At 65.4% G+C, this 112,640-nt stretch carries 103 protein-coding genes, 1 tRNA gene, 1 pseudogene and 1 other annotated feature (2 of these 106 running past the window's edge); of the genes and pseudogenes, 49 read left to right on the top strand and 56 right to left on the bottom strand.

Annotated features, from left to right (window positions below; translation table 11 throughout):
- The 4 genes in view from BLT03_RS02030 to BLT03_RS02015 are tightly spaced (at most 14 nt apart) and all read right to left on the bottom strand, a layout consistent with a single transcriptional unit that may run on beyond the window.
- Positions 1 to 851: the 5' portion of an ATP-binding protein gene (locus BLT03_RS02030; protein ID WP_092739764.1), read on the bottom strand. The gene continues 205 nt to the left of window position 1, outside the view; 851 of the gene's 1,056 nt are visible here — the first part of the coding sequence; it begins with the start codon at positions 849 to 851; its stop codon lies beyond the left edge, outside the window.
- Positions 842 to 1,246, bottom strand: a complete 405-nt coding sequence (locus BLT03_RS02025) for an anti-sigma regulatory factor (protein WP_092739762.1) — start codon at positions 1,244 to 1,246, stop codon at positions 842 to 844. The genes BLT03_RS02030 and BLT03_RS02025 overlap by 10 nt, the downstream gene beginning before the upstream one ends.
- Positions 1,236 to 1,610, bottom strand: coding sequence for an STAS domain-containing protein (locus BLT03_RS02020; protein WP_092739760.1), 375 nt, complete (start codon positions 1,608 to 1,610; stop codon positions 1,236 to 1,238). Before BLT03_RS02020 ends, BLT03_RS02025 begins: the two co-directional genes overlap by 11 nt.
- 14 nt (positions 1,611 to 1,624) lie before the next feature.
- Positions 1,625 to 2,467, bottom strand: a complete 843-nt coding sequence (locus BLT03_RS02015) for an STAS domain-containing protein (RefSeq protein WP_092739758.1) — start codon at positions 2,465 to 2,467, stop codon at positions 1,625 to 1,627.
- Between the two features lie 536 nt (positions 2,468 to 3,003).
- On the opposite strand from BLT03_RS02015, the gene BLT03_RS02010 reads away from it, so the two are divergent.
- The 15 genes from BLT03_RS02010 to hutG all read left to right on the top strand — a co-directional run bounded on the left by BLT03_RS02010 (position 3,004) and on the right by hutG (position 18,537).
- Positions 3,004 to 3,972 carry an ABC transporter substrate-binding protein gene (locus BLT03_RS02010; RefSeq protein WP_092740090.1) on the top strand — a complete coding sequence of 323 codons (969 nt, stop codon included), beginning with the start codon at positions 3,004 to 3,006 and terminating at the stop codon, positions 3,970 to 3,972.
- A 140-nt stretch (positions 3,973 to 4,112) separates the two neighbouring features.
- Complete coding sequence (locus BLT03_RS02005; protein ID WP_092740088.1) at positions 4,113 to 4,886, top strand: ABC transporter permease; 774 nt, start codon at positions 4,113 to 4,115, stop codon at positions 4,884 to 4,886.
- Positions 4,883 to 5,668 (top strand): ABC transporter ATP-binding protein, encoded by a 786-nt coding sequence (locus BLT03_RS02000; protein WP_092739756.1) that lies wholly within the window; start codon positions 4,883 to 4,885, stop codon positions 5,666 to 5,668. Before BLT03_RS02005 ends, BLT03_RS02000 begins: the two co-directional genes overlap by 4 nt.
- 23 nt (positions 5,669 to 5,691) lie before the next feature.
- Positions 5,692 to 6,483, top strand: coding sequence for a histidine utilization transcriptional repressor HutC (gene hutC, locus BLT03_RS01995; protein WP_092739754.1), 792 nt, complete (start codon positions 5,692 to 5,694; stop codon positions 6,481 to 6,483).
- Between the two features lie 54 nt (positions 6,484 to 6,537).
- Positions 6,538 to 8,124 carry a histidine ammonia-lyase gene (gene hutH / locus BLT03_RS01990; RefSeq protein ID WP_092739752.1) on the top strand — a complete coding sequence of 529 codons (1,587 nt, stop codon included), beginning with the start codon at positions 6,538 to 6,540 and terminating at the stop codon, positions 8,122 to 8,124.
- 13 nt (positions 8,125 to 8,137) lie between these two features.
- On the top strand, positions 8,138 to 9,883 hold the full coding sequence (gene hutU / locus BLT03_RS01985; protein WP_092739750.1) for a urocanate hydratase: 1,746 nt from the start codon (positions 8,138 to 8,140) through the stop codon (positions 9,881 to 9,883).
- 122 nt (positions 9,884 to 10,005) lie between these two features.
- Positions 10,006 to 10,755 carry an IclR family transcriptional regulator gene (locus BLT03_RS01980; RefSeq protein WP_092739748.1) on the top strand — a complete coding sequence of 250 codons (750 nt, stop codon included), beginning with the start codon at positions 10,006 to 10,008 and terminating at the stop codon, positions 10,753 to 10,755.
- Positions 10,756 to 10,881: 126 nt separating this feature from the next.
- Entirely contained in the window at positions 10,882 to 11,649 is a 768-nt protein-coding gene (locus BLT03_RS01975; RefSeq protein ID WP_092739746.1) for a glutamine ABC transporter substrate-binding protein, read from the top strand.
- Between the two features lie 50 nt (positions 11,650 to 11,699).
- Positions 11,700 to 12,368: an amino acid ABC transporter permease gene (locus tag BLT03_RS01970; protein WP_092739744.1), complete on the top strand. Its 669-nt coding sequence runs from the start codon at positions 11,700 to 11,702 to the stop codon at positions 12,366 to 12,368.
- Between the two features lie 38 nt (positions 12,369 to 12,406).
- Positions 12,407 to 13,177, top strand: coding sequence for an amino acid ABC transporter ATP-binding protein (locus tag BLT03_RS01965; RefSeq protein WP_092739742.1), 771 nt, complete (start codon positions 12,407 to 12,409; stop codon positions 13,175 to 13,177).
- 8 nt (positions 13,178 to 13,185) lie between these two features.
- Entirely contained in the window at positions 13,186 to 14,067 is an 882-nt protein-coding gene (locus BLT03_RS01960) for a phytanoyl-CoA dioxygenase family protein (RefSeq protein ID WP_092739740.1), read from the top strand.
- Between the two features lie 5 nt (positions 14,068 to 14,072).
- Positions 14,073 to 14,681 carry a HutD/Ves family protein gene (locus BLT03_RS01955; RefSeq protein WP_092740086.1) on the top strand — a complete coding sequence of 203 codons (609 nt, stop codon included), beginning with the start codon at positions 14,073 to 14,075 and terminating at the stop codon, positions 14,679 to 14,681.
- Positions 14,682 to 14,862: 181 nt separating this feature from the next.
- The gene (gene hutI, locus BLT03_RS01950; RefSeq protein WP_092739738.1) at positions 14,863 to 16,149 is read left to right on the top strand and encodes an imidazolonepropionase; all 1,287 of its coding nucleotides are present in this window, start codon (positions 14,863 to 14,865) and stop codon (positions 16,147 to 16,149) included.
- Entirely contained in the window at positions 16,146 to 17,621 is a 1,476-nt protein-coding gene (locus tag BLT03_RS01945; RefSeq protein ID WP_092739736.1) for a formimidoylglutamate deiminase, read from the top strand. Before hutI ends, BLT03_RS01945 begins: the two co-directional genes overlap by 4 nt.
- An 88-nt stretch (positions 17,622 to 17,709) precedes the next feature.
- On the top strand, positions 17,710 to 18,537 hold the full coding sequence (gene hutG, locus BLT03_RS01940) for an N-formylglutamate deformylase (RefSeq protein ID WP_092740084.1): 828 nt from the start codon (positions 17,710 to 17,712) through the stop codon (positions 18,535 to 18,537).
- A 42-nt stretch (positions 18,538 to 18,579) separates the two neighbouring features.
- Here hutG and BLT03_RS01935 read toward each other — a convergent pair whose 3' ends face one another.
- Positions 18,580 to 20,529, bottom strand: a complete 1,950-nt coding sequence (locus BLT03_RS01935; protein ID WP_092739734.1) for a phosphatase PAP2 family protein — start codon at positions 20,527 to 20,529, stop codon at positions 18,580 to 18,582.
- A 149-nt stretch (positions 20,530 to 20,678) separates the two neighbouring features.
- On the opposite strand from BLT03_RS01935, the gene BLT03_RS01930 reads away from it, so the two are divergent.
- On the top strand, positions 20,679 to 20,933 hold the full coding sequence (locus tag BLT03_RS01930; RefSeq protein WP_092739732.1) for a hypothetical protein: 255 nt from the start codon (positions 20,679 to 20,681) through the stop codon (positions 20,931 to 20,933).
- A 53-nt stretch (positions 20,934 to 20,986) separates the two neighbouring features.
- On the opposite strand, the gene asd is transcribed toward BLT03_RS01930, so the two are convergent.
- Positions 20,987 to 21,838 carry an archaetidylserine decarboxylase gene (gene asd, locus BLT03_RS01925; RefSeq protein ID WP_092739730.1) on the bottom strand — a complete coding sequence of 284 codons (852 nt, stop codon included), beginning with the start codon at positions 21,836 to 21,838 and terminating at the stop codon, positions 20,987 to 20,989.
- A gap of 408 nt (positions 21,839 to 22,246) precedes the next feature.
- Between asd and infA the strand changes: the two genes are divergently transcribed.
- Positions 22,247 to 22,495 carry a translation initiation factor IF-1 gene (infA, locus tag BLT03_RS01920; protein WP_092739728.1) on the top strand — a complete coding sequence of 83 codons (249 nt, stop codon included), beginning with the start codon at positions 22,247 to 22,249 and terminating at the stop codon, positions 22,493 to 22,495.
- A 73-nt stretch (positions 22,496 to 22,568) separates the two neighbouring features.
- A tRNA-Pro gene (locus tag BLT03_RS01915) sits at positions 22,569 to 22,645 on the top strand.
- Between the two features lie 164 nt (positions 22,646 to 22,809).
- On the opposite strand, the gene BLT03_RS01910 is transcribed toward BLT03_RS01915, so the two are convergent.
- Complete coding sequence (locus tag BLT03_RS01910) at positions 22,810 to 23,091, bottom strand: hypothetical protein (protein ID WP_139160286.1); 282 nt, start codon at positions 23,089 to 23,091, stop codon at positions 22,810 to 22,812.
- Between the two features lie 238 nt (positions 23,092 to 23,329).
- On the opposite strand from BLT03_RS01910, the gene BLT03_RS01905 reads away from it, so the two are divergent.
- Complete coding sequence (locus tag BLT03_RS01905; RefSeq protein ID WP_092739723.1) at positions 23,330 to 24,118, top strand: acetyltransferase domain-containing protein; 789 nt, start codon at positions 23,330 to 23,332, stop codon at positions 24,116 to 24,118.
- An 84-nt stretch (positions 24,119 to 24,202) separates the two neighbouring features.
- On the opposite strand, the gene BLT03_RS01900 is transcribed toward BLT03_RS01905, so the two are convergent.
- From BLT03_RS01900 to BLT03_RS01880, 5 genes are all read right to left on the bottom strand, one after another.
- The gene (locus BLT03_RS01900; RefSeq protein WP_092739721.1) at positions 24,203 to 24,988 is read right to left on the bottom strand and encodes a foldase protein PrsA; all 786 of its coding nucleotides are present in this window, start codon (positions 24,986 to 24,988) and stop codon (positions 24,203 to 24,205) included.
- 67 nt (positions 24,989 to 25,055) lie between these two features.
- Positions 25,056 to 25,328 (bottom strand): BolA family protein, encoded by a 273-nt coding sequence (locus BLT03_RS01895; protein WP_092739719.1) that lies wholly within the window; start codon positions 25,326 to 25,328, stop codon positions 25,056 to 25,058.
- A complete protein-coding gene (locus tag BLT03_RS01890; RefSeq protein ID WP_092739717.1) occupies positions 25,325 to 25,888 on the bottom strand; it encodes a septation protein A in 564 nt (187 codons plus the stop codon). Before BLT03_RS01890 ends, BLT03_RS01895 begins: the two co-directional genes overlap by 4 nt.
- Before the next feature lie 32 nt (positions 25,889 to 25,920).
- Positions 25,921 to 26,334 carry a peptide-methionine (R)-S-oxide reductase MsrB gene (gene msrB / locus BLT03_RS01885; protein WP_092739715.1) on the bottom strand — a complete coding sequence of 138 codons (414 nt, stop codon included), beginning with the start codon at positions 26,332 to 26,334 and terminating at the stop codon, positions 25,921 to 25,923.
- The gene (locus BLT03_RS01880; RefSeq protein ID WP_092739713.1) at positions 26,331 to 27,815 is read right to left on the bottom strand and encodes a protein adenylyltransferase SelO; all 1,485 of its coding nucleotides are present in this window, start codon (positions 27,813 to 27,815) and stop codon (positions 26,331 to 26,333) included. The genes msrB and BLT03_RS01880 overlap by 4 nt, the downstream gene beginning before the upstream one ends.
- A gap of 214 nt (positions 27,816 to 28,029) precedes the next feature.
- Here BLT03_RS01880 and BLT03_RS01875 point away from each other — a divergent pair, with 214 nt between their 5' ends.
- From BLT03_RS01875 to BLT03_RS23690, 11 genes are all read left to right on the top strand, one after another.
- Entirely contained in the window at positions 28,030 to 29,670 is a 1,641-nt protein-coding gene (locus BLT03_RS01875) for a 3-(methylthio)propionyl-CoA ligase (RefSeq protein ID WP_092739711.1), read from the top strand.
- A 191-nt stretch (positions 29,671 to 29,861) separates the two neighbouring features.
- Positions 29,862 to 31,097: a branched-chain amino acid ABC transporter substrate-binding protein gene (locus tag BLT03_RS01870; RefSeq protein WP_092739709.1), complete on the top strand. Its 1,236-nt coding sequence runs from the start codon at positions 29,862 to 29,864 to the stop codon at positions 31,095 to 31,097.
- Between the two features lie 98 nt (positions 31,098 to 31,195).
- The gene (locus BLT03_RS01865; protein WP_092739707.1) at positions 31,196 to 32,149 is read left to right on the top strand and encodes a branched-chain amino acid ABC transporter permease; all 954 of its coding nucleotides are present in this window, start codon (positions 31,196 to 31,198) and stop codon (positions 32,147 to 32,149) included.
- A gap of 4 nt (positions 32,150 to 32,153) precedes the next feature.
- On the top strand, positions 32,154 to 33,464 hold the full coding sequence (locus BLT03_RS01860; protein ID WP_092739705.1) for a branched-chain amino acid ABC transporter permease: 1,311 nt from the start codon (positions 32,154 to 32,156) through the stop codon (positions 33,462 to 33,464).
- Positions 33,461 to 34,294 carry an ABC transporter ATP-binding protein gene (locus tag BLT03_RS01855; RefSeq protein WP_245711193.1) on the top strand — a complete coding sequence of 278 codons (834 nt, stop codon included), beginning with the start codon at positions 33,461 to 33,463 and terminating at the stop codon, positions 34,292 to 34,294. The genes BLT03_RS01860 and BLT03_RS01855 overlap by 4 nt, the downstream gene beginning before the upstream one ends.
- Before the next feature lie 2 nt (positions 34,295 to 34,296).
- Positions 34,297 to 34,986, top strand: coding sequence for an ABC transporter ATP-binding protein (locus BLT03_RS01850; RefSeq protein ID WP_092739703.1), 690 nt, complete (start codon positions 34,297 to 34,299; stop codon positions 34,984 to 34,986).
- 239 nt (positions 34,987 to 35,225) lie between these two features.
- Positions 35,226 to 36,440, top strand: coding sequence for a transglutaminase family protein (locus BLT03_RS01845; RefSeq protein WP_092739701.1), 1,215 nt, complete (start codon positions 35,226 to 35,228; stop codon positions 36,438 to 36,440).
- On the top strand, positions 36,421 to 37,008 hold the full coding sequence (locus BLT03_RS01840) for an RHS repeat-associated core domain-containing protein (protein WP_092739699.1): 588 nt from the start codon (positions 36,421 to 36,423) through the stop codon (positions 37,006 to 37,008). The genes BLT03_RS01845 and BLT03_RS01840 overlap by 20 nt, the downstream gene beginning before the upstream one ends.
- A 2-nt stretch (positions 37,009 to 37,010) precedes the next feature.
- Entirely contained in the window at positions 37,011 to 37,499 is a 489-nt protein-coding gene (locus BLT03_RS23695; protein ID WP_139160284.1) for a hypothetical protein, read from the top strand.
- 451 nt (positions 37,500 to 37,950) lie between these two features.
- Entirely contained in the window at positions 37,951 to 38,244 is a 294-nt protein-coding gene (locus BLT03_RS25135; protein WP_434802324.1) for a DUF6980 family protein, read from the top strand.
- 376 nt (positions 38,245 to 38,620) lie between these two features.
- Positions 38,621 to 39,088, top strand: coding sequence for a hypothetical protein (locus BLT03_RS23690; RefSeq protein WP_139160282.1), 468 nt, complete (start codon positions 38,621 to 38,623; stop codon positions 39,086 to 39,088).
- 295 nt (positions 39,089 to 39,383) lie between these two features.
- Here BLT03_RS23690 and BLT03_RS01835 read toward each other — a convergent pair whose 3' ends face one another.
- Genes BLT03_RS01835 through BLT03_RS01825 form a run of 3 tightly spaced genes read right to left on the bottom strand, consistent with a single transcriptional unit; the run spans position 39,384 to position 41,758 of the window.
- On the bottom strand, positions 39,384 to 40,187 hold the full coding sequence (locus BLT03_RS01835) for an amino acid ABC transporter permease (protein WP_092739697.1): 804 nt from the start codon (positions 40,185 to 40,187) through the stop codon (positions 39,384 to 39,386).
- Complete coding sequence (locus tag BLT03_RS01830; RefSeq protein ID WP_092739695.1) at positions 40,184 to 40,846, bottom strand: amino acid ABC transporter permease; 663 nt, start codon at positions 40,844 to 40,846, stop codon at positions 40,184 to 40,186. The genes BLT03_RS01835 and BLT03_RS01830 overlap by 4 nt, the downstream gene beginning before the upstream one ends.
- 9 nt (positions 40,847 to 40,855) lie before the next feature.
- Positions 40,856 to 41,758: a glutamate ABC transporter substrate-binding protein gene (locus BLT03_RS01825; RefSeq protein ID WP_092740080.1), complete on the bottom strand. Its 903-nt coding sequence runs from the start codon at positions 41,756 to 41,758 to the stop codon at positions 40,856 to 40,858.
- A 782-nt stretch (positions 41,759 to 42,540) separates the two neighbouring features.
- Here BLT03_RS01825 and BLT03_RS01820 point away from each other — a divergent pair.
- A pseudogene (locus BLT03_RS01820) lies at positions 42,541 to 42,985 on the top strand (transposase); the annotation flags it as partial.
- Positions 42,818 to 42,934, top strand: a sequence feature (AL1L pseudoknot). (Overlaps the previous pseudogene by 117 nt.)
- A 149-nt stretch (positions 42,986 to 43,134) precedes the next feature.
- Here the strand turns inward: BLT03_RS01820 and BLT03_RS01815 are convergent.
- The 5 genes from BLT03_RS01815 to BLT03_RS01795 form a co-directional block, all read right to left on the bottom strand.
- A complete protein-coding gene (locus BLT03_RS01815; protein WP_092739693.1) occupies positions 43,135 to 46,215 on the bottom strand; it encodes an AAA family ATPase in 3,081 nt (1,026 codons plus the stop codon).
- Positions 46,212 to 47,762 carry a hypothetical protein gene (locus tag BLT03_RS01810; protein WP_217640121.1) on the bottom strand — a complete coding sequence of 517 codons (1,551 nt, stop codon included), beginning with the start codon at positions 47,760 to 47,762 and terminating at the stop codon, positions 46,212 to 46,214. Before BLT03_RS01810 ends, BLT03_RS01815 begins: the two co-directional genes overlap by 4 nt.
- 486 nt (positions 47,763 to 48,248) lie before the next feature.
- Entirely contained in the window at positions 48,249 to 49,496 is a 1,248-nt protein-coding gene (locus tag BLT03_RS01805) for a restriction endonuclease (protein WP_092739691.1), read from the bottom strand.
- A 439-nt stretch (positions 49,497 to 49,935) separates the two neighbouring features.
- Positions 49,936 to 50,145, bottom strand: a complete 210-nt coding sequence (locus tag BLT03_RS01800; protein WP_092740076.1) for a hypothetical protein — start codon at positions 50,143 to 50,145, stop codon at positions 49,936 to 49,938.
- Positions 50,146 to 50,177: 32 nt separating this feature from the next.
- Positions 50,178 to 50,633: a hypothetical protein gene (locus BLT03_RS01795; RefSeq protein WP_245711192.1), complete on the bottom strand. Its 456-nt coding sequence runs from the start codon at positions 50,631 to 50,633 to the stop codon at positions 50,178 to 50,180.
- 288 nt (positions 50,634 to 50,921) lie between these two features.
- Here BLT03_RS01795 and BLT03_RS01790 point away from each other — a divergent pair, with 288 nt between their 5' ends.
- Complete coding sequence (locus BLT03_RS01790; RefSeq protein WP_092739689.1) at positions 50,922 to 51,608, top strand: Crp/Fnr family transcriptional regulator; 687 nt, start codon at positions 50,922 to 50,924, stop codon at positions 51,606 to 51,608.
- 97 nt (positions 51,609 to 51,705) lie between these two features.
- Here the strand turns inward: BLT03_RS01790 and BLT03_RS01785 are convergent, their stop codons facing one another.
- The 6 genes from BLT03_RS01785 to BLT03_RS01760 all read right to left on the bottom strand — a co-directional run bounded on the left by BLT03_RS01785 (position 51,706) and on the right by BLT03_RS01760 (position 59,615).
- Complete coding sequence (locus BLT03_RS01785; protein WP_092739687.1) at positions 51,706 to 53,451, bottom strand: AMP-binding protein; 1,746 nt, start codon at positions 53,449 to 53,451, stop codon at positions 51,706 to 51,708.
- A 37-nt stretch (positions 53,452 to 53,488) separates the two neighbouring features.
- Entirely contained in the window at positions 53,489 to 54,259 is a 771-nt protein-coding gene (locus BLT03_RS01780) for a nitroreductase (RefSeq protein WP_245711191.1), read from the bottom strand.
- Positions 54,260 to 54,457: 198 nt separating this feature from the next.
- Positions 54,458 to 56,797 carry a molybdopterin-dependent oxidoreductase gene (locus BLT03_RS01775; RefSeq protein WP_245711190.1) on the bottom strand — a complete coding sequence of 780 codons (2,340 nt, stop codon included), beginning with the start codon at positions 56,795 to 56,797 and terminating at the stop codon, positions 54,458 to 54,460.
- The gene (locus BLT03_RS01770; protein WP_092739685.1) at positions 56,794 to 57,822 is read right to left on the bottom strand and encodes an NrtA/SsuA/CpmA family ABC transporter substrate-binding protein; all 1,029 of its coding nucleotides are present in this window, start codon (positions 57,820 to 57,822) and stop codon (positions 56,794 to 56,796) included. The genes BLT03_RS01775 and BLT03_RS01770 overlap by 4 nt, the downstream gene beginning before the upstream one ends.
- A 96-nt stretch (positions 57,823 to 57,918) precedes the next feature.
- Positions 57,919 to 58,680 carry an ABC transporter ATP-binding protein gene (locus tag BLT03_RS01765; RefSeq protein WP_092739683.1) on the bottom strand — a complete coding sequence of 254 codons (762 nt, stop codon included), beginning with the start codon at positions 58,678 to 58,680 and terminating at the stop codon, positions 57,919 to 57,921.
- Positions 58,677 to 59,615: an ABC transporter permease subunit gene (locus BLT03_RS01760; RefSeq protein WP_092739681.1), complete on the bottom strand. Its 939-nt coding sequence runs from the start codon at positions 59,613 to 59,615 to the stop codon at positions 58,677 to 58,679. The genes BLT03_RS01765 and BLT03_RS01760 overlap by 4 nt, the downstream gene beginning before the upstream one ends.
- 277 nt (positions 59,616 to 59,892) lie before the next feature.
- Between BLT03_RS01760 and BLT03_RS01755 the strand changes: the two genes are divergently transcribed.
- The 10 genes from BLT03_RS01755 (at position 59,893) to BLT03_RS01710 (ending at position 70,783) form a co-directional block, all read left to right on the top strand.
- Positions 59,893 to 61,992 carry a 3-hydroxyacyl-CoA dehydrogenase NAD-binding domain-containing protein gene (locus BLT03_RS01755; RefSeq protein WP_092739679.1) on the top strand — a complete coding sequence of 700 codons (2,100 nt, stop codon included), beginning with the start codon at positions 59,893 to 59,895 and terminating at the stop codon, positions 61,990 to 61,992.
- A gap of 49 nt (positions 61,993 to 62,041) precedes the next feature.
- The gene (locus BLT03_RS01750) at positions 62,042 to 63,217 is read left to right on the top strand and encodes an acetyl-CoA C-acyltransferase (RefSeq protein WP_092739677.1); all 1,176 of its coding nucleotides are present in this window, start codon (positions 62,042 to 62,044) and stop codon (positions 63,215 to 63,217) included.
- A gap of 60 nt (positions 63,218 to 63,277) precedes the next feature.
- A complete protein-coding gene (locus BLT03_RS01745) occupies positions 63,278 to 63,721 on the top strand; it encodes a PaaI family thioesterase (RefSeq protein ID WP_092740067.1) in 444 nt (147 codons plus the stop codon).
- Positions 63,722 to 63,828: 107 nt separating this feature from the next.
- The gene (locus BLT03_RS01740) at positions 63,829 to 65,697 is read left to right on the top strand and encodes an acyl-CoA dehydrogenase (protein ID WP_092740065.1); all 1,869 of its coding nucleotides are present in this window, start codon (positions 63,829 to 63,831) and stop codon (positions 65,695 to 65,697) included.
- Positions 65,698 to 65,845: 148 nt separating this feature from the next.
- Positions 65,846 to 66,637 carry an SDR family oxidoreductase gene (locus BLT03_RS01735; protein WP_092739675.1) on the top strand — a complete coding sequence of 264 codons (792 nt, stop codon included), beginning with the start codon at positions 65,846 to 65,848 and terminating at the stop codon, positions 66,635 to 66,637.
- 157 nt (positions 66,638 to 66,794) lie between these two features.
- Positions 66,795 to 67,238, top strand: coding sequence for a PaaI family thioesterase (locus tag BLT03_RS01730; protein ID WP_092740063.1), 444 nt, complete (start codon positions 66,795 to 66,797; stop codon positions 67,236 to 67,238).
- A gap of 150 nt (positions 67,239 to 67,388) precedes the next feature.
- Complete coding sequence (locus tag BLT03_RS01725; protein ID WP_092739673.1) at positions 67,389 to 68,405, top strand: NADP-dependent oxidoreductase; 1,017 nt, start codon at positions 67,389 to 67,391, stop codon at positions 68,403 to 68,405.
- A gap of 2 nt (positions 68,406 to 68,407) precedes the next feature.
- Positions 68,408 to 68,860 carry a GNAT family N-acetyltransferase gene (locus tag BLT03_RS01720; protein WP_092739671.1) on the top strand — a complete coding sequence of 151 codons (453 nt, stop codon included), beginning with the start codon at positions 68,408 to 68,410 and terminating at the stop codon, positions 68,858 to 68,860.
- 88 nt (positions 68,861 to 68,948) lie between these two features.
- The gene (locus BLT03_RS01715) at positions 68,949 to 69,887 is read left to right on the top strand and encodes a glutathione S-transferase family protein (RefSeq protein ID WP_092739669.1); all 939 of its coding nucleotides are present in this window, start codon (positions 68,949 to 68,951) and stop codon (positions 69,885 to 69,887) included.
- Positions 69,884 to 70,783 (top strand): SDR family oxidoreductase, encoded by a 900-nt coding sequence (locus BLT03_RS01710; protein ID WP_092739667.1) that lies wholly within the window; start codon positions 69,884 to 69,886, stop codon positions 70,781 to 70,783. Before BLT03_RS01715 ends, BLT03_RS01710 begins: the two co-directional genes overlap by 4 nt.
- A gap of 144 nt (positions 70,784 to 70,927) precedes the next feature.
- On the opposite strand, the gene BLT03_RS01705 is transcribed toward BLT03_RS01710, so the two are convergent.
- The 4 genes from BLT03_RS01705 to BLT03_RS01690 all read right to left on the bottom strand — a co-directional run bounded on the left by BLT03_RS01705 (position 70,928) and on the right by BLT03_RS01690 (position 74,044).
- Complete coding sequence (locus tag BLT03_RS01705; protein ID WP_092739665.1) at positions 70,928 to 71,686, bottom strand: 3-hydroxyacyl-CoA dehydrogenase; 759 nt, start codon at positions 71,684 to 71,686, stop codon at positions 70,928 to 70,930.
- 112 nt (positions 71,687 to 71,798) lie between these two features.
- On the bottom strand, positions 71,799 to 72,848 hold the full coding sequence (locus tag BLT03_RS01700; RefSeq protein ID WP_092739663.1) for an extracellular solute-binding protein: 1,050 nt from the start codon (positions 72,846 to 72,848) through the stop codon (positions 71,799 to 71,801).
- A gap of 114 nt (positions 72,849 to 72,962) precedes the next feature.
- Complete coding sequence (locus BLT03_RS01695; RefSeq protein ID WP_175537628.1) at positions 72,963 to 73,355, bottom strand: nuclear transport factor 2 family protein; 393 nt, start codon at positions 73,353 to 73,355, stop codon at positions 72,963 to 72,965.
- Positions 73,356 to 73,483: 128 nt separating this feature from the next.
- Entirely contained in the window at positions 73,484 to 74,044 is a 561-nt protein-coding gene (locus BLT03_RS01690) for a phasin family protein (RefSeq protein WP_092739659.1), read from the bottom strand.
- 224 nt (positions 74,045 to 74,268) lie between these two features.
- Between BLT03_RS01690 and BLT03_RS01685 the strand changes: the two genes are divergently transcribed.
- A complete protein-coding gene (locus BLT03_RS01685) occupies positions 74,269 to 74,736 on the top strand; it encodes an acyl-CoA thioesterase (protein ID WP_092739657.1) in 468 nt (155 codons plus the stop codon).
- A 90-nt stretch (positions 74,737 to 74,826) separates the two neighbouring features.
- Here BLT03_RS01685 and ggt read toward each other — a convergent pair whose 3' ends face one another.
- On the bottom strand, positions 74,827 to 76,836 hold the full coding sequence (ggt, locus tag BLT03_RS01680) for a gamma-glutamyltransferase (RefSeq protein WP_092739655.1): 2,010 nt from the start codon (positions 76,834 to 76,836) through the stop codon (positions 74,827 to 74,829).
- Between the two features lie 289 nt (positions 76,837 to 77,125).
- Here ggt and pncB point away from each other — a divergent pair, with 289 nt between their 5' ends.
- The 5 genes from pncB (at position 77,126) to BLT03_RS01655 (ending at position 83,599) form a co-directional block, all read left to right on the top strand.
- Complete coding sequence (gene pncB / locus BLT03_RS01675; RefSeq protein ID WP_092740061.1) at positions 77,126 to 78,337, top strand: nicotinate phosphoribosyltransferase; 1,212 nt, start codon at positions 77,126 to 77,128, stop codon at positions 78,335 to 78,337.
- 94 nt (positions 78,338 to 78,431) lie between these two features.
- Positions 78,432 to 79,841, top strand: a complete 1,410-nt coding sequence (locus tag BLT03_RS01670; RefSeq protein ID WP_092739653.1) for a sodium:proton antiporter — start codon at positions 78,432 to 78,434, stop codon at positions 79,839 to 79,841.
- 13 nt (positions 79,842 to 79,854) lie between these two features.
- Positions 79,855 to 80,841 (top strand): 2-hydroxyacid dehydrogenase, encoded by a 987-nt coding sequence (locus BLT03_RS01665; RefSeq protein ID WP_092739651.1) that lies wholly within the window; start codon positions 79,855 to 79,857, stop codon positions 80,839 to 80,841.
- A 138-nt stretch (positions 80,842 to 80,979) separates the two neighbouring features.
- Complete coding sequence (locus tag BLT03_RS01660) at positions 80,980 to 82,410, top strand: DNA recombination protein RmuC (protein WP_092739649.1); 1,431 nt, start codon at positions 80,980 to 80,982, stop codon at positions 82,408 to 82,410.
- 1 nt (position 82,411) lies between these two features.
- The gene (locus BLT03_RS01655; RefSeq protein ID WP_092739647.1) at positions 82,412 to 83,599 is read left to right on the top strand and encodes an MFS transporter; all 1,188 of its coding nucleotides are present in this window, start codon (positions 82,412 to 82,414) and stop codon (positions 83,597 to 83,599) included.
- A 37-nt stretch (positions 83,600 to 83,636) separates the two neighbouring features.
- Here BLT03_RS01655 and BLT03_RS01650 read toward each other — a convergent pair whose 3' ends face one another.
- The 9 genes from BLT03_RS01650 to BLT03_RS01610 form a co-directional block, all read right to left on the bottom strand.
- Positions 83,637 to 84,521, bottom strand: coding sequence for a hypothetical protein (locus BLT03_RS01650; protein WP_175537627.1), 885 nt, complete (start codon positions 84,519 to 84,521; stop codon positions 83,637 to 83,639).
- 132 nt (positions 84,522 to 84,653) lie between these two features.
- On the bottom strand, positions 84,654 to 85,517 hold the full coding sequence (locus BLT03_RS01645; protein ID WP_092739643.1) for an LOG family protein: 864 nt from the start codon (positions 85,515 to 85,517) through the stop codon (positions 84,654 to 84,656).
- A gap of 63 nt (positions 85,518 to 85,580) precedes the next feature.
- Complete coding sequence (gene crcB / locus BLT03_RS01640; protein ID WP_092739641.1) at positions 85,581 to 85,961, bottom strand: fluoride efflux transporter CrcB; 381 nt, start codon at positions 85,959 to 85,961, stop codon at positions 85,581 to 85,583.
- A 135-nt stretch (positions 85,962 to 86,096) separates the two neighbouring features.
- Complete coding sequence (locus BLT03_RS01635; protein ID WP_175537626.1) at positions 86,097 to 87,410, bottom strand: TRAP transporter large permease; 1,314 nt, start codon at positions 87,408 to 87,410, stop codon at positions 86,097 to 86,099.
- Between the two features lie 75 nt (positions 87,411 to 87,485).
- Positions 87,486 to 88,019, bottom strand: coding sequence for a TRAP transporter small permease (locus BLT03_RS01630; protein WP_092739639.1), 534 nt, complete (start codon positions 88,017 to 88,019; stop codon positions 87,486 to 87,488).
- Positions 88,019 to 89,020: a TRAP transporter substrate-binding protein gene (locus tag BLT03_RS01625; RefSeq protein ID WP_092739637.1), complete on the bottom strand. Its 1,002-nt coding sequence runs from the start codon at positions 89,018 to 89,020 to the stop codon at positions 88,019 to 88,021. The genes BLT03_RS01630 and BLT03_RS01625 overlap by 1 nt, the downstream gene beginning before the upstream one ends.
- Positions 89,021 to 89,369: 349 nt before the next feature.
- Positions 89,370 to 91,157 carry a M14 family metallopeptidase gene (locus tag BLT03_RS01620; protein WP_092739635.1) on the bottom strand — a complete coding sequence of 596 codons (1,788 nt, stop codon included), beginning with the start codon at positions 91,155 to 91,157 and terminating at the stop codon, positions 89,370 to 89,372.
- A gap of 47 nt (positions 91,158 to 91,204) precedes the next feature.
- A complete protein-coding gene (locus tag BLT03_RS01615) occupies positions 91,205 to 91,933 on the bottom strand; it encodes a hypothetical protein (RefSeq protein WP_092739633.1) in 729 nt (242 codons plus the stop codon).
- Positions 91,930 to 92,487, bottom strand: coding sequence for a pesticin C-terminus-like muramidase (locus BLT03_RS01610; RefSeq protein ID WP_092739631.1), 558 nt, complete (start codon positions 92,485 to 92,487; stop codon positions 91,930 to 91,932). The genes BLT03_RS01615 and BLT03_RS01610 overlap by 4 nt, the downstream gene beginning before the upstream one ends.
- 336 nt (positions 92,488 to 92,823) lie before the next feature.
- Between BLT03_RS01610 and BLT03_RS01605 the strand changes: the two genes are divergently transcribed.
- On the top strand, positions 92,824 to 96,573 hold the full coding sequence (locus BLT03_RS01605) for a hydantoinase B/oxoprolinase family protein (protein ID WP_092740057.1): 3,750 nt from the start codon (positions 92,824 to 92,826) through the stop codon (positions 96,571 to 96,573).
- Between the two features lie 178 nt (positions 96,574 to 96,751).
- On the opposite strand, the gene mnhG is transcribed toward BLT03_RS01605, so the two are convergent.
- The 16 genes from mnhG to gyrA all read right to left on the bottom strand — a co-directional run.
- Positions 96,752 to 97,123, bottom strand: coding sequence for a monovalent cation/H(+) antiporter subunit G (mnhG, locus tag BLT03_RS01600; RefSeq protein WP_092739629.1), 372 nt, complete (start codon positions 97,121 to 97,123; stop codon positions 96,752 to 96,754).
- A complete protein-coding gene (locus BLT03_RS01595; protein WP_092739627.1) occupies positions 97,120 to 97,404 on the bottom strand; it encodes a K+/H+ antiporter subunit F in 285 nt (94 codons plus the stop codon). The genes mnhG and BLT03_RS01595 overlap by 4 nt, the downstream gene beginning before the upstream one ends.
- Positions 97,401 to 97,892, bottom strand: coding sequence for a Na+/H+ antiporter subunit E (locus tag BLT03_RS01590; protein WP_092739625.1), 492 nt, complete (start codon positions 97,890 to 97,892; stop codon positions 97,401 to 97,403). Before BLT03_RS01590 ends, BLT03_RS01595 begins: the two co-directional genes overlap by 4 nt.
- Positions 97,889 to 99,571, bottom strand: coding sequence for a monovalent cation/H+ antiporter subunit D (locus tag BLT03_RS01585; protein WP_092740055.1), 1,683 nt, complete (start codon positions 99,569 to 99,571; stop codon positions 97,889 to 97,891). The genes BLT03_RS01590 and BLT03_RS01585 overlap by 4 nt, the downstream gene beginning before the upstream one ends.
- 56 nt (positions 99,572 to 99,627) lie before the next feature.
- Positions 99,628 to 99,993: a Na+/H+ antiporter subunit C gene (locus tag BLT03_RS01580; RefSeq protein ID WP_092739623.1), complete on the bottom strand. Its 366-nt coding sequence runs from the start codon at positions 99,991 to 99,993 to the stop codon at positions 99,628 to 99,630.
- Positions 99,993 to 102,953: a monovalent cation/H+ antiporter subunit A gene (locus tag BLT03_RS01575; RefSeq protein ID WP_092739621.1), complete on the bottom strand. Its 2,961-nt coding sequence runs from the start codon at positions 102,951 to 102,953 to the stop codon at positions 99,993 to 99,995. Before BLT03_RS01575 ends, BLT03_RS01580 begins: the two co-directional genes overlap by 1 nt.
- A gap of 100 nt (positions 102,954 to 103,053) precedes the next feature.
- Positions 103,054 to 103,422: a ComEA family DNA-binding protein gene (locus BLT03_RS01570; RefSeq protein ID WP_434802320.1), complete on the bottom strand. Its 369-nt coding sequence runs from the start codon at positions 103,420 to 103,422 to the stop codon at positions 103,054 to 103,056.
- Entirely contained in the window at positions 103,422 to 104,579 is a 1,158-nt protein-coding gene (gene lapB, locus BLT03_RS01565) for a lipopolysaccharide assembly protein LapB (protein WP_092739617.1), read from the bottom strand. Before lapB ends, BLT03_RS01570 begins: the two co-directional genes overlap by 1 nt.
- The gene (locus BLT03_RS01560) at positions 104,569 to 104,892 is read right to left on the bottom strand and encodes a LapA family protein (protein WP_092739615.1); all 324 of its coding nucleotides are present in this window, start codon (positions 104,890 to 104,892) and stop codon (positions 104,569 to 104,571) included. The genes lapB and BLT03_RS01560 overlap by 11 nt, the downstream gene beginning before the upstream one ends.
- A 114-nt stretch (positions 104,893 to 105,006) precedes the next feature.
- Positions 105,007 to 105,336: an integration host factor subunit beta gene (locus BLT03_RS01555; protein WP_092739613.1), complete on the bottom strand. Its 330-nt coding sequence runs from the start codon at positions 105,334 to 105,336 to the stop codon at positions 105,007 to 105,009.
- Between the two features lie 102 nt (positions 105,337 to 105,438).
- Positions 105,439 to 107,124, bottom strand: coding sequence for a 30S ribosomal protein S1 (rpsA, locus tag BLT03_RS01550; RefSeq protein ID WP_092739611.1), 1,686 nt, complete (start codon positions 107,122 to 107,124; stop codon positions 105,439 to 105,441).
- A 186-nt stretch (positions 107,125 to 107,310) separates the two neighbouring features.
- Positions 107,311 to 109,332, bottom strand: a complete 2,022-nt coding sequence (locus tag BLT03_RS01545) for a bifunctional 3-phosphoshikimate 1-carboxyvinyltransferase/cytidylate kinase (protein WP_092739609.1) — start codon at positions 109,330 to 109,332, stop codon at positions 107,311 to 107,313.
- On the bottom strand, positions 109,332 to 110,216 hold the full coding sequence (locus BLT03_RS01540; RefSeq protein ID WP_092740053.1) for a prephenate dehydrogenase: 885 nt from the start codon (positions 110,214 to 110,216) through the stop codon (positions 109,332 to 109,334). Before BLT03_RS01540 ends, BLT03_RS01545 begins: the two co-directional genes overlap by 1 nt.
- 11 nt (positions 110,217 to 110,227) lie before the next feature.
- Positions 110,228 to 111,325 carry a prephenate dehydratase gene (gene pheA / locus BLT03_RS01535; protein ID WP_092739607.1) on the bottom strand — a complete coding sequence of 366 codons (1,098 nt, stop codon included), beginning with the start codon at positions 111,323 to 111,325 and terminating at the stop codon, positions 110,228 to 110,230.
- A gap of 36 nt (positions 111,326 to 111,361) precedes the next feature.
- Complete coding sequence (gene serC / locus BLT03_RS01530) at positions 111,362 to 112,471, bottom strand: 3-phosphoserine/phosphohydroxythreonine transaminase (protein WP_092739605.1); 1,110 nt, start codon at positions 112,469 to 112,471, stop codon at positions 111,362 to 111,364.
- A 99-nt stretch (positions 112,472 to 112,570) separates the two neighbouring features.
- Positions 112,571 to 112,640, bottom strand: the 3' end of a protein-coding gene (gyrA, locus tag BLT03_RS01525) for a DNA gyrase subunit A (RefSeq protein ID WP_092739603.1). Its footprint extends 2,570 nt past the window's final position; 70 of the gene's 2,640 nt are visible here — the last part of the coding sequence; its start codon lies beyond the right edge, outside the window; it ends in the stop codon at positions 112,571 to 112,573.

The following is a 112,640-nucleotide window of genomic DNA, read 5'->3' as shown; positions in this document are numbered from 1 at the left end:
ATGGTCATGCCCACCGTGCCGTGCTGCGTCGCGATGGACCGGTCCGACAGGCCCGACACCACCCGCGCCACCACGTTGCCTACGCCGGAGCTGACCACCTTGGCCGCATCGATGTCTAGCCGCAGGCAGCAGATGGCCGCGCCGCGCGTGGTCTGCAGTTCGACGTGCATGCGCTCCAGTTGCTCGCGCAGGTCGCCGAACGGGCCGTCGAGGAACACTTGAGCGGCAGCGCCGGAGGCCTTCGCCGCCTCTGTGCCGTGGCCCAGGCCGTCCGCCACGAAGAGGGCGGCGCGCGGCCCGTCCAGCGCAACGGCCCAGGCGTCGCCGCACACGGCTTCGCCTGCCAGCGGCAGGCGGATGGCGCCCACCCGCAGGCTTTGCGGCGGGACCACGGGGCCGTCGCCGCCGTCCTTGCGCTGGCGCACTCGGGCCACGCAGGCCGTGCCCTGCGGCACGGAAGAGTGGATGTCGAAATCGTCCGCCAGCCGCTTCACCGCGCCAAGGCCCGTGCCCTGCGTGCCGCCGGTGGAGTAGCCGTCGCGCATGGACTGGGGGAGGTCGTCGATGCCCGGCCCGTGGTCGATGGCGATGACCTCCACCAGATTCAGCGCGGGCACCGCCGCGATCAGCAGTTGCCCTTCGCGGGCATGCAGATGCAGGTTGTTCGCCAGCTCGGTGACGACGATGGACAGGCGCCCGCTGTCGGTGTCGCCCCAGCCCAGTGCGGCACTGGCGTGCGCGGCGAAACGCCGAGCCTCGCCCACGCGGCTTGCGTCCCCCATCGGAAAGGCCGTATGGGTCCATCCCATGAGCAGCCTGGGGCTGTTGCCCGTGGCGGCCTCTACTTCCATTTGGTGATGCTCACGCGGGTGCCTTCGCCAGGCACCGTGTGGACCTCGAATTCATTCACCAGCCGCTTGCTGCCCGGCAGGCCGAGGCCCATGCCGCCGCCCGAAGTCCACCCGTCGGTCAGGGCGAGCTTCAGGTCGGAGATGCCAGGGCCGGTGTCCTCGAAATGCAGTTGCAGGCCGTGGCGGCCCTGGCGCTCCAGCGTCTCCCAGCGCATCTGCCCGCCACCGCCGTGCACCAGCGTGTTGCGCGACAGTTCGCTGGCGGCGGTGATCAGCTTGGTCTGGTCCACCAGTGAAAACTTCAGCTGCGTGCAGAGAACGCGAACGGTCTGCCGGCACAGGACGATGTGCTGCTCCGAGGCGATCGGCAGCGTGCCCGCCGGTTCAGCGGCCAAGGCCGTGCTCCTGGCGGATGCGGCCGAGCAGCAACATTCCACGTTCCACGTTGAGCGCGGTGCGCACGCCTTCCAGCGACAGCCCGAGCTCGACCAGCGTGATCGCCACGGCCGGCTGCATGCCCACCACGACAGTGTGGGCCGAGAGGATGCGTGCGATGCCGGAGATGGTGCTCAGCATGCGGCCCACGAAGGAGTCCACGATCTCCAGGCCCGAGATGTCGATCATCACGCCGGTGGCGCCGGTCTTGGCGATGCGGTCGGCCAGGTCTTCCTGAAGCATCAGGGCGGTCTGGTCCTGCATGTCGACCTGAATGGTCACGAGCAAGGTCTCCCCCATGCGGAGGATCGGAATGCGGTCCATGGCGGTGCTCCGGCTCAGTCGGCGCGCGCGATGCGCCAGCCGGTCTTTTGCAGGGCCAGCGACAGCGCATCCGCCAGATTCGCGCGGGTGTGGATGCCTTGCAGGTCGATGCCCAGATGCACGATGGTCTGTGCGATCTGCGGGCGAATGCCGCTCACGATGCAGTCCGCGCCCATCAGGCGGATGGCCGCCACGGTCTTGAGCAGGTGCTGCGCCACTAGCGTGTCCACGGTAGGCACGCCGGTGATGTCGATGATGGCCAGCTCCGATTCGGTTTCCACGATGCGCTGCAGCAGCGTTTCCATGACCACCTGCGTGCGATTGCTGTCCAGCACGCCGATCATGGGCACGGCGAGCACGCCTTCCCACAGCTTCACGACGGGGGTGGACAGCTCCAGCAGTTCCTCCTGCTGGCGGCGAATGATGTCTTCGCGCGCTTGCTGGAAGGTATTGGCGGTGCGCTGCGCCAGCTGGTCGATCAGCGCCGTGGCGGACCACAGTGCGGGGCCCAGGTCTTCGGCGGCCGACACCTTTTGCTGCAGCAGGGAGAACAGCGGCTTCTTCATCGCCTGAAGAAAGACGGTGGTTTCGCCGGCCGTCTGGCCGCGCGATGCGCGCGAGCGGGAGAGCGATTCGAGCGCTTCGTTCAGGTCTTGCCAGGCGGGGCCGTTGGCGCCCTGTGCATCGCCGCCGGCCTGCAGCGCGCTGCGCAGCAGCTGCAGCAACTCGCGGGCTTCGGCCACGGTGGCACGTTGGTGGGTGGAATCCTGGGTGCCCGCTTCGGCCAGCCACTCGTCGAGGATGGCGGTTTCATGGGTTTCCAGAAGGGAGAGAAGGGCCGGATGTTGCTTCTTCATGGCCGTGCGCTTTGTGAATGAAGGCAAATTCTAACGGCCAGGGGCCCCGCAGCCCCTGGGGCTGACCCGCCCGCAAAGCCGGTTTCCGAAAGGGCGTTGCGGGCTTGCACAGGACTGGGGCAGGGCGGCTTTCCAGGTTGCACCAGACCGGGCCGCCATGGCAGTTTGCGGCCACCGAACCCCGCGTGGCAGAACGCAGTCGGACATCGCAGTCAATGGAAAATATGCCTTCCACCGCTGTTTTTAATGGCGGTAATGCTATAAAAATTATAGCAGCTACATATTCTGACTCTTTCTCGTCCAGCGGCGCCCCTTGGCAGGCCCCGATCTTGCAAGGGGGTGGCGCAACGGAAAGCAGGGCGGTGTGCCGCCTGATTTTCGGCTTCCCGCCTGGTGGGATTGCGCGTCCGAATATCGGATGTCTGCGTACTAACCCTGTATAGACAGGCCTGTCGCACCGCCATGATCCGGGCGTCGGAGCAGCACGTGCGTGCCCCAGAGCGGGTGCGTGACTCGATCTTTTCTAGGAGCAGATGATGGGCCGATCGGTTGTGAAAATGGTGTCGCTGGCAGTCGCGGGCGTCGGTGTGGTGGCGGGGCTTGCGGGCCCGGCCCAGGCGCAGGACGTGAAGATCGCGCTGGGCATGTCGGGCTGGACGGGGTTCGCTCCCCTCACGCTGGCCGACAAGGCCGGCCTCTTCAAGAAGCACGGGCTCGACGTCGAACTCAAGATGATTCCGCAGAAAGACCGCCACCTGGCCCTCGCCTCCGAGGCCATCCAGTGCGCCGCCACCACCGTGGAAACCCACGTGGCGTGGAACGCCAACGGCGTACCGATCGTGCAGATCTTCCAGATGGACAAGTCCTACGGCGCCGACGGGCTGGCCGTGCGCAACGACGTGAAGGGTTTCGCCGACCTGAAGGGCAAGACCATCGGCGTGAGCGCCCCGGGCACCGCGCCGTACTTCGGCCTGGCCTGGATGCTCAACAAGAACGGCATGACGCTCAAGGACGTGAAGACCGTCTCGCTGGAGCCGCAGCCCGCCGCGCAGGCCTTCGTCTCCGGCCAGAACGACGCCGCCATGACCTACGAGCCCTACCTGTCCACCGTACGGGCCAACCCGCAGGCCGGCAAGATACTGGCCACCACCATCGACTACCCCATGGTGATGGACACCGTGGGCTGCGCGCCCACCTGGCTGAAGGCCAACGCCAAGGCTGCGCAAGGCCTGGCCAACGCCTATTTCGACGCGCTGGAGATGATCAAGACCGACCCGGCCAAGGCCAACGAGATCATGGGCTCAGCCGTCAAGCAAAGCGGCGAGCAGTTCGCCAAGTCGTCGGCCTACCTGCGCTGGCAGGACAAGGCGGCCAACCAGAAGTTCTTCGCGGGCGAGCTCATGCAGTTCATGAAGGAATCGGTGCCGATCCTGCTGGAGGCCGGCGTGATCCGCAAGGCGCCTGAAAAGCTCGAAGCCACCTTCGACGCCCGCTTCATCCAGTGATGGCACGGGAGCCCGCAGACATGCCTCCAGCCATCCCCGCAGCGGCCGCCGTCCGCCACCCGTCCGCCGCGCCTGCGGGCGGGTCCGGCGCGGCCCCGTCAGCCCCGCAGGCGGCGCGCGCCGCCGCCCGGCGCCGCTCCATGGCGCCGCTCGAACCCGTCAGCCCGCGCGCCCGCTGGGTGCTGGGCCTGGCGTTCTTCGTCGTGTTCATCGCCGTGTGGTCGTTCTTCACGCTGGGAGGCTTCGTGTCGCCCACCTTCCTGGCCAGCCCGGTCACCATGCTCAAAGAAGGCGGCCTGCTGTTCACCGAATACGGCTTTCACAAAGACATCGGCATGACCGTGTGGCGGGTGCTCGGCGGTTTCCTGCTGGCGGCCGTGGTCGCGGTGCCGCTGGGCATCGCCATGGGCGCCTGGAAGCCGGTCGAGGCGTTCTTCGAGCCCTTCGTGTCGTTCTGCCGCTACCTGCCGGCTTCGGCCTTCATTCCGCTGCTCATCCTGTGGGCGGGGATCGGCGAGGCGCAGAAGCTGCTCGTCATCTTCATCGGCTCGGTGTTCCAGATCACGCTCATGGTGGCGGTGACCGTCGGCGGGGCGCGCCGCGACCTGGTCGAGGCGGCCTACACGCTGGGCGCGGGCAACACCGGCATCGTGCGCCGCGTGCTCATTCCGGGTGCGGCGCCCGGCATTGCCGAAACGCTGCGGCTGGTGCTGGGCTGGGCCTGGACCTACGTGATCGTGGCCGAGCTGATCGGCTCGTCCTCCGGCATCGGCCACATGATCACCGACAGCCAGGCGCTGCTGAACACGGGGCAGATCATCTTCGGGATCATCGTGATCGGCGTCATCGGGCTGGTGTCCGACTTCGCTTTCAAGGCGGCCAATCGCCGCCTCTTCGCCTGGAGCACGCTATGACGGCACCCATGCTTTCGGTGCGCGGCGTATCGCGCACCTTCGCCGGCACCCGCGGCCAGAGCACGCAGGCGCTGCTGCCGGTGGATTTCGAAGTGCGCGAGAACGATTTCGTCACCATCCTCGGGCCTTCGGGCTGCGGCAAGTCCACGCTGCTGCGCATCGTGGCGGGGCTGGACTTTCCGACCACCGGCGAGGTGCTGCTGGACGGCCAGCGCATCGATGGGCCGGGCGCCGACCGCGGCATGGTCTTTCAAAGCTACACGCTGTTTCCCTGGCTCACCATCGCGCAGAACATCCGTTTCGGCCTGCGCGAGCGCGGCATGCCCGAGGCGCAGCAGAAAGAGCGCGCCGACTATTTCATCGCCAAGGTGGGGCTGCGCGGCTTCGAGCAGCACTACCCCAAGCAACTGTCGGGCGGCATGCAGCAGCGCACCGCCATTGCCCGCGCGCTGGCCAACGACCCCAAGATCCTGCTGATGGACGAGCCCTTCGGCGCGCTCGACAACCAGACCCGCGTGCTCATGCAGGAGCTGCTGCTGGGCATCTGGGAGGCGGAACGCAAGACGGTGATGTTCGTCACGCACGACATCGACGAAGCGATCTTCATGGCCAACCGCGTGGCGGTCTTCAGCGCCCGGCCGGGCCGCATCAAGACCGAACTGGCGGTGGACCTGCCGCACCCGCGTCACTACACGCTCAAGACCACGCCCGAGTTCATGGACCTGAAAGCGCGGCTGACCGAGGAGATCCGCGCCGAGTCGATGGCGGCGGACCTGCATTGAGCCGCTCCAGGATTGCCGACCCCATGAACGCCGCCGTTCCCCGCGCCGAGGCCGACGCCGTGGCGGCGGCTGCTGCTGCGCCAGCGGCGGAGCCGGCGCTCGCGCTGTACCAGCAGGTCAAGGACTTCATCGCCCGCAAGATCCAGGACGGCTCCTGGCGCGCGGGCGACCGGCTGCCGTCGGAGAGCGAGCTGGTGCTGCAGTTCGGCATGTCGCGCATGACGGTCAACCGCGCGCTGCGCGAGTTGTCCGAGCAGGGGCGCATCGTTCGGGTGGCGGGCGTGGGCAGTTTCGTGGCCGAGGACAAGCCCCAGTCCACGCTGCTGCAGATCGCCAACCTGGCCAGCGAAATCCGCCAGCGCGGGCACGACTACCGCTGCGACGTGCTCACGGTGGAGCGCGTGTCCGCCTCGATGGAAGTGGCTGCGGCGCTGGACCTGCGCACGGGCGAGTCGGTGTTCCATGCCGTGTGCGTGCACCGCGAAGACGGCGTGGCCGTGCAACTGGAAGACCGCTACGTGAACCCGCGCGTCGTGCCCACCTTCGCGCAGCAGGATTTCACGCGGCTGCAGCCCTCTGAATTTTTGGTGCGCAACGTGCCATTCGACCAGGTCGAGCACGTGGTCGATGCCGTGCTGCCCACGCTGGAACAGGCCCAGCTGCTGGGCATGGAACCCGCCCAGCCGTGCCTGCTGCTCACCCGCCGCACCTGGAGCCGCGGCGTGCCGGTCACCATGGTGCGCTGCCTGCACCCCGCCTCGCGCTACCGGCTGGGCAGCCGCTTTCGGGCCGACGGCAATCCGGTGTTCGGATAATCCGCGCCCACCGTTTTTTCGCTCAGATCCACTTGTATATACAGGATGACCTTTATGACCGATTCCTCTTCCGAAACCCTGGTGCTGCGCCCCGGCCGCGTCACGCTGGCCGAATTGCGGCGCGTGAGCGCGAGCGGTGTGCGCCTGTCGCTGGACCCGTCGGCGCTGGCCGGCATGCAGGCCTCGCAGGCCACGGTGCAGCGCATCGTCGATGAAGACCAGGTGGTCTATGGCATCAACACCGGCTTCGGCAAGCTCGCCAGCACAAAGATCGCCCACAGCCGGCTGGCCGAACTGCAGCGCAACCTGGTGCTGTCGCACAGCGTGGGCACGGGCGAGCCGCTGGGCGATGCGGTCGTGCGCATGGTGCTGGCCACCAAGGCGGTGAGCCTGGCGCGCGGCCATTCCGGCGTGCGGCCCGAGATCGTCGATGCGCTGCTGGCCCTGGCCAATGCCGACGTGCTGCCCCTCATTCCCGCCAAGGGGTCGGTCGGTGCCTCGGGCGACCTGGCCCCGCTGGCGCACCTGGCCTGCGTGCTGATCGGCGAAGGCCAGGCCAAGGTGCAGGGCCGCACGGTGCCCGGCCGCGAGGCCATGGCCGCCATCGGCTGCGAGCCCTTCGTGCTCGGCCCCAAGGAAGGACTCGCGCTGTTGAACGGCACACAGGTGTCCACGGCCCTTGCGCTGTTCGGCCTGTTCGGCGCCGAGAGCGTGTTCGCGGCCGGGCTCGTGTCCGGCGCGCTGTCGCTGGAAGCCATCAAGGGATCGGTCAAGCCGTTCGATGCGCGCATTCACGAGGCGCGCGGCCAGCCGGGGCAGATCGCCGTGGCGGCAGCCGTGCGCGCGCTGCTGGAGGGCAGCGAGATCGACCCTTCGCACCCCCATTGCGGCCGCGTGCAGGACCCTTATTCGATCCGCTGCGTGCCCCAGGTGATGGGGGCGTGCCTGGACAACCTGCAGCACGCCGCACGGGTGCTGCAGATCGAGGCGAATGCCGCCTCCGACAACCCGCTGGTCTTCGCCGAAACCGGCGACGTGATCTCGGGCGGCAACTTCCACGCCGAGCCGGTGGCCTTCGCGGCCGACATCATCGCCCTGGCGGTGGCCGAGATCGGTGCCATCTCCGAGCGCCGGCTGGCGCTGCTGCTGGACACGGGCCTGTCCGGCCTGCCGGCCTTCCTCATCCGCGACAGCGGCGTGAACTCGGGCTTCATGATTGCGCAGGTCACCGCCGCGGCACTGGCCTCTGAAAACAAGGCGCTCGCCCACCCGGGCAGCGTGGACAGCCTGCCCACTTCGGCCAACCAGGAAGACCATGTGTCCATGGCCACCTACGCCGCGCGGCGCCTGACCGACATGGTGCGCAACACGGCCGTGGTGGTCGGCATCGAAGCCATGGCCGCCACGCAGGGCATCGACTTCGACCGCGTGCCCGCGCCCGGTGCGGCGCCCGCTGCGTGGCTGAAAAGCTCGCCGCTCATCGAAGCGCAGATCGCCGCCGTGCGTGCCCGCGTAGCCTTCCTGGAGCAAGACCGCTTTCTCGCCACCGACATCGAGGCCATGCGCGAGTGGGCCCAGGAATCCGCCTGGCCCGCCCCCGTGACCGCCTGCCTGCCCAGCTTTATTTCCCAGATTTCGTGAAGGAGCCTTTGCCATGAACGCCAACGACGCCATCCTCTCCGCCCCTGCCGCACCCCAGGACGCTGCCCCGCTCGCCGACCCGCGCCACGATCCCACGCGCGTGATCCGCGCCCCGCGCGGCAGCCAGCTGAACTGCAAGAACTGGCTGGCCGAAGCCGCCTACCGCATGATCCAGAACAACCTCGATGCCGAGGTGGCCGAGCGCCCGCAAGACCTGGTGGTGTACGGCGGCATCGGCCGTGCCGCGCGCGACTGGGCCTGCTACGACCAGATCCTGTCGTCGCTCAAGGTCCTGGAGGCTGACGAAACCCTGCTCATCCAGTCCGGCAAGCCGGTGGGCGTGTTCAAGACGCACGAGAACGCACCGCGCGTGCTGCTGGCCAATTCGAATTTGGTCCCGAAATGGGGCACCTGGGAGCACTTCAACGAGCTGGACCGCAAGGGCCTCTTCATGTATGGCCAGATGACGGCCGGCAGCTGGATCTACATCGGCAGCCAGGGCATCGTGCAGGGCACGTTCGAGACCTTCGTCGAGGCCGGCCGCCAGCATTACGCCAACGACCTGTCGGGCAAATGGATTCTCACGGCCGGCCTGGGCGGCATGGGCGGCGCGCAGCCGCTGGCCGCCACGCTGGCCGGTGCGGTGTCGCTCAACATCGAGTGCCAGCAAAGCAGCATCGACTTTCGCCTGCGCACGCGCTACGTGGACAAGCAGGCGCGCGACATCGACCACGCGATGGAACTGATCCAGCAGCATTGCAACGCCAAGGAGGCGGTGTCGATCGCGCTGCTGGGCAATGCGGCCGAGGTGCTGCCCGAACTGGTGAAGCGCGCCAAGGCCGGCGGCCTGAAGCCCGACCTGGTGACCGACCAGACCTCCGCGCACGACCTGATCCACGGCTACCTGCCCGCCGGCTGGACGGTGCCGCAATGGCAGGCCGCGATGAAGGACCCCGCCCAGCACGCTGCGCTGACCCAGGCCGCCGCCCGATCATGCGCGGTGCACGTGCAGGCCATGCTCGACTTCCAGGCCATGGGCATCCCCACGGTGGACTACGGCAACAACATCCGCCAGGTGGCATTCGACGAAGGCGTGAAGAACGCCTTCGATTTCCCCGGCTTCGTGCCCGCGTACATCCGCCCGCTGTTCTGCGAAGGCAAGGGCCCGTTCCGCTGGGTGGCGCTGTCCGGCGACCCGGAAGACATCTACAAGACCGACGCCAAGATCAAGGAGCTGTTTCCCGACAACCACCACACGCACCGCTGGCTGGACATGGCGCGCGAGCGCATCGCCTTCCAGGGCCTGCCCGCGCGCATCTGCTGGCTGGGCCTGGGCGAGCGCCACAAGGCGGCCCTGGCGTTCAACGAGATGGTGAAGAGCGGCGAGCTGAAGGCCCCCATCGTGATCGGCCGCGACCACCTGGACACCGGCTCGGTCGCCAGCCCCAACCGCGAGACCGAAGCCATGAAGGACGGCACCGATGCAGTGAGCGACTGGCCGCTGCTGAACGCGCTGCTCAACACGGCCGGCGGCGCCACGTGGGTGAGCCTGCACCACGGCGGCGGCGTGGGCATGGGGTATTCGCAGCATGCCGGCGTGGTCATCGTGGCCGACGGCACGCCGCAAGCGGCCGCGCGCCTGGGCCGCGTGCTGTGGAACGACCCGGCCTCGGGCGTGATGCGCCATGCCGATGCCGGCTACGACATCGCGGTGGACACCGCACGCCGCCAGGGCCTGAACCTGCCCATGGTGCGCTGAGGCGAAAGCCGCGCTGCCGGAAAACGGAATTTCTCCATTCCGGGATAAAAAGGGGAACCCCATTCCCAACGGCCGGGAATGGGGGTGTGGGAACCCGGGCCGCTTCCTTCGATACTGAACGCATGACCCAAAGTGCATTGCCCGGCGCCGTTGCCACGTCCGACCGAGTGCTTCACGTGCTCGCCGTGCTGGCCCAGCAGGGCAGGGCGATGGCGGCCACCGAACTCATGGAACACACCGGCATGGCGCGCAGCACGCTGTACCGGCAGCTCGCGCGGCTCAAGCGCTGGGGCTTCGTGCTGGAAAGCGATGGCGGCTATGCGCCCGGCCCCTTGAGCCTGCAGTTGGCGCTGGGCTTCGATCTCGCATCGCACCTGGTGCGCCAGGCGCGCCCCGGCATGGTGGAGCTGTCCCAGCAATCGCAGGAAAGCGTCGGCCTGATCGTCGCCGTGAACGACCAGGCCATCTGCCTGGACATGGTGGAGAGCCACCATTCGCTGCGCTGCTCGTTCGAGAAAGGGCGCAGCGTGCCGCTGCGCGCAGGCGCTTCGGCCAAGTGCGTGCTGGCCCATCTGCCCACCGCCGCGCGCGACGCGGTGCTGACCAGCCAGTGGGGCGTGGGCACGCCCGAGCGCGAAGCCGCGCTGCAGGAACTGGAATCGATCCGCCAGGCGGGCTTTGCCACCAGCGAGAGCGAAGTGGACCCCGGTGTCTGGGGCTGCAGCGTGCCGCTGTTCGGCGCGTCGCGCCAGGCGGCGGGTGCGATCACGCTGATGGCGCCGAACGTGCGGGCGCAGGGCCAGGAGGCCGCGCTGATCCGCATGGTCGTCGTGGCGGCGGCGCGCATCTCGCGCCAGCTGGTGCTGCACTGAGCCTGGGCCGAATACTTCTTTCGCTGCCGTCTTCGTCCTCTCCGTTCGCCGTTTTTCCGCCCTTTCTTTTTCCGCCCTATCTTTTTTCGCGTTTTCTTTTCCCTCACCCACCACGGAAGCTGCCCCATGAACGTCCGACGCCATCTCCTTCTCGCCAGCCTGGCCGCCGCCACCTTCGCCTTCGGCGCGGGAGCCGTCCACGCCCAAGACAACGTGCTGCGCGTGGCCACCGATGCCACTTTCCCGCCGATGGAGTTCGTCGAGAACGGCAAGCGCACGGGCTTCGATGTGGAACTGGTCGAGGCCGTGGCCAAAAGCATGGGCAAGCAGGTCGAGTGGATCGACATCGACTTCAAGGGCCTCATTCCCGGCCTGATCTCGCGGCGCTTCGACATGGCCGTGTCCGGCATCTACATCACCGATGAGCGCAAGAAGGTGGTCGATTTCACCGAGCCCTACTACGCCGGCGGCCTGGTCGCGATGGTCAAGGAAGGCAACACCGCCATCCGCAAGCCGGCCGATCTGGACGGCAAGAAGATCTCGGTGCAGGTGGGCACCAAGTCGGTCGCCTTCCTCACGCAGAACTTCCCCAAGGCCCAGCGCATCGAGGTCGAGAAGAACCAGGAAATGTTCAACCTGGTGGACATCGGCCGGGCCGACGCCGCCGTCACCGGCAAGCCCGCCGCCTACCAGTACGTGCGCACCCGCCCCGGCCTGCGCGTGATCGACGAGCAGCTCACCACCGAGGAATACGGCATGGCGCTGCGCAAGGACACGCCCGAACTCACCCGCGCCGTGAACGCCGCGCTGGCCAAGCTCAAGGCCGACGGCACCTACGCCGCCATCGTGAAGAAGTGGTTCAGCGCCAGCGCGACCACCGCCGCCGCCAAGTGAGCCGCGCCGCACCGGCCGCCGCCTGAAACGAACCCGAGCTGAACCTTCCGATGGAACTCGATTTTTCCCCCGTCTGGGCCGGCTGGCCCCAACTGCTGGAGGGCGCGGCCGTCACCGTGGAGATCACGGCGGCCTCGTTGCTTCTGGGCTGCGTCATGGGCCTGCTGGTGGGCATCGGCCGCCTCGACCCGCGCCGCCGCATCGTCTATGGCCTTTGCACGGCGTACGTGGCCGTCATCCGCGGCACGCCGCTGCTGGTGCAGCTGTTCATCCTGTTCTTCGGGCTGCCGCAGTTCGGCATCCTGCTGCCGGCCTTTCTGTGCGGCGTGATCGGCCTGGGCATCTACTCGGGCGCCTACGTGTCCGAGATCGTGCGCGGGGCGATCCAGTCCATCGACCGCGGCCAGATGGAGGCCGCACGGTCCATCGGCATGTCCTCCGGCGTGGCGATGCGCTGGGTGGTGCTGCCACAGGCCGTGGTGCGCATGATTCCGCCGCTGGGCAACGAGTTCATCGCGCTCATCAAGAACTCGGCGCTGGTGTCGCTGCTGACCATCCACGACCTGATGCACGAAGGGCAGAAGATCATCAGCGTGTCGTACCGGTCGCTGGAGGTGTACCTGGCCATCGCGGTCGTGTACTTCGTGCTCACCGGCATCACCACGCTGGTGCTGCGCCACATCGAGCTGCGCCTGCGCGCCGGGGGGATGGTGCAATGACCCGCCCAACCTCTTCACACACCGCGCCGCAGCCGGCAATGGCCGGCGACGCATCGGCGCCCATGGTGCGCATCCGCGGCCTGCGCAAGGCCTTCGGCGAGCACGTGGTGCTCAACGGCATCGACTTCGACGTGCAGCCCTCGCAGGTGGTGGTCGTGATCGGGCCCAGCGGCTCGGGCAAGAGCACCTTCCTGCGCTGCTGCAACGGCCTGGAGCAGCCCCAGGGCGGGCGCATCGACATCTGTGGCCGCACGCTGGTGGACGAGGGCCGCATGCTGCCCGAGCGCGAGCTCAACGCCCTGCGCGAAGAGGTCGGCATGGTGTTCCAGTCGTTCAACCTGTTCCCGCACCTGTCGGTGCTCGACAACGTCACGCTGGGGCCGCGCAAGCTGCGGGGGGCCTCGCGCGCCGAGGGCGAGCAGCAGGCGCGGGCGCTGCTGGACAAGGTCGGCCTGGGCCACAAGGCCACAGCCATGCCGGCCAGCCTGTCGGGCGGCCAGAAGCAGCGCGTGGCGATCGCCCGGGCGCTGGCGATGCAGCCGCGCGTGATGCTGTTCGACGAGCCCACCTCGGCACTGGACCCCGAACTGGTGGGCGAGGTGCTGCAGGTCATGAAGCTGCTGGCCAGCGAAGGCATGACCATGATGGTCGTCACGCACGAGATGGATTTCGCCCGCGACGTGGGTGACACCGTGGTCGTGATGGACGGCGGCGGCATCATCGAATCGGGCCCACCGGCGACCATCTTCACCGCGCCCGCGCAGGAGCGCACCCGTGCGTTCCTGCAGGCCGTGCTGTCGCGCAGCTGAAAAAAGCCATGGCAGCCCTTGCACCCCTGGCACTTTCGCTTTCGCTTTCACTTTCGTCCTCGCTGCAGCAGCGGCTGCAGCGCTGCGTGACTGATGAGACCGTGGCCGACTTCGCACGCGACGGGGCCGTCTGCCTGCGGCAGTTGCTCACGCCCGACGAGGTGGCGCTGCTGCGCAGCGGCATCGACGCCAACCTGGCCGCGCCGAGCCCGCGCGCCAAGGTGGCGAGCCGGCCCGACGATCCGGGCCGCTTCTTCGAGGATTTTTGCAACTGGCAGGACATTCCCGCCTTCGGCCGCTTCATCGCCGAGACGCCCGTGGCCTGGGCCGCACAGCGGCTCATGCAATCGGCCACCGTGCGGCTGTACCACGACCACGTGCTGGTCAAGGAGCCGGGCACGCGCCAGCGCACGCCCTGGCACCAGGACCAGCCCTACTACAACATCGACGGCTCGCAGAACGGGAGCCTGTGGATTCCCGTGGACCCGGTCGCCCGCGAGGCCACGCTCGAATTCGTGGCCGGCTCGCACCTGGGGCCGTGGCGCATGCCGCGCACGTTCATGGACCAGCAGGCGCGCTGGTTTCCGGAAGGCTCGCTGGCCGAGCTGCCCGACATCGAGGCCGACCGCGCGGCATTCCCCATCCTGGGCTGGGAGATCGCGCCCGGCGACGTGGTGTGCTTTCACATGCTGGCGCTGCACGCCTCGGGCGGCGTGCCCGGGCCGCAGCGCCGCCGCGTGTTCTCGGTGCGCTTTCTGGGCGACGACACGCGCCATGCGCCGCGCGCCTGGAAAACCTCGCCCGACTTCCCGGGCCTGGCCGACACCCTGCCGGCTGGCGCGCCCATGGCGCACCCGCTGTTTCCGCTGCTGGTCGGGGAGGGTGCATGACGGCGCTGCAGCGGTTCGATCTGTCGGCCATCGCGCCCACGCCGTGGAAGAACGGCGGCGGCGACACGCGCGAGCTGGCCTGCTGGCCGCCCGGCGCCGGCATGGACGCCTTCGAGTGGCGCGTGAGCGTGGCCACCATCGCCGCGCCCGGGCCGTTTTCGGCCTTTCGCGGCGTGGAGCGCCAGATCATGCTGCTGGACGGTGCCGGCGTGCGCCTGCGCGCGCTGGACGAAGGCATCGACCACGCGCTGGACGAGCGCTGGCGGCCCGTGGCGTTCGCGGGCGACCAGGCCATCGACTGCATTCCGCTGGGCGGCGCCTCGACCGACTTCAACCTCATGCTGCGCCAGGGCCGATGGCAGGGCGCCGTGCAGGTGCTGCAGACGGCATGCGTGCCGGGCAGCACGCCGGCCGGCCTGTGCATGGTGCTGTCCGGCCGGTGGCAATGGGGCAGCGAGGTGATGCAGGCCGGGGAGGGCCTGTGGTGGAGCACCGCCGCGCCGCCGGGCGCCCACGCAGCGCTGCAACCGCTGGGTGGCGGCGCCGACACGCCAGCCGTCGCCTGGGTGGCGCTGGTGCCAGGATTTCAGTCAAATCGGCCTCTGGCGCAATAAGCACTAGGGTGTATAGCTATTAAAATAATAGCAATCGACTGGAGGGGCCGGTGGCTTGACGGCGCCGGCTGCCATCCGGTCCTGTGTACGACTCGGGATTTTTATGGAGGCTTAAAAAGCCTCCAGCGCAATAATCACTAGGGCATACAGCTATGCCTTTCATAGCAAAAAAGGGAATGACATGACCGTGCCGCACGACGAGTTCTCCAAAGCCCCCAGCGCCGACGGCGTCTGGCTCGGCCTCCATCTGGCGCCGGGGCTGGCAGCGCCCGATGTATCCGTGGCCGATGGCGCGCCGGCCGCGCTGGTGGTGGAACACGGCGTCATCCGCTGGGTCGGCCCTGAAGCGGACTTGCCCGCCGGCTACGCCGCCTTGCCGCCCCATGCGGCGCGCGGTGCCCTGGCCACGCCGGGGCTGGTGGACTGCCACACCCACCTGGTCTATGGCGGCCAGCGCGCCAACGAATTCGCCATGCGGCTGGCCGGCGCCACCTACGAAGAGGTGGCCCGGGCGGGCGGCGGCATCGTTTCCTCGGTGCGCGCCACGCGCGAGGCCAGCGAAGACGCATTGTTCGACCTCGCTCTGCCGCGCCTGACGGCGCTGCTCGACGAGGGCGTGTGCGCCATCGAGATCAAGTCCGGCTACGGCCTGTCCACCGAGCACGAGCGCAAGCAGCTGCGCGCCGCGCGGCGCCTGGGAGAGGCCACGGGCACCACGGTGCGCACCACGTTCCTGGGGGCGCACGCGCTGCCGCCCGAGTACGCCGGCCGCAGCCAGGACTACATCGACCATGTCTGCCAGCACATGCTGCCCGCGCTGGCGGCCGAAGGGCTGGTGGACGCGGTCGATGTGTTCTGCGAGCGCATCGCGTTCACGCTGGCCGAAACCGAACAGGTGTTCCAGGCCGCGCAGCGGCTGGGCCTGCCCGTCAAGCTGCATGCGGAGCAGCTGTCCGACATGGGCGGGGCGGCGCTGGCCGCGCGCTATGGCGCGCTGTCGTGCGACCACATCGAGCACCTGTCCGCCGACGGCATCGCCGCCATGAAGGCCGCCGGCACCGTGGCCGTGCTGCTGCCGGGCGCCTATTACACGCTGCGCGACACGCACCTGCCGCCCATCGCCCAACTGCGAGAGGCCGGCGTGCCCATGGCCGTCTCGACCGACCACAACCCCGGCACGTCGCCCGCCTTGAGCCTGCTGCTCATGGCCAACATGGCGTGCACGCTGTTCCGCCTGACCGTGCCCGAAGCGCTGGCCGGCATCACCACGCACGCCGCGCGCGCGCTGGGGCTGCAGGATTCGCACGGCCTCATCGCCGCGGGGCGGCCTGCCAACTTCGTGCTCTGGCCGTTCGCCGAGGCGGCCGAATTGGCGTACTGGTTCGGCCACAAGCCCGCGCGCACCATCGTGCGGCAGGGGCGCATTGCCAAGGGCGCATTTCCGTCCAGCCAAGGGGTCCGCCGATGAGCGACATCAATTCTTCTTTTTCTGCCCCAGCCGGGCTTTCCGCCTCGGCGCCAGCACCGCCCGCCGGATCGTTGTTCGCCCCGCATGCGCTGCTGCCCGGCGGCTGGGCGCGCGACGTGCTGCTGCAGTGGGATGCCTCGGGCCGGCTGGCCACGGTGGCGCCGGGCAGTGCGCCGGGTGCCGCGCCGCAGGCTCCGGGGCCGGTCATCCCCGGCATGCCCAACCTGCATTCGCACGCCTTCCAGCGCGCCTTCGCGGGCCTGACCGAATACCGCGCGCCGCAGCCCGACGGTAGCCAGGACAGCTTCTGGAGCTGGCGCAACCTCATGTACCGGTTTGCTGCGCGTACCACGCCCGAGCACCTGGAAGCCATCGCCACCTGGCTGTATGTGGAGATGCTGGAGGCCGGCTACACCTCGGTGTGCGAGTTCCACTATGTGCACCACGATGCCGCAGGCCAGCCCTATGCCGACGACGCCACCATGTCGCTGGCACTGCTGCGCGCCGCGCAGACCGCGGGCATCGCCATCACCCTGCTGCCGGTGCTGTACCAGACCAGCGGCTTCGGCGCACGGCCCCCGCGCGAGGATCAGCGCCGCTTCATCCGCAGCACCGACAGCATGCTCTCCTTATTGGAGCGGCTCGCGCCCGTGGTGCCTGCACAGGGCGGCGTTCTGGGCCTGGCGCCGCACTCGCTGCGCGCCGTGCCGCCGGACAGCCTGCGCGTGGCGGTGGAGGGGCTCGCCGCACTCCTGCCGCAGGCGCCGGTGCACATCCACATCGCCGAGCAGACCCAAGAGGTGGACGACTGCGTCGCCTGGAGCGGCCAGCGCCCGGTGCAGTGGCTGCTGGCCCACGCGCCGGTCGATGCGCGCTGGTGCCTAGTGCATGCCACGCACATGACGCCCGACGAATACGCGGGCGCCGCGCGCACCGGCGCCGTGGCCGGCTTGTGCCCGACCACCGAGGCCAACCTGGGCGACGGTCTGTTCGAGTTGCCGCGCTGGCTGGCAGACGGCGGCCGCTGGGGCGTGGGCTCCGACAGCCATGCCTGCGTGAACGCGGCCGAAGAACTGATGCTGCTCGAATACGGCCAGCGCCTGGCGCTGCGCCAGCGTAATGTGTTGGCCAGCCGCGCGCACCCCGAAGTCGCCACCGCCATGACCCTGCAGGCCGTGCAGGGCGGGGCACAGGCCAGCGGCCGCTGGGCCGAGGGCCGGCAGGCCGGCATCGCGGTGGGCGAGCGCGCCGACCTGGTGGTGCTGGACGCCGGGCACCTCGCCCTGCAGGGCCTGCCGCCCGACAGCATGCTGGGCGCGCACGTGTTCGGCAGCCATCGCACGTCGGCGCTGCACAGCCTGTGGACCGCCGGCACGCCGCGCGTCGTCGCAGGCCGCCACGCCCTGCACGAAAGCGCTGCCGCGGCCTTCGTGGCCGCGCGCAACGCGACCATCACCGATCAAGGCCAGTGAGCTCCTCGTCGAGCCTTACCGATCGTTATCGAGCCTTGCCGGTCCTGAACGACCCTTTCCCTCGCACCGCATGACCCCTTCGCACGCCATGACCGATACGCTTTCTTCGCCACCACCGTTCACCTTCCACCAGGGCACGGCGCCGCTACTTATTTCCATGCCGCACGTGGGCACGCATGTGCCGCCCGCTATCGCGGCGCGCTTCACCGACGAGGCCCGCCATGTGCCCGACACCGACTGGCATCTGGAGCGGCTGTACGGCTTCGCCCGCGACATGGGAGCCTCGATCCTCGTGGCCACGCATTCGCGCTATGTGATCGACCTGAACCGCCCGCCGGACGGCGCCAGCCTGTACCCGGGCCAGAGCGTGACGGGCCTGTGCCCGGTCGATACGTTCGACGACACGCCCATCTACGCCCAGGCCGGCGATGCGCCGGACGCCGCGGAGACCGCCGCGCGCCGTGACGCCGTCTGGGCGCCGTACCACGCGCAACTGGCGGCGGAGCTGGAGCGCATCCGCGCTGCGCATGGCGTGGCCGTGCTGTGGGATGCGCACTCCATCCGCTCGGTGCTGCCGAGATTTTTCGACGGCAAGCTGCCGGACCTGAACCTGGGCACCGCCAACGGCGCCAGCTGCGATACCGGTCTGGCCGACGCGCTGCTGGCCATCGGCGAGTCCGACCCGGCCCATACCGCCGTGCTCAACGGCCGTTTCAAAGGCGGCCACATCACGCGGCACTACGGTGATCCGGCGCGCAACGTGCATGCGGTGCAGCTGGAAATGACGCAGTGCAGCTACATGCAGGAAGCCCTGCCGTTCGACTACCTGCCCGATGTGGCGGCCCGTGTGCAGCCGGTGTTGCGCCGCATGCTGGAGGCGGCGCTGGACTTCGCCCGCGCGAACGCCCGCCCATGAATCGGGCCACGGCGGCGGTAACGCCGCCGTGGCGCCGGCCGATCAGGCGGCGGCGTCGATCCTGAGCTGCACGGAATCGTCCAGATAGATCGGCGTCACCTTGAAGCCGTTGACCGTGATGCTGCCGAACGTGCCGCGCACCGGGGCCCCGCGCACCAATGTGATGGTGGAGCCGATCGCCGGCGTGAAGCCCGTTCGGAACGCGATACGCAGTGCGCCGGCCAGCGTGACCGGGCCGCCGGCCTGCAACTGCCCGGCGCCGCTGGTACCCAGGCGCAACTCCAGCGTGCTGCCGCTGCCCAGCGTGAAGGCGCCACCGATGGCGAGTTCGGCCGGAGCGTTGTTGATCAGCGTGCCGCCGCTCAGGTACACATCGCCCTGGCCCAGCGCGGCCGTACTGTCGGCCTGCACCGCGCCGGCAGCCACTTCCGTGCCCCCGGTGTAGCGGTTCGCGCCACCCAGCGCCAGCGTGCCGCTGCCGCGCTTGGTGAGCTTGCCGGCCCCGGCGATGGGGTTGCGCCAGGTGTCCATGGCGTGTAAGCCGCCTTGCGCCGCATCCATGGTCACCGACACGTCGCCGTTGAACTGGCCATAGCCGTCGCCGGCGGCGAACAGGTTCAGCCGGCCCCAGCCTTCGGCATCGTCGAGCACCGGGTAGCCCGAGGCGATGGCGGTGGTCTTGAGCACCACGCGGCGCTGGGCGGCGTCGAGGTACGGAAAGCGTGTTTCCAGCAACACCTCGGCGCCCTTGGGCACCACGGCGGGGCGGGTGGTGTCGCCGGTCGGCGCGAAGCCGAACGTCATGCGCCGCAGGTACTCGGCCCGGTTGGTGGCAGCGTCGGCGAAGCGGTCGGCACCGACGGCCTGGGAATGCGCGAGGCGCAGGAACTCTTCCGGGGTCTTGGCGCCCACGGCCGCCATCAGCGTGCTGCGCGCCTGGGCCACTGCGGCGGCCTTGCGCGAAGCGTTGGCGCCGGTGGCGATGCTGGCGGCGGCCACAGCCTGGCCGTGCACCCGGCCGCTGATCACATCCAGCGGCGAATGCATGCCCGCCAGGATGCGGCTTTCGCCCATCTCCAGCCCGCGCGCCAGCATTTCCTGAAACCGCTCGGGCACGACGTAGGCCATGGCGATGGCATCGCGCACGCCCTCGGCCGTGTGGCCGCTGGTGAAGCCGCCATCGGTCGCGGGGGCGGTGCTCTTGGCCGGCACCAGCGCGGGCACGATCTGCACGCTGGTGCTCCAGCGCCAGGGGCGGGCGTATTTGTAGAAGCGTTTGGCCGGTTCGGTCGAGCCGTTGTCACCGATGCCGCCGATGAAATCCACCACCGTGCCGAAGCTGGCGTTGGCACTTCCGCCCACGCCGGCGTTGTTGCCCGTTTCGTTGTAGAGCACCGTGGTCGCATCCGCAGGAATACCGGCAATGCTGGTCTTTTGCTGTGCGGCTGTGCGCCAGGCGTCTGCCAGCGGCCCCAGGCCGTCGGTCACGCTGTAGGCCTTGCCGCGCCGGTCATCCTGATAGGCCAGGAGCTCTTGCGCTGCGGTGCGGCGGGCCGTGGCATCCACCACGTACTGGATGTTGCGTGCGTGCACCGAGGCGTTCAGCACCGTGCCGTCGGTGGCATCGCCGGGAATGCCGGTCCATGCGGACGGCTTGATCGCAGGGAACGCGCCGTTGGCTTCGGCCGTTACACCGGCGTCGACCAGCAGCGTGCTGGGCTTCCAGATGTCCAGAAAGCCCGAGAGCACCCGCACGCCGGCGTTGGTGGCCGGCGTGGCGTATCGCGCATCGCCGCGCTGGTTGGTGAACGCGAAATCGACGAATGGCGGCGTCGTGGCTTCATTCGGCACCGGCGCAGAGTCGGCAGAACCCACGCCGCGGGGCGCTTCGGGCGGTGCGGCGTCAGAACCGCCGCCACCGCCGCAGGCGGAGAGCGCGAAGGCGGCGGCAAGCGCCAGGATCAGGGTGCGTCGGGGCAAAGGCAGCGTCATGGAGGGCGGGCAGGTTGGGGAAACGGAGCGGGTGCGCACAGGCCTTGCCGGCCTGCTGCGGCTGCACTCTAGGCACGCGCTGTGACAGCGCCGTGACTTGCGCGTGCAATCATTTCCCCGTAACAGGCCGGCGCGGGGTAGCATGCGGCATGGAAATCGCCCCCACCCTCGCGCCTGCGGTCGCGGAAAAGCCCGCAGCCCTGCCAGGTTGGGAAGAAGTCTTTCACATGCCGCTCTTTCGGCCCGGCACGTCCGTCCGACTGGGCGACCAGTGGGAAACCGTGAGCCACGTCGCCCTGCGACGGCAAGAATTGGCCATCTACCTCGTGGGGCACGAAGCGTCCGTCTCCCCCAATCGCCTCTTTCTGCAGCCTTCCGCCTTCACGACCGTGCGTCAGCGCTGACCGGCGTCGCTCTGCGCCGCCCGTTGTGCGCGGGCAGGGCTTTTTCCTTCAGATCAAACCGCGGGCCGCTCGGCCATGGCTTCGCCGAGCCGCACCGGCCGCGCGGGAGCCCAGTGCTCCGAAAACTGCACGGCGCCGCGCTGAAACAGCAGCACCACCGTCGAACCCAGCAAAAAGCGGCCCATTTCTTCGCCCTGGCGCAGCGTGATCTGGCGATCGGCATAGTCCCACTGCCGCAATTCACCGCTGCGTGGCGGATTCACCTGGCCATGCCACACCGTGGCCATGCTGCCCACGATGGTCGCGCCCACCAGCACCAGCGCCATCTTCCCCAGCGGCGTGTCGAACATGCAAACCACGCGCTCGTTGCGTGCAAAAAGCCCCGGTACGCCCCGCGCCGTGACCGGATTCACCGAAAACAGATCGCCCGGCACATGCACCATGCGCTGCAGCGTGCCATCGCAGGGCATGTGGATGCGGTGGTAATCGCGGGGGCTCAGATAGATGGTCGCGAAACTGCCGTCATCGAACTGCTGCGCCAGTGCGGCATCGCCACCCACCAGCGCCGTGGTCGAGTAGCGGTGGCCCTTGGCCTGAAAGATCTGGTCTTTTTCGATGGGGCCGAACTGGCTGATCGCCCCATCCACCGGACACACGGCCGCCGCAGCGGCCAATGGACGGGCCCCGGTGCGCAGCGCGCGCGTGAAGAAATCGTTGAAGGTTGCGTAGGCCGCCGGGCGCGGCTCGGCCGCTTCGCTCATGTCCACCTGGTAGCGGGCAATGAACCGCTCGATCGCCGCCGTGGTCGTCGGGCCGCCCTGGGCCCGCGCTAAGCGGCCCGCCAACGCCGTCAGCGCCTTTTTGGGAAGAAGATATTGGGGCAGTACGGCAAGGCGATCTGACAAGGTGGACGTCCTGAGCGGTTGGGGTGCGAGGCATTCTAACGACCGCTTCCGCGTGGCAAGACCCTGCATTTCCCTAGTGCGGCGGTATCGATATTCAGCGTTGCATTGGCGAAACCCTCGGCCGTGGCGAAGGGCGGTCATCCGGATCGAGCGGGCTAATCGGAGCGGCGAAGTCTCACTATCCCACACGATTGCCTACTACGTTACAATGGTGCGTTTTTGCGCAGCGCCTCGCTGTGTATGAAAGCCGCCCGCCGGCCTTTCTGACCGATGCGCCCTGGGGCGCAGTGAATTCCCCCGCTTGCTGTGCACCGAGCCTGAATCTCTTGCGAGGTGGGCCGACGTTCTGGTTGCAGTTTCGCGCAGGCCCGACTCCTCCTATTACTGTTTGAAGATTGACTTGAAATCATGGCCAAAGAAGAACTGATTGAAATGCAGGGCTCCGTGACGGAAGTCCTCCCCGATTCCCGCTTTCGCGTCACGCTGGACAACGGCCATCAACTGATTGCCTACACCGGCGGCAAGATGCGCAAGCATCACATCCGCATTCTTGCGGGCGACAAGGTCTCCCTGGAGATGTCCCCCTACGATCTGTCGAAGGGCCGCATCACCTTCCGCCACCTCCCAGGCCGTGGCCCGGGCCCGTCGTCGCGTTGAGTTTGAAAAAATCTGGAAAATTTCTTTGAATCTTCCAAATATGGGGTCGATGCAAGGTTAGAATTCTGGTTGTCGGAGCGTAGCGCAGCCTGGTAGCGCATCTGCTTTGGGAGCAGAGGGTCGCGAGTTCGAATCCCGCCGCTCCGACCATTGATTCAAGGGGTTAGGTCATTTGACCTAACCCCTTTTGCCTTTTCTGACATGGCAAATTTGACCGTGCTTTTGGCGTCCATCTGATCAATCACTCAGGCTGACGATGGTCCTTCGGCACAAAGACGCCTTTTATCAAGGCCGCATCAACTCCGAGACCAAAATCATCCTCGGGTGCGAAGTAACCTCAAAATCCACTCTCGCTCATAACTGAGCGCTACCACGTCCTCTTCTGAGAGATTACGCGGCAGGGTCAGCGTGTTCGCTTCGGGAATGGCGTGTTCAAACACCATCAGCAGGGCGGTTGGTTCCGGATGCAATATCACCAAAGCCTGGGCCAGCATATTGAGGGCTTGCGTTTGGGCCGTCACACTGGCCAACGCACTTTTGAGTGTGGTGATTTCCTCGCGCAGCAGTTTCATCTCTGCTTGTGAATCATTTTCCATAATGCCTCCTCATGCCATGCTAGGGCGACGCCATAAGGCCAACAAGCTGAAATTGCATCCAGCATGGCATTGCGCGCAAATACCGCTGCTCGCGGCAATACAAAATCCTGCATGAACTGACTCGGCCAGACTTCAGTTCTGACGCTCGCCCAGGCGCCATGGGTCTGTATCTGATGCGTCTTGCACAATGCAGTCGATCGACAGGTAGCCTTCAATCCTCTTTCAACACCACACCGCAATGCCATCAGCATCTTCTTCACGCAGCCCCTTTCCCCGCAACGGTGCTCGCATGGAGGGCGTCGATGCACTGCGCGGCTTGGCCATGGTGTGGATGACCGTTTTTCATTTCTGCTTCGACCTGAGCCATTTCGGGTTCTGGCCGCAGAATTTCCGGGCCGATCCGTTCTGGACGGTGCAGCGCACGACCATCGTGGGACTGTTCCTTTTTTGTGCAGGCTTGGGACAGGCCTTGGCGTGGAACCAGGGGCTGGGCTGGGAGCGATTTTTCAGGCGCTGGCTGCAGATCGCAGGTTGCGCCCTGTTGGTCACTGCCGGGTCCTACCTGATGTTTCCGCGCAGCTTCATCCATTTCGGGGTGCTGCACGGCATGGCGGTCATGCTTCTCATTGCGCGGCTGACGGCAGGGTGGGGCGCCTGGCTCTGGCTGGCAGGCGCTATTGCGATCGCAATGCCTCACTTGGCGGCCTGGGCGCTGACCGATGGCCCGTTGACCGCGTGGGCTGCCACCTTCAACGGCACGGCGCTCAACTGGCTGGGGTTGATTTCACGCAAGCCTTTCACCGAAGACTACGTGCCGGTGCTGCCTTGGCTCGGCGTGATGTGGTGGGGCCTGGCGTACGGCCAGTGGGCGCTGCGAAGTCGCCCGCAATGGATCGCAAGGCCGTTGCCGAAGGGTTTTGCGCCGCTATCCACGCTGGGTCGCTGGAGCCTGAGCTATTACATGCTGCACCAGCCAGTCATGATCGGCCTGCTGATGGCGGTGTCCTGGTTATTGGGGCGCCCATAAAAGCAAAACGCGGCACAAGGCCGCGTTTTGCTTTGACCAGAAGCACGTTGGTCTCGGCAACGTTGCCGAGACGTGCTCAGCCGATTACTCGACCTTGGCCTTCGTGCGCAGTTCTTCCTGGAACTTCGCCAGTTTCTGCTGCTGCAGTTGCTGGGCCACTTGTGGCTTCACTTCTTCCAGCTTGGGCAGCTTGGCTTCACGCACATCGTCCAGGCGGATGACGTGCCAGCCGAATTGAGTCTTGATCGGCGTCTGGGTCATCTGGCCCTTGTTCAGCTTGACCAGGGCTTCGGTGAACTCGGCCACATAGCTGCTGGGAGATGCCCAGTCCAGGTCACCGCCACGGGCGCCGGACCCTGGGTCCTTCGACTGCTTCTTGGCGATGTCTTCGAACTTGCCGCCCTTCTTGATGGAAGCGATGATGGCCTTGGCCTGATCTTCCTTTTCCACCAGGATGTGGCTTGCCTTGTATTCCTTGCCGGTGTTGGCGGCCAGGAACTTGTCGTATTCGGCCTGGATTTCGGCGTCGGTGACGGGGTTGGCCTTTTGGTAATCAGCGAACAGTTCGCGGATCAGGATGGTCTGGCGGGCCAGTTCCATCTGGGTCTTGTAGTCGGGCGAGGCTTCGAGGCCGCGCTTTTGGGCTTCCTGCAAGAAGATTTCGCGGGCGATGACTTCTTCCTTGATCTGGCCTTCGACCTCAGGGGTCACGGGGCGGCCGGAGCGTTCCACTTGCTGTTTCAGGGCTTCGGCGCGTTCCTTCGGGATCGCCTTGCCATTCACGACAGCGATGTTTTGAGCGTAGACGGGAAACGCCGTCGCGCCCAGCACGGCAGCGGCCACGAGGCCGGTCAAGAGCTTTTTCTTCATTGGGGAGTCCACAAAAAGGAAATGAGTTGCGGGCAGTTTGCCCGCAAGTCCGACAGATAGTGCCGGATCAAAGAACTTCAATGGCTATGGCGTGAGCGCCGTGGTCAATAAATTCTTGCAGCGCATCATACACAAGGCGATGTTGGGCAACGCGCGGTTTGCCTGTAAACAAAGGTGACGAAATGCGCACCCGGAAATGGGTGCCGAAACCCGTTCCGTTGGCCCCCACATGGCCTGCGTGGGCCGCGCTTTCATCGAGCACTTCCAGGGCGGAGGGCGACAGCCGCTCGCGCAGTCGCAGGGCCATGGCTTCGGCGGTGATCGCCAGCGTGGCGGTCATGGCTGAACGTCCTTGGATGCGGTTTTAGTCTCGTCTTCCTTCATGTAGCGGCTCAGGAACAGCGCCTGTCCGATCACGAAAACCGCCATCAGGCCGATGCCGCCAAACAGCTTGAAATTGACCCAGGTGTCGGTGTCGAACTGGTAGGCCACCCACAGGTTGACCAGGCCCATCACCGCGAAGAAGCCGGTCCAGCTCCAGTTCACGGCGCGCCAGGCAGCGTCGGGCAATTCCATCTGCGCGCCCATCAGGGAGCGGATCAGGTTCTTGCGGAAGAAAAGCTGCCCGATCAGCAGTGCCGAGCCCATCAGCCAGTAAAGCACCGTGGGCTTCCACTTGATGAAGGTTTCGCTGTGCGACAGCAGCGTGGCGCCGCCGAAGACGACGATGACGCCCAGGCTGATCCACTGCATGGGTTCGACCTTGCCGTTCTTGTAGCGCAGGTAGCCGATCTGCAGCACTGTGGCCACGATCGCCACGGCCGTGGCGGTGTAGATGCCCCACAGCTTGAAAGCTGCGAAGAACAGGATGATGGGGAAGAAGTCGATCAGCAGTTTCATGGGGCTGGAGCGTTGGCGGGCGTTGCCGCCGTTCAGGAAGCACCGGGCTCGAAATCGAGCGATGCGGAGTTCATGCAGTACCGCAGGCCGGTGGAGGCGGGGCCGTCTTCGAAGACATGGCCGAGGTGCGCCCCGCATTGTGCACAAACCGTTTCGGTGCGGACCATGCCATGGCTGCGGTCCACGATTTCCTTGATCGAGCCCGGCACCGCCTGCGAAAAGCTCGGCCAGCCGCAGCCCGCGTCGAACTTGGTGTCCGAATCGAAGAGTTTGGCGCCGCAGCAAACGCAGTGGTAGCTGCCGTCGGCCCAGTGGGCCTCGTATTTGCCGGTGAAGGGCCGCTCGGTCGAAGCGTGGCGGGTGACTTGCCAGGCCACGGGTTCGGCGCCCTTGCTTTGCAGGAGGGCCTGCCATTCGGCATCGGTCTTCTTGATGGGAAAGGTCATGATGAACAGCTGATTTCGATGGAGGAAGCCCAGTCGGGCGGGAAGTCGGCCCAGGTTTCGTGGCCTGGGTGCTCGTCGAAAGGTTGGGCCAGCAGTGCCTGCAGGGTGTGCAGCGGTACGAAGTCTCCCTGCTCGGCCGCGCGGATGGCTTGCTCGCCCAGGTGGTTGCGCAGCACGAACTTCGGATTGCATTTCAGCATCGAATCGGCCACCTGCCGGCGATCTGATTGCGCCAGGCGCTCTGAATAAGATAGCAACCAGGCGTCCCAGCCTTCCCGGTCGATGAACAGGTCGCGCACGGGCTCGAAGTCGCTGCCGGCCACCGCATGCGACAGGCGGCGCCAGAAAATGGGGTAGTCCACGCCGCTCTCGGCCAGCAGATTGAGCAGGCCGTCCACCAGCGCAGCGTCACCTACCTGCGCATCTGCCAGCCCCAGCTTGCCGCGCATGCGCTGAACGAACTGGGCGGGGAAAACGGTCTGGTAAGACTCCAGCGCGGCCTGCGCCAGCGCCACGTCTTCGATCAGCGGCAACAGCGCCTGGCCGAGGCGGAACAGATTCCAATACGCGACGTTCGGCTGCCGGTTGAACGCATAGCGGCCCTGCGTGTCGCTGTGGTTGCACACATGGCCCGGCACGAAGGCGTCCAGAAACTGGAACGGTCCGTAGTCGATCGTGAGGCCCAGGATACTCATGTTGTCCGTGTTCATCACGCCGTGGCAAAAGCCCTGAGCCTGCCAATGGGCCAGCAGCGTGGCGGTGCGTTCGCTCACGGCCTGCAGCAAGGCGGCGTAGGGATTGCCGCCGTGCGCGTCCTGCCCTCGGCACGCGGGGTAGTAACGGTCGATTACATAGTCGGCCAGGGTACGCAACTGCGGCAGCATGTCGCGCGCCGCGAAGTGCTCGAAATGACCGAAGCGGATGAAGCTCGGCGCCAGGCGGGTGACGACTGCGGCGGTTTCGATTGCTTCGCGCTGCACCTTGGCGGGCGAGCCTGTCAGCGCCAGCGCCCGCGCGGTGGGCACGCCCAGCGCGTGCATGGCTTCGCTGCACAGGAATTCGCGGATGCTCGACCGCAGCACGGCGCGGCCGTCGCCCATGCGTGAATACGGCGTGCGGCCGCTGCCCTTGAGTTGCACCTCCATGCCGCCCGTGGTTTCGCCCAGCAGGATCGCGCGGCCATCGCCCAGTTGGCCGGCCCACACGCCGAACTGGTGACCGCTGTACACGCTGGCCAGCGGCCGCATGCCGGACAGCAAGGCGTTGCCCGTGCAGACCTGCAGCGCCGCGTCCGAAGCGAGCCAGTCGGGGTGCACGCCCAGAAGCCGGGCCGCGTCCTGGCTGGTGGCCACCCAATGGGGAGCGGGCAGCGGCGTGGGAACCAGTTCAGTGAAGAAATCAGGGCCCAGGTCCGCAAAGCCGTTGCGCCATTCCAGGCCGGACGCAGGGGCCGTCGCAGAGGAGGGAAGGGATGCGTTCATTCGCCGAATTGTCTCCGACCCGCTTTGCCACGCGCGGCAAGGGGACTTGGGGCGCTGAAGCGCGAGCAGTTGCAGCCGGCAGCGGCCCGTGCTGGCCGCCTGTCAAACAGGCGACAGATGCGGCCCCACGGCGGGCCGCCGGTCCGGCTGTGCTGCGCGGAGCGCACGGTAGGATGCCGCGGAACCATTCACAACGACAACCCAAGGAGCCAACATGCTGGGCCTGATGCAAAGTCAACCCTTGCTGATTTCCACGCTGATCGAATTCGCCGAACGCCACCACGGCGACGTGCAGATCGTGTCGCGCCGAGTCGAGGGCGACATCCACCGCTACACCTACCGCGACATGGCGGTGCGGGCGCGGCGGCTGGCCAACGTGCTGGACGGCATCGGCCTGGCGCCCGGCGACCGCGTAGCCAGCCTGGCGTGGAACGGCTACCGGCACATGGAGATGTACTACGGCGTGAGTGGCTCCGAGCGTGTGATGCACACCATCAACCCACGCCTTCACTCGGACCAGGTCGCGTGGATCATCAACCACGCCGAGGACAAGGTCCTGTGCTTCGACCTCACCTTCCTGCCCATCGTGCAGGCCGTCCATGCCAAATGCCCCACGGTGCGCCATTGGGTGGCGCTGTGCGATGCGGCGCAGTTGCCTGCCGACAGCGGAGTCCCCGGCCTACTGAGCTACGAATCGTGGATCGGCAGCGCCCCGGACACCTACGTGTGGCCGACCTTCGATGAGAACACCGCTTCCAGCATGTGCTACACGAGCGGCACCACCGGCCACCCCAAGGCCGTGCTCTACAGCCACCGCTCGACCCTGCTGCACGCCTATGCGGCTGCCTTGCCCGACGTGATGGGCCTTTCCGCCAGCGATGCCGTGCTGCCCGTGGTGCCGATGTTCCACGTCAACGCCTGGGGCCTGCCGTACTCCGCCCCGCTGGTGGGTGCCAAGGTGGTGTTTCCCGGCCCGGCGCTGGACGGCAAATCGGTCTATGAACTGATGGATGCCGAAGGCGTCACCTTCGCGGCCGGGGTGCCCACGGTGTGGCAGATGCTGCTGAACCACGTGAAGGCCGGCGGCCTGCGCTTCGGGCAATTGAAGCGCACGGTAATCGGTGGTTCGGCCTGCCCGCCGGCCATGATCCAGTCGTTCCAGGACGACTACGGCGTGCGGGTGCTGCATGCCTGGGGCATGACGGAAATGAGCCCGCTCGGCACGCTGTGCTCGCTCAAGAACAAGCACCTCACCCTGCCGCGCGACGAGCAGATGAAGATCCTGCTGAAGCAGGGCCGCGCGATCTACGGCGTGGACATGAAGATCGTCGACGGCGACGGCCAGGAATTGCCCTGGGACGGCAAGACCTACGGCGATCTGCTCGTGAAAGGCCCGTGGATCGTGGAGAACTACTACCGCGGCGAGGGCGACCCGCTGGTGCCCGATGCGCAGGGCCGCGGCTGGTTCCCCACCGGCGACGTCGCCACCATCGACCCCGACGGCTACATGCAGATCACCGATCGCAGCAAGGACGTGATCAAGTCCGGCGGCGAATGGATCAGCTCCATCGACATCGAAAACATCGCCATGGCGCACCCTGCCGTCGCCATGGCCGCCTGCGTGGGCATGCCGCACCCCAAGTGGGATGAGCGACCCATCGTGGCCGTCGTCAAGCGCCCCGGTGCCGAGGTCACGCGTGAAGAACTGCTGCAGTTCTACGACGGCAAGACCGCCAAATGGCAGGTGCCTGATGACGTGCTGTTCCTCGACGCCATCCCCATCGGCGCGACCGGCAAGATGCTGAAGGCCAAGCTGCGCGAGCAACTGAGGGACTATCGCCTTCCCGGCCTTTGAGCATGCCTGGGCGCGTTTTGAGCGCGTTTGAGCCGCATTTGCGCAGTCCTGGAGCCACTGCGCGCGGCCGTCCCAAGGGCCGCTGCGCAGTCGCATGCGGGATAGCGGATAGGGTGAATCCCTGAGCATTTCCTCGGTGCCGTGCCTTACGCTGCGGCCTGTTCCATTCAGAACCCAAGAGGAGACAGGCGATGAGATTTGCTATCAAGGCTGTAGCTGCATCCGTAATCCTGGCAAGCGCTGGCGGCGCGTTCGCTCAAAAGGGCGACACCGTGAAGATCGCCTGGCTCGACCCTCTGTCCGGCCTCATGGCCGCGGTGGGAACGAACCAGCTGAAGAGCTTCCAGTTCCTCTCGGAAGAGTTCAACAAGAAGAACGCTGCCGGCGTGAAGTTCGAGATCATCGGCATCGACAACAAGCTCAGCCCGCAGGAGACCACCAGCGCATTGCGCTCCGCCATGGACCAGGGCGCGCGCTACGTGGTGCAGGGCAACGGCTCGGGCCCTGCGCTCGCCATCATCGACGCGCTCGAAAAGCACAACGCGCGCAACCCCGGCAAAGAGGTCATGTACCTCAACTACGCCGCCGTGGACCCGGACCTCACCAACAGCAAATGCAGCTACTGGCACTTCCGCCTGGATGCCGACACCTCGATGAAGATGGAGGCCATGACCACCTTCATGAAAGACCTGCCCGAGGTGAAGAAGGTCTACCTCATCAACCAGAACTACTCGCACGGCCAGCAGGTTTCCAAGTTCGCCAAGGAAAACCTCGCGCGCAAGCGGCCTGACGTGCAGATCGTGGGCGACGACCTGCACCCCCTGGCCCAGGTGCGCGACTTCGCGCCCTACATCGCCAAGATCAAGCAGTCCGGTGCCGACAGCGTCATCACCGGCAACTGGGGCTCCGACCTGGCGCTGCTCATCAAGGCCGCCAACGACGCTGGCCTGGCCAACGTCAACTTCTACACCTACTACGGCGGCGTGACGGGCAGCCCCACCACCATGGGTTCGGCCGCGGCAGGGCGGGTGTACATGGTTTCGTACAACCACCTGAACCTGCCGGGCGACATCGGCCGCGTGGTCACCGAGTACAAGAAGAAGTTCAACGACGACATGTACACCGGCGCCGTGTACCACGCCTTCGCCATGCTCGATGCCGCCTTCGTCAAGGCCAAGTCCACTGACCCCATGAAGGTCGCTCCCGTGCTGGAAGGCATGAAGTTCAACAGCTTCAACGGCGAGGTCGAAATGCGCAAGAGCGACCACCAGCTGCAGCAGGGCCTCTTCGTCTCCAAGTGGGAAAAGGCCGGCGGCAAGTACCCCAACGACGCAGAAAATACCGGCTACACCTTCGTTCCGGTGAAGTACTACGAGCCCTACGTGGCCAGCACGCCCACTTCGTGCCAAATGAAGCGGCCGTCCTGATCGGCCCAGGCCGATCTGATTTTTTCAGTTTCATTGCTGAGACCTTGGGCCCGGGGTTCCTCGGGCTCTTTTTTTAACCGTGCCGGCGTTGTTCTTCGATGAATCTTGAGTTTTTCGTGATCTCGCTGCTCAACGGCATCAGCTATGGGCTGCTGCTGTTCATGCTCAGCTCCGGGCTCACGCTCATCTTCAGCATGATGGGCGTGCTGAACTTCGCCCACACCAGCTTCTATATGCTGGGTGCCTACATCGCCTACACGCTCTCCGGGCTGGTGGGTTTCTGGGTGGCGCTCTTCGTCGCGCCGCTGCTCGTCGGGGCGCTGGGCGCAGCCTTCGAGCGCTATGCACTGCGCCGCGTGCACCAGTTCGGCCATGTGCCCGAACTGCTCGTCACCTTCGGCCTCTCGTACCTGATCCTGGAACTGGTGCAACTCGTCTGGGGCCGCTCCACCGTGCCCTACGGTCTGCCCACGCAACTGCAGGGCCCGCTGTTCACGCTGTACGGCACGCAGTTTCCGAAGTCGCGCTCGTTCGTCATGCTGGTCGCGCTGCTCATGCTGCTGTCCGTGTGGCTGCTGCTCACCCGCACCCGCATCGGCTTGGTGATCCAGGCCGCGCTCAAGCACCCCGACATGGTCGAGGCGCTGGGCCACAACGTGCCGCGCGTGTTCATGCTCGTGTTCGGTGGCGGCTGCGCGCTCGCCGGGCTGGCCGGCGTGATCGGTGGCAACACCTACGTCACCGAGCCCGCCATGGCGGCATCGGTGGGCTCGATCATCTTCGTCGTCGTCGTGGTGGGCGGCATGGGCTCGCTCGCCGGGGCGTTTCTTGCCTCGCTGCTGATCGGCGTGCTGCAGACCTTCGCCGTTGCGCTGGACTACTCGCTCGCGCACGCGCTGCGTGCGGTGGGCATGGCCGTCACCGAGCAGACCTTCGGCTGGCCGCTGCTCAAGCTCACCGTGTCGCAGGTGGCGCCCATCCTGCCGTACCTGCTGCTGGTGCTGATCCTCATCTTCCGGCCCAAAGGCCTGCTCGGCACGCGGGAGGATTGAACCCATGCGCTCCCCCCACTCCTCGCCACCGGCCTACCGGTTCAAGCCGCTCAACATCGGGCGCATCGTCATCTGGGGCCTGTTCGCGGCCGCACTCATCGTGGCGCCCATGCTGTTCACCAGCAGCCTGGCGCTCACCATGCTCTCGCAGATCGGCTACCTCATCGTCATTTGCCTCTCCTACAACATGCTGCTGGGGCAGGGCGGCATGCTCAGCTTCGGCCACGCGGTGTACACGGGCTTGGGGTCGTTCATCGCCATCCACGCGATGAACCTGGCCGGCAAGGGCGCGCTGCCGATCCCGCTCGTGTTCATTCCGCTCGTGGGCGGGCTCGCCGGGCTGTTCTTCGCCGTGCTGCTGGGCTTCGTCACCACCAAGAAGTCGGGCACCACCTTCGCCATGATCACGCTGGGCATCGGCGAACTGGTGGCCTCGATGGCGCTCATGTTCCCCGAGTTTTTCGGGGGGGAGGGCGGCATCACCACCGACCGCGTGTACGGCAAAGGCTTCATGGGCATCACCTTCGGCCCGGCCATCCAGGTGTACTACCTGATCGCGGCCTACTGCTTCGTGTGCACCGCGCTCATGTTCGCCTTCACCGGCACGCCGCTCGGCCGCATCCTGAACGCGGTGCGCGACAACCCCGAGCGCGTCGAATTCATCGGCTACAACACCCAGCGCGTGCGCTACTTCGCCTTCATCATCGCGGGTTTCTTCGCGGGCGTGGGTGGCGGGCTGGCGGCCATCAACTTCGAGATCGTCACCGGCGCCGACAGCGTGAGCGTGCTGCGCTCGGGCGGCTATCTGCTCTTCACCTTCCTGGGCGGGGCCACGTTCTTCTTCGGGCCCATCATCGGCGCCGTGCTGCTGGTGTTCGCCTCGGTGCTGCTGTCCGAGCTGTCCAAGGCGTGGCTGCTGTACCTGGGCCTCGTGTTCCTGTTCATGGTGATGTATGCCCCGGGCGGCATCGCCAGCCTGATCATGATGAACCTGCGCGTTGCCAAATACGGGCGGCTTCGCACGCTGTGGGTGTCTTACCTCGCCCTGGGCGGCACCGCGCTGGTGGCCGTGCTCGGCGCGGCCTGCATGGTCGAGATGACCTATCACCTGCAGCTCAACGCCGCCCTCGGGCCGGAACTGAATTTTCTCGGGGCCACGCTGAACGCGCGGGCGCTGTCCAGCTGGTTCGGTGCGGGCTTCGTGCTGCTGGTGGGGCTGGGCCTTTTCGAAACCGTGCGCCGCCAGTTCCTGCGGCAGTGGGGCACCATCCAGGAAGGCATCGAGCTGGACATCAAGCGGGGAGGCGCGGCATGAGCGCAGCACCAGCAACGGCACTCGCAGCAGTGCCCGCACCCGCATCCGCTACGGGCAACATCCCCTACGCCCTGGAACTGCGCGACCTGCGCAAGAGCTTTGGCAAGACCGAGATCATCCGCGGCGCCAACCTGTGCGTGGCGCCTGGCGAGCGCGTGGCCATCATCGGGCCTAACGGCGCCGGCAAATCCACCTTGTTCAACCTCATCAGCGGACGCTTCGGCGCCACCAGCGGCCAGGTGCTGCTGAATGGCCAGCGCATCGACGGCAAGGCCCCGTACGAAATCAACCGCATGGGCCTGTCGCGCAGCTTTCAGATCACCAACATCTTCCCCAAGCTCAGCGTGTTCGAAAACCTGCGCTGCGGCGTGCTGTGGAGCCTCGGCTACCGCTACACCTTCCTGCGGTTCCTGTCGCGCCTGCACGATGCCAACGAGCGTGCCACGCAGCTCATGGAACAGATCCGCCTGGACAAGAAGCGCGACACGCTCGCCATGAACCTCACCTACGCAGAGCAGCGCGCACTGGAGATCGGCATCACCATCGCCGGCGGCGCCAACGTCATCCTGCTCGACGAACCCACCGCCGGCATGAGCAAGAGCGAGACCGCGCGCTTCATCCACCTCATCAAGGAAGTGACCGTGGGCCGCACCCTGCTCACCGTGGAGCACGACATGGGCGTGGTCTTCGGCCTGGCCGACAAGATCGCTGTGGTCGTGTACGGCGAAGTCATCGCCTTCGACACGCCCGAAGCCGTGCGCGCCAACCCCCGCGTGCAAGAGGCCTACCTCGGCTCGGCGGTGGCCGACCAGCAGGCGGGAGGACACTAACCATGCTGCACATCGACAACCTGCACGCCTACTACGGCAAAAGCCACGTGCTGCACGGCGTCTCGTTCGGCGTGCAGCCCGGCGAGATCGTCGCGCTGCTGGGCCGCAACGGATCGGGCCGCTCCACCACCGCCAAAGCCATCATGGGCCTCGTGGACTGGGAAGGCACCCTCGAATGGAAGGGCCAGCGCCTCGACGGCAAGAAGGCCTACGAGATCGCGCACCTGGGCCTGGGCTACGTGCCCGAAAGCCGCGACATCTTTCCCAACCTCACCGTGCACCAGAACCTGCTGCTCGGCCAAAAGGGCAAGGGCAGCCGCTGGACCTTCGACGACATGTACGGCATGTTCCCCCGCCTCAAGGAGCGCCAGCACACCGAAGCCGGCGTCATGTCCGGCGGCGAGCAGCAGATGCTCACCCTGTGCCGCACCCTCATGGGCGACCCCGACCTCATCATCATCGACGAGCCCACCGAAGGCCTCGCGCCCAAGATCGTCGAACTGGTGGGCCAATACCTCATGGCCATCAAGGCCCGCGGCATCTCCGTGCTGCTCATCGAGCAAAAGCTCACCATCGCCATGACCATCTCTGACCGCGCCCTGGTCATGGGCCACGGCAGCATCGTTTTCGAAGGCACCCCGCAAGGCCTGCGTGAGAACAGCTACGTGCGCAAGGAGTGGCTGGAGGTGTGACTGCGTCGGGATTGGATGAGGTTGCTTTTCGCGCAATATGTGCCGACTGAGTAGCGGTCGTCCTCTCGCCAGACCGAGCCAAAGCGCTATTTGGCCTTGAAAGTCCACCGTACCATCCCATCGATAGGTACGTGTTGTTAATTAACAAATAGTTAATATCAGGCGATCATTCATCGGCTTGAGACGGCCACTCTGCGCTTAACATCGGCCCCAACAAAAAATGAAACGGGGAGGTTTCAATGAGCGCAAAAGGCGCGGCCACGTGCTTGCGCGTGGGCAATGCACAGGGCTTTGCCCCTGCTTCGGACAAGATCAACATGGCAGAGCCGGAGAAGCGCAGCCGCAGGGGTCTACACAGCGGCGCTTTGCGAGGTTCGCGCTGTCTTGCAACGCACTCTCCACGGGGCGACGGGGAGCATGTATCGAGTCCATCTCAGGCGGCCCAATGGCAAGCGTTGGAAATCCTTTTGAAAAGGTTGGCCTCTGCCATCTTCTTCCTGGCGTTGGCCTCAATGGCCCATGCCCAGCGGCTGAGCCAAACGGTGGATGAGAACCAAAAAATCATTCAGAAGATTTTGGAAGCCTCAGAGGCCGACATTGACTTGTCCAAAGCCAAGTTGGTCATCGACCGAATGATGGATCCGAGTGTCGATGTCGACGCGACATTGGCACAGCTAGACGACATGGCGCAGGGGATTCGAAAAGCACTGCCTGCGGGTGCTTCCAAACGCCGGATCTTGGATGCTTTGCGTTTTCACATCTATCAGCCCAATGAGTGGAACGAGCGGCGGCCATTTCAATACGACCTGGAAGATCCTTTCGGACGCGTGATCAAAAACAAGCTGTTGTCTAACTACCTGAGAAGTAGAAAAGGCAACTGTGTCTCGATGCCGCTGCTATTCATCTTCCTGGGGCAGCGGCTGGGGCTGGACCTGAGCTTGGCTGCCGCCCCCAATCATCTGTTTGTGCAATGGCGAGACAGCGACGGCAAGCTCTACAACCTGGAAACGACCAGCGGCGCCGGCTTCACGCGGGATGCCTGGTTGCGCCAGCAGTCGCCCATGACCGACATTGCTCTCAAATCAGGGATTTACTTGCGGCCAATGTCCAAAAAAGAGGCCATTGTCGCCATGGCAGAAACGCTTATGGCGTTTTATGAAAAACAAAATGAGCCGTATCGGCATGCAGAGATGGCTCAATTCTTGTTGAAATACAGTCCCAATGACATCTGTGCGCTTCTGAATCTGTTCGCGGCGACCCAGGAAATTCGAAGACAGGAGTTTGTGAAAAAGTATCCGATAGCCAACGACACTCCGATTAACGAGCGGCCGCGGCTTCTGATGCTGAATGATCAACTCGAGTCAATTTATGATCGGGCTTATGGGCTGGGTTGGCGGCCGTTGGAAATTTCTGCCAAAACTGGATACGGCGTAAATGCAAAATTTCAAAATTAGCAGAGGGAGAATGGTAATGAAATGGTTTAAATACATCTTGCTTGTCAGTTTTTTGAGTCTGGTAGCACAGGGACCTGCACTAGCACGGTATATACAGGCCGATCCAATCGGGCTGGATGGTGGGTGGAATCGGTTTGTGTATGTGGATGCCGACCCATTATCCGATTTTGATCCTGATGGGCTCGTTAGAAAATTTCGAGATCCTCTCGATCTGATGCCGCTCGAAGGTAATGGTGGAGGTGTGGGTAGTAATGGCGGAATGGGCGCTGGCCTCACCTCTAACGCAGCGCGTAGAGAGGTCATGACCCGAGCTGGCATACCTACTAGTCAACAACCTGTTTCACAGTCTAGAAATTCTTCAGGCAGAGAATACTCCTACGATGTGCCGTCACCAGGTGGCGGAACTCGAAGGATGTCTGTACAGCAACAGACTCTTGACAGAAGCCATATCAACCAGCCTCACTGGGAGGGTGGTCAAGCAAAGATCGATTCATCTACTGGACAGGTTCGTTATAACAGCTATGGTTGCCCCGCATTGATGAATGGTAAATTTAAGGTGGATTATTGATTATGCTATCTAATTCTGAAAGAATGCGCAAAAAGATATTCATCGCAAAATACCTTGAAATGCTTTCTAAACTGGTGATAAAGCCCGTTTTTGAGAAGGATATAGGAAACATCGATGATGCAAAGAAGATCCGTGCCCAAAGTCAAATATTCGAAGGTATATATTCGCAAAAAATTGAATTGAATTTTTCAATGCATGAAGCTGAAAGAATTAGGAGGATATTTGGTTATCTAAGCACAGTAAATGTTTCAAGTGTTTATTTGTGGTTGGAAAACTCTATTGACTGCGGTCTCTTGAAAATAGATTCATTAGCAGATATCAATGTTGAATATTTATTGGGTTCTGCTGACTGGGGAATTATGGGGCTTTTGTCGGAGGATATGAAAGACTATTTGTTGTTGGAGATCAATGAGTATGACGATGGATTGAAGGTTGGATTGGATGCCAAGGGCGCCAATTGGGCTGCAGTTGATTTCTCGTTAATCCAGTGAATGCATGCCCGCCCTTCGCCGGCCGGATAAAAAATGCACGTAATTCAATGAAGATTTTGGAAAACTAACTGGAAAATTTTCGCGATGTTTTCTGTGGATCTAACGCGCATTTGATATTAATTCAATATTTCCAAGAATGCCGTGGTGGTGTTTTGATTTGCGATTTATTTGATTGACGAATAAACTGGCCTACAAAATTTCCAACAGTAACGGTTGCATTTTTTCGATCCCGATGAGAAAGAGTTTTGACTGGCTTATCAATCGAAATGAAATAGTTTGTGCAAGTTGATAGGCGAGTTGATGTTCGCCATTCAGGGGATGGGTCGTCGACACGGCAGGAATATCAACAGATTGTTGACTCAATATGGAGGCCATTTGGGTTCAATGAACCCTATGAGTGGTGAAGTGCACAAGCCTGCCGTTGCAGGGCGACTTCTTAAGGGCTTATAAAATGATAGAGAGTTTCCATCACTGTTGTGAGAGCATAAGAAGTCATGTACTTTCGGGTGATTTGAATTTGGAGTTTTTCCGGAAATTTAGGGAGTATGGAATTTTATATAGGAATGAAGGAAGTTATCAGTTAATTACCTTTTGCCCGTGGTGTGGAAAAAAATTACCGAGTTCTTTGCGAGATATTTGGTTTGAAACTATTGAGCAGATGGGGTTGGAGCCAGAAGATGATATTCCAAAGGAAATGCAGTCTGAAGTTTGGTGGCTAAATGATAACTATAAACCTCCAAGATAAAGGGGCTATGGTTACGCGCAGAGCGGCCAAGGTGCGACGTACTACAGCGAAGTCGTGAAGTTCGGTCTGAGGTATTCGGGGCAGGTTTTGGATTGAGAGACGGGACTGGTACAACCTGAATCGCTATCACGAATGGGAAGGTTGGCCGTAATAGGTCGAACCAATCGGGCTGGACGGTGGGTGGAATTGTTTGTATGTGGATGGTGATCCATTGCTTGATATCGATCGAGACGGTCTGCAACGTCGATCAGGCGGTGCCCCGGTCATTCCCATGTTCCCCAGATTTGGGCCTACTCTTCCACCACCTAATCCACAGGTAGGAACAACGCGGCACCTCTTGAAGTGCGGCTTAGATCAAATTTGTCTGGCTAAATGAATGGTCGCCCTTTCTCGGGGCGCGCTTTCCTGGAGCAGTAATCAAATGAAAGATTTTGGCAGGGGTATTATCGATGCTCTGGAAAGCGTTGCCAATTTAGAATGGTTTCGGTATCCCGTATTGAAGCCTGAGCAGATCGGATTTGTGCTGCCAGTTGCTGTTTGGAGATTTGATAAAAATACCGTAGACGATCACCTGGAAAAGCGTCTTATTTCTTGCTTGGCTTCAGTGTTGAATAGCTACAAGGGTGATTTTCCATGGTCTCTGAGCAAGGTTGGTAGAAATTGGATTTTACAGCCTTTGTTAATTAAGAAATTGCAAGATGGTGGCGCATTTAAAAATGAGGAGGAAATTAGAAATCATGTTTTAAATTTCCATTCAAATCTAATGGTGCAGGCGTTTTATGACTATAAGGCGATTGCTGGGCGCATGGAGATTCAATTAAAAGCCCTCTCAAATAATAAATAAACTGGGCTACAAAATTTCGAAAAGCGATAGTTGCATTTTGTTTTTCGATCCTGATGAGGAAGAGTTCGGCCTGGCCTATCAATCGAAGAGGAAATAGTTTGTGCTGAGTTGATCGGCGAGTTGATGTTCGCCATTCAGGAGATGGATCGTCGCCAAGGAAGGAATATGAGCAGGTCGTCGACTCCATGATGGAGAGCGCGTCATCGGTTGCTATGGCCAGAGTGAAAATCCCATAAGACCGCTGCCCTTTTCCCCCGCAGAGCTTCTCGTCACCGAGCCGAGTTGCTGACGACCGTCAATACACCGGCCGCCCCAGCCATTTACTCGCCCTGGATATCGCGTAGTTCACCAGGCAGTAAAGCGCTGCAACCACCAGATAGACAGGCACCAACGAGTGGTAGTTGGCGATGAGCACCTTGGCGTTCTGCATGAGTTCGCCGTACGTGACGACGTAGCCGAAGGTGGTGTCCTTGACCACGATGACCAGTTGCGCGACCAGTGCCGGGACGATGTAGCGAAGCGCCTGGGGAAAGACGACGATCGAGAAAACCTGGGCTTCGGTCAGCCCCAGGCTTCGTGCGGCATCGGTCTGGCCGCGGGGCACGGCGAGCACGCCTGCGCGGTACACCTCGGCCACGACTGCGGCGGTGCTGAGGCCCACAGGCAAGGTCAGCATCCAGTAGGTGCTCAGCTTGATTCCGATCGACGGAAGCGCCAGAAAGCACACGTAGATGAGCAGCAGCGTCGGCGTGCCACGCAGGAACTCGATGACTGCAGTGCTCGGCCAGCGCACGAGTCGCGACCGCGCCCGGCGCCCGACCATCAGCACCAGCCCCAGGGTCAGCGCGATGACGGCGGCCATGGCCGCCGAGGCCATGGTGCCGAGCAGGCCTTTGGCCAGGAAGGCCCAGGTCGTGGGCCACGCGAAGAATTTCCAGAATCGGGCGTCGAGCTGCCCGGTGTCGTGGAACCGGAACACCACGGCCGCCGCCAGCAGAAGCAGCAAGGCCGCAGCGGCCCCGCTCAGCCACCGTGCGATGGCCCGAGCCTGAGGGCTCGGCGCACCGAACAGAATGTCTTCCAGAGGGCGGCTGCTCATCGCAGAATCCGTACCTTTTTGTCCAGGGCAGCGCCAGCCCAGGCGATGAGCAGGCCGGTCGCCACGTACATCGCGGCCGCCACCGCGAAGGCGGCCATGCCGATGGCGGAGTCATTGGCGATCTTGGACACGAGCGTGGTGAGCTCCCGGCCCGGAAACGGCACCTGCGAGGCCAGCGAGGTGGACAGCATCAGCGCAATGAGCAGCGAGGTCATCGGCTGCACCACCGCACGCAGCGCCTGCGGCAATATCACCGATGAGATGACCCCCATCGGGCGCATGCCCAGGCTGAGTGCTGCCTCGATCTGGCCGCTGGCGATCGTGTTGATGCCCGAGCGCAGGTAGTCCGCCGTGAACGCGGAGCAGACCAGCGTCAACGTCAGGATCACGCTGGGCTCATAGTCGATCAGCACGTTGAGGTCGGGCAGCGCGAACACGATGAAGATCAGCAGCGCGACGCTGGGAATGTTGCGGAAGATCTCGACGTACACCGTCAGCACGAAGCGCAGCGGCGGCAGCGGAAAAAGGCGAAGCACCGTCACGGCCATGCCCAGCAGGAAGCCGGGCACGAATGACAAGACCGTGAGCTTCCACGTCAGCAAAAGGGCCTGCCCGAAAGCAGGCCCATGGTCGGCGAGGAGCCTGGAAACATCACCCATCGTTGTTGCTCAGGGCAGGGCAGGCGGGGTGGGCACGGCGGTGCTGCCGGTGCGCTGTCCGATGGAAATGGTCCACAGCTTGGCCCAGGTGCCGTCGGCTTCCACCTTCTTGAGGAAGGCATTGATGAAGGCCACGCCGTCCGAGTCCTTCGGCAGCCCGATGCCGTAGGGGTCTTGCGCACCGAAGGGCGCGCCGGCCAGCTTCGCATCGCCCGTTCCCAGGCTCAAGGCGTTGAGCAGCAGCGTGTGGTCGGTCACGTAGGCATCCACGCGGCCCTGGCGCAGTGCGTCCAGGGCTTCCTGGTGCGTCTGGAACTCTTGCACGGCGGCCTTGGGCGCGTGCTGCGCCAGGATGGCCGGGCCGGTGGAGCCGGCCTGGGTAGCGACCTTCTTGCCGCCCAGATCGTTGTACGACCCGATCGCCTTGTTGTTCGCCTTGACCAGCACACCCGCCTGCGAGGTGTAGTAGGGGCCTGCGAAAGAGATCTTCTCGGCCCGTGCGGGCGTGATGGAGTAGGTGGCGAACACCAGGTCCACCTGGCCGTTGATGAGCACCTGCTCGCGCGTGGCCGAAGTCACCTGCGTGAACTGGACCTTGGCCGCGTCGCCCAGGATGTAGCGCGTGATGAGCTGGGCCAGGCCGGCGTCGAAGCCGCGGAGCTTGCCGTCTTTTTCGTTGAGCAGCGAGAACAGGTTCGACGTTTGCGTGCCGCCCAGGCGCAGGGTGCCGGCCTGCTTGATCTTGGTGGCCCAGGTGCTCGATGCAATGGTCTCCGCGCTGGCAACGGGGCCCTGCGCCACCAGCGCGTCGAACGCTGCGGTATCCAGGGGCGTGCCCTGGGCAAAAAGCGATCCGCCGGTGGTGATCGCCAGTGCCGCGACGGTGGATTTCAGAAGGGATTTGATCGACATGCTTTCCTCTTGAATGGTGTGTTGCGTGAAATCAATGTATCGCACTTGGCGGCAGATGGTGGCACGCGCGGCACTTGCCAATGGTCAGCGTGGGCCGACTCGCCGTCGCCATTTTCAGTTGCACTTCCCGGTGACGGGTGTGCTACTTAATTAATAGCATTGTGCCGGGATATTGATTGCGCTGAAGGCCAATTTGACCACCAGTCCCAAGTGGACTGCACCGGTACGCCGCCAGGACGTATCTCGTTGATGCCACGGCTCATGCGGCTGTGGCGGTGGTAGCGACGCAGTCTTCCGACCGATCGGCGCGACGGTCAAGGGATGGTCGATGCCCAACGAACGGTGCGACACCTGCAGTGCTCATTCTCGAAACGCTGAATCTGTTTTGCTCACGTTCAGCGGGACAAAGCACTAACCCAGGCCACAAGCGTTTGTGCTTGTGCTGGAGAGCCCATCGCGATCGCTCCATTGGTAGCGCTGCGGTTCGTTAACAACTAGTTGAAATTGCGTGCCGATTTAACCGGAAATCGCCACGTTGCGTAACTGCTTTGCAGCGGTTGCTGCACTTCACGACAAAGCGACAAGTGACCGCTTGACTGCGGAAAGCCGTCGTCGATTTCAACGCTTGCAAAGGGGCAAAAAAACCCGGGTTTGCAAGCAAGGGTGCCGAACCAGGACTTTGTCCTGCCCGGGTCTGCTAGTTCTAAAACAAGCACACCAGCATGTGCGCGCTGAACCGCCCCGGGATTTGAGGGGGCTCAACACTCTGAGAGGATTGAGCCATGAGCAAGTCGAACAAGTTCTCACCCGAGGTGCGTGAGCGAGCGGTGAGATGGTGCAAGAGCACCGCGGGAAGTACCCGTTGTTGTGGGCCGCCATCGAGTCCATCGCACCCAAGATTGGTTGTGTGCCGCAGACCTTGAACGAATGGGGCAAACGTGCCGAAGTGGATGCAGGCGCGCGAGAAGGTGTCACAACAGCCGAAGCCCAAAAGGTCAGTGAACTGGAGCGCGAGAACAAGGAGCTGCGTCGGGCCAACGAGATACTGAAGCTGGCCAGCGCGTTTTTCGCCCAGACGGAGCTCGACCGTCGTTTGAAGTCCTGAGGGATTTCGTCGACAGGCATCGTGGCACCCTCGGGGTCGAGCCGATCTGCAAGGTGTTGCAGATCGCCCCGTCGGGGTATCGAAGACACGCAGCGCTGATGCGCGAGCCCGGCAGGCGCTGCCACCTCTGGCTTGGGAAAGGCACGCGCGCGGTTCGTGCCAATTCACCGTCATGGAGCTCCGAGTGCCCCCTGTCGAACCTCATATTAGGCAGGACGCGGCGGCACGGAGAGTAGTCGCCGTAAGTTATAGCGTCGAATGCCGCGTATGCTTAAGAACTCCGTGACAGGCGCAGTTCCTTGAACTCATTGCCAAGGAAGCGAAACTTGTGACGGAAAAGCCCTGCAAGTTTGGTATCTGCCGTGGCGAAAAATATCTGCCGTGATCCGCTGATCGCAAGCTGGCGAAGATGGTCGAGGAAAGACAGCATGTTGATGTCATCGATGTGCGCTACGGGGTCGTCGAAAAGCAGTACTGGGGGACCTGACCGGAGACGACCATTCATCGCCAGGAACAGCGACAAAGCGAACGCTGCGCGCTGCCCTGTGCTCATCTGTTCGAGTTGGACCTCTACTCCAGTACTTCTGCGAATGATGGCGAGCTTTCCCCCGGATATCTGAATTTCAAACTCGTTGGGCATGTGAATGCTCGCAAAGGTGCGAGCAATCTCCGCGGCGTTCTCGGTCAAGATCTGACTCTCCAACTCGCCTCCTGAGCGCTGCTGCGCCAGCGTGTCGAGCACTCCTTCCGCGTAGGCGGCGCTCGTGATCTTCGTCGTGCTGGATTCAATCTTCCGCGCGAGATCTTCAACGACTTTGGTTTCGTCGTTGAATGCCTTGTCATTGGAGTCTTCTTGAGCAACAGCCGTGGCGACCTGGGCAAGAAGTTGTTGAATAGCTGCGAGTTTCAATGCAACTTCTTCAGCGCTTGCCTCCCCGCTGACATTGAGGAGCGACGCGAGGATCTGCCGAGCTCCTAAAGCAGCTTCCGTATCGGAGATCATTTCTTTGACCGATCTGGTGAGCTGGTTCGTGTCCCCCAGTGCTTCTATGGACAAGCGCTTGGCCATTGCATCGCATTCTTGTCTGACCACGTCCGAGTCATGTAGCGCCGTCTTCTCAGCATCTTGCAGTTTCTCCAACGTCTCAATATGACTTGAATGGAGGCTCTGCAGTTCCTCAGTCGGCAACAGTTCCGTGATGCCTGCAGCCAGTAGCTTGCTAGAAAGGTCTTGGGATGACAGTCCATCGGACTGCAGTTGCTGAAGCTGCAATTGAGTTGTTTCCAACTCTTGTCGATCACGATCAAGCGCAGATCGTTCTAGGGAGATCTGTTCGAGAGCCTGAGCGACCGTGATTGTTTCTGCGCGATCCGCAGTAAATTCACGCAAGGGATTGAGCAGGGCCAGAATAGCCCGGGCACCCACTGTCGATTCGCTGGCCGACGACATGTCCGCCTGCAGCTGGCTGGCATGCTCCGATGTGCTGACTTCGACATCGGTCATCATTCGAGCCAGCAGTTGTCCTTCCTCGAACTTTGTCCTGCACAAAGGGCAATGGTCGGGATCGGCCGATCGTTGCAGTATGTCTTGGGCAGTGCCAACAAGGCGCTGTCTCAGAACGGTCATCGTGCTCTGTGTCTTCTCCAGAGCTTGAAGCGAGATTTTTGCTGCATCGTGCCGCTGCTGATGCTCTCTGATCTCCGCATCGGTCAAGTCAATGGCGTGGGCGACGGGGATTTCCAGATATTCTTGGATCGCGCTTGTATCCCCGATATTGGCGACTGTGCTTAGCCTTGCAGTCTGCGTGCGGACCTGATCCCTCGTCTCCGATACCTTTTTGACAAGTTTTGGGAAGTCGGCGCGGGCATAAGGAAGAAGGATCTCTATGGCGGCGCTGAGTCCTGCTGCTGCCTCCGCAGCGCGCCTTGCGTTGGCCTGTGCCAATCGCGCGGCTTTCGCACGCTGATCCAAAGCGTCCGCTTTGGTCGCCTCATCGTTGAGGTCTGTTATGAGTCGAAGCACGGATTCTGGTTCGGCATGGAGCACACTTGCCGACGAGTGACGGACCAGAGCGATGGCGGAATTGGCCTCCTGCAGATCCTCGCGCAACGCATCAAGCTGGCCCTTCTTATCGGGAGGTTGACTCCATCCCAGCCCCTTCAGTGCGGTGAGAAGCTCGAGGAACAAGCTGTCGGATAGCTTGGGGGCCGTTTTTATGGCGTCCAGTCGGTTTTGGGCGGCCAGCTTCAAATGCTCATTGTTTTCCTTGTCGCGTCTTTGATCCTTCAATTCGTCCTGCAATTGCTTGAGGACGCGACGCAGCCTATCCGCCAGATTCTCTGCCGTCGCTCCCAACACCAAACGGGTGACGTCCGTTCCGATCTGGGTTGAACTGTTCGACACGCTGAGATTTACCGCCGCATCGGTGTCAAGAAAGTTGAACTTGCCGAAACTGTCCTGGATAGTGACCGTCTTTAGCTCTGTCTTGGCATACCAATTGGAATGGCGCGCTCGAAGTCTTGTGGCATCCGTGGTCGAAGACAACTTGTGCTCGACGCCGACGAGATTCGCAGTGATGGATGTATTTCCAAGCAATGTGGACGATCGGCGATTTCTTCCGCAGTAGGCGAACTCAATGGCTTCCAGGAGCGAGGTCTTCCCAACTCCGTTGCTTCCGACGATCAAGTTCACTTGACCTAGCGGGTGCTCCTTTTCTTCAGGATGGGTGCGGAAGCCCTTGATCGTCAGGTGGCTGATGAATTGGCTCGCAGCGGCCTGTTCCGCCTCGAGTAATGCGACGGTGGAAACCAGACGCGATGCTCCGTCCTTGGTTCCTGCAACGATTCGCCGAACTGCGTCCGGGACGGAGATGTCACTGTCCAGAATGAAAGAAAGGCCGTGCTCTTCAAGGGTGTTAGACCATGTCGTCGCGAGGTCGATCGGCAGGGCGGTCGGAGTTTCGGACGCTCGCGCGTTGGTCAGCAACCGAACGACCTCATCCTCTCGGATGACCTGCTTTCTCGCGTACTCCCTGTCAGCCTCTACCTTGGCCTTGAGCCGACCGAATTCTCCCCGTTGGGCTTCTTCATCACTCGTGACGAAGTACAGATAGTGGTTCCATCGCAGATCGGTAGCGACTTCGGTTGAGAAGTACATTGGCGAAAGCACTTCTTCCTGGTAGCTTTTGAGCGATTCAGCTGTTGTTGCGAGCCGGTCGTTTAGGTCGAAATAGCGAATCGCATAGCCGCGGGTGCCGAAGCGGTCGACGCCTCGGAAAACACCTGGCCCAACGCCTTCAAGATCTGGGTAGCGGCTCTTGAGCAGCGCTTCAACGCGTTGCGCATCGATCATGATCTGTCCTCTGAGAAGTCCACCGGCGATGCGCTGGCCGGGGTGTCAATGAGATTCGTACCTTCCGGACCGCGTGCGCCGAAGCGGTTGTCGCGTCGGAACACGACGCAGAGCCTGTCTTGGGAGCGCACGACAGCGTCGCTTAGCTCCTCGGCGTTTTTCCCGGCTTCGCAGGCCTTGGCCACCGCGTGGGTAGCCATGGCCGTCCTGAGCTTTTGGTGCGTACTCTCTATTGCCGAATCGTTTGCCTGGTCCGAGAGGTAGACAAGGGCTGCAGGTCCGCGCTCTCCAGTGTCTGGTTCGACGTTGTGGTGCGGGGAGTTGCGCTTCCATGAAAGTTTGAAGCCGTTAGCCAGGTCTTGTACTGGAGGCGGCCAAGGTACTTCGCTTTGTGCGAGTCCGATTGCATCGTGTGCACGCTGCAGTCTTTGCAAGCGGTAAGACGATCCTGGTCGATTAAGGTCAGGGTCTTGATGAACCGTCACCCTGCGTATTGATTCTTCATCCTTGTCCAGATGGACCGCATCCAGCTCTTTAATTGCATACCAGGATCCTGGATTTCCGCGGGGTCCCATGAGGATCTCGATCGCGCGCTCCACTGCGAGCGGACTAGCTTGGGAGGCAACGTGCAGGTGAGCAGAAATTGCGTTGTATCCAGCCAGAGCATCAGAAAAACCGTCGTTGGCAACCGCACCGGCGTCCCAACTATTGCTTGCCGAATTCCAGGACCATCGCTCTTCGACTGCAATAAAATTCTTGGGTGCAAGCGCTTGTTCGCCAGGAAAAAGAAGTTTTTGCTTTTGTAGTTGAATCACCTGGCCTTCGTAGTTCAGGAAAAATGAGTGCCAGCGCTGGGCTAGCAAGCAGTAATAGAGACCGCCGTGGTGCAGCGCATCGACCAGGCCATCGTCGGCGCTGAATTTTGCTGGCGGCGCATACCAGGCTGAGCCTGCGACGTTGTTCCAATCCAGATCTTTGCCTGCGCCCTTGACCTCATGGATGCTCTTGGCCCAATTCAGGCACAGGAGTTCAACGTGGCTGTTTGTTCCTACTGAGCAGAGCCTTGTACGGTAGGCTGCATAGTCGGTGTGGGCCGGCTTTGGATTCAGTTGGATATGAATGAGAAGGCAGTTGGTATGAATCGTGTCGATGTGCGCGGCGAAGTCAAAGGCATCGGAGCAAATGATCGAGGCCAGACTGATGGAGTTGATGCCACGATTGAAGGCGTAAACCGTACTGCCAAGGCAAAGCGAGGTCTGCTCTATATCCCTGTAGTCCCGGCACGCTACTGTTTTCAGTTGTGCAAGCAGACACAGGAATGGCTGTCCATCTTCGTTCTGGGCCCAGAAGACATAGAGAAGCGGGTCGATGTAACGACGTTGTGCAGCTTGCCGAGGATCGAGGGGTTCGTGGTGAAACACGCATTCACCGGCCGCGTTGTACCGTCGAGCCAAATCCTGAAAATCAGCTGGGGAGATACTTTCGCAGCCCAGTACCCAGATAGCTCCGTGCGGCGGCCGATATTTCCCCGCGACGATTTCTTCCACGACGGTCCAAGGGACGCAGTATTCGGGTGCTACTGCGAGGTCAGAATGGCTTTGTGCTGCCGAGGAAAGGAATCCGGTGCATAGGGCGTGACCTAGCGCGGCGTCTGCGTGTCCGACCCGCACGTCATTGGCTTCAACCCTGCCTGTTGGCTGAAGCAAGATTGCCCTGTAGGGCTCTCGTGCTGGATTGAGGGCTTGCAAGCTCATAAGCGTCAGCGGACGGGGCTGCTGCCTCCTCAACACATCTTCGACGTCTACGATATTTATCGCCACCATTCCTCCTCATCTAGAGCGGACGAAACACGAAAGAGTTCGTTCTGTTCAAGAAACTCATGTGTTTCGAGCTATTCGTTTCGGGTTCAGTGTAACCACGCGTAGCGATGGGCGCGGCAACGAGATAGCAGGCCATTCTAGGGTTCGCCAACGAGGCGGGTGATCGAAAGCCGCGGCAGGTCGGCAAGATTCCTCCGACTGTGCTTACGCCCTCTACGGCGCCCCGTTTTCATAACGCGCAGCGACAAGCGACAAAGAGGGCTTGCCGTTGGCGACGTCTACTTTGACGCGAATCATTCGATCCGCAGTCAATGACTTTTGAGCAACGGCCTCGCCCACTCCTACCCAGCGCGCGCATGCCACTGTGAGCAAGGAGTTGTTTTGAAAAACGTCCGCAGCCTCGGCAGCCGTCGGCTGCTTGATGGCCCCATCGCGAAAAGAAATCTCGCTGTCGCCCGGCCGTCGATGTGCGACCAATCGCTGCTCGGAGACGAAGCTCTCCACCATGACGGCGAAGTCTAGATTCGCACCGCGGTCGAAGTGCATTGGTGTTTGGTCCACGTGCGCGCGGAATCTCATACCGATCTTTTGGACTCGCGCGGCAATCTTGGCCAGCCTTAGCTGATGAAATTCGGTGCCAGTGAAATCGATCTCACACGGAGTGATCAACTCCACGGTGCTTTTGACGCCACCGTCGAAAACTCCAAATGATTTTCCGACCATGTTCATCAGCATCCCGTGAGCATCGCCGAGTATGTCTACCAAGTTCGGGCCACGCTCCCCCGTCTTCACGGAGAACAGATCGAAATCTGGATGCCCGGGGCCCTTGACGCTCATGTCTATCGCCAGCAAGGCATCCGTAGGCGGCGGCCCATCGACCAACATGATCGCTGATGCCTCAAGTCGCATGTCCTTAAACTCGCCCGCGTTGACATGCAAGGTCAAGGAAACATGCCGTCCTGGCAGGCCCCATTCCTCGGGAGTCAAATCACGGACCAAAAACAGTTCGATCCCCTTCGCCTTCGCATATGCGACGGCTCCGGCTTCAAAGCCTCGCGTCGTGAACATCGCACCGTTCGAAGCCCCCAGCGCCTCGATCGTCGAGGCGAGAATATCGATGCGGCTGCGGCTGACCGGACTTTTCCAACGTTTGCATTCGATGATCGTGACGAACTTGTGGAAGCGAGTCTTCCTTGTGATTTTCACGTCGATCTGGCGCGTTGCACCATATCTGTCCGTCTCCGTGACATCCCGTTCGACGCTGGTTTCGCCGTCGCCTTCGTATAGTCCTTTCACGAAATTCTCGAACGCCGCCCAATCGTAGTATTTGTGCATGAACCCAGAGGCGCTCACGCCACTGATGTCGGACGCCGACGAGTCGACCTTTTGCGGGGCTATCCGGGCGGCGCCAGATTTCCCCGATTTCTTGCTTGAACTGCGCGGCGCGCCCTTGGATGCCATGGAAATCCTCGATATTTTCGGCGAAAGTTCATTATGAAGCGCCCTCGGCGCCAGACGGTCGGGTGGAAAGCGTCGGGAGTTCGAAGTCCGGATCCGGCAACGCGCGCGAGTCCTAGGGACGGAGCGCGTTGTAGACCGCTGGAGCGCTCGACAAAATCAACTCTTCGACGCGGTGCATCCGAACGGCGATGTCAAGCCATTTGGGCGCCGTGAAGCGGTGGGCGCCCGGCAGATCTCGGCGCAGACGAAAATCTGAGCGAGCGTCGATTGAGCGGCGCAGATCCGTCCGCCTTGCTGCGATGATGAGCAAAATGATGCGCCGACAGGTGGCTCGATTGCGGCGCACAGCAGACGTTCGGTGGGCTGCGCCGACTGACCGCAACCAGCCTGAAGCGGCCCATCCATCTCTCCACACATCACGCCGTAGCCTTGGCCACCCTCAATCCTTAAGGCTCACCCCAAGATTGCCCAACTTTTTCGCATACGAGTCCCTGCGTCTTGCTGCCTTAGCAGCTGCGTCGGAGGCGGCTTGGATGGCCTTGGGGCCCTTAGCCGCAGCAGCTTTGATCAATCCGAACTTGTGAGCGGCATCTGCCTCGGCCCGCTTGAAAGTGGCGATGAGTTCAGCATGGGCAACGGATGGATTCACAGGGACTCCCATATCAATCACCGTTGTGATCTTTAAATTTTGACGTCGGTGCGAAGCAAGGCGGTTCTCAATTCGCGGGTAGCAGGTTTTGAAACATCCACCTTTTGAACCGCGAGGTCGAATGGTGAGCCTGGCTTGATGCTGGTCGGCAGTATCTTTTTTGCTGGATTCTTGGCGGGGTAGGTGCCCTGACCGGGACACATGCGAACGGAAAACCCGAATTCTTCGAGGACACCTTTCGCATACAACTCCGCTAGTTGTTGAAACGTCACGAAGGTTGAACGTTTTACGTCTTTGAATCCTGGCCGACTGACGTCACGAACGACCTCGAATTTACCCAGCGAATCTCGCTGTGTATCGGTGAACGGATGCAGCAAGAAAGTCTGACGTACCCCATTTTTGGACACCAGAGTGTGCTCGACGGCTATATCGGTTAACAGCATATTTTTTTCTAGCGCTTCAAGCGGCGGTTTGCACAGCGGCATCATTCGCCATCCCACCCAAAGTCGCAGTTCGTGTTTTCAACCCACGCCACCGGGAGGCCGTGCCCCTTCAGAGGCGAAGTGCTACATACGGGCAAAAAACGCCCTGAGGGCGGGGACTTTAACTGAACGACCGCAAGCGGCAGGCCCCTATTGCACGGCGGCAGACCGCGTTGGGTCGAAAACTGCCGTGGTTCCCGCTGGCTGCACATCGGGCATACAAGCATCTCCCCCAATAGGCTCTCACCGCCACTTACCCCAGAATCCAAGCGAACCTCTTTCGCCCCGCCAACAATGGATTCACCCTCCCTGGACACCTTCCTTTCGCAATCCGCCTGGACCGCTGCGCTCACCGAAGAACAGTCCACCCGCATCCGCGCTGCGATCACCGTGCGCAGTTTCCCCGCTGGCAGCACGGTGTTCTCCCGCGGCCTGCCCACCGCGCACTGGGCGGGGGTGATGCAGGGCATGCTCAAGCTCGACAACATCACCGGCGAGGGGCGCATCAGCACGTTCGCGGGCGTGCCCTCCGGCGCGTGGTTCGGCGAGGGCTCGGTGCTGAAGGACGAGCCCCGGCCCTATGCGGTGACGGCGCTGACCGACAGCATGGTGGCGCTGCTGCCGCGCAGCGAGTTCCTGCGGCTGCTGCATGAGAGCCATCCGTTTGCGCTGTGGCTGATCGGGCAACTCAATGCGCGCCTGGCCCATTACGTGGCGCAGGTGCAGACGGACCGGCTGGGCGACACGACGGCGCAGGTGGCCTACAGCCTGTCGGGGCTGTTCAACGATGCGCTGTTTCCCAACACGGCCCGGCGTGTCACGCTGTCGCAGGAAGAGCTGGGGCGGCTGTCGGGCGTCTCTCGCCAGGTGGCGAATCGGGCCCTGCAGGAGCTGCAGGACCGGGGGGCGATTCGCCTGGGTTATGGGTCGATCGAGGTGACCGACCTGCAGGTGCTGCAGGCCGTGGCGCGAGAGGGTTAGCGCGGGGGCGCATCAGGGCCTGCCGGTGTCTTCAGGCCCGGGCCATCGGGCCTTTGCGTGTTTGGGCCCTTGAGCTTTTGAGCCCGTGGTCCTCGTTTCAGCCGGCCGGCAGTTGCGCCAGTTGCGTGATGGCCTCGCGGCTGCCGGCGATTTCGCGCAGGCGAAATTTCTGGATCTTGCCCGTGGCGGTGCGGGGCAGGGCGTCGAATACGACTTGGCGCGGGCACTTGAAGCGGGCGAGGTGGCTGCGGCAGAAGGCGATCAGCTCGTCGGCGCTGACGGTGCCCGCAGCCTCGGGTTTGAGTTCCACGAAGGCGCAGGGCACTTCGCCCCATTTCTCGTCGGGCTGGGCCACCACGGCGGCCAGCAGCACGGCGGGATGGCGGTGCAGCACGTCTTCCACCTCCACCGACGAGATGTTCTCGCCGCCCGAGATGATCACGTCCTTGGACCGGTCGGTGATCTGCACATAGCCGTCGGGGTGCTGAACGGCGATGTCGCCGGTGTGAAACCAGCCGCCGGCAAACGCCTTGGCGGTGGCTGCGGGGTTCTTGAGGTAGCCCTTCATCACGGTGTTGCCGCGCAGCATGATTTCGCCGGCGGTCACGCCGTCGGCCGGCACGGGCTGCAGCGTGTCGGGGTGGACCACGCGCAAGTCTTCCAACGCGGCGGCGCGCACGCCCTGGCGCGCCTGCAGCTGGGCGCGCGCGGCCTCGGGCAAGTCGGCCCAGCCGGGCTGGCGCACGCAGCTCACGGGCGTGCCCGAGACTTCGGTGATGCCGTACACATGGTCCACGTCGAAGCCCATGGCGGCGATGGCCTGCAGGATGGCCGCGGGCGGCGGCGAGCCGGCGGTGAGCACGCGCACCTTGCGCGGCAGCGCCATGCATTCGTGCGCGGGCGCATTCGCCAGCATGGCCAGCACCGTGGGCGCGGCGCAGAAATGGTCCACGCCGTGTTCGGCAATGGCCTCGAAGATCGCCTTGGCCGTGACCTTGCGAAGGCACACATGCGTGCCGGCCGCCGCCGTCACGGCCCAGGTGAAGCACCAGCCGTTGGCGTGGAACATGGGCAGCGTCCACAGGTACACGGGCCTGCGCGGCACGGCCCAGTCGGTCAACTGCAGCAGGCTCATGAGGTAGGTGCCGCGGTGGCTGGGCACCACGCCCTTGGGGTCGCCCGTGGTGCCCGAGGTGTAGTTGAGCGCGATGGGGTCCCATTCGTCTTGGGGCCACAGGCCTTCGAACGCCGGATCGCCCTCGGCCAGCAGGGTTTCGTAGTCCGTCGTGCCGAAGGTGGGTTGCGGCGGCACGCCGGCGTCGTGGATGGCCACCACCAGCGGCGGGTGAGCCAGGTCCGCCACCGCCTGTGCGGCCAGGGCGGCGAACTCGCTGTCCACCAGCAGCACGCGCGCCTCGCCGTGCTGCAGGATGAAGGCGATGCCTTGCGCATCGAGCCGGCAGTTGATGGCGTTGATGACCGCGCCGCACAGGGGAATGCCCAGATGCGCCTCCAGCATGGCGGGCGTGTTGGGCGCGAGGATCGCCACCGTGTCGCCCCGCTGCACGCCGCGCTGCGCCAGAGCGCTGGCGAGCCGGTAGGCCCGCTCGCGCGTCTGCGCCCAGGTCTGCACACTAGTCTGCGTGATGCCGGCATGCACCACCGCGATGCCGTCGGGGTGCGCCAGCGCGCTGCGGTCCAGAAAACCCAGCGGGGTGAGCGGCACGTGGTTGGCCGGCGTGCGGCCCAGGCCGTGCTGGTAAGGGCTGCGGGATGTGCCCGCATGGGTTGCGGCGGTGGCTGTGGTGGATGCGGTGGATGCAGTGGCTGCGGTGGCGGTCATGCGCTTTGTCTCCTGGTTTGTCCGGGCGTTTTTTTCTTCAGGCGTGGAAAGTGGTGAAGGACTCGACGCCTTCGCGCTCGGTCACCAGCGTGTTCTCGATGCGGTCCGGGTCGGCGTGGCCCAGGCTCATGCCGCACACGACCATCTCGGTGTCGGGTATGCCCAATTCGGCGTGGATGACGGGGTGGAATTTGGTGAACGCCACCTGCGGACAGGTGTCGAGCCCGCGCGCCCGGGCGGCCACCATCACGCTCTGCAGGAACATGCCGTAATCCATCAGGCTGCCGGCCTGCATCACGCGGTTGACGGTGAAGATCAGCCCCGCCGGCGCGTCGAAAAAGCGGTAGTTGCGGCCGTGCTGCGCGTGCATGCGCGCCTTGTCGCCTTTGGTGATGCCGAGCAGGCCATACAGGTCCCAGCCGACCTTGCGGCGCCGGTCCACGAAGGGCGACACCCATTCCAGCGGGTAGTAGTGATAGGGCTCGGTGAGCGCCGCCGAGGCCTCGCCGTCATCGTCCACGGCCGCGATGGCGTCGCTCAGCCGTGCCTTGGCGGCGCCGGTCAGCACGTGCACGCGCCAGGGCTGGGTGTTCATGCCGGAGGCGGCGTGGCGCGCCACATCGAGGATGGCATGCACCGTTTCGCGCGGCACCGGCGTGGGCAGAAAGGCGCGAATACTGCGCCGAGAGACGATGGCCCAGTCCACGGCCTGCTGCAGGTCCGGTGCGGCGAGGGATGGGGCGGCTCCGCGCCGGTCGGCGTGTTCCGGGTGTTCTGTGAGTGGCGGGTGTGCGGTGGAATGCGTCATGCCGGCATGCTAGGCAGCGGCGCCGTTCCTGACTGTCGATGCAAAGACATTTGCGGCCGGCCTGCGCATACCCCGCGCGTACCTCAATCGATACCGCGGTTCGGCGATGCTATTTAATTGATAGCTAACCTCCCTAGTGTTTATTGCGCTGGAGGCCGATTTGGCTTGAAGTGTCGTTCTGCGCCCGCGCCCCTCCCATCACGGCGGCCCGATCGCTGCCACCTCCACCCCCACACGCTCCGGCGGCTCGAAGGCCGTCACCGGGGGCAACGGCCCCTGCCACAGCGCCACCTCCACCCGCGCGCTCTGCGCCGCGCAGCCTTGCGACAGGCGGGAGCTGCCGATGTCCGGCGTGACCAGGTTCGGGTTGCCGTGCTTGTCCAGGCTGCCGGGCGCGTGCGGGTCCAGCGGGTCGTACCACGCGCCGGTCGCGATCTGCGCCACGCCGGGCCGCAGGCCGTCGCTGAGCACGGCGCCGGCCAGGAACGCGCCGTGGGCATTGAACACGCGCACCACGTCGCCGTCGGCAATGCCGCGGCGCAGCGCGTCGGCGCGGTTCAACGTGATGGGTTCGCGGCCCTGCACCTTGGTGGCGCGGCTCACGCGGCCGTGGTCGTATTGGCTGTGCAGCCGCGCGGCGGGCTGGTGCGACAGCAGGTGGATGGGCCAGGCCGAGGCCTCGGGCGCGAACCACGTGGCCTGGCCGGGGCAGTCCGCATAGCCGAATCCGGCGATGGTTTCCGAGAACAGTTCGATGCGGCCCGACGGCGTGGGCAGCGGGTGGGCGGCGGGGTCTTGCCGAAAGCGTTCCAGCAGCACCACGGGCGTGGCAGGGCGGGGCAGTTCGAGGTGGCCCGCTTCCCAGAACGCGTCGAAGCCGGGCAGGGCGATGCCCGCGGCCTCGGCGCGGGGGCGGGCGCCTTCGTACAGATGGCGAAGCCACTGCGCGGTGTCGCGCCCTTCGGTGTAGGCGGCTCCAAAGCCGAGCCGCGCCGCCAGCGCGCTGAAGATGGCGTAGTCGTCGCGGGCCTCGCCCACGGGGGCGATGGCGGCGTGCATGGCGATCATTCGGGGTTCGTTGCTGGCGCTGCCGATGTCGTCGCGCTCGAGCGACGTGGTGGCGGGCAGCACGATGTCGGAGTATTTGGCCTGCGCCGTCCACACCTGTTCGTGCGTGACGATGGTCTCGGGCCGCTGCCAGGCTTCGATGGTGCGGTTCAGGTCCTGGTGGTGGTGAAACACGTTGCCGCCGGCCCAGTACAGCAGCCGGGCGTGCGGGTAGTGGTGGCGCGCGCCGTTGTAGTCGAAGGGTTCGCCGGGCTGCAGCAGCATGTCGGCGATGCGCGCCACGGGAATGAAGGCGCCCACCGGGTTGTGCCCTTGCGGCAGCCGCGCGCCCGAGAAGCTGCCGTGCCCGCTGCCGATGTAGTTCATGCAGCCGTACCCCAGGCCGAAGCCGCCGCCGGGCAGGCCGATCTGGCCCAGCAGTGCGGCCAGGGTGACGGCCATCCAGAAGGGCTGTTCGCCATGCCGCGCGCGCTGCAGCGAATAGGTGCAGTTGATGAGCGTGCGCTGGCGGGCCATGCGCCGCGCGAGCGCCACGATGTCGGCGGCGGCGATGCCGGTCTGCGCGGCGGCCCAGGCGGGCGTCTTGGCGGTGGCGTCGGGGCCGTGGCCCAGCAGGGCATCGCGCACGTGCTCGAACCCCACGGTGCAGCGGGCGCAGAAGGCCTCGTCGTGCAGGCCTTCGGTGATGAGCACATGGGCCAGGCCCATCATCAGCGCGGTGTCGGTGCCGGGCTGGATCGGCAGCCACTCGGCCGCAGGCACGGCGGCCATGTCGTCGCGCGCGGGGCTGATGTTGACGAAGGCGGTGCGCCCGCCAGCGGCCATGCGCGCCAGGGCGGGCGCGGTGCCGTGGTCGCTGGCGCCGCCGGGGCTGACCTGCGTGTTGCGCACGGGCAGGCCGCCGAAGGCCACGAACAGTTCGCAGTGCTCGGCCAGCACGCTCCACGGCGTGTGGTGCTGCAGCAGCGCGTCCATGCCATCGACGATGTGCGGCAGCAGCACGCGACCGGCGCCCAGGCTGTAGCTGTCCTTGCTGGCGATGTACCCGCCGAAGCCGTTCAGAAAGCGGTGCAGCTGGCTCTGCGCATGGTGAAAGCGCCCTGCGCTCGACCAGCCGTAGCTGCCGCCGAAGATCGCTTCGTTGCCGTGGGCGGCGCGCACACGCCGCAGTTCGCCCGCCACCAGGTCGAGCGCCTCGTCCCAGGGCAGTTCGACGAACGGCTCGCGCCCGCGCAGGTGGCCGCTGGTGTGGCGCGTGGCCGGGTCGAGAAAGCTGCGGCGCAAGGCGGGCCGGCGCACGCGTGTGGGCGAGTCTATGGCGCCGGGCAGGGACTGGCCGATGGACGAGGGCGACGCGTCCCACGGCGCGGGCGCCATGCCGGTGAGCCGGCCGCCTTCGACGATGGGGCGGTAAACGCCCCAGTGCGTGGCGGTGAAGGCAGGGCCGGTCAGTGAGGTGGCGGCGGTCACAGCTTGGCCAGGTAGTCCTTGACCTGCACCTTCTGCGGCAGGATCTTGCGCTGCGACAGCCAGTCGGCCGCGTTCTGGAATTTCTGGATGAAGGCCGCGTCGTTCACGCCGTGCAGCTCCCAGCGGCGCTGCAGCTTGAGCAGCGATGCGCGCACGGCGTCGCTGTAGTTGGCGTCTTGCTGGTAGAGCGCTTCGGCCTCGGCCGCGTTCTGCGTGGCCCACTGCGCTTCGGCGGCGTAGGCCGTGTTCACGGCGTGCACGATGGCGGTGTTTTCTTCGGCGAACTTGCGGTGGGTGACGTAGGAGTTGAAGTCGATCAGAAAGTCCAGGTCGCGCCCCTCGAAGAACACGTCGTGCGCCTTGTACTCGCTGCGGGCGATGTCCACGCCCGGGCTCCACATCGACCACGCATCGATCTTGCCCTGCGCGAATGCGGGGCCGGCGTCGGGCGGGTTCAGATACACAAACTTGACCTTGCTGCGGTCGATGCCGTGCTTTTCCAGCGCGGCCACGAGCAGGAATTCGCCCAGGCCGGAGCGGTTCACCGCCACTGACTTGCCCACCAGGTCCTGCACCTTGTCGATGCCCGAGCCGTCCTTGGCGATGATGGCCGTGCTGCGCGGCTCCACGATGGCGAACTGCGTGAAGACCAGCGGCGAGCCCGCGATCATGGCCGCCAGCGCCGGCGTGGTGCTGCCGCCGAAGCCGAAGTCGCTGCTGCCGCCCGTCACCGCCTGCAGCGAGGGTGCGTGGTTCGGAAACGGCCCCACCCACTGCACCTTGATGCCGTCCTTGGCCAGGCGCTTTTCGAAATCGCCCCGCGTCTTGGCCAGGCCCGGCAGGCCGCCGCGGCCCCAGGCCAGGCGCACGGTGTCGGTGTTGCGCGCGGCCGGGTTGGCGGCAAAGGCCGGGTGGGCGCCCAGGGCGGCCATGCCGCCGGCCAGCAGGCTGGCTTGCAGAAAGCTGCGGCGAGATGGCTGGGCATCGGAGGGGACTGCGGCGTCGGTGGAAAAGTCAGAGGTCATGGTGCGGGGTTGGGGGAAAGACAGCAGAAGTAAAAAACCGAAAGCAAAAAGGAGAGAGACGGGGCGAAGGCGTTCATCCAGCCCAGCGGCAAGGCGTCACGCTTCCACCGCCACGCCCAGTTCGGCCAGCAGCGTTTCGCGCAGCGCCACGGCCGCCGGGTGGGTGCGCAGCGTCTGCGCCTCGGGCGGCACGGCGTATTCGCCGGCGATGGCTCCTTCGCGCATGACGAGCACGCGGTCGGCCAGGGCGATGGCCTCGTCCACGTCGTGCGTCACCAGCAGCACGCCGGGCTGGTGGCGGCGCACCAGGGCTTTGACCAGCGCATGCATGCGGATGCGGGTGAGCGCGTCGAGCGCGGCGAAGGGCTCGTCCAGCAGCAGCAGGCGCGGCTCGCGCACCAGGGCGCGGGCCAGGGCCACGCGCTGGGCCTGGCCGCCCGACAGGTTGCGCGGCCAGTCGTGCAGCCGGTCGCCCAGGCCCACTTCGGCCAGGGCCTGCTGCGCCAGGCTTTGCGCGGTGTCGCCCTCCAGGCCCAGCGCCACGTTGCGCCACAGCGGCTCCCAGGGCAGCAGGCGGTGCTCCTGGAACACCACGGCCGGCTGCGGCGGCCCGTCGATGCGGCCGCCGTCGATGGTGTCCAGCCCCGCCAGCGCGCGCAGCAGCGTGGTCTTGCCGCAGCCGCTTTCGCCCAGCAGCGCAACGAACTCGCCGCGCACGATGGTGAGGTCGAGCCCGTCGATCACCGTGCGCTCGCCATAGCGGCGGCGCAGGCCGTGCACGGCCACGGCGGTGGTGGCTGCGGCTGCGGCGGGTGCCGTGGCGGGTGGCAGTGCCGTGTCGAGGCGCGGCGCGTTCATCGGCCACCCCGCGCGGCGTAGTTGGGGTGCCACGACAGCAGGCGCCGTTCCAGCGCACGGGCCACCGCGTCCGACGCGACGCCGATGGCGGCGTAGACCACGATGGTCAGCACGATCACGTCGGTGCGCAGGAACTCGCGGGCGTCCATGGCCAGAAAGCCGATGCCGGCTTCGGTCGCAATGGTTTCGGCGATCACCAGCGCCAGCCAGGCCACGGCCAGCGCGTAGCGCACGCCGGCCAGGATGGAGGGCAGCGCGCCCGGCAGCACGATGCGGCGGATCAGCGCCGTGGTCGAGAGGCCATTGACCCGACCTACCTCCACCAGCTTCGGGTCCACCTGCCTGATGCCCAGCACGGTGTTGATGTAGATGGGGAACATCACGCCCAGCGACACCAGAAAGATCTTGCCCGCCTCGTCCACGCCGAACCACACGATCACCAGCGGCAGCATGGCCAGAAACGGCACGGCGCGCACCATCTGCACGCTGCGGTCCAGCAGCGCCTCGGCCAGCCGCGAAAAGCCCACCAGCGTGCCCAGCGTGAAGCCGATGGTGCCGCCGATTGCAAAGCCCGTGGCCGCGCGCAGCAGGCTCACGCCCAGGTCGCTGATGAGCTGGCCCTGCAGCACCAGTTGCCACGCGGTCTGCGCCACGCGGCTGGGCGCGGGCAGCACCTGGGGCGACAGGGCGCCGGCCCGGGCGAACAGTTCCCACACCACCACCAGCGCCAGGGGCGCGAGCCACGAGATCAGCGCCAGGCTGCGGGGGCTCAAGGGGCGGGCGGGCCGGCGCGCGGTGTCCGCCTTCGACGCCGCAGCGCGTTCGGCGGCCGGTGCCGTGCTCCGGGGTCCTGCCGCAGGTAGCGGGGCTGCTGACTGCGCGGCGTGCGTGGCGATGCGCGCCGCGGTGGGAAGGTGCTGTGTCCATTCGCTCATGGGATGTGTCCTGTGCGTGCGGGAAAGCGATGGAGGCTACCGGCGCCCCCGCCCCGTTGAAACGAAGGAAAACCGACGTGCATATGACGTTTGCGCGCTAGCGGCCCGGGCGGCTGGCAAGGCGGGAGGCCGGGCGCTGCCGGCACGGGCTGTCCGCTCTGGGACACCGGTGGATACCAGCCCTGCACGCAAGGCCCCTAGAATGGAAAAGCACGATCGTTCGCTAAAGAGCCGTCAGGCCCGCAGCGTTGTCTTTTCAAACCCGAGGAACAAGCGCATGACCGCTGAGTACCAAGTCCACGGCGATGTGGCCGTGATCACGCTCGCCAACCCCCCTGTCAATGGCCTGGGCCATGCCACCCGCAAGGGCGTGGCCGATGGGCTGGAGCGGGCGAATGCCGACGCGGCCGTCCGGGCCATCGTCATCACCGGCGCCGGCGGGGCGTTTTCCGGTGGCGCCGACATCAAGGAGTTCGGCACCGACAAGGCGCTGCAAGAGCCCAATCTGCAATCCGTGATCCTGGCCGTGGAGAACTCGGCCAAGCCCGTGGTGGCGGCGATCCACACCGTGTGCATGGGCGGGGGGCTGGAGCTGGCCCTGGGCTGCCACTACCGCATCGCCGCGCCCGGCTGCAGCGTGGCGCTGCCCGAGGTCAAGCTGGGCCTGCTGCCCGGCGCCGGCGGCACGCAGCGCCTGCCGCGCGTGGTGGGCGTGGAGGCCGCGCTCAACATGATCGTGAGCGGCGAGACGGTCAAGAGCGAGCTGATCGGCTCCATCCCCGGCCAGAAGCTGTTCGACAAGCTGGTGGAGTCGCCCGAGGCGCTGGCCGCCGAAGCGCTGGCCTTCGCCAAGAGCGTGGCCGACGTGCGCCCGCTGCCGCTGGTGCGCAACCTGCCGTGCAAGCACCCCGAGGGCGATGCGTACTTCCAGTTCGCGCGCAACATGGTCAAGGGAATGGCCAAGAACTTCCCGGCGCCCGCCAAGTGCGTGGACGCCGTCGAGGCCGCCACCAAGCGCAAGTTCGCCGACGGCATCGCCTATGAGCGCGAGCTGTTCATGAACCTGATGTGGACGCCCGAGTCCCGCGCGCTGCGCCACCTGTTCATGGCCGAGCGCGCCGCGAGCAAGATCGCCGACGTGCCCTCCGACACGCCCAAGCGCGACATCCGCAAGGTGGGCGTGATCGGCGCCGGCACCATGGGCGGCGGCATCGCCATGAACTTCCTGAACGCGGGCATTCCCGTCACCATCCTGGAGACCAAGCAGGAGGCGCTGGACCGCGGCATCGCCACGATCAAGAAGAACTACGAGTCGCAGGTCAAGAAGGGCAAGCTCAAGGACGACAAGTACCAGCAGCGCATGGGCCTGCTGGCCACCACGCTCGACTACGCCGACCTGAAAGATGCCGACCTCATCATCGAAGCCGTGTTCGAAGAACTGGGCGTGAAGGAAGCCGTGTTCAAGCAGATCGACGCGGTGGCCAAGCCCGGCGCGATCCTCGCGTCCAACACCTCCACGCTCGACGTGGACAAGATCGCCGGCTTCACGCAGCGTCCGCAGGACGTGGTGGGCATGCACTTCTTCAGCCCCGCCAACGTGATGAAGCTGCTGGAAGTGGTGCGCGGCAAGGCCACGGGCAAGGACGTGCTGGCCACCGTGATGGCGATCGCCAAGAAGATCAAGAAGACCGCCGTGGTCTCGGGCGTGTGCGACGGCTTCATCGGCAACCGCATGATCGAGCAGTACAGCCGCCAGGCAGGCTTTCTGATCGAAGAGGGCGCCACGCCGCAGCAGGTGGACAAGGCGGTGGAGAAGTTCGGCTTCGCCATGGGCCCGTTCCGCATGGGCGACCTGGCCGGCAATGACATCGGCTGGGCGATCCGCAAGCGCCGCTATCAAGAAAAGCCGGACATGAAGTACAGCAAGACGGCCGACCTGCTGTGCGAGATGGGCCGCTACGGCCAGAAGACCGGCGCGGGCTGGTACGACTACCAGCCCGGCAAGCGCGATGCGATCCCGAGCGACGTGGTCAACCACATGATCGAAGAGCACCGCAAGAGCCTGGGCATCACGCCGCGCAAGATCTCCGACGAAGAGATCGTGCAGCGCCTGGTGTTCTCGCTGGTGAACGAAGGCGCGCACATTCTGGAAGACGGCATCGCCGGCAAGTCGGGCGACATCGACATGGTGTACCTCACCGGCTACGGCTTTCCGATCCACCGCGGCGGCCCCATGCACTACGCCAACGAGATCGGCCTGTTCAATGTGGTGCAGTCCATGAAGCGCTTCGCGCAGAACCCGCTGGACGATGCGAAGTTCTGGGAGCCCGCGCCCCTGCTGGCCCGGCTTGCCGCAGAAGGCAAGACCTTCTCCTGACCCGACCGAGCGCACCGCACGTGTCCCCCCGAATCCCAAGGAATTGCACATGACCTCCGCAGTGATCGTTTCCACCGCCCGCACGCCGCTCGCCAAGAGCTGGAAGGGCTCGTTCAACATGACCCACGGCGCCACGCTGGGCGGCCATGCCGTGCAGCACGCCATCGCGCGCGCCGGCATCGACGGCGCCGAAGTCGAAGACGTCCTCATGGGCTGCGCCAACCCCGAGGGCGCCACCGGCGCCAACATCGCCCGCCAGATCGCCCTGCGCGCCGGCCTGCCCGTGAGCGTGTCGGGCGTGACGGTGAACCGCTTTTGCTCGTCGGGCCTGCAGACCATCGCGATGGCCGCGCAGCGCATCATCGCGGGCGAGGCCGACGTCTTCGTGGCCGGCGGCGTGGAGAGCATCTCGTGCGTGCAGCAAGAGATGAATCTGCACATGCTGCGCGACCTGGCGCTGGCCAAGGCCAAGCCCGAGATCTACTGGAGCATGCTGGAGACCGCCGAGCAGGTTGCCAAGCGCTACGGCATCGGCCGCGACGCCATGGACGAATACGGCGCCGCCAGCCAGCAAAAGGCCTGCGCCGCGCAGGCCGAAGGCAAGTTCGACGACGAGATCGCCCCCATCACCGTGACGGCCGGCGTGGCCGACAAGGTGCGCGGCCTCATCACCCAGCAGGTCACCGTCAGCAAGGACGAAGGCACGCGCGAGGGCACGACCAAGGAAGGCATCAGCGGCATTCGCCCCGCCATGCCGGGCGGCGTGATCTCGGCCGGCAATGCCAGCCAGTTCTCCGACGGTGCCGGCGCCTGCGTGCTGGTGAGCGAGGACTACGCAAGCCGCAAGGGCCTGAAGCCCCTGGGCCGGTTCCTGGGCTTCGCCGTGGCGGGCTGCGAGCCCGACGAGATGGGCATCGGCCCCGTGTTCGCCGTGCCCAAGGTGCTGAAGAAGCTGGGCCTCACGGTGCAGGACATCGACCTGTGGGAGCTGAACGAAGCCTTCGCCGTGCAGGTGCTGTACTGCCGCGACAAGCTGGGCATTCCGGCCGACCGGCTGAACGTGAACGGCGGCGCCATCGCCCTGGGCCACCCCTACGGCGTGAGCGGCCAGCGCCTCACGGGCCACGCGCTCATCGAAGGCAAGCGCCGGGGCGCCAAGCGCGTCGCGGTGACGATGTGCATCGGCGGCGGCATGGGCGCGGCCGGCATCTTCGAAGTGCTGTAACGCCGGGGCACGCCTGTGGCCGCGCCGCCCGTCACCGTGTCGCCCGAGGTGTTTCTCGCCATGGGGCGCGAAGTGCTGGCGGCGCAGCCCTTCAGCGTGCTGCTGGGCACCGAGCTGCACGCGTTCGCCCCTGGCGAATGCGAGCTGCACCTGGCCATCACCGAGCAGATCCGCCAGCAGCACGGCTTCGTGCACGGCGGGGTGGTGAGCTACATGGCCGACAACGCGCTCACCTATGCGGGTGGGTCGGCGCTGCGGGTGCCGGTGGTCACCTCGGAATTCAAGATCAACTACGTGCGGCCGGCCGTGGGCGAGCGCCTGGTGGCGCGTGCCCACGCGGTGCACGCGGGCGCGTCGCAGGCGGTGTGCCGCTGCGACGTGTTCGCGGTGCAGGGCGGGGTGGAGAAGCTCTGTGCGATTGCGCAGGGCACCATCGTGGCGCTGCCCGCGGGCGCGGCGCGGCCTTCGCCGCCCGCTTCGAACACCTCGGACCGTGTGGCGTGAACGATTGAACGATTGAACGGTTGAACGCCTTTTCATTGCGTTCGCTATTATTTTTGTAGCAATGTGCCGCCGTATTCATTGCGGTAGAGCCTTATTCGATGCCCATCATGAGCCTGCGCACCACGGTTGATTTCCTGCTCTACGACTGGCTGGACGCCCCCGCGCTGCAGTCGCGCACGCGTTTCGCCGACCATTCGCGCGAAACCTTCGACGCGGTGCTCGACACCTGCGAGCGCATCGCGCGCGAGAAGTACGCGCCGTTCAACCGCCTGGTCGATACCGAAGAGCCGCGCTTCGACGGCGAAAAGGTCATCCTGCCGCAGGCCACGCACGAGGCGCGCCGCGCCTATGCCGAATCGGGCCTTTTGAGCGCCGCGCAGGACTACGAGCTGGGCGGCATGCAGCTGCCCTACACGGTGGAGGCGGCGGCCAACAGCTTCTTCGCGGCGGCGTCGGCCAGCATCGGCTCCAGCCTGCTCACGTCGGGCAACGCCAACCTGCTGATGGTGCACGGCACGCCGGCGCAGCGGCAGGTGTTCGCCCACAACGAATTCAACGGCCGCTGGGCCGGAACCATGTGCCTGTCGGAGCCGCAGGCGGGATCGTCGCTCTCCGACGTGGCCACGCGCGCCGTGCCGGATGGGGCAGCGAGTGCGGGCGAGGGCGAGGGTGGCCACGGCACCGCCTGGCAGCAGGACCCGCTGGGCCCGCGCTACCGCCTCACGGGCAACAAGATGTGGATATCGTCCGGCGACCACGAGCTGACCGAGAACATCGTGCACCTGGTGCTGGCCAAGATTCCCGGGCCGGACGGCAAGCTGGTGCCGGGCACGCGGGGCATCTCGCTGTTCATCGTGCCCAAGCGGCTCGTCGATGCCGAAGGCCAGCTCACCGGCGTGCGCAACGACGTGGCGCTGGCGGGGCTGAACCACAAGCTGGGCTGGCGCGGCACCACGAACACGCTGCTCAACTTCGGCGAGGGGCGCTACCCGGTCGAAGGCCGCGCGGGCGCCATCGGCTACCTGGTGGGGCAGCCGGGCGAGGGCCTGAAATGCATGTTCCACATGATGAACGAGGCGCGCATCGCCATCGGCATGGCCGCGACCATGCTGGGACTGGCGGGCTACCACGCCAGCCTGGACTACGCGAAGAACCGGCCGCAGGGCCGGCCGCTGGGCAAGGCCGGCAAGGACGCGAGCGCGCCCCAGGTGCGCCTGATCGAGCATGCCGACATCAAGCGCATGCTGCTGGCGCAAAAGAGCTACGGCGAGGGCGCGCTGGCGCTCAACCTGTACTGCGCCCGCCTGGTGGACGAGCAGCACACCGGCACCTCGCCCGACGCCGATGAGGCGCGGCTGCTGCTGGAGGTGCTGACCCCCATCGCCAAGAGCTGGCCCAGCGAATGGTGCCTGGAGGCCAACTCGCTCGCCATCCAGGTGCACGGCGGCTATGGCTACACGCGCGACTTTCCGGTGGAGCAGTACTGGCGCGACAACCGGCTGAACATGATCCACGAGGGCACGCACGGCATCCAGGCGCTGGACCTCCTGGGCCGCAAGGTGCTGATGGAAAACGGCCGGGGCCTGCAGCTGCTGGCCGCGCGCATCAACGCCACGGTGGAACGCGCCATCCAGCAGCCCGCGCTGGCGGGGCACGCCAACGCGCTCGCGCAGGCGCTGCAGCAGGTCGGCGCGGCCACCAAGGCCGCCTGGGCCACGGGCGAGCCGACCGAGGCGCTGGCGAACGCGGTGCCGTACATGCAGGCCTTCGGCCACACGGTGCTGGCCTGGGTGTGGCTGGACGTCGCCCTGGCCACGCTGCGCACCGACGCCGCGCTGGCCGCGCCCGCCAGCGTGGGCCGCATGGGCGCTGCGCGCTACTTCTTCCATTACGAACTGCCCAAGATCGGCGCGTGGCTGAACGTGGTGCGCACGCGCGACGACACCTGCGCCAGCCTGCCGGAAGACGCGTTCTGACCCGGCCCGTGCGTCCCTTGGCGTGGCCAGCGCACGGCGCCCCGGCATCGCCCGCGGGACAGCGCAGGGGCCGCGCGCGCAGCACAATGCTCCGGCGCCGCGCAGACGACGCCGGCCGACCCATTCACACCAACGAGGAGACCCAACCATGACCCGCACCATCCAACAACTGTTCGACCTCTCGGGCAAGACCGCGCTGGTCACCGGCGGCTCGCGCGGGCTGGGGCTGCAATTGGCGCAGGCGCTGGGCGAGGCCGGCGCGCGCATCGTGCTCAGTTCGCGCAAGGCGTCCGATCTGGAAGAGGCCACGGCCACCTTGCAGCAGGCCGGCATCGACACCCGCTGGATCGCGGCCGACTGCGCGCAGGAGACCGATATCCGCCGCCTAGCCGACGAGACGCTGCAGCGCGTGGGCGAGGTGGACATCCTCGTCAACAACGCCGGCGCCGCCTGGGGCGCCCCGGCCGAGGACCACCCCGTGGAGGCCTGGGACAAGGTGATGAACCTGAACGTGCGCGGCTACTTCATCCTGAGCCAGCACATCGCCAAGCGCAGCATGATCGGGCGGCGCAGCGGCAGCATCATCAACGTGGCGTCCATCGCCGGGCTGGGCGGCAACCCCAGCGGCATGAACACCATCGCTTACAACACCTCCAAGGGCGCCGTGATCAACTTCACCCGTGCGCTGGCGGCCGAATGGGGCAAGTACCACATCCGCGTGAACGCGATCTGCCCGGGCTTCTTCCCCAGCCGCATGACGGTGGGCACGCTGAAGGCCATGGGCGAAGAGAACCTCGCCAACCACGCGCCGCTCGGCCGGCTGGGCGACGACGAAGACCTGAAGGGCCTGTGCGCGCTGTATGCCAGCGATGCCGGCAAGCACATCACCGGCCAGTGGCTGGCGGTCGACGGCGGCGTGAGCATCGTCACCGGCGGCTGACGGTCTCGCCCCCACGGTCACGCACTGCGTGTCGCTTCCTGCCCCCCGAGGGGGCCGCGTTTCGCCTTCAGGCGGCCCGGCGGCGAAACATCAGGCGTTCCGTGACGGGGCTATGCTTTTCGTCTTTCTTTCTTTCTTTGGTGAATCGGAGTTGCCTGTGCTGAGTTTTGGTGTCGAGATCCCTTTTGTCCATGAGCTGGGCTTTACGTTGCACCGCATGGAAGGCGGCGAGTCGGAGCTGCGCTACGAAGCGCGGCCGGAGCACATGAACTCGTTCGCCGTGACCCACGGCGGCGCTTCCATGACGCTGCTGGACGTGGCCATGGCCACGGCGGCGCGCAGCGAGACGCCGGACTTCGGCGTCGTCACCATCGAGATGAAGACGAGCTTCATGCAGCCCGCCCGTGGCCCGCTGGTGGCGCGCGGCCGGCTCATCCACCGCACCATTTCCATGGCCTTCACCGAAGGCACGGTGACCGATTCGGAAGGCCGCGTCTGCTGCCACGCCACCGGCACCTTCAAGTACGTGCGCCGCAAGCCGGCCCCGGCCGGAGCGGCCGAAGGCAGCGGTGCCGTGGAAGGGGCCCTGTCCACCGATTGACCGCCGGCTGACCACCGACTGAAACGCGTCGGCCCGCAGCCGATCCCGCCGGCTTCATGCCCGTGAAGGCTTGAAGCCAAATCGCCCGCCAGCGCAATCAATGCGACGGCAGGCTGCTATGAAAAACGTAGTAAATCCAAGGAGTCCGACATGCCCGCCAATCCACAGATCCTGCTCGACAACCGCCCTCAGGGCGAAGCCGCCACCAGCAACTTCAAGCTGGTGACCACCGACACGCCGGCCCTGAAAGACGGCGAAGTGCTGGTGCGCCACCACTACCTGAGCCTGGACCCCTACATGCGCGGCCGCATGAACGACAGCAAGAGCTACGCGGCCAGCCAGCCGCTGGGCGAGGTGATGATCGGCGGCACGGTGGGCGAGGTGGTCGAGAGCCGCCACCCCAAGTTCGCGGTGGGCGACAAGGTCGTCGGCATGGGCGGCTGGCAGCACTACAGCGTGGTGGACGGCAACGCGCCCGGCATGCTGCGCAAGGTGGACACCACGCACGTGCCGCTCTCGCACTACCTGGGCGCCGTGGGCATGCCAGGCGTCACCGCCTGGTACGGGCTGGTCAAGATCATCGCGCCCAAGGCCGGTGAAACGGTGGTGGTGAGCGCCGCGACCGGCGCCGTGGGCAGCGCCTTCGCCGCGCTGGCCAAGGCCCGCGGCTGCCGCGTGGTCGGCATTGCCGGCGGCCCCGAAAAGTGCAAGTACGCGACCGAAGAGCTGGGCTTCGACGTCTGCATCGACCACCGCGAGCACGGCGACCTCAAGTCCATGTCCAAGGCGCTCAAGGAAGCCTGCCCGGACGGCATCGACGGCCACTTCGAGAACGTGGGCGGCTACATCCTCGACGCCGTGCTGCTGCGCGCCAACGCCTTCGCCCGCGTGGCCGTGTGCGGAATGATCGCCGGCTATGACGGCCAGCCGCTGCCGCTGCAGAACCCCGCGCTGATCCTGGTGAACCGCATGAAGATCGAAGGCTTCATCGTGAGCGAGCACATGGAGATCTGGCCCGAGGCGCTGAAGGAGCTGGGCACGCTGGTCGGCTCCGGCAAGCTGCGCCCGCGCGAGACCGTCGCCGAGGGCCTGGCCGCGGCGCCCGAAGCCTTCCTCGGCCTGCTCAAGGGCAAGAACTTCGGCAAGCAGCTCGTCAAGCTCGTCTGACGATGGCGCTGCACTGGACCTGGGCCCGCTTCGACGACATGGGCGTGCACGCGCTGCACGATGCGCTGGCACTGCGCTGCCGCGTGTTCATCCTGGAGCAGGGCCCCTACCAAGACCCCGACGACGCCGACAAGACGGCCTGGCACCTGCTGGGCCGGGGCGGCGCGGGCGACCTGCAGGCCTACCTGCGGCTGACCGATCCCGGCGTGAATTACGTGGAGCCGTCCATCGGCCGCGTGGTCGTCGCGCCCGAGGCGCGCGGCACGGGCGTGGGCTGGGCACTGGTGCGCGAGGGCATGGCCCGCGCGCAGGCCACCTGGCCGGACCGCGCGGTGCGCATCAGCGCGCAGGCGCACCTGCAGCGTTTCTACGGCGAGATGGGCTTCGTCACCGTCTCGGCGGAATACATGGAAGACAACATTCCCCACGTCGAAATGCTGTGGAGCCCGGCCTGACGGCCGCGCGGTCCGCCAACCACAGCCGTCACCAGCAGCACCAGCAGCAACGAACAGCCGCCGTAGCACTCGGCCAGGAGATCGCCCCATGTCCGACCTGATCCTTCACCACTATCCCTCGTCGCCGTTCTCCGAAAAGATCCGCGCGGTGATGGGCTTCAAGCAGCTGGCCTGGAAGTCGGTCATCGTGCCCAGCGTGGCACCCAAGCCCGACGTGCTGGCGCTCACCGGCGGCTACCGGCGCACGCCGTTCCTGCAGGTGGGGGCCGACATCTATTGCGACACGGCGCTGATCTGCGACGTGCTGGAGCACGCCCAGCCCGAGCCGGTGCTGTACCCGCCGCACTTGAAGGGCGTCTCGCGCGTGTTCGCGCAGTGGGCCGACACCACGCTGTTCTGGGCCGCCATGGCCTACAACCTGCAGCCGCGCGGCGCGGCCGTGTTGTTCGCCAGCCTGCCGCCGGCAGCCGCACAGGTCTTCGGCGAAGACCGCAAGGCCATGAGCGTGGGCATGAACCGCCTGCGCCCGCACGACGCCACGGCGGCCTATCGCTCGTACCTGCGCCGCATTGCGCACATGGCCGAAGAGCACGAGTTCCTCTTCGGCGCTGAGCCCTGCGTGGCCGACTTCGCCGCCTACCACCCGCTGTGGTTCACGCGCACCTGCGTGCCGGTGATGGCGGAGATCTTCGCCGCCACGCCCGCCGTGCCCGAGTGGATGGACCGCATCGCCGCGCTGGGCCATGGCCGCATGGAGAAGTTCAGCGCCGCCGAGGCGATCGCCGTGGCCGCGGCGGCCGAGCCCCTGCCGCTGCCGGCCGAGCCGTTCCAGGACGAGCACGGCATTCCCCTGGGCAGCCCCGTCACCATCGCCGCGGAGACCTTCGGCACCGAGCCGACCGAAGGCACGCTCATCGCGGCCACGCGCACGCGCTACACGCTGGCCCGCACCGATGCGCGGGCGGGGGCGCTGCATGTGCATTTCCCACGCATCGGCTACGTACTCAAGAAAACGGAGACAGCATGATCGAATCGTTCCAGGGCAAGACGGCGGTACTGACCGGCGCGGGATCGGGCTTCGGCCTCGAATGCGCGCGCATCGGGGCGCGGCTGGGCATGAATCTCGTCCTGGTGGACGTGCAGCAGGACGCGCTGGATGCCGCCGCGGCCGAGATCGAGTCCACCGGCGCCGCCGTGCTGGCGCGGCGCGTGGACGTGGCCGACGCCGCGCAGATGGAGCAGCTGGCCGCCGACGTGCAGCAGCGCTTCGGCGCGCCGCACCTGGTGTTCAACAACGCGGGCGTGGGCGCGGGAGGGCTGCTTTGGGAAAGCACCGTGCAGGACTGGAACTGGGTGATGGGCGTGAACCTGATGGGCGTGGTGCACGGCGTGCGCCTGTTCACCCCCATGATGCTGGCCGCCGCCGCGAAGGACCCGCAGTGGCGCGGCCACATCGTCAACACGGCCAGCATGGCCGGCCTGCTCACGGCGCCCAACATGGGCATCTACAACGTGAGCAAGCACGCGGTGGTGAGCCTGTCCGAAACGCTGTACCAGGACCTGTCGCTGGTCACCGACCAGATCGGCGCGAGCGTGCTGTGCCCGTACTTCGTGCCCACCGGCATCGGCCGCAGCGAACGCAACCGGCCCGACGCGCACGCCGCGCAGCCGACCAAGAGCCAGATGATCGGCCAGGCCATGACCGACAAGGCCGTCGGCAGCGGCAAGGTGACGGCGGCCGAAGTGGCGCAGCGGGTGTTCGATGCCGTGGCGGAGGGGCGCTTTTACATCTTCAGCCACCCGCAGGCGCTGGGCAACGTGCAAAGCCGCATGGAGCACATCGTGCGCGGGGAGAACCCGCCCGACCCGTTCCTGGCACGGCCGGACATCGGCCAGCGGCTGCGCGAGCAACTGCGGAGTTGAAGGGCAGGGCTGGGCGATCCAGCCCGGCCTGCACGAGGTTCCGGGCCGTGGCGGAAGACGCTGCTGGCGGTTTTGGTAAAAAAGGCCGCCAGCGCATATTCCCCTAGGGAGTATTGCTATTAATTAAATAGCAAACACCTTCGCTCAGCGAGGTGCCAGGCGGATCGCGCCGTCCAGGCGAATGACTTCGCCGTTGAGCATGTCGTTCTCGAAGATGTGCTGCACCAGCCGCGCGTAATCCTCGGGCGTGCCCAGGCGGCTGGGGAACGGAACGCCGGCCGCCAACGCGTCCTGAACTTCCTGCGGCATGCCGAACAGCATGGGCGTGCCGAAGATGCCGGGAGCGATCGTCATGTTGCGAATGCCGTTGCGCGCCAGGTCGCGTGCGATCGGCAGCGTCATGCCCACGATGCCGCCCTTCGACGCGGCATAGGCTGCCTGGCCGATCTGCCCGTCGTAGGCCGCCACACTGGCGGTGGAAATCATCACGCCGCGTTCGCCGGTGGATTCGGGTTCGTTCTTGGCCATGGCTTCGGCCGCCAGGCGGATCATGTTGAAGCTGCCGATCAGGTTCACCGTGATGGCTTTGGTGAACAGGGGCAGGGCATGCGCGCCGTTCTTGCCCACGGTCTTCTCGGCGGGGGCGATGCCCGCGCAGTTGACGAGGCCCATCAGCTTGCCCAGGGACACGGCCTTCGCCACCACGGCCTGGCCATCGGCTTCCTGGCTCACGTCGCACTTCACGAAGGCGCCGCCGATGTCGCGGGCGACGGCCTCGCCTTTGTCGGCCTGCATGTCGGCGATCACGACCTTGCCGCCTTGCGCGGCCAGCTTGCGTGCCGTGCCTTCGCCCAGCCCCGACGCGCCGCCGGTGACGATGAATACCTTGCCTTGGATGTCCATGGGAAATGTCTCCTCGATATGACGTTAACGTAAACGTCAATTATGGCCGAAGCGGCGGACGCGAAAAAGCCCGGCGGACCGGGCTTTTTGCGGGGGAAGCGCTGCGTGCGGCTTACTGGAAGTTCACGCGGTCCAGCATCTGCTGCACCTTCGTCATGTGCTCGCCCACGGCGCTGATCGGGATGGTTTCGCTCTTGAAAGGCTTGCCGTCCGTCATGGCTTTGAGGGCTGGATTGCCTGGGTCCACGCCCTTGGCGGCTGGCCATTCGTTGTTGCCGTTGGCGAAGTAGTTCTGCGCTTCGGGGCTGGCCAGGTACTCCAGGAACTTGACCGCGTTGGCCTGGTTCTTGGTGTTGCGCGCCACGGCGCCACCGGCGATGTTCATGTGCGTGCCCCACGATTGCTGGTTGGGGAACACCACCGACACCTTGCTGGCAATGGCTTTGTCCTCAGGCTTTTCCGAACGCATGATGCGGGCGAGGTAATAGCTGTTGGTCACGGCGATATCGCACTCGCCCGACGCCACGGCCTTGATCTGGTCGGTGTCGCCGCCCTTCGGAGGACGCGCCAGATTGCCGGCCACGCCCTTGAGCCAGGCCTCGGCCTTCTGCTCGCCCAGGTGCTCGGTCACGGCGCCGAACAGGCTCAGGTTGTAGGGGTGCGAGCCCGAGCGGATGCAGATCTTGCCCTTGTTCTTGGGGTCGCCCAGCTCTTCGTAGGTGTCCACGTCGTCCTTGCTGACCTTGTCCTTGTTGTAGACGATCACGCGGGCGCGGGTGGAGAGGCCGAACCACGCAATGCCGCCATCGGCCGCGGGTTTGGCGCGCAGGTTGGACGGAATGGTGTCTTCCAGCACCTTGGAGCGAATCGGCAGGAACAGGCCATCGACCTCGCCGCGGTACAGGCGCGCGGCGTCCACCAGCAAAATCACATCGGCGGGAGAGGCCGTGCCCTCGGCCTTCAGCCGGGCCATGATGCCGGCGTCGTCGGCGTCCACACGGTTCACCTTGATGCCCGTGGCCTTGGTGAAGCCGGTGTACAGCGCTTCATCGGTGGCGTAGTGGCGGGCGGAGTACAGGTTGACGACCTGGTCCTGGGCGGACGCGGCGCCGGCAGCGGCGAAAAGGCAGGCCGCCAAAACGGCTTTCATGGACTTCGACATGGATGCGGTCTCTTTGAATGTGGAAACCGGGCGATGATAGGCCCAACGAGAATGATTCTTAAACATGGCCTGAGGAATCGCAGGTCTATCGACGCTGCCTTCAGCCTTCGTCGTTCACTCTTCGGGATCGAACGGTGCGGTGGGCGTTCCCTGGTGAAAGCGCATCTGCCAGCCCGGCGCCGAGCGCTCCCAGACCGAGGTGCGCAGCGTCCAGCGGTCGAAGGTGCCCTCGGCAAGCCGCTGCGCCGAGCGGTAGGTGAGCAGGGCGGCGGCCTCGCCCAACAATGCGATCTCGAAGCGGTCGGCGAACAGGGTGGCCGGCTGCGCTTCCTGCGGTAGCTGCGACAGGACGTCGGCCTTGGTATGGACACCGCCCGATCGACCGAACTCGCGAAAGTCATCGTGCAGGAGAGCACCCAACCTGGCCGCATCGCCGCGCACGGCCGGGGTGTGCAGCTCGACTTCGAGGGCTTGGAGCAGCAGGAAGACGTTGTCGGTGGTTGGCATCGGAGAGTGCATGGAGCGGTACCCGCAAAGCCGGGTGGAAAACCTCGGGCAAAAAAAAGCCCGGTCGAAACCGGGCTTTGAATTGGATCCCTGAAACGCCGTTTCGAGAGATCCAAGGAGACAACTTTTTAGCGCTTGCGCTGTTGCACGGCGGCGGCCGACTTGGCAGCGGCGTTGGCGGCGGTGTTGGCCACGGCGTTGAAGTTGGCTTCAGCGACGTCGCTGGCTTGCTTCACTGCTTTTTGCACGGATTCGAAAGCGTTGTTCGCGGCAGAGACGGCGCTCTTGAACACGGCCACGCTGGTTTCGGAACCGGCGGGAGCGTTCTTGGCGGCGGTGTCCACCAGGTTGCTGAAGTTGCGCTGTGCTTCGGAGGCCTGAGCTTCGAACGTGCGGCCGAATTCGGCGCTGGTGCTCGATGCGATGTCGTACAGGTGGCGGTTGTAGGCAGCGGTCTTTTCAGCCAGGGGCTGGAACAGGCTGGACTGCAGGGACAGCAGTTCTTGCGCATCCTTGACGCTCAGCACGGCTTGGGTGTGCGTGGCGACTTCAGCCAGTGCGGCGCGGGAGGCCGTCACGTTCAGCTCGACCAGCTTTTCCATGCCTTCGAATGCCTTGTTGGTCAGGCCGAAGAGGGTTTCCAGGTGGGCTTTGTGCGATGCAAGGACTTGTTCTGGGGTCAGCGACATTGTGTATCTCCTATCAATGGGTCCTCGAGGGACGGGTGGTTGAGACATCTGCGCTGTCGTGACCTGGAAGTCATGTTGCAGTGCAGCATGGCCTGGATTCTAGGCCGTTGAGAACAGGAATCAAGCGATTTTGCTGCGTTGCAACATGATTAGAGTGGATAACCAAAAACGACCGTCGCATGAGGCACATCAAACCAAAAGCCCCGCTGGCAGAATTTGCCGCCATGAATGCCTCGACTTCTTCAGCACCGCCTCGCCGCATGCGTGAGCCGCGCTCGGCCTATTCCGTGTTCCGCACGATTACCACCCGCTGGGCGGATAACGATGCCTACGGCCACGTGAATAATGTGATTTATTACAGCTGGTTCGATACCGCGGTCAACGCCTATTTGATCGAGCAGGGCGCGCTGGATATCCATGCGGGCGAGACGATCGGCCTGGTGGTGGAAACCCAATGCCATTATTTCGCGCCGCTGGCATTTCCCCAGACGGTCGAAGCCGGCATTCGGGTGGCGCACCTCGGAAACTCCAGCGTGCGCTATGAAGTCGGGCTGTTCGCCCAGGGTGCGCCCGAGTCAGCGGCCGGCGGGCACTTCGTGCATGTGTATGTCGGCCGTGAAGACCGTCGGCCCCGACCGCTGCCGCAGCGGCTGAAGGACGCGCTCGAACCTCTGCGCATTCCCCACGGTTGAGCGAGCCATGAAAAAAGCACCGGCGCTTTCGCGGCCGGTGCTTTTTGTTTGGCGAACGGAGCAGCCCCTCGGCGGGGCCGCCCGGCACGGTCAGGGCTTGTAGGTGTCGCCCAGCACCACGCCTTCACGGCGTGGGTCGGCGCCGCCCTGCAACACGCTTTCGCCGTTGCGCTGCACGCGGATGATGGTGCTGGTGCCGCTCGACTGCGCCGAGGTCGACACGGTGTGGCCCAGTGCGCGCAGGCCGGTGATCAGCGGGTCGTTGTTGCCGCCGTTGCTGCTGTTGATGGCAGGGTGCTCTCCGCCCAGCGATGTCGTGGGGCTGTTGCTGGCGCCGAAGTCCACCAGCGAAGTCGCCTGCTGTGCATCCAGGCCCCAGTCGAGCGCGCCGACCACCGTCTTCACCACGTACTGGATGATGGTGCCGCCGCCTGGCGAGCCGGTGCCCATCAGGAAGTCGCCCATGCTGCCATCGGCCGCCTTCTTGAACACCAGCGTGGGTGCCATCGAGCTGCGTGGCCGCTTGCCGGCTTCCACGCGGTTCGCCACCACGGCGCCGGTGCTGTCGGTCGGCGTGGCGGAGAAGTCGGTCAGCTGGTTGTTCAGCAAAAAGCCCTGCGTCATGTGGAACGAGCCCATGCCGGCCTCCACCGTGGTGGTCATCACCACGGCGTTGCCCTGCTTGTCCACGATGGTGAAGTGCGTCGTGCCCTTCTCGTCGATCAGGCTCACGCCGGCGGGCTTGTTGCTCAGGTCGCCGGCCACGGCCGTGCCCATGCTCTTGGTCATGCTGATCAGGCCTGCGCGGTTGCGCAGGTAGGTCTTGTCCAGCATGGCCGCGGGCGAGCCGCCGGGCAGCGACACGAAGTCGGTGTCGGCGATGTACTTGTCGCGGTCGGCATAGGCCAGGCGCTCTGCCTCGCTCACCAGATGCACGCCCATCACCGAGGGCTTGCCGCCTTCGATGTCGATGGCCGTGGGCTTGTAGGTGGCGAGGTTGAAGTTTTCCAGAATGCCGAGCGCCGAAGCCACGGCAATGCCGCCGGAGGACGGTGGCGACATGCCGCACACCCAGTAGTCGCGGTAGGTCGTGCAGACCGGGTCGCGGCGCTTGGCGCGGTAGTTGGCCAGATCGCTCAGTTCGGTCAGGCCAGGCGTGATCGCCACGGTCGGCGTGCCGCCGCTGGTGGCCTTGATCTTGTTCACGATGCCTTGCGCGACCGGGCCGGTGTAGAACGCGTCGGCGCCGCCGCCAGCGATGGTGTTCAGCGTGGTGGCGTAGGCGGGGTTCTTGATCAGCGTGCCCAGGCCCTTGGGCGTGCCGTCGGCATTGAAGAAATAGGCGACTGCTTCAGGATCGCGCGACAGGCCCGACGTGGCGCCGGCAATGGCGCTGGCCATGCGGCCGCTGATCTGAAAGCCGTCCGATGCCAGCTTGACGGCGGGCTGGAACAGTTCGCTCCACTTGAGCTTGCCGTGGTCCTGGTAGGCCATCTCCAGCATGCGCACCGCACCGGGCGTGCCGATGGAGCGGCCGCTGGCGCGCGCGCCGCCGGGCTGGGGCAGCGTGCGGTCGCTGTCGCTCACCCAGCGCAAGTAGTTTTCCGTGGCCGCAGCAGGCGCGGTTTCGCGGCCGTCGTAGGCCTGCACTTTCTTCGCCGCTGCGTCGTAGTGCAGCATGAAGGCACCGCCGCCCAGTCCCGAAGACTGCGGCTCGACCAGCCCGAGCACCATCTGCACCGCCACGGCCGCATCGACCGCGGAGCCGCCCTGGCGCAGCACTTCGCAGCCAGCGCGCGAAGCCAGCGGGTTGGCCGTGCTCACCATGTACTGCTTGGCATAGACCGCGGTCTTGCCGACCTTGTAGCCGGATGCGGGCTCGGGTGCTGCCGGATCGCCGGGCAGCCCGGAGCCGACCGTGACCGAGCCGCCGTCGCTGACCACCGCGCAGGCCGAGTCCTGGCCGGGGCCCACGCCGCTACCGCTGCCGCCACCGCCGCCGCAGCCCGCGAGGACCAGCAGGGCCGCCGTGAGCGTGGCGGTGTAGCGCCACACAGGGCGCGTGTGGGAGGCGGTGTTGGGCGGGCGGGAATGGCGCATTGAAATACCTTTGTTTTTGAAGAGGGAGGTGCCGTCGTCTCTGCGGCGCGTTGAGCATACGCCCTTGCAGGGCGCTGGCTGCCCAGCCACATTCCATCGTGCGACATGTGCGCGATGGAGCGAGGTGGACGCGGCCCGTGCCGTGGTCGCGGCGGCCGATGCGCAGTGCAAGAACCGGACCAGCGGCACGCTCTGCGATGGGGCGCCCTTGGTGACACAATGTCGCTCGACGGTGCGCCGCTGCCGTTCACCGCAGATGCCCAGCCGGCCCGCCGCGGCCGCTTTCACCATGATCATCACCAGCCTGCTCGACACCGACCTCTACAAGTTCACCATGATGCAGGTGGTGCTGCACCAGTTTCCCGGCGCGCAGGTGGAATACCGCTTCCGCTGCCGCAACCCCGGCGTGCAACTGGTGCCTTTCGTCAACGAGATCCGCGAAGAAATCCGGTCGCTGTGCAGCCTGCATTTCCAGGATGCCGAGCTGGCCTACCTGCGGTCCATGCGCTTCATCAAGAGCGACTTCGTGGACTTTCTCGGGCTCTTCAAACTCAACGATAAGTACATCACCGTGAGCCCGCTGCCCTCGGGCGAGATCGACATCACGATCACCGGGCCGTGGCTGCACACCATCCTGTTCGAAGTGCCCGTGCTGGCCATCGTGAACGAGGTGTACTTTCGCAATACGCAGAAGGTGCCCGACTTTCCCGAAGGCCGCCGCCGGCTCGACGCCAAGATCGCGCTGCTGCAGGCCGATGGGCTGGGCGACCTCAAGATCGCCGACTACGGCACCCGCCGGCGCTTCAGCCGTGCCTGGCACGAAGAGGTGCTGCGCGTGCTCTGCGCCCGCCTGGGCACCGGAGACCGGCGTGCGCCGGGCGCGCCCTCGGGACCGGGGCAGTTCGCCGGCACCAGCAATGTGCTCTATGCCATGAAGCTGGGCGTGACGCCGCTGGGCACCATGGCGCACGAGTATCTGCAGGCCTGCCAGGCCCTGGGTCCGCGCCTGCGCGACAGCCAGATCTTCGGCTTCGAGATGTGGGCCAAGGAGTACCGCGGCGACCTGGGCATCGCACTGTCGGACGTGTACGGCATGAGCGCCTTTCTGCGCGACTTCGATATGTATTTCTGCAAGCTGTTCGACGGCGCCCGCCACGACAGCGGCGACCCGTTCGCATGGGGCGAGCGCCTGCTCGACCATTACCGCCGCAACCGGGTCGATCCGCTGACGAAGACGCTGATCTTCAGCGATGCGCTGACGGTGCCGCGCACCATCGAGCTGTACCAGCAGTTCCGTGGCCGGTGCCAGCTGGCGTTCGGCATCGGCACCAACCTGACCAACGACCTGGGGTGCGAGCCGCTGCAGGTCGTGATCAAGATGACGCGCTGCAACGGTCAGCCCGTCGCCAAGCTGTCCGACACGCCCGGTAAGGGCATGTGCGATGACGAAAAATACCTGGCGTATCTGCGCCAGGTGTTCGAGATTCCGGCGCCGCAATGACGGTCGCGGCCAGGGGCCATCCCCGCCGCGCTCGGTGCCGGGCTTGCCCGCAACGACCATTCGATAACAACGTACGACGGAGACTTTTGACACCATGGCCATTTCCCGCTGGGTATTTCTGATCGCCGCCGGCCTGCTGCCTGCCCTCGCTCAGGCCGCAGAGATCGACGGCAGCGCGTTGTCAATGTTATGGGGCGTGCCGTTCGCGGGCATCTTGCTGTCGATCGCGCTGATGCCGCTGTTGGCGCCCGCTTTCTGGCACCACCACTTCGGCAAGGTCGCGGCGGCCTGGGCGCTGGCGTTTCTGGTGCCGTTCGCAGCGGTCTTCGGGGTGGGGGCCGCCGGGGTCAACCTGGTCCATGCGCTGCTGGCCGAGTACCTTCCCTTCGTTATCCTGCTGGCGGCACTGTTCACCGTGGCGGGCGGTATCCATGTGCGCGGCAACCTGCATGGCAGCCCGGGGCTGAACACGGCCATCTTGGCCATCGGTGCGGTGTTGGCGAGCTTCATGGGCACGACCGGGGCGTCGATGCTGCTCATCCGGCCGCTCGTGCGCGCCAACGACAACCGCAAGCACGTGGCGCATGTCGTGGTGTTCTTCATCTTCATCGTGTCCAACGCCGGGGGCTCGCTCACGCCGCTGGGCGATCCGCCGCTGTTCCTCGGCTTTCTGAAGGGCGTGGATTTCTTCTGGACCGTGGGCCACATTTACCAAGAAACGCTGTTCCTCATCGGCTGCCTGCTGGCGATCTTCTATCTGCTCGATCGCTGGTACTACCACCACCGCGAAGAACGGCTGCCCGTCGATCCCACGCCGGATTCGCGGTCGATCGGCTTCGACGGCAAAGCCAATTTCGCGCTGCTGGGCGTGGTCATCGCGCTCGTGCTGCTCAGCGGTTTCTGGAAGTCGCCGGTGGCGTGGAACATCGCCGGAACGCCTGTGGGCCTGCCGGGCCTGATGCGCGACCTCGGGTTGCTGGCCGTGATCGCCGCGTCGCTGTGGCTCACGCCGCGCCAGGTGCATGCCGACAACCAGTTCAGCTGGGGCCCGATGCAGGAGGTGGCCAAGCTGTTCGCCGGCATCTTCCTGACCATCATTCCCGTGATCGCCATGCTCAAGGCTGGCACGCAGGGGCCGTTCGGCGCGGTGGTGAGCGCGGTCACCCGGGCCGATGGTTCGCCTGATCCGGCGATGTATTTCTGGGCCACCGGTTTCTTGAGCGCGTTCCTTGACAACGCGCCGACCTATCTCGTGTTCTTCAACACTGCCGGCGGCGATCCGGCCGTGCTGATGACCACGCTCGCACCCACGCTGGCCGCCATTTCGGCGGGGGCGGTTTTCATGGGCGCCTGCACCTACATCGGCAATGCGCCGAACCTCATGGTCAAGGCCATTGCCGAAGAACGCGGCGTGAAGATGCCCAGCTTCTTCGGCTACATGCTGTGGTCGGTCGGCATCCTGGTGCCGCTGTTCATCGCCATCACCTTCATCTGGTTTGTCTGAGAGGTTCCGTTCCATGTCCAAGCCCCGCATCCTCGTTGCCCGCGCCATCTTTCCCGAGGTGGTCGAGCGGCTGTCGCAGCACTTTGACGTGCAGGCCAATCCGGATGACGTGGTCTGGTCGCCCGCAGAACTGGCCGAGCGTCTGCAGGACAAGGACGGCGCGCTGACCACCGGCAGCCAGCGCATCGATGCCGAACTGCTGGCGCGCTGCCCGCGGCTTCGCATCGTGGCCAACATGGCGGTGGGATACAACAACTTCGACGTGGATGCGCTCACGGCAGCCGGCGTGCAGGGCACCAACACGCCCGACGTCCTCACCGAGACCACGGCGGACTTCGGCTTTGCGCTGCTCATGGCCACCGCACGCCGCATGACCGAGAGCGAACACTATCTGCGCGCCGGACAGTGGACGAAGTGGAGCTACGACATGTTCGCTGGCGCCGAGGTGCATGGCAGCACGCTGGGCATCCTGGGCATGGGCCGCATCGGGCAGGGCATCGCGCGGCGCGGCGCGCACGGGTTCGGCATGAAGGTGATCTATCACAACCGTTCGCGCCTGTCGCCTGCGCTGGAGAGCGAATGCGGCGCCCGCTACGTGGACAAGGACGAGCTGCTGCGCACGGCCGACCACCTGGTGCTGGTGCTGCCCTACACGGCCGCATCGCACCACGCCATCGGGGCCGCCGAACTGGCGCAGATGAAACCGACCGCCACGCTGATCAACATTGCGCGCGGCGGCATCGTGGACGACGCGGCTCTGGCGGCTGCGCTGCGCGAGCGGCGCATCGCCGCCGCCGGCCTGGATGTGTTCGAGGGCGAGCCGCGGGTGCACCCCGACCTGCTCGCCGTGCCCAACGTGGTGCTGACCCCGCACATCGCCAGCGCTACCGTCCCGACCCGGCTGGCCATGGCCAACCTGGCGGCGGACAACCTGATCGCGTTCTTCGACGGGCGGGGCCCGCTGACGCCGGTGAACACGCCGGACGAGCGCCGGCCATGACGGGAGTGTCGATGGCGGCGGTGTGAAGTAGTGCGGTGCTTTGAGGCAGGGTTTGAGGTGAATATGCCTTCCACCGCCGTCTTATATGCTTGTGGTGCTATTGAATAGATAGCAAAAGAGGAGTGCAGGGTTTTGGAAATGCTGGTTGTGCTGGTTGTGCTGGGTTTGCTGGTGATCGTCGTGTTGATGCTGGGGGCGCTGTTGCTGCGAAGTCCGCGCGCTGAGCTACCCCCCGAATGGCTGATGCGCCTGCAGCGGCTGGAGGCCACGGCCCAGGCCACGCAGTTGGCGGTGGCCAAGAACGACGGCGCCCTGGACGGCATGGCCCAGCAGTTGCGCGGCTTCACCCAGACCATGCAAGGCACGCTGGAGAACGTGCGCCAGGCCGTGGACGAACGGCTGGCGCAGGCGGTGCATGAATCCCGCAGCGGGCGCGCCGAACTCCTCGCGGCCTTTGCCGCCTTCGAAGGCAAGCTGGAGCAGCGCCTGGCGCTCGGCCAGACCGATGCCGCCACGGCACGCCAGGAACTGGTGCAGGCGCTGGGCGCCTTTCGCGCCGAACTGACCCAGACCGGCGAGGCTCTGCGCGGCGTGCTGAACGAGCGCCTGTCCGCCATCCAGGCCGACAACGCGGCCAAGCTGGAGGAAATGCGACGCACGGTGGACGAAAAGCTCCACGCCACGCTGGAGCAGCGCCTGGGCGAGTCCTTCAAGCTGGTGAGCGACCGGCTGGAGCAGGTGCACAAGGGCCTGGGCGAAATGCAGACCCTGGCCGGCAGCGTGGGCGACCTCAAACGCGTGATGACCAACGTGAAGACGCGTGGCACCTGGGGCGAAATGCAGCTGGGCGCCATCATCGACAACGTGCTGACGGTGGACCAGTTCGCCCGCAACGTGAAGGTGGTGCCCGGCAGCGATGCCCTGGTGGAGTTCGCCATCCGCCTGCCCGGGCGCGGCGACGAGCAGCCGGTGTGGCTGCCCATCGATTCCAAATACCCTGTGGAGCAATACCAGCGCCTGCTGGACGCGCACGATGCGGCCGACAAGGTTGCGGTGCTGTCGGCCGGCAATGCGTTCGAGGCCTCCATCAAGCTGGAGGCGCGCAAGATCTTCGCCAAATACGTGTCTCCGCCGCACACCACCGATTTCGCGGTGATGTACCTGCCCACCGAAGGATTGTTTGCCGAGGTGATCCGTCGGCCGGGGCTGGTCGAGGCCCTGCAGAACGACTGCCGCGTGATGATCACGGGCCCTGCCAACCTGGCTGCCATGCTCAGCAGCCTGCAGATGGGCTTCAAGACGCTGGCCATCGAAAAGCGGTCGTCCGAGGTCTGGGGCCTGCTTGGCGCGGTGAAGACCGAGTTCGGCAAGTTCGGCGAGGTGGTCGAGGCGACCCGCAAATCGATCGATGCGGCCGCCAAGCGGTTCGACGAGGTCGGCGTGCGCACGCGTGCCATCCAGCGCCGGCTGAGCGACGTGCAGGCCTTGCCTGCACCGGTCGCCACGCCCCTGAAGGTAGCGGGCGGCACGGAGGCTGATCGAACTCCGGACGAAGACGAGGCCGCATGAAATGAACGCCGCGCTCGCCCGCCTGATCGCAGGCCAGATCTTCATCCATGCCTGCATGGCCGGAATGCGGCTCGCAGCGCCGCTGCTCGCCTTGCGAGAGGGCTACAGCGCTGCGGCGGTCGGCATTTTGCTGGCGCTGTTCGCGCTCACGCAGGTGTTTCTGGCGCTGCCGGCCGGGCGTTACGCCGACCGCCACGGACTCAAGCGCCCGGTGGGCTATGCGGTCGTGGTGGCGGCGGTGGGGGCCGCGGGCGCACTGGTCTGGCCGGCGTTTCCCATGCTGTGCCTGGCCGCGCTCATGACGGGCGGGGCGACCGGCGCCGCCACCATCGCGCTGCAGCGCCACGTGGGCCGGGCGGCACACGACTCCACGCAATTGCGTCAGGTGTTCAGCTGGCTGGCCATCGGGCCGGCCGTTTCCAACTTCGTCGGGCCTTTCTGTGCCGGCATGCTGATCGACCATGCCGGGCCCGTCGCCGGCAGCACCGAGGGGTATCGCGCCGCCTTCGCGCTGATGGCGGTGCTCCCCATCGCGACCTGGTTCTGGGTGCGTGCCACGGTGGAACTGCCCCCCGTGATCGCAGCCGCCGGCGGCGCGCGTCCGCGCGCGTGGGACCTGTTGGGCGAACCCGGATTTCGGCGCCTGCTCATCGTCAACTGGCTGCTGTCGTCGTGCTGGGACGTGCACACCTTCGTGGTGCCGCTGCTGGGCCACGAGCGCGGCCTGTCGGCCTCGGTGATCGGCACCATCCTGGGCGCGTTCGCCATCGCGGCGGCCCTGATCCGCGTGCTCATGCCTCTGGTGGCGGCGCACCTGCGCGAGGCCGTGGTGGTGACCTGGGCCATGGTGGTCACCGCCGTGCTGTTCGCCGCGTATCCGCTGCTGCCCAACGCCTGGGCACTGGGCGCGTGCTCGGTGCTGCTGGGGTTCGCGCTCGGCTCGGTGCAGCCGATGATCATGAGCATGCTGCACCAGATCACACCCTCCAACCGCCACGGCGAAGCGCTCGGCCTGCGCCTGATGGCCATCAACGGGTCGAGCGTGCTGATGCCCGTGCTGTTCGGCTCGGCGGGAGCGTTGATCGGTGTGGCAGGGCTCTTCTGGGTGGTGGGAGCGGTGGTCGGCGGCGGTGCCCGGATTGCCGCGCGCCTGGGAGTGGATGGTGCGCAGTCCGTAGTGCCCCATTGACCATGCAGTCGCTGGAATCCGAACCATCCCTCGTCTGCTAGTTGGTTCTGGCCCCCTGCGAGTTGGGGCGGTTTGACAGTACGGGGGGATCGGCGGTCACCAGGGCGTGAAGGTTGCGTACCAACTGCGCCGAGTTCCCGTTCGATGCCAGTACGGCGGCATGGACCGCCTCTGATGCGGAGCCCGCTCGCAGGTCTGTCAGGTGATCGACGATCTGCGGGGCGTGGCGTCCCACTTCCTGTGAGAGGTCGTCTGGGTCGGTCGGATCGGGCTCGCCAAAAACCATCACGTGATTGATGGCAGTAATCGCCAGTTCCTGGGAGATCTGAGGTGTACGTCCCTCCGCTGCCGCGGCTTCCGCCACCGCCTGGAAGGCGTCTGCCACGGCACGCAGGGCCCCCGGCACGGCGCGGATGGCCCCGGGCACGGCTTGAACGCCTTCCGCGACGGCTTGGACGGCGCCAGGCAGCACCGCAATGAACTGGCTTGCAGCCATCAATCCGTAGCCCGTGGAAGCGATCATCGCTCCTCTCACGGTTTCCAAATGGTTGTCGAGCTGGTGGTTGACCACGGCGTAACTGCTGCCGCCCACCAGCATGCTGACCCCCGTGGACCGGAGCGGATCTGCCAGGAACGCGGCGCCGGCGGCCGCGCCGAGGCGCGCCCCGGCGCGAGCGATTCCCGTGCCGCCATCGACCGCTGCTTGCGCTGTCTGCCGCAAGGCCTGCAGTCCGGCGCGGGCGCGTCCCGGTTGCGCAGCTTGCTGCGCGTCAGCCTGCGCGCCCGCGCGTTGCGGCAGGCCTTCCGGAGAAGGGTGCCTTGCGCTGGGGCGCCGACGTGCAGTGGAGGACTCTGCCTCCGTGTGTTGCGATGAACTGGGCGTGGCTTGGGCCGTAGGATTGGGAGTGTTGATGCGGGGCATGATGAATGGGGAAAAACGCCGACCTCCCCATTGTTCGGACTGCACCGCCACGCCGCCGCGGCCATGCGATGCCCCAGCCCGTTGTGCGAAACAACGGCCGTGCGCGCCATGTTCCCGCGCCTCCCGCCGCGATCAAAGCTTGTAGAACGCCTTGATGATGTTCCAAGCCTCTTGCGGATCGTCCGTGTAATGGAACAGGTTCAGGTCGGCGGCCGAGATGGTGCCTTGTTCCACGAGCGCATCGAAGTTGACGAGCTTTTTCCAGAAGTCGGTGCCGAACAGCACGATCGGCACGGGCTTGGCCTTGCCGGTCTGCACCAGGGTGAGCACTTCGAACAGTTCGTCCAGCGTACCGAAGCCGCCGGGGAAGGCGACGAGGGCTTTGGCGCGCATCATGAAGTGCATCTTGCGCAGCGCGAAGTAATGGAACTTGTAGCTGAGCGAGGGCGAGATGAACCGGTTGCCGCTTTGCTCGTGAGGCAGGGCGATGTTCAGGCCCACGTTGAGCGCACCGACATCGTGCGCGCCGCGGTTGGCCGCTTCCATGATGCCGGGGCCGCCGCCGGTGCACACGTAGATGCGGTCGGCGGGGGGCTGCTGCTCGCTGTGCTCGGCGACCACCCGGGCGAACTGCCGGGCCAGGTCGTAGTACCGGGCGTTGCGCACGGCCAGCTTGGCGCGGGCGATGCGGCTTTCATCGCCGCTGGCTTCGGCATCGGCCAGTTGCTGCTCGGCCTCGTCAGGGGCGATGAAGCGTGCGCTGCCGTACACCACGACCGTGTTCTCGATGCCTTGCGCCGTCTGGCCGAGATCGGGCTTGAGCATTTCCAGCTGGAAGCGGATGCCTCGCGTTTCGCGACGCAGCAGGAACTCGGGGTCTGCGAAGGCCAGCCGGTAGGCATCGGCGTGCAGAGGATTGCCGTTCACGGCGTGGTTGTTCAGTTCGGCCCAGGCATTGGCGAGGCGGCTGTCGTTGAGTTCAGTGTTGGAATCCATGGGTTCGAAGGGGGTGGGGGAAAAGAAGAGGCGCCCATGGCCGGGCCGCCTAGAAGGAATGGGTCAGCGGGCGGCCCACCAGAGCGCAGTGCGCACACCGGCGAAGGTGAGGGCGAAGGAGCCGCCCACATGCAGCAGCAGCGTGGCCAATGCAATGCCGTAGCGCTGCTGCATGAGCATGGTGACGACTTCCGCGGAAAAGCTGGAGAAGGTGGTCAGGGTGCCGAGGAACCCGGTGATGATGAGCAGCCGCCAGGCCGGGTCGATGTCCGGCCGTTGGGTGAAGACGGCGATGGCGATGCCGATCAGGTAGCCGCCGATGAGGTTCACGGCCAGCGTGCCCCAGGGCAGCATGCCGCCGGGGTTGAGCCACAGCGCAAAGCCCCAGCGCAATAGGGCGCCCAGGCAGGCGGCCAGGCAGATGACGGCGACGTTGAGCAGCATTGCCGCAAAGTATCGCAAAAACGCAAGACGCTTTGGCCGCGCGCGCCGTTCGGCCTCAAAAGCAGTGTCGCGCTGCACCACGCCGCACCTCGATAGGCCCTGCGGCCGCCCACGGGCGCGCCGCGTGCGGCCCGTTCAGCCGCCGTCCTTGCCCATCACCAGGTCGGGCAGCAGGGTCACGATCTGCGGAAAGATGGTGATCAGCGCGATACAGACCACCAGGCACAGGAAGAACGGAATCGCGGCGCGGGCGATGGTGTTGCTGTCCTTGCCGGTCATGTTCTGCAGCACAAACAGGTTGAAGCCCACCGGCGGCGTGACCTCTGCGATCTCCACCAGCAGCACGATGAAGATGCCGAACCAGATCAGGTCGAAGCCGGCCTTCTGGATCATGGGCAGCACCACGGCGCTGGTGAGTACGATCATGCTGATGCCGTCCAGCGCCGTTCCCAGCACCAGGTACACGATGGTCAGCACGCCGATGAGCGCAAAAGGCGACAGATTCATCGCGTTGACCCACTCGGCCAGTTCGCGCGGAATGCCGGTGAACGCCATGGTCTTGGTCAGAAACGCCGCGCCGGCCAGGATGAACATGATCATGCAGCTGGTGCGCGTGGTGCTCATCAGCCCTTCGGTGAAGTTCTTCCAGGTGAGCGACCGGCTCCACAGGGCGAGACCGAGCGACCCGGCCACGCCGTAGGCGGCGCACTCGGTCGCCGTGGCGTAGCCGGCCACCAGCACCCACACGATGAAGATGATCAGCACCGCCACGGGAATCAGGTTGCCCGACTGCCGGATCTTCTGGCGGAAGGTGGTCGGGGCATCGGCCGGCGGCACCTTGTCGGGGTTGCGCAGGCTCCACCAGCCGATGTAGCCCGAGAACAGCAGCATCAGCAGCAGGCCGGGCAGAAAGCCCGCCAGGAAGATGCGGATGATGGATGCATCGGCCGCCACGGCATACACCACCATGGTGATCGAAGGCGGAATCAGAATACCCAGCGTGCCGGCGGTGGCCAGCGAGCCGAGCGCCAGACGCTCGTCGTATCCGCGCTTGATGAGCTCCGGCAGGGCCACCTTGCTGATGGTGGCGCAGGTGGCGGCGGACGAGCCCGACACCGAACCGAAGATGCCGCAACCCAGGATGGTCGTGTGCATCAGCCGCCCGGGGACCCGGTTGAGCCAGGGACGAAGGCCTTCGAACATCTCTTCGCTGAGTTTGGTGCGAAACAGGATTTCGCCCATCCAGATGAAGAGAGGCAAGGCCGCCAGCTCCCAACTCGCATTGCTTTCCCAGAAGGCCGAAAACAGGTTCTTGCCCGGCTGGGTGTTGGTGAAAAAGGCCTGCCCGACCCAGCCGCAGATCGCCAACGTCATGGCGATCCAGACGCCGCCCGAGAGCAGCACGATCATCAGCAGCAACAGAATGCCGCCCACCATCAGAATGTCCATGGAGTTCTTCTTTCGGCCTCAACAGGCCACAGCAGGGGTGGGGTCAGGTACCGGGCAACGGGTAAAGGGCAAGGCTCAGATGTCCGACGAGAAATCGCCGCGCGCATGGCGTTCCTCGACCTGGCGCACGAAGGTGGGCACGCCGCCGCGCAGCACGATGATGAATTCATCCACCACCGCAACGAACAGCAGCACCGAGCCCAGCGCGAAGCTCATCTGCGGAATCCACATGGGCAGCGGCAACAGGCCCTGGGCGACGTCGTTGAACTCCCAGCTCTCGTAGGTGAAGAGGCACGCCGACCACGCCAGGTAAGCCACCGCCACCGAGCCGATGGCCAGCGAGACGATCTCGAACTGCCGGCGCCGCGCTGGCGAGAGCTTTTCCAGCAGCAGCGTGACACGCACGAAGTCGCCATGCTTGAACGCATGTGCCATGGCGAAGAACGCCGCGGCCGCGCAGAACCACGCCACCACATCGTTGAGGGCGCCGGTGCGCACGCCGACCTCGCGCAGCACGCTCTGCGCGATCATCAGCGCGCAGATCAGCGCGACGAAGGTGGCGCCCAAAGCGCCCGCGCCCAGGTACAGGCGGTCCAGGAATCGGCGCATCACTTGGCCGCGGGCTTGCGGTACGCGGCGATGATGGCTTCACCGTCCGGCCCCGCCTTCTTGAGCCAGTCGGTCAGCATGATGTCGCCGACCTGGCGCATGTCGGCCACCAGCTTGGGCGATGGCGGCAGGATCTTCATGCCCTTGTCGGTGAGGGCTTTCTTGTACCACTCGTTTTTCTCGGCGCTGATCTTCCAGCCCCGCTCCTCGGCCGTGGCGGCGCTCTTGAGCAGCGCGTACTGCGTGGGCTTGTCCAGCGCATCGAACGCCTTCTTGCTCACGATGACCGCGTTCTTGGGCAGCCAGGCCTGCGTGTCGTAGAAATACTTGATGCTCTCGTAGAGCTTGCTGTCGTAGCCGGTGGAGCCCGACGTCATCATCGACTCGACCGCGCCCGTGGCGGTGGCCTGCGACAGCTCGGCGGCCTGAATGGTCACCGGCTGCGCGCCGATCAGTTCAGCGATCTTGGCGGTGGCCGGGCTGTAAGCGCGCCACTTGATGCCGCGCAGATCGGCCACCGAAGAGATTTCCTTCTTGGCATAGATGCCCTGCGGCGGCCAAGCCACCGTGTAGAGCAACCGCAGGCCCTGGGCATTCAACAGCTTTTCCAGCACCGGTTTTTGCGCTTCGTACAGCCGCTTGGAATCCGCGTACGACGTGGCCAGGAACGGAATGCCGTCGGCACCGAAGATGGGGTTCTCGTTTTCGAAGTTGGGCAGCAGGATTTCGCCGGCCGGGGCCTGGCCGCCTTGCACGGCGCGCTTGATCTCGTTGGCCTTGAACAGCGACGCGTTGGCATGCACCGTGATCTTGAGCTTGCCGCCCGTGGCCGCGTCCACATCTTTGGCGAACTCCGTCAGGTTTTCGGTATGGAAGTTGGTGGCGGGATAGGCCGCGGCCAGGTCCCATTTGGTCTGCGCGAATGCGGCTGGGGCACACAATCCGCAACCCAGGGCGCCGGCCAGGGCCCAGGCGGACAGAGGGAGAGCGCTACGCTTCATCGGTGAACTCCACGGTGATGGTGAGACAGAAAACAAAGACCGCATTCAATGTAACCGCGTGTTTGCGGTAACGCCCTCAGGTGTTTACCTGAACGAGGGCGCGCAACTGACACCCCGCGAATGCCGGCCGCACAGGTGCATCCATGCGCATGCACGGACCGTGCCAGTGCAGTTTCACTGTGGAGCGTCTTACCGCTACATGGAGCTCGGAGAGATCGAGCGAAAGTGGCGCGAGCCGGTGAGCGTTCAGCCTGCGCGCACCGCGGCAGGGCCTGCCGTGTGCGCGATCGCTGCGGATGGTGCGCCGGCCAATGCCATGGGCTCCATGGCATGCCCGGCGGGTCCGCCCTCAGGTGCTTGCGGACACGATGTGCTGCCAGGCCTCCACCGCCGCCAGCACCGCCGCCTTTTGCACGGTGTGCGCGAAGCGGAACGCATCGCCGGACACGGTCTCGTCGGGGAACTCGGTGATCAGGGTGACCGGCGCGCCGCGCGGGTTTTCCGACTGCGTGCACGCCGTGCCGTGGATCACCTCGAAGGGCAGCGGGCCCGCGTGGCGTTCGTACAGCGCCATCTGGCGGGCGTTGTATTCGGGCAGGCCCGGCACAGCGAGCAGCGCCTCGCTCACGCGCTCCAGCAGTTCGCGGCCCTGGCGTTGCCAGCCGGGGTGGTGGCGCAGGATCAAAAAGAACCCCTTGGGCACCGTCCACAGGCCGAAGCCGCGCGGCACGTAGCCGGACAGCGGGCGGGTCCATTCATGGGCCGGATAGCCGTGCAGGTTGATGTGCAGCTGCGCGCCAGAAATCGACAGCGCCTGCTCGCGCGCTTCGCGTTCGTACAGCGGGGCGGTTTCGCGGTACTCGATGTCGTCGCCCAGGGCGCTGTAGCGCGCGGCATGGTGCATGTGGTGCGCATGCTGGGCGCCCAGTTCGCGGTGCAGGGCGAAGCCATCAGGGTTTTCCAGCGCGATGAGAGCGAAGTGCGCACCGGGCCGCGCATGCAGGGCCTCGGCCGCGCGAAGTGCGCCCACCACGCCCGAAGTCTCGTTGGCATGTTGCCCGCCGCTGACCAGCACGGGGGCATCGGTGCCCGCCCGGTAGAGGCCCAGCACCGTGCGGCCCTGGCGGCTGCGCGCGGTGAAGCGCTGGCCTCCGATGGCCTCCATGGCCTGTGCGATGCGCGCTGGAGGCGGCGCCTGGCCCATGTCGGCCAGGGCCTGTCCTGCCGTGGTGTCGGTCCAGGCGCTGGCGTCCTGCGCCGCCACGTCGAAAGGCCTCAGCACGATGCGTACGCGCGGGTCGCCTTCGTGCCGGCGAACGTCCGGCACGATCTGACCGGGCTGCAGGCGGCGGTCGCCGGCCGGGCGGCCGGAGTGCTGCTGGAAGAACTCCAGCAGCGAAAAATACAAGTCTTCGTGCAGGGCCTCGTGCAGGCTCATGCACTCGTCCGGCAGGGGCAGTGGCTGCTCGAAGCCGGGCAGGTCCACGCGAATGTCCAGGCGCTCGAAATAGGGTTCCTTTGCCGGCCAGGGGTGTTGCTGCAGCGTGCGCATCGCTTGCGCGAAGAGGGCTTCGAAGTCGGTGGGCTCCGCGGCGTCCTGGCCGATGCTGGCTGCGCCATCCGCAGCAGTCACGCGCAGCCAGCCCGTGGGCGACAGCAGCGGCTCGGGCGCTGTCGGGTCGGCATGCACGTGGTTGGGTGCGTACACCCGCGCGGTGGTCTCGCGGCCATCGCGGAACCGCAACGCCACGTCGTAATGCAGGTCATCGGCACCGGGTTCGAACTGAACGTCGCAGCCCGCCAGCAAGTCCGCCAGCGGATAGGCCTCCAGCAGGAACCGGCCCGGCGACCCGGTGGCATGCACCGGGTATCGCACCGTGGCTGCAGCCAGTTGCGCGGCATCGACCTCTTCCAGGAAGTAGTGCACCAGCGGTTTGTAGGCGCTGCGAAACCGCGCTATCACGCCCACGGCCGCCAGGCGCTCCTCCGCGGCGCGGCGGGCTGCGGCCCCTTCGAACAACCACCCTTCTACCCGGGCGCCGCGGAATGCCGGCTGCCCGAAGCGGTCCACCCATTCCGACAGGGTGCGGGGGAAAGTCTGGTCCAGCAAGGATTGAGTGGGGGCGGAAGACGTCATGCGATGGGTGCCTGCGGTGGTCCGGAAGGGGCGGTCTTGAAAAGGCGCTACTGCGGCTTGGAGGCTGCGGTGTACGGCCCGGAAGCGCTGTGCGGCGGGTTCACCACGACCTGTGTGTACGAGCGGTACGTGCCGTTCTTCATCTCGTCCGTGACCCACACGATCCATTCCTGCGTCTTGCCCGCGCCCTTGCCGTGGTCGATGGTGCCGACGACTTCCAGGCGGAAGTGCTGGTCCTGCGTTTCCACCGCGACGGCCCCGCCTTCGGATTTCTTGGTGCCGGGCAGCAGGGTCTTCAATGTGTACTTCGTGTCGTCGGCGCGGTTGCGCAGCGACGATGCAAACGTCCGCAGGTCCAGCTTGTCATACAAGGCTTTGGCCTGGCCGCTGGAGACGCTTTTCTTTTCGGCGGAGAACGGCTTGCCAGCCATCAGCCGGAGGCTATCGCACAGCAGGTATTCGCTTCGGATCTCGAAGTTGCGCGTCGTTTCGGCGGGCTGGCTCTTGGCGAGTTGCTCCGAATATTCGAGGCAGTTCTTTGCCGACACGCCGTTGTCGAACGCGAGCGGCGTGCGCTCTGCGGCCAGCGGGGCCTTGGGGTTCTTCAGCGCTGTCAGCAGTTCAGGATTGGAGACACGCACCATGACGCTCGCGTCGTCGCCCGGGCTGGCGGCCGTGCTGGCACTGGTGCCGTGATCGGTGTGGTTATGCGCGTGTGCTGCGGGCAGGGCGCCGGACAACATCACGGCGGTGGCGAGGGCGATGCAATGCTTCATTTGACTTTCTCCAGCAAGGCCGCTTCTTTGCCTCGGCGCGTGGGGTAGACATCTCCAAAATTCTTGAGCAGTTTGACGGCTTCGGTCCAGTCCTGCTCGGTGGCGGCCTTCCAGAACTTCGGGGCGGCGGCATCCAGGTTGACGCCGTACTGGAACGACACCGACGCGATGACCGTCTGGGCTTCCGCCGGCAGGTCGATGAAGTTCTTCTTGGCAGCCGTTGCCGAGTCGTACTTGAGCTTCACGCTGGCGATGTGGCTGGCCTTGGTGGCCTTGTCGATGGACTCGGCCTCGGCGGCCGTGATGGTCAGCGGGGTTTTCTCGATCAGCTTCTTGGCATCCGCGCCCTTGGTGCCGAGGTAGGGCTTGAGCTTCGTGATCAGGCCGGTCGAAATGCCCAGGTTCTTGAGGTCGCTCTCGGACCGCTGGCCCAGATCGAACCCGGTCGCGATGGTCACACCGCTCTTGCTGACGTTGGCCGCCGGCACGTAGCCGGTGGTCAGCGAGCCGCCCTCCAAGGCACTGAGAAATGCGTAGTCGATTTGTTCTGGCATAGATGGCTGTGAAGAGTGATCCGTTGCCGCGGCATTTCGAAAAACAGCGCGGAAAGTGAGTTGAACGATGGTGTCTCAGCGAGAGCCTTTTGACCCCGTGCTGCCGCGCTCCGAACGGCCCGGCGGGTAGCCGGGCGAGGGCTCGGACCTCCACGGAAGTGGCCGTGGACGGCACGAAGATTGCTGCGGTGTGCTGGTGGGTGTCGGCGCCGCGGGGCTGACGATATCATCGAAAAAGGGTCGGCCAATCGTGGATGTTCTCTTGCCTTGCGGGTGATGCCTGCGTGATTGTTGTCGAAGCATTTCATCCGTAACCAGGCGAAGGAAACCATCGACATGGCAAAGCAACTGTGGCAGTTCTGGGTGGATCGCGGCGGCACCTTCACCGACGTGGTGGGCCGGCGTCCCGACGGCACCCTGGTCACGCACAAGCTGCTGTCCGACAACCCCGAGCAGTACCGCGACGCGGCGGTGGCCGGCATTCGCCACTTGCTGGGCCTGGCGCCCGGCGCGGCGGTGTCGCCCGCACAGGTCGAGTGCGTGAAGATGGGCACCACGGTGGCCACCAATGCGCTGTTGGAACGCAAGGGCGAGCCCACGCTGCTGGTCACTACCCGCGGCTTTCGCGATGCGCTGCGCATCGCCTACCAGAACCGGCCCCGGCTCTTCGACCGCCGCATCGTGCTGCCCGAGTTGCTGTACAGCCGCGTGATCGAATCGCAGGAACGCGTGGGCGCCCATGGGGAGGTCGAGCAGCCGCTGGAAGAGGGGCATTTGCGCGAGCGCCTATGGGCCGCGTACGACGCGGGCCTGCGCAGCGTGGCGATCGTGTTCATGCATGGCTACCGCTACACCGCGCACGAACAGGCGGCGGCGCGCCTGGCGAAAGAGGCCGGCTTCACCCAGATCAGCACGTCGCACGGCACGAGCCCGCTGATGAAGTTCGTGAGCCGGGGCGACACCACGGTGGTCGATGCCTACCTCTCGCCCATCCTGCGGCGCTACGTGGAGCAGGTGGCCGCCGAAATGCCGGGTGTGCCGCTGTACTTCATGCAGTCGTCGGGCGGCCTGACCGATGCGCACCGGTTCCAGGGCAAGGACGCCATTTTGTCCGGCCCCGCGGGCGGCATCGTGGGAATGGCGCGCACGGCGGAACTGGCTTTCGCTGCCGACGGTGCGGCCGGGCAGGGTGGCGTGGCGGCGCACGGCGATGCGGTGCGCGTGATCGGCTTCGACATGGGCGGCACCTCCACCGATGTGAGCCACTACGCCGGCGAGTTCGAGCGCGAGTTCGAGACCCAGGTGGCCGGCGTGCGCATGCGCGCGCCGATGATGAGCATCCACACCGTGGCGGCCGGCGGCGGCTCGCTGCTGGGCTACGACGGCGCGCGGTTTCGGGTCGGCCCGCAAAGCGCGGGCGCCAACCCCGGCCCCGCCAGCTACCGCCGGGGCGGGCCGCTGGCCGTGACCGATGCGAACGTGATGGTCGGCAAGATCCAGCCCGCGTACTTTCCGCGTGTGTTCGGGCACGGCGCCGACGAGCCGCTGGACGCCGCGGTGGTCGAGGCCCGCTTCGCCGACCTTGCCGCGCAGACCGGCCGTGCCGCGCACGACGTGGCGCACGGCTTCATCCAGATCGCCGTGCAGCAGATGGCCAACGCCATCAAGAAGATTTCGGTCGCGCGCGGCTACGACGTCACGCGCTACACCCTGCAGTGCTTCGGCGGGGCGGGCGGGCAGCATGCCTGCCTGGTGGCCGATGCGCTGGGCATGCAGCGCGTGCTGGTGCATCCGCTGGCGGGGGTGCTGTCGGCCTACGGCATGGGCCTGGCCGACCAGAACCTTATCCGCGAGCAGGCGGTGGAAGTGCGCCTCACGTCTGAAGCGCTCGGCGGCATCGCCCAGACCCTGCAGGCTCTGGCCGCGGCGGCCGAGGCCGAGATGGCCCAGCAGCAGCATGGCGCCGGGCCGGTGTCGGTGCGACGCCGCGTGCACGTTCGCTATGAAGGCTCGGACGCCGCGCTGGTCGTGCCGTTCGGCGGCTCGCCAGATGCATCGAATGGTTCGGATGCGGTTGATGCATCGGACCTGCCGGATGTGGCGGCCATCACGGCGCGGTTCGAGGCGGCCTATCGCCAGCGCTTCGCCTTCCTCATGCCCGGCCGTGCCTTGATCGTGGAGGCCGTGTCGGTCGAGGCGGTGGTCGCGGGCGACGCCCCCGCCGAGCCGCGCCACGCCCTGCACCCGCCGCGCGAAACGCCGCGGCGCGGCACCGTGCGCATGTACACCGTGGGCACCGACGGCCAGCCGGGCTGGCACGACGCGGCCCTGGTCGTGCGCGAAGACCTGCGCCCGGGCGACGTGATCGCCGGGCCGGCCATCATTGCCGAGAAGAACGCCACGACCGTGGTGGAACCCGGCTGGGAGGCGGCGCTGACGGCGCTCGACCACCTGGTGCTGGACCGCCGCACCGCGCGCAGCGTGCGGCACGCCCTGGGCACCACGGTGGACCCGGTGCTGCTGGAGGTGTTCAACAACCTCTTCATGAACATCGCCGAGCAGATGGGGCTGCAACTGCAGAACACCGCGCACTCGGTGAACATCAAGGAGCGCCTGGATTTCAGCTGCGCGCTGTTCGACGCGGAGGGCCACCTGATCGCCAACGCGCCGCACATGCCGGTGCACCTGGGATCGATGGGCGAGAGCATCAAGGCGGTCATCCACAACAACGCCGGGCGCATGCAGCCGGGAGACGTGTATGTGCTGAACGACCCGTACCACGGCGGCACGCACCTGCCGGACATCACCGTCATCACGCCCGTGTACCTGGCCGACGAAGGCGAGCCCACGTTCTATGTGGGCAGCCGTGGCCACCATGCCGACGTGGGCGGCATCACGCCGGGATCGATGCCGCCGTTTTCGACCCGCATCGAAGAAGAAGGCGTGCAGATCGACAACGTGAAGCTGGTGGAGCGGGGCGTGCTGCGCGAGGCCGAAATCATCGCCCTGCTGCAAAGCGGCGAATACCCCAGCCGCAATCCACAGCAGAACCTGGCCGACCTGAAGGCGCAGATCGCCGCCAACGAAAAGGGCGTGCAGGAACTGCGCCGCATGGTGCAGCAGTTCGGCCTGCCCGTGGTGCAGGCCTACATGGGCCACGTGCAGGACAACGCCGAAGAGTCGGTGCGCCGCGCCATCACCCGCCTGGCGGCGCGGCTGAAGAACGGCGAGTTCACCCTGCCGCTGGACAACGGCGCGCAGATCCAGGTCGCGGTGCGAGTGGATGCCGCGGCCCGCAGCGCGGTGATCGACTTCACGGGCACCTCGCCCCAGCAGACCAACAACTTCAATGCGCCCACGGCGGTGTGCATGGCGGCGGTGCTGTACGTGTTCCGCTCGCTGGTGGACGACGACATTCCGCTGAACGCCGGCTGCCTCAAGCCGCTCCAGGTGATCATTCCACCGGGATCGATGCTCAATCCGCTGCCGCCGGCGTCGGTGGTGGCGGGCAATGTGGAAACGTCCACCTGCATCACCAACGCGCTGCTGGGCGCTTTGGGCGTGTCGGCCGGCAGCCAGTGCACGATGAACAACTTCACGTTCGGCAACGACCGCTACCAGTACTACGAAACCATCTCGGGCGGCAGCGGCGCCGGCGGCATGTTCGGCGACGGGGGCGAGTTGGTGGACGGCTTCGATGGCACGAGCGTGGTGCAGACCCACATGACCAACTCGCGGCTGACCGATCCGGAGATTCTGGAGTTTCGCTTTCCGGTGCGGCTGGAGAGCTACGCCGTGCGCGGCGACTCGGGCGGCACCGGGCGCTGGAAGGGCGGCAACGGCGGCGTGCGGCGGGTGCGGTTTCTGGAGCCGATGACGGCCGGCATCCTGTCCAACGGCCGCCGCCACGGTGCGTTCGGCATGGCGGGCGGGCAAGCGGGGCTGCCCGGCATCAACCGCGTGGTGCGGGCGGACGGAAGGGTCGAGGTGCTGGAGCACATCGGACAGGCGCAGATGCAGCCCGGCGATGTGTTCGAGGTGCACACGCCGGGTGGTGGCGGCTTCGGCGGCACGGAGCGCGAATGAGCATCAAAAAGGCCGTCAGCGCATATTCCACTAGGGAGGTTTGCTATTTATTTGGTAGCAAATCCGCAGAGGTGATCCGCCAAGTCGCCTCTGCGTCGCCTGTTGCTGCATAGGAGGAAAAAAGGCCTCCAGCGCATATTTCCCTAGGGAGTATTGCTATATAAGTAATAGCAAATGCTCAGGAGTCGCGGTCAGTGCTCTCCACGAGCCGGCTCAGGCTGGGGGGCACGTTCTGGCCCGCGCGGCGCGCGCGGAACAGGGCGGCGCGCATCAGGAAGATGTTGGTCACCGGCACGGTCACCGACACGAACAGGCCGATGAGCAGCGCATGCAGCGCCAGCCCCTCGCCCTGCAGCGAAAAGTACAGCAGCGTGGCCAGCACGATGCACCAGCACCCGAGCGTGGCGATGACGGAGGGCGCATGCACCCGCTCGAAGTAGGTCGGCAGGCGCAGCAGCCCGAGCGATCCCATCAGCGCGATGCCGGCCCCGGCCAGCACGAACGCCGCAATCGCGATCTCGGCCCACAGCGGCAGCGTTGCGGCGGTCATTCGATCACCTCGCCGCGCAGCAGGAACTTGGCCATCGCGGTGGAGCTGGCGAAACCCAGCAGCGCGATCAGCAGCGCGGCCTCGAAATAGTTCGTGCTGCCGTAGTAGATGCCCAGCACCAGCATGCAGAGCATGCCGTTCAGGTACATGCAGTCCAGGGCCAGCACGCGGTCCTGGGCGGAGGGGCCCTTGAGCATGCGCACCAGCGCGCAGGACATGGCCAGCACCAGCATGAAGACGGCGATGGGCAGCGCGATGGCGAGGATGGAACCGTTCGTCATGATTCGAAAATCTCCATCAGGGGGCGCTCGTAGCGCGTTTTGACGTGATCGATGGCGGCCTGCCTGTCGTCCAGCTCCAGCACGTGCAGCATGAGGATGGAGCGGTCCAGCGACAGCTCCGCCCACGACGTGCCGGGGGTGATGCAGACGATCATTGCCAGCACGGCCAGAGCGTTCGGGTCGCGCATCTCCAGCGGAATCTGCACGAAGCCCGGCGGGTGGGGCCGGTGCGACGGCCGGGCCAGAAAACGCAGCAGCCGCAGGTTGGAGGCCACGCTGTCCGCCAGCACCGCACCCACCAGCCGCAGCACCGTGCCGGGCCGTCGGATGCGCACGGGCAGGGGCCGCAGCCCGCGCGTCAGCACAGGAATCGCTATCGCCACGAAGGCCGCCAGCACCAGTTGCCCGGCGCTCACCGAGCGATTCAGCATGAGCCACAGCACGAAGAGCGCCACGGACAGCAAGGGTGCGGGGAACAGTCGCTTCATGGCGTCTCCCGGGCAGGGGGCTCGGCCGGCGTGACGGGCCCGGGCACGGGCCGCGCCGACATCACCGCGCGGATGTAGTTGGAGGGCGTGTGCAGCGCGTTGGCCGTGGCCTGCGTGAACCGCATCACCGCGCCGGCGTACAGCGTGAGGGCGATGCACCCGGCCAGCAGCAGCGCGATCGGCAGGCCCTCCAGCACGCGCAACTGGGGGCGGCGCCGGTCGTGCGTGGTCCAGAAATAGCGGATGCCGGTGCGCGTGAGGGCAATCAGGGCGAACAGGCCGGTGAGGATCAGCAGAGCCAGCAGCATCCAGCCCGGGGTGCCGGGCTGCGACCCGGCGGAAGAGCCCAGTCCCAGCGGATTGAGCAGCGCCGTCAGCATGGCGAACTTGCCCACGAAGCCCGACAGCGGCGGCAGCCCGGCGACCACCAGCGTGCACAGCAGGTAGGCCAGCCCGAGGAACGCGGCGGCGGCAGGGATGATGCGGCCGATCAGCACCGTCTCGTCCTCGTCCAGGTTCAGGCCCTCGGCGGGCACGAGTTCGGCGGTGAGGAAGGGCGCATCGTCGTGGCGCTCGTGCGGGGCGAGCGTGGCGCCGTCGTTGCGCCACCGGTCGATCAGATCGGCCAGCAGAAAAAGCGCGCTGATCGCCAGCGTGGAGCTGGGCAGGTAATACAGCAGGCCGGCCGTCAGCACGTTCTGACCGAAGCCGGCCGCTGCCAGCAGCGTGCCCGACGAAAGAATCGCCGCATAGCCCGCCAGGTGGGTCAGCCGCTGCGAGCCCAGCATGCCGATGCCGCCGAAGGCCATGGTGAGCATGCCGCCGCCGATCAGCCACAGGCTGCCGAACAGGGCGGACGGGCCCGCCTCGCTGCTGAACATGAGCGTCCACAGCCGCAGGATGGTGTACACGCCCACCTTGGTCATGAGCGCAAACAGCGCGCCCGCCGGCGCCGTGGCGGCGCTGTAGGCGGGCACCAGCCAGAAGTTGAGCGGCCACACCGCGGCCTTGATGAGGAAGGCGGTCGCCAGAATGGCCGCGGCCGCGTGCAGCAGCCCGCGGTCGGCGTCGGCCACCTTGGGAATGCTCTGTGCCAGGTCGGCCATGTTCAGCGTGCCGGTGATGCCGTAGAGCATGGACACGCCGATCAGGAACAGCGACGACGCCGCGAGGTTGATGGCGATGTAGTGCAGACCGGCCTGCACGCGCGTGCGGCCCGAGCCGTGCAGCAGCAGCCCGTACGAGGCCGCCAGCATGATCTCGAAGAACACGAACAGATTGAACAGGTCGGCCGTCAGGAACGCGCCGGCCAGGCCCATCAGCTGGAACTGGAACAGCGGGTGGTAGTGCACCCCCGCGCGGTGCCAGCGCGCCGCCGCGAAGACGATGGAGCACAGGGCCACCGCGCTGGTGAGGGCCAGCATCATGGCCGACAGCCGGTCCAGCGCCAGCACGATGCCGAACGGTGCGGGCCAGTTGCCCGGCAGGTACACGCCCATGGTGGTCGGCACGGTGGCCTGGCTGGTCCACAGCAGCAAGCCCACGGCGATCATCAGGCCGAGGGAGGTGGACGCGATGTTGAGCCCGAGCTTGAGCCGCTGGCGCTCTTCGCGCAGCAGCAGCATCAGCGCGGCGGTGAGCAGCGGCAGCACGATGGGCGCCAGCATCAGGTGCGGCATCAGCGCCGACAGGGCGTCGCCCAATGAGTTGGACAAGAAGCTGGACAGGGCCGAGGTCACGGCATCTCCTGCACGTCGTGCGAGCGCGTGCCGTCCACATGGTCGGTGCCCGACATGCCCCGCGACGCCAGCAGCACGACCAGGAACAGCGCCGTCATCGCAAAGCCGATCACGATGGCGGTGAGCACCAGCGCCTGGGGCATCGGGTCGGCATAGTGCTGCAGGTCTTTCGGCACACCGGCCAGCAGCACGGGCTCCTTGTTGATGGCCAGGCCCAGGCGGCCCATGCTGAAGATGAACAGGTTCACGGCATACGACAGCAGCGCCAGGCCCATGATGACCTGGAAGGTGCGCGGGCGCAGCAGCAGCCAGACGCCCGAGCCGGTGAGGACGCCGATGGCAATGGCGAGAACGATTTCCATCAGCGGGTTCCTCCTTCGGGCGGCACGGCGGCGGGGTTGGCGGCCTGCTCGGCCTCGCGCTCTTCGGCCAGGCGGGCGTGGTAGCGGTGGCCGCGCACCGATTGGTGGGCGATGGCCGTCAAGATCAGCAGCGTGGAGCCCACCACCAGGGTGAACACGCCGATGTCGAAGAACAGGGCACTCGCGATGTGGATCTCGCCGATCACCGGCAGGTGGAAATGCGCCGTGTGGCTGGTGAGGAACGGATAGCCCAGCACCAGCGCGCCCAGCCCGGTGCCCAGCGCGAACAGCAGGCCCACGCCGATCCAGCGGCGCGGGTACAGCGGCAGGTGCGCTTCGACCCAGTGCGTCCCCGAGATGATGTATTGCAGCAGCAGCCCCACCGACAGCACCAGCCCTGCGACGAAGCCGCCGCCCGGCTCGTTGTGCCCCCGCATGAACATGTAGAACGACACCAGCGCGGTGAACGGCAGCAGCAGCCGCACCAGCACGGCCGGCACCATCAGGTAGCCGACGGCGGTGTCGGCGGCGTTGCGCGGGTTGAGCAGGTCGGTCTGCAGGTCGGCCGGCATGTTGCGCTGCTGCTCGGGCAGGTCCATGGTCTCGCGGGCGGGGCGGAAGCGGCGCAGCAGGGCATAGACCGTCAGCGCCACGATGCCCAGCACGACGATCTCGCCAAAGGTGTCGAAGCCGCGGAAGTCCACCAGCATCACGTTGACCACGTTGGTGCCGCCGCCCTCGGTCTGCGCGCGCTCCAGGAAGAAGGTCGAGGTGCTCTCGGGGAACGGCCGGCTCATCATGGTGAAGGCCAGCCAGGCCATGCCACCGCCGGCCGCCAGCGCCACGGCCATGTCGCGCAGGCGCCGTGCCCGCACGATGCCGGGGTGCGTGGTGTCCACGCCGCGCAGCCGCTCGTCCCGCCGGGGCAGCCAGCGCAGGCCCAGCAGCACCAGCACGGTGGTCACGATCTCCACCACGATCTGCGTGAGCGCCAGGTCGGGCGCGGAAAACCACAGGAAGGTGATGCAGGTGCACAGCCCCGCGCCACCCATCAACGTCAATGCCGCGAGCCGGTGGTATTTGGCCTGCCATGCAGCGGTCACCGCACAGAGGCAACCCAGGGTCCACAGCACCACGAAGGCCGGCGACAGTGGCAAGGTGCCCCGGCCGCCCAGTTGCAGCCCCTGGGTCCACAGCGGCAGCGCGGCGCCGAGCAGGGCCGCCAGCACCAGCCACAGCATCTGCCACTGCAGCCGGGGCGTGGACATCAGACGCCGGCCGTTGTGGCCCAGCAGTGTGAGCCAGGTGAGCGCGATCTCGAACAGGCGCCGCCCGCTCACGCGGTAGATGAGCGGCGGCGCATCCACGTTGCCGGCGGCGCGCTGCCAGCGCAGCACCAGGTAGAGCGCCGTGCCGCCCACCAGGGCGACCAGGCTCATCATGAACGGAGTGTTGAAGCCGTGCCAGATCGCCAGGCTGAATTCGGGCAGCTCGCCGCCGACCACCGGGCGCGCCGCGGCGTCCAGATACCGGCCGACCGACCAAGCGGGAAAGATGCCGACCACCATGCAGGCCAGCACCAGCAGTTCCACCGGCACGCGCATCCAGTGTGGGGGCTCGTGCGGCTGGCGGGGCAGGTCCTGGGCGCGCGGGCCCCAGAACACATCGACCGTGAAGCGCAGCGAATACGCCACGCTGAAGATGCCGGCCAGCGTGGCGGCAATGGGCAGCACGGTGGCTACCAGCGGCGAAGCGTCCAGGAACACCGTCTCGGCGAAGAACATTTCCTTGGATAGGAACCCGTTGAGCAGCGGTACGCCGGCCATGGCCGCGCTGGCCACCATGGCGAGTGTCGCCGTCACCGGCATCATGGTGCGCAGGCCGGACAGGCGCCGGATGTCCCGGGTGCCGCTCTCATGGTCCACGATGCCTGCCGCCATGAAAAGCGATGCCTTGAAGGTGGCGTGGTTCATGATGTGGAACACCGCCGCCACGGCCGCCAGCGGGCTGTTCAACCCCAGCAGCAGGGTGATGAGGCCCAGATGCGAAATCGTCGAATACGCCAGCAGCCCCTTGAGGTCGTTCTGGAACATGGCCGCATAGCCGCCCACCAGCAGCGTGCACACGCCCGCACCGCCGACCAGCCAGAACCACGGCTCGGTACCGCCCATCACGGGCCACATGCGCGCCAGCAGGAAGACGCCAGCCTTCACCATGGTCGCCGAGTGCAGGTAGGCCGACACGGGCGTCGGCGCCGCCATGGCGTTGGGCAGCCAGAAGTGGAAGGGGAACTGCGCGCTCTTGGTCAGCGCGCCCAGCAGCACCAGCACCAGCGCCGTCAGGTACCAGGGGTGGTTGCGGATCTGCTCGCCGGCGGCCAGAACGTGATCGAGGTCGTAGCTGCCCACGATGTGCCCGATCACCAGCATGCCTGCGAGCATGCACAGCCCGCCGGTACCCGTCACCGTGAGCGCCATGCGGGCGCCCCTGCGGGCATCCTGCCGGTGGTACCAGTAGCCGATCAGCAAAAAGGAAAAAAGGCTGGTGAGTTCCCAGAAGAACGCCAGCTGGATGATGTTGCCCGACAGCACCACGCCGGTCATCGCCCCCATGAAGGCGAGAAAGAACGAAAAGAAGCGGGGCACCGGATCGGCCGGCGACATGTAGTAGCGCGCATAAAGCACCACCAGCGAACCGATGCCCAGGATCAGCATGCAGAACATCCAGGCGAATCCGTCCATGCGGATCACGAGGTTCAGTCCCAGGGCCGGCAGCCAAGGGATTTCCTGCCGCAGCACCCCGCCCGATGCGATCTCCGGAAAATACAGGGCCGCCTGCACCGCGCAGAACAGCGCGATCGCACCGGCGAGCGTGGATTCGGTGTTGCGCGCGTTCGTCGGCAGCACCGCCGCCAGGAGGCTGCCGATGAAGGGAAGGAGGACGAGGAGGATCAGGGGCATGCCCGGACGATTCTACGGGCAAGCCCCTCCAAGCTTGCTATGAATACCCTAGCACGTCCCGGAGATTGGACGCGCTGTGGGCACACAATCGGTGCACCCTTTAACGCGAGGCGCCGACCGCTGGGGCCGTGAGCGCAGGGGGTGCGGCAACGGCTGCAGCGTCGCCGAACGTGGCGCCGTTCACGGTGAGCCCCTCGCTCGAAAGCCGCGCCGCGGACGCCTTGCCCATGCCTTGCACTCGCCCGACGAGGTCTGCCCAGTTCTGGAAAACGCCCATCTCGCGTGCCTTCAGAATCCTGGCCGACAGTGCCGGGCCGATGCCCTTGACGCCATCCAGATCAGCCACCGAGGCCGTGTTGACCTCGACGGCGGCCGATGCCAGCGTGCAGGCGGCGGTGGCCAGCATTGCCGCCAACGGCTTGAACCAGCGCGAAAGCGATGGGGCCGCGAGGATTCGGAGAGGCCGCATCACAGCTCTTCCACGCGCCGCGCGGGGTAGCTGTCCCAGGTCTGGCAACCCGGGCATTGCCAGAAGTGCTGGCGGGCCTCGAAGCCGCAGGCGGCACAGCGGTACCGGGTCAGGGGCTTGGTCGCCTGGTCCAGCGCCTTCTGCACCTGGGGATGGAATTCTTCGTGCTGCAGGGTTTCCTGCGCCAGCCACTTCGCTGCGGCCACCAGCGACGGCTCCTTGTCCAGATGGCGCACATACCACTGCGGGCCGGGCCGGGCCGGGTCGCCGGAAGTGCTGTCCATCGACACGATGGCCTCGAGCATGTCCAGCGATGGCGCGCGTTCGTAATGCGCCAGCAGCAGTTGGTACGTTTCTTCCGCCCGGTCGGTCGCCGTGCCGACTTCGACGAGCAGCGGGGCCGCCAGGGGCAGGGCGCCGGGCGATTCGCGGGACAGTTCCAGGAGGGTGGAAAACGCTTGCTCCTGCCGGCCGCATCGGTGGTGCAGGCGAGCGAGCTCGATGCGCGGGCGCGGGGCATGCGGCGCGGCGGCCACGGCTTCCTCGAGCTGCGCCTGGGCCGCTTCCTGATCGCCCTGGGCCCCCCGGGCCAACGCCTGTTCGCACAGGTAATGGGCCTGCCGCGTGCTGAAGTCGCCCTGGTGCGAGCCATGCATCTTGCGGGCGATGGCAGCGGCCTGCGGCCAGTCGCGGGAGCGTTCGTAGATGGCCAGCAAGGCCAGCCGCGACTGGCTCTCGAACGGCGTGTTTTCCAGCCGGCGCAAGGCATCCTCGGCGCGGTCGAGCAGCCCGGCTTTCAGAAAGTCCAGGGCCAGCGCGTGCTGGGCCCGGTCGCGGTCGGTGCGGCTCAGGTCGCCGCGCGACAGCAGATGCTCGTGAACGCGGACGGCGCGGTTGTACTCGCCCCGGCGGCGAAAGAGATTGCCGAGCGCGAAATGCAGCTCGGACGTGTCCGGATCGTTCTGTACGGCTTCGATGAACGCATCGATGGCCTGGTCCTGCTGCTCGTTGAGCAGGAAGTTCAAGCCCTTGAAATAGGCCTTGGGAGCGCGGCGGTTTTCTTCCCGCAATTGCCGCAGGTCGAATCGGGAGGCGAACCACCCGAGCACGAACGCCAGCGGCAGGCCCAGCAGCAGCCAGCTGAAATCAAATTCCATGGATGGAGGGCGGTTGTTGTTGCAGGTCCGGAACGGGCGGGGCGGTGACCGGCGTGGTCGTCGCAGCTTCGGTCGGCAGTGCCGCGGCCTGCGCCCGACGGGCCGCGCTGCGGTGCTTCCACCAGCGGGGCACCATGCCCAGCACCCCCACCACGACGCCGGCTGCGAAGGCCGTCAGCACCACGAGCACCAAAGGCGCGCTCCAGTGCGTGCCGAAGAAGAAGTGCACGGTGGCGTCTTGCTGATTGTTCAGCGCGAAAGCGAAGAGGGTAAAAAAAATGGCTGCCTTGAGCAGCCACAGGAGGTATTTCATGCGTCTCCCCGGTGGTGTGGGGGCATTCTACGGGCAGGCCACGGCCTGTCTGCCGTTTGGGGCGATACCCGTGTATCGGCCTTCCAGCGCTTGACAGTCAAGCGCTGACAGCTATCAATTTTGATGCTTGTCCTTGGGCGCATCGACGATACCCATTTCAACCGTGCGCAGGTCCACCGCTTCGCGCAGCGCCTTGCCGGGCTTGAAGTGCGGCACACGCTTTTCCGGGATCGCCACGGCTTCGCCGCTGCGGGGATTGCGCCCCATGCGGGGAGGGCGGCGGTTGACCGAAAAGCTGCCGAAACCCCGGATCTCGATGCGATGCCCGCGCACCAGCGCATCCCCCACGGCGTCCAGAATGGTCTTGACGGCGTATTCGGCATCGCGCTGGGTGAGCTGGCTGAACCGTGCGGCCAGTTCTTCAACGAGGTCTGATCTGGTCATGGAATCTTGTCTTCGCAACCGGGGTAACAGAACAAAAAGAAGCGGGCGCATGAAGCGCCCGCCATTCACAACCGCCGAAGCGGTCGTCGATTGAGCCTCGGCTTATTTGTCCGAGTTGTCCAGCTTGGCGCGCAGCAGGGCGCCCAGGCTGGTGGTGCCGGCGCTTTCGCGGCTCGACTGCTGGCTCAGGTTGGCCATGGCGCCTTGTTCGTCGGCCATGTCCTTTTGCTTGATCGACAGCTGGATGTTGCGGGTCTTGCGATCCACGTTCACCACCACGGCCGTGACTTCGTCGCCTTCCTTCAGCACATTGCGGGCATCTTCCACGCGGTCGCGGGAGATTTCCGAAGCGCGCAGGTAACCGATGATGTCTTCGCCGAGGTCGATTTCAGCGCCACGGGCGTCCACGGTCTTGACCTTGCCGGTCACCGTCTGGCCCTTGTCGTTCACCGTCACAAAGGTCGTGAATGGGTCGCCGTCGAGCTGCTTGATGCCCAGCGAGATGCGTTCGCGGTCCACGTCCACGGCCAGCACGATCGCTTCGACTTCCTGGCCCTTCTTGTAGTTGCGAACGGCAGCTTCGCCGGTTTCGTTCCAGGACAGGTCGGACAGGTGCACCAAGCCGTCGATGCCGGCAGCCAGGCCCACGAACACGCCGAAGTCGGTGATCGACTTGATCGGGCCCTTGACGCGGTCGCCGCGCTTGGTGTTCTGCGCGAACTCTTGCCATGGGTTGGCCTTGCACTGCTTCATGCCCAGGCTGATGCGGCGCTTGTCTTCGTCGATCTCGAGGACCATGACTTCGACTTCGTCACCCAGCGACACGAGCTTGGAAGGAGCGATGTTCTTGTTCGTCCAGTCCATTTCGGACACGTGCACCAAGCCTTCGATGCCCGGCTCCAGTTCCACGAACGCGCCGTAGTCGGCAATGTTCGTGACCTTGCCGAACAGGCGGGTGCCCGAAGGATAGCGGCGCGAAACGCCCATCCATGGATCGTCGCCCATTTGCTTGAGGCCCAGGGACACGCGGTTCTTTTCGGTGTCGAACTTGAGGATCTTGGCCGTGATTTCCTGACCCGCCGTGACCACTTCCGATGGGTGGCGAACGCGGCGCCATGCCATGTCTGTGATGTGCAGCAGGCCGTCGATACCGCCCAGATCCACGAACGCACCGTATTCGGTGATGTTCTTGACCACGCCTTGGACGATGGAGCCTTCCTTGAGGGTTTCCATCAGCTTGGCGCGCTCTTCGCCCATGGAGGCTTCCACCACGGCGCGGCGGCTCAGCACCACGTTGTTGCGCTTGCGGTCGAGCTTGATGACCTTGAATTCCAGGGTCTTGTTTTCGTAAGGCGTCAGATCCTTGATCGGACGCGTGTCGATCAGCGAACCTGGCAGGAAGGCGCGGATGCCGTTGACCAGCACCGTGAGGCCACCCTTGACCTTGCCGCTGGTCGTGCCGGTGACGAATTCACCGGATTCCAGGGCCTTTTCCAGCGCCAGCCACGAGGCCAGGCGCTTGGCGGTGTCACGCGACAGGATGGTGTCGCCGTAACCGTTTTCGATCGAGCCGATGGCCACGGAGACGAAATCGCCCACTTGGACTTCGACTTCGCCCTTATCGTTCTTGAACTCTTCCAGGGGGACGTAGGCTTCGGACTTGAGGCCAGCGTTCACCACGACGAAGTTGTGTTCCACGCGCACGACTTCGGCGGTGATGACTTCGCCTGGGCGCATTTCAGTGCGCGTCAAAGACTCTTCAAAAAGGGCGGCAAAAGATTCAGACATGTATTTCCTAAAGCCGCAAACAGGGTTCCGACAGCACCATTGCCATCGTTTTTATAGCTGCCTGCGGAGGTTTTTTGCGGCAAAACCGCGGTTAGGTTGTAGAGCCGCACGGTCTGGCGCAATTGCGCGTGGAGGACCGTGCGGGCCTGTCCGGGGCAGTTGGCCACCGGGTTTGCAACCCCGTGCCTAGGTGGCGAAGGGCTGGCGTTCCTGCCACCAGGCAAGCACTTGTTCGACGGCCGCATCGACCGTGAGCGAGGAGTTGTCCAGAATCAGGGCATCCTGCGCTGGTTTCAAGGGCGCCACGCTGCGGGAGCTGTCCCGGGCGTCGCGTGCCTCCAAATCGGCGCGAAGATCCGCGATGTTAGCCGAAATCCCCTTTGAAATCAACTGTTTATGCCTGCGTTCTGCCCGGCATGCCGCGCTGGCCGTCAGATACACCTTCAAAGTGGCCTGCGGGAAGATCACTGTGCCCATGTCCCGCCCATCCGCCACTAGCCCTGGGAGCCTTCGAAAGCTGTGCTGAAGCGCCACCAGGGCCTCGCGCACAGTGGGAAGCGCAGAAACGCGCGAGGCATTCATCCCGGCCTCTTCCGTGCGGATGGAGTCAGTCACATCGTCGGAGCCCAGCCAGATTCGGCCGCCCTCGAAACGCACCGGCAGACCGCGTGCCAGCGAGGCGATCTGGGGCTCATGGGCCGCGTCGATCTGCAGGCCCGCACGCAGCGCTGCCAGCGCGGAGATGCGGTACATCGCCCCAGAATCCAGGAACCGGTAACCCAGGCGCTGGGCCACTGCGGCCGCGACCGTGCCTTTGCCCGAGGCCGTCGGCCCATCGATGCAGATCACCGGAACGCGATCGGTCGGCGTCTGCGTGACGGAAAACAGGGCTTCGAAATAATCGGGAAACGTCTTGGCCACGCATTTGGGGTCTTCGATGCGAACCGGGACGCTTGCCGGGTTGAAAGCGGCCAGCGAGAAGCACATGGCCACGCGGTGGTCGTCATAGGTGTGGATGCTGGCCGCCCGCCAATCGGAGGGCGCTGGCGCAGGCGTGACCTTCAGAAAATCGGCGCCTTCTTCCACGGACGCACCGAGCTTGCGCAGTTCGGTCGCCATTGCGGCCAGGCGGTCGGTTTCCTTCACGCGCCAGCTTGCGATGTTGCGCAGCGTGGTCGTGCCTTCAGCGTACAAAGCCATCACAGCCAACGTCATGGCCGCATCCGGAATGTGATTGCAGTCGAGGTCGATGGCCTTGAGCGGCCACGCTCCACGGCGAATCTGCAGCCAGTTGTCGCCGCCCGATACTTCCGCGCCCATGGCCTGGGCGGCTTCAATGAACCGGATATCGCCCTGGATAGAGTTTTGCCCCACGCCCAGAATGCGCACGCCAGCGTCGTGCTGGTCCCCCACGCCGGCAATGGCTCCCAGGGCAATGAAGTAGCTGGCCGACGAGGCATCGGCCTCGACATGGATGCTGCCCGGCGAGCGGTAGCGGCTTCCGGCCCGGATGGTGAACCGTTGCCATTGATCGTGTTCCACTTCGATGCCGAACCGGGACAGCAGTTGCAGCGTGATGTGGATGTAGGGCCGCGAAATCAACTCGCCGACCACCTGAATCACGATGTCTTGCTCGACGGCTGCCAGCGGCAGAGCCATCAGCAAAGCCGTCAGAAACTGGCTCGACACGTCACCGCGCACAGGGATCGGTTCATCCAGCGAGAGAGTTGGTACGCCCTGTGCATGAGCGATGCGAAGGGGCGGGAACCCGTCATTGCCCAGGTAGTCGATGCGGCATCCGAGCTGACGAAGGGCATCCACCAGATCGCCGATGGGGCGCTCGTGCATGCGCGGAACGCCGGACAATTCGAATTCGCCACCCAGCAGCGCCAGGGCCGCAGTGAGCGGGCGCATCGCCGTGCCGGCATTGCCCAGAAAGAGAGAAGCTGGCGCCAGCGGGGGGCGTGAGCCAAGGCCTGTGATGCGCACGACAGCGCCTTGCTCGTCCACCGCACAACCCAATTGGCGCAATGCATCGAGCATCACCCGGGTGTCGTCCGACGCCAGGAGATCGTGAATTTCGGTTGTGCCTTCGCTCAGTGCGGCCAGCAGCAAGACGCGGTTGGAGATGCTTTTGGAGCCTGGCAGCTGGATGGTGCCGCCGGCGGTGGCCAGGGGCGGCAGGTCGAGAAACGCGGTGCTGAACATCAGGAGTCGGTCGGTGTGCGCTGCGCGCCCATGCGCCAATGCGCGCGGGTTTCGCTGGCGAGCGTGATCAGGTCTTCCAGCGCCTGCGAGTTACCCTGCTGCATGGCCTGTTCCAGCTGTTGCACGGCCTGCTGGAACAGCCGCGACTGCGCCAGGAGTTCGTCCCGGTTGGACAGCAGGATGTCTCGCCACACCTTCGGATCGCTCGCCGCGATGCGGGTGAAGTCCCGGAATCCAGGCCCGGCCAGGGACAGGAACATGTCGCCGTGGTCTTGCGAGGTGATGCTGTTCATCATCGCGAACGCCAGCAGGTGCGGCAGGTGGCTGACTGAAGCGAAGGCGGCATCGTGCGCCTCGGGCGACATGCTCTGCACCCGGCAGCCCAGCATGCGCCACACTTCCTCGGCTTTTTGCAGGTGAACGGTCAACGTCCGCTCCGTCGGCGTGAGGATGACCTGGCGCCCGCTGTAAAGCTCTGCTTCCGCGTATTCCACGCCCGATACTTCGCGCCCGGTGATGGGGTGGGCGGGGACGAACGACCCTACCTGGTCGCGCAGTGCGCGCCGTGCAGCCTGCACCACGTCGGCCTTGGTCGAACCCACGTCCATGATCAGCATCTGTGGCGTGACGAGGTGCTTGATGGCCTTGAGCGTGGCTTCAGTCGCCGCGACGGGAACGGCCACCAGCACGATGTCGGCACCCGCCACCGCGAGAAGGGCCGAGGGTGCTTCGACGTCGATCACGCCCATCTGGCGGGCCCGGTCGGTGGTCGATGGCGATTTGCTGTAGCCCACCACGCGCTTCACGAGGCCGGCCTTTTTCATCGCCAATGCGAAAGACCCGCCCATGAGGCCGCAACCGATCAATCCCAATTGTTCGAACATGGCCGAGTCGCTCATGGCGCCACTGGGTAGGTGCCCAGCACTTTGTAGAACGCGCACAGGGCACGCAACTCTTCCAGGGCGCGCGCCACGTGCGGCAGGGAAGGGTGGCCGTCCAGATCGATGTAGAAGTAATACTCCCACTGCCCCGTGCGGGCCGGCCGCGATTCAAAACGCGTCATCGACACGCCATGGGTCTTGAGCGGCACCAGCAGATCGTGGACCGCGCCGGGCCGGTTGGGGACGGAGATCACGAGACTGGTGCAGTCCTTGCTCGACGGCGGCGGCGTCTGCAGCGTGTGCGGCAGGCAGATGATCGCGAACCGCGTCCGGTTGTACGCATCGTCCTGAATGGCGTGGGCCACCAGATGCAGGCCGAACTGCGTAGCGGCGCGTTCGCTGGCAATGCCGGCCCATGCGGGATTCGTCGCGGCGAGCCTTGCACCTTCCGCATTGCTGGACACCGGGCGGCGTTCCACATGGGGCAGGTGCTTGGACAGCCAGCCCTGGCATTGCGCCAGCGCCTGCGGGTGCGCCAATACAGCTTCGATGCCCTCGAGCGAATCCGCCTGCCGCATCAGGTTGTGCCGTACCAGAAGACTGACTTCACCGACCACATGGCAAGGCGTGTGCAGGAACAGGTCGAGCGAGCGGGTGACCACACCTTCGACGGAATTTTCTACGCCCACGACACCATACTGCGCGCTGCCGGCCGCAGTGGCGTGGAACACCTCATCGAAGTTGGCGCAATACATCAGGTCCGCGGCGCCGCCGAAGAACTCGACCGCTGCCTGCTCGCAGAAAGTGCCTGCCGGACCGAGCACGGCGACCCGTTGCGGCGATTCCAGGGCCAGGCACGCGGACATGATCTCGCGCCAGATCGCAGCCACATGGGGGCCCTTGAGCGGACCTGGGTTGGCAGTCTGGATTTTCTCGATGACCTGGGCCACGCGGTCCGGCCGGAAAAACGGAGTGCCTTCGCGCTTCTTGATCTCGCCGACCCGTTCGGCAACCAGGGCACGTTGATTCAGCAGCGTGAGCAGTTGCTGGTCGATGTTGTCGATCTGGACGCGCAGGCTGGCGAGGTCCGGAGAGGCTTGCGGGATGGTCATGAAGTAGGGCGCGTTTTCTCAGGGGCGACAGTCGGCTCAGGCTTGCTTTTGCTCAAATTCTCGCATGTAGGCCACCAAGGCCTCCACCCCTGAAATAGGCATGGCGTTGTAGAGGCTGGCGCGCATCCCGCCCACCGATTTGTGGCCTTTGAGTTGAAGCAGGCCCCGTTCCTTGGCACCCGCCAGAAAAGCTTCGTTGCGCGATTCGTCACGCAGAAAAAAGGGGATGTTCATGCGCGAACGGGCGTTCACCGCCACCTTGTTCACGTAGAACTGCGACTGGTCGATGGTGTCGTAGAGCAACTTGGCCTTGGCGATATTGCGCTGCTCCATCGCTGCGACGCCGGTCAGATCGCCTTCGCGTTGGCGCTTGAGCCACTGGAAGGTCAGGCCGGCGATATAGATGCCCCAGGTCGGTGGCGTATTGAACATCGACTGGTTGTCCGCCACGATCTTGTAGTCGAAGGCGCTGGGGCAGGCCGGGAGCGCGTGCCCCAGCAGGTCTTCGCGCACGACCACGAGGGTAAGTCCCGCAGGCCCCAGATTCTTTTGTGCGCCGCCGAAGGCCAACCCCACGCGCGACCAGTCGACGGGGCGCGAGGCCACATGGGAAGAGAAGTCGATGACCAGCGGCGCGTCGCTGCCCAGCGCCCGCAGATCGGGCATTTCCTGAAATTCAATGCCGTGGATGGTTTCGTTGCTGCACAGGTGCAGATAGCTTGCGCCGCGGCTCAGCTCCCACGTTCCGGGCTCGGGCAGCGTGGTGAAGTTGCTGGATTCTCCCGATCCGACCACTCGGACTTCCGCAGCGTATTTGCGCGCTTCTTTGGCCGATTTCTGGCTCCAGCTACCGGTGACCACCATGTCGACGGTGGCAGCGCGAGAAAGGTTCAGGGGCACGATGGCGTTCTCTGCCAAGCCGCCGCCTTGCATGAAAAGGATCTTGAACGTTGCAGGCACTGCCAGCAGTTCGCGCAGGTCTGCCTCGGCCTGCTCGTAGATCGAAACGAACTCCTTGCCGCGATGGCTCATCTCCATCACGCCCATGCCACTCCCGTGCCAGTCCAGCATCTCGGAAGCAGCTTGCTGCAGGACTTCAGCAGGGATGGCGGCCGGGCCGGCGGAGAAGTTGTACGGGCGATTCATGGATTCAAGCCAAATAGGGCCCCAGCGCACATCTGATATGCGCCGGGTGCTATGTTTATGGTAGCAACCTGCCTTACAGGCTGCTCGTCAAGTGTGGGATCAAGCCTCTGCGGGTGGCGTGCCAGCGTCTTCGTCCAGATCGATGTCGGCCACATTGGCGTCGTTTTCC

This window comes from Paracidovorax valerianellae (assembly GCF_900102625.1).
In the GTDB taxonomy this organism is placed as follows: domain Bacteria; phylum Pseudomonadota; class Gammaproteobacteria; order Burkholderiales; family Burkholderiaceae_C; genus Paracidovorax; species Paracidovorax valerianellae.
Note: the sequence above shows the minus strand (reverse complement) of the source record. Positions and strands in the feature narration are given on the sequence as shown.

Excerpts from the sequence above, each read along its gene's own strand:
- BLT03_RS01945 (WP_092739736.1), top strand. The coding sequence starts at position 16,146 with ATGAGCGACATCAATTCTTCTTTTTCTGCCCCAGCCGGGCTTTCCGCC.
- BLT03_RS01660 (WP_092739649.1), top strand. The coding sequence starts at position 80,980 with ATGCTGGTTGTGCTGGTTGTGCTGGGTTTGCTGGTGATCGTCGTGTTG.
- BLT03_RS01875 (WP_092739711.1), top strand. The coding sequence starts at position 28,030 with ATGCTGGGCCTGATGCAAAGTCAACCCTTGCTGATTTCCACGCTGATC.
- pncB (WP_092740061.1), top strand. The coding sequence starts at position 77,126 with ATGATCATCACCAGCCTGCTCGACACCGACCTCTACAAGTTCACCATG.
- BLT03_RS01825 (WP_092740080.1), bottom strand. The coding sequence starts at position 41,758 with ATGTCGATCAAATCCCTTCTGAAATCCACCGTCGCGGCACTGGCGATC.
- BLT03_RS01575 (WP_092739621.1), bottom strand. The coding sequence starts at position 102,953 with ATGCCCCTGATCCTCCTCGTCCTCCTTCCCTTCATCGGCAGCCTCCTG.
- BLT03_RS01910 (WP_139160286.1), bottom strand. The coding sequence starts at position 23,091 with ATGGAAAATGATTCACAAGCAGAGATGAAACTGCTGCGCGAGGAAATC.
- BLT03_RS01770 (WP_092739685.1), bottom strand. The coding sequence starts at position 57,822 with ATGACCTCTGACTTTTCCACCGACGCCGCAGTCCCCTCCGATGCCCAG.
- BLT03_RS01715 (WP_092739669.1), top strand. The coding sequence starts at position 68,949 with ATGTCCGACCTGATCCTTCACCACTATCCCTCGTCGCCGTTCTCCGAA.
- BLT03_RS01900 (WP_092739721.1), bottom strand. The coding sequence starts at position 24,988 with ATGAAGAAAAAGCTCTTGACCGGCCTCGTGGCCGCTGCCGTGCTGGGC.
- BLT03_RS01690 (WP_092739659.1), bottom strand. The coding sequence starts at position 74,044 with ATGTCGCTGACCCCAGAACAAGTCCTTGCATCGCACAAAGCCCACCTG.
- BLT03_RS01670 (WP_092739653.1), top strand. The coding sequence starts at position 78,432 with ATGGCCATTTCCCGCTGGGTATTTCTGATCGCCGCCGGCCTGCTGCCT.
- BLT03_RS01930 (WP_092739732.1), top strand. The coding sequence starts at position 20,679 with ATGGAAATCGCCCCCACCCTCGCGCCTGCGGTCGCGGAAAAGCCCGCA.
- BLT03_RS01845 (WP_092739701.1), top strand. The coding sequence starts at position 35,226 with ATGAGCGCAAAAGGCGCGGCCACGTGCTTGCGCGTGGGCAATGCACAG.
- BLT03_RS02015 (WP_092739758.1), bottom strand. The coding sequence starts at position 2,467 with ATGAAGAAGCAACATCCGGCCCTTCTCTCCCTTCTGGAAACCCATGAA.
- BLT03_RS01895 (WP_092739719.1), bottom strand. The coding sequence starts at position 25,328 with ATGACCGCCACGCTGGCGATCACCGCCGAAGCCATGGCCCTGCGACTG.
- BLT03_RS01855 (WP_245711193.1), top strand. The coding sequence starts at position 33,461 with ATGAGCGCAGCACCAGCAACGGCACTCGCAGCAGTGCCCGCACCCGCA.
- BLT03_RS01700 (WP_092739663.1), bottom strand. The coding sequence starts at position 72,848 with ATGTCGAAGTCCATGAAAGCCGTTTTGGCGGCCTGCCTTTTCGCCGCT.
- BLT03_RS01590 (WP_092739625.1), bottom strand. The coding sequence starts at position 97,892 with ATGAAGCGACTGTTCCCCGCACCCTTGCTGTCCGTGGCGCTCTTCGTG.
- rpsA (WP_092739611.1), bottom strand. The coding sequence starts at position 107,124 with ATGTCTGAATCTTTTGCCGCCCTTTTTGAAGAGTCTTTGACGCGCACT.
- BLT03_RS01880 (WP_092739713.1), bottom strand. The coding sequence starts at position 27,815 with ATGAACGCATCCCTTCCCTCCTCTGCGACGGCCCCTGCGTCCGGCCTG.
- lapB (WP_092739617.1), bottom strand. The coding sequence starts at position 104,579 with ATGGAATTTGATTTCAGCTGGCTGCTGCTGGGCCTGCCGCTGGCGTTC.
- BLT03_RS01865 (WP_092739707.1), top strand. The coding sequence starts at position 31,196 with ATGAATCTTGAGTTTTTCGTGATCTCGCTGCTCAACGGCATCAGCTAT.
- BLT03_RS01905 (WP_092739723.1), top strand. The coding sequence starts at position 23,330 with ATGCCATCAGCATCTTCTTCACGCAGCCCCTTTCCCCGCAACGGTGCT.
- BLT03_RS02010 (WP_092740090.1), top strand. The coding sequence starts at position 3,004 with ATGGGCCGATCGGTTGTGAAAATGGTGTCGCTGGCAGTCGCGGGCGTC.
- BLT03_RS01635 (WP_175537626.1), bottom strand. The coding sequence starts at position 87,410 with ATGGACATTCTGATGGTGGGCGGCATTCTGTTGCTGCTGATGATCGTG.
- BLT03_RS25135 (WP_434802324.1), top strand. The coding sequence starts at position 37,951 with ATGATAGAGAGTTTCCATCACTGTTGTGAGAGCATAAGAAGTCATGTA.
- serC (WP_092739605.1), bottom strand. The coding sequence starts at position 112,471 with ATGAATCGCCCGTACAACTTCTCCGCCGGCCCGGCCGCCATCCCTGCT.
- BLT03_RS01830 (WP_092739695.1), bottom strand. The coding sequence starts at position 40,846 with ATGGGTGATGTTTCCAGGCTCCTCGCCGACCATGGGCCTGCTTTCGGG.
- BLT03_RS01890 (WP_092739717.1), bottom strand. The coding sequence starts at position 25,888 with ATGAAACTGCTGATCGACTTCTTCCCCATCATCCTGTTCTTCGCAGCT.
- BLT03_RS01630 (WP_092739639.1), bottom strand. The coding sequence starts at position 88,019 with ATGCGCCGATTCCTGGACCGCCTGTACCTGGGCGCGGGCGCTTTGGGC.
- BLT03_RS01735 (WP_092739675.1), top strand. The coding sequence starts at position 65,846 with ATGACCCGCACCATCCAACAACTGTTCGACCTCTCGGGCAAGACCGCG.
- BLT03_RS01835 (WP_092739697.1), bottom strand. The coding sequence starts at position 40,187 with ATGAGCAGCCGCCCTCTGGAAGACATTCTGTTCGGTGCGCCGAGCCCT.
- BLT03_RS01625 (WP_092739637.1), bottom strand. The coding sequence starts at position 89,020 with ATGAAGCGTAGCGCTCTCCCTCTGTCCGCCTGGGCCCTGGCCGGCGCC.
- BLT03_RS01665 (WP_092739651.1), top strand. The coding sequence starts at position 79,855 with ATGTCCAAGCCCCGCATCCTCGTTGCCCGCGCCATCTTTCCCGAGGTG.
- BLT03_RS01585 (WP_092740055.1), bottom strand. The coding sequence starts at position 99,571 with ATGCCGCACCTGATGCTGGCGCCCATCGTGCTGCCGCTGCTCACCGCC.
- BLT03_RS01695 (WP_175537628.1), bottom strand. The coding sequence starts at position 73,355 with ATGCCAACCACCGACAACGTCTTCCTGCTGCTCCAAGCCCTCGAAGTC.
- BLT03_RS01615 (WP_092739633.1), bottom strand. The coding sequence starts at position 91,933 with ATGAAGCATTGCATCGCCCTCGCCACCGCCGTGATGTTGTCCGGCGCC.
- BLT03_RS01705 (WP_092739665.1), bottom strand. The coding sequence starts at position 71,686 with ATGGACATCCAAGGCAAGGTATTCATCGTCACCGGCGGCGCGTCGGGG.
- BLT03_RS01650 (WP_175537627.1), bottom strand. The coding sequence starts at position 84,521 with ATGCCCCGCATCAACACTCCCAATCCTACGGCCCAAGCCACGCCCAGT.
- BLT03_RS01790 (WP_092739689.1), top strand. The coding sequence starts at position 50,922 with ATGGATTCACCCTCCCTGGACACCTTCCTTTCGCAATCCGCCTGGACC.
- hutC (WP_092739754.1), top strand. The coding sequence starts at position 5,692 with ATGAACGCCGCCGTTCCCCGCGCCGAGGCCGACGCCGTGGCGGCGGCT.
- BLT03_RS01740 (WP_092740065.1), top strand. The coding sequence starts at position 63,829 with ATGAGCCTGCGCACCACGGTTGATTTCCTGCTCTACGACTGGCTGGAC.
- hutU (WP_092739750.1), top strand. The coding sequence starts at position 8,138 with ATGAACGCCAACGACGCCATCCTCTCCGCCCCTGCCGCACCCCAGGAC.
- BLT03_RS01970 (WP_092739744.1), top strand. The coding sequence starts at position 11,700 with ATGGAACTCGATTTTTCCCCCGTCTGGGCCGGCTGGCCCCAACTGCTG.
- BLT03_RS01980 (WP_092739748.1), top strand. The coding sequence starts at position 10,006 with ATGACCCAAAGTGCATTGCCCGGCGCCGTTGCCACGTCCGACCGAGTG.
- infA (WP_092739728.1), top strand. The coding sequence starts at position 22,247 with ATGGCCAAAGAAGAACTGATTGAAATGCAGGGCTCCGTGACGGAAGTC.
- BLT03_RS01760 (WP_092739681.1), bottom strand. The coding sequence starts at position 59,615 with ATGAGCGAATGGACACAGCACCTTCCCACCGCGGCGCGCATCGCCACG.
- BLT03_RS01960 (WP_092739740.1), top strand. The coding sequence starts at position 13,186 with ATGGCAGCCCTTGCACCCCTGGCACTTTCGCTTTCGCTTTCACTTTCG.
- ggt (WP_092739655.1), bottom strand. The coding sequence starts at position 76,836 with ATGCGCCATTCCCGCCCGCCCAACACCGCCTCCCACACGCGCCCTGTG.
- BLT03_RS23690 (WP_139160282.1), top strand. The coding sequence starts at position 38,621 with ATGGTCGCCCTTTCTCGGGGCGCGCTTTCCTGGAGCAGTAATCAAATG.
- hutH (WP_092739752.1), top strand. The coding sequence starts at position 6,538 with ATGACCGATTCCTCTTCCGAAACCCTGGTGCTGCGCCCCGGCCGCGTC.
- BLT03_RS01580 (WP_092739623.1), bottom strand. The coding sequence starts at position 99,993 with ATGGAAATCGTTCTCGCCATTGCCATCGGCGTCCTCACCGGCTCGGGC.
- BLT03_RS01540 (WP_092740053.1), bottom strand. The coding sequence starts at position 110,216 with ATGTTCGAACAATTGGGATTGATCGGTTGCGGCCTCATGGGCGGGTCT.
- crcB (WP_092739641.1), bottom strand. The coding sequence starts at position 85,961 with ATGCTGCTCAACGTCGCCGTCATCTGCCTGGCCGCCTGCCTGGGCGCC.
- hutG (WP_092740084.1), top strand. The coding sequence starts at position 17,710 with ATGACCGATACGCTTTCTTCGCCACCACCGTTCACCTTCCACCAGGGC.
- BLT03_RS01745 (WP_092740067.1), top strand. The coding sequence starts at position 63,278 with ATGGGGCGCGAAGTGCTGGCGGCGCAGCCCTTCAGCGTGCTGCTGGGC.
- BLT03_RS02020 (WP_092739760.1), bottom strand. The coding sequence starts at position 1,610 with ATGGACCGCATTCCGATCCTCCGCATGGGGGAGACCTTGCTCGTGACC.
- BLT03_RS01655 (WP_092739647.1), top strand. The coding sequence starts at position 82,412 with ATGAACGCCGCGCTCGCCCGCCTGATCGCAGGCCAGATCTTCATCCAT.
- BLT03_RS01645 (WP_092739643.1), bottom strand. The coding sequence starts at position 85,517 with ATGGATTCCAACACTGAACTCAACGACAGCCGCCTCGCCAATGCCTGG.
- BLT03_RS01850 (WP_092739703.1), top strand. The coding sequence starts at position 34,297 with ATGCTGCACATCGACAACCTGCACGCCTACTACGGCAAAAGCCACGTG.
- BLT03_RS01935 (WP_092739734.1), bottom strand. The coding sequence starts at position 20,529 with ATGACGCTGCCTTTGCCCCGACGCACCCTGATCCTGGCGCTTGCCGCC.
- BLT03_RS01870 (WP_092739709.1), top strand. The coding sequence starts at position 29,862 with ATGAGATTTGCTATCAAGGCTGTAGCTGCATCCGTAATCCTGGCAAGC.
- BLT03_RS01555 (WP_092739613.1), bottom strand. The coding sequence starts at position 105,336 with ATGACCAGATCAGACCTCGTTGAAGAACTGGCCGCACGGTTCAGCCAG.
- mnhG (WP_092739629.1), bottom strand. The coding sequence starts at position 97,123 with ATGACCGCCGCAACGCTGCCGCTGTGGGCCGAGATCGCGATTGCGGCG.
- BLT03_RS01685 (WP_092739657.1), top strand. The coding sequence starts at position 74,269 with ATGAATGCCTCGACTTCTTCAGCACCGCCTCGCCGCATGCGTGAGCCG.
- BLT03_RS01725 (WP_092739673.1), top strand. The coding sequence starts at position 67,389 with ATGCCCGCCAATCCACAGATCCTGCTCGACAACCGCCCTCAGGGCGAA.
- BLT03_RS23695 (WP_139160284.1), top strand. The coding sequence starts at position 37,011 with ATGCTATCTAATTCTGAAAGAATGCGCAAAAAGATATTCATCGCAAAA.
- pheA (WP_092739607.1), bottom strand. The coding sequence starts at position 111,325 with ATGACCATCCCGCAAGCCTCTCCGGACCTCGCCAGCCTGCGCGTCCAG.
- BLT03_RS01815 (WP_092739693.1), bottom strand. The coding sequence starts at position 46,215 with ATGATCGATGCGCAACGCGTTGAAGCGCTGCTCAAGAGCCGCTACCCA.
- BLT03_RS01750 (WP_092739677.1), top strand. The coding sequence starts at position 62,042 with ATGACCTCCGCAGTGATCGTTTCCACCGCCCGCACGCCGCTCGCCAAG.
- BLT03_RS01710 (WP_092739667.1), top strand. The coding sequence starts at position 69,884 with ATGATCGAATCGTTCCAGGGCAAGACGGCGGTACTGACCGGCGCGGGA.
- BLT03_RS01795 (WP_245711192.1), bottom strand. The coding sequence starts at position 50,633 with ATGATGCCGCTGTGCAAACCGCCGCTTGAAGCGCTAGAAAAAAATATG.
- BLT03_RS01755 (WP_092739679.1), top strand. The coding sequence starts at position 59,893 with ATGACCGCTGAGTACCAAGTCCACGGCGATGTGGCCGTGATCACGCTC.
- BLT03_RS02000 (WP_092739756.1), top strand. The coding sequence starts at position 4,883 with ATGACGGCACCCATGCTTTCGGTGCGCGGCGTATCGCGCACCTTCGCC.
- BLT03_RS01975 (WP_092739746.1), top strand. The coding sequence starts at position 10,882 with ATGAACGTCCGACGCCATCTCCTTCTCGCCAGCCTGGCCGCCGCCACC.
- BLT03_RS01965 (WP_092739742.1), top strand. The coding sequence starts at position 12,407 with ATGGCCGGCGACGCATCGGCGCCCATGGTGCGCATCCGCGGCCTGCGC.
- BLT03_RS01805 (WP_092739691.1), bottom strand. The coding sequence starts at position 49,496 with ATGGCATCCAAGGGCGCGCCGCGCAGTTCAAGCAAGAAATCGGGGAAA.
- BLT03_RS01765 (WP_092739683.1), bottom strand. The coding sequence starts at position 58,680 with ATGAACGCGCCGCGCCTCGACACGGCACTGCCACCCGCCACGGCACCC.
- hutI (WP_092739738.1), top strand. The coding sequence starts at position 14,863 with ATGACCGTGCCGCACGACGAGTTCTCCAAAGCCCCCAGCGCCGACGGC.
- BLT03_RS01785 (WP_092739687.1), bottom strand. The coding sequence starts at position 53,451 with ATGACCGCCACCGCAGCCACTGCATCCACCGCATCCACCACAGCCACC.
- BLT03_RS01570 (WP_434802320.1), bottom strand. The coding sequence starts at position 103,422 with ATGCGGCCTCTCCGAATCCTCGCGGCCCCATCGCTTTCGCGCTGGTTC.
- BLT03_RS01840 (WP_092739699.1), top strand. The coding sequence starts at position 36,421 with ATGCAAAATTTCAAAATTAGCAGAGGGAGAATGGTAATGAAATGGTTT.
- BLT03_RS01720 (WP_092739671.1), top strand. The coding sequence starts at position 68,408 with ATGGCGCTGCACTGGACCTGGGCCCGCTTCGACGACATGGGCGTGCAC.
- BLT03_RS01620 (WP_092739635.1), bottom strand. The coding sequence starts at position 91,157 with ATGACGTCTTCCGCCCCCACTCAATCCTTGCTGGACCAGACTTTCCCC.
- BLT03_RS01560 (WP_092739615.1), bottom strand. The coding sequence starts at position 104,892 with ATGAAATACCTCCTGTGGCTGCTCAAGGCAGCCATTTTTTTTACCCTC.
- BLT03_RS01780 (WP_245711191.1), bottom strand. The coding sequence starts at position 54,259 with ATGACGCATTCCACCGCACACCCGCCACTCACAGAACACCCGGAACAC.
- BLT03_RS02005 (WP_092740088.1), top strand. The coding sequence starts at position 4,113 with ATGGCGCCGCTCGAACCCGTCAGCCCGCGCGCCCGCTGGGTGCTGGGC.
- BLT03_RS01595 (WP_092739627.1), bottom strand. The coding sequence starts at position 97,404 with ATGACGAACGGTTCCATCCTCGCCATCGCGCTGCCCATCGCCGTCTTC.
- BLT03_RS01860 (WP_092739705.1), top strand. The coding sequence starts at position 32,154 with ATGCGCTCCCCCCACTCCTCGCCACCGGCCTACCGGTTCAAGCCGCTC.
- msrB (WP_092739715.1), bottom strand. The coding sequence starts at position 26,334 with ATGACCTTTCCCATCAAGAAGACCGATGCCGAATGGCAGGCCCTCCTG.
- BLT03_RS01605 (WP_092740057.1), top strand. The coding sequence starts at position 92,824 with ATGGCAAAGCAACTGTGGCAGTTCTGGGTGGATCGCGGCGGCACCTTC.
- BLT03_RS01545 (WP_092739609.1), bottom strand. The coding sequence starts at position 109,332 with ATGTTCAGCACCGCGTTTCTCGACCTGCCGCCCCTGGCCACCGCCGGC.
- BLT03_RS01610 (WP_092739631.1), bottom strand. The coding sequence starts at position 92,487 with ATGCCAGAACAAATCGACTACGCATTTCTCAGTGCCTTGGAGGGCGGC.